General features: G+C 64.8%; 88 protein-coding genes and 1 tRNA gene. 41 read left to right on the top strand and 48 right to left on the bottom strand.

From position 1 onward, the window contains the following. Window positions 1–665: 665 nt before the first annotated feature. A complete protein-coding gene (locus tag ABEI27_RS01340; RefSeq protein WP_375797616.1) occupies window positions 666–998 on the bottom strand; it encodes a non-histone chromosomal MC1 family protein in 333 nt (110 codons plus the stop codon). A gap of 397 nt (window positions 999–1,395) precedes the next feature. Between ABEI27_RS01340 and ABEI27_RS01335 the strand changes: the two genes are divergently transcribed. Further along, window positions 1,396–1,593, top strand: coding sequence for a hypothetical protein (locus ABEI27_RS01335; RefSeq protein WP_049987936.1), 198 nt, complete (start codon window positions 1,396–1,398; stop codon window positions 1,591–1,593). A gap of 75 nt (window positions 1,594–1,668) precedes the next feature. Continuing rightward, window positions 1,669–2,727 carry a quinone-dependent dihydroorotate dehydrogenase gene (locus ABEI27_RS01330; RefSeq protein WP_375797620.1) on the top strand — a complete coding sequence of 353 codons (1,059 nt, stop codon included), beginning with the start codon at window positions 1,669–1,671 and terminating at the stop codon, window positions 2,725–2,727. Between the two features lie 24 nt (window positions 2,728–2,751). On the opposite strand, the gene ABEI27_RS01325 is transcribed toward ABEI27_RS01330, so the two are convergent. The 3 genes from ABEI27_RS01325 to ABEI27_RS01315 form a co-directional block, all read right to left on the bottom strand. Then, window positions 2,752–5,376, bottom strand: coding sequence for a valine--tRNA ligase (locus ABEI27_RS01325; RefSeq protein ID WP_375797615.1), 2,625 nt, complete (start codon window positions 5,374–5,376; stop codon window positions 2,752–2,754). Between the two features lie 165 nt (window positions 5,377–5,541). Continuing rightward, window positions 5,542–7,323 carry a phenylalanine--tRNA ligase subunit beta gene (pheT, locus tag ABEI27_RS01320; RefSeq protein ID WP_375797614.1) on the bottom strand — a complete coding sequence of 594 codons (1,782 nt, stop codon included), beginning with the start codon at window positions 7,321–7,323 and terminating at the stop codon, window positions 5,542–5,544. Continuing rightward, a complete protein-coding gene (locus ABEI27_RS01315; RefSeq protein WP_375797613.1) occupies window positions 7,323–8,834 on the bottom strand; it encodes a phenylalanine--tRNA ligase subunit alpha in 1,512 nt (503 codons plus the stop codon). Before ABEI27_RS01315 ends, pheT begins: the two co-directional genes overlap by 1 nt. Window positions 8,835–9,185: 351 nt before the next feature. On the opposite strand from ABEI27_RS01315, the gene ABEI27_RS01310 reads away from it, so the two are divergent. Continuing rightward, window positions 9,186–9,461, top strand: coding sequence for an amphi-Trp domain-containing protein (locus tag ABEI27_RS01310; protein ID WP_375797612.1), 276 nt, complete (start codon window positions 9,186–9,188; stop codon window positions 9,459–9,461). Window positions 9,462–9,483: 22 nt separating this feature from the next. Here ABEI27_RS01310 and ABEI27_RS01305 read toward each other — a convergent pair whose 3' ends face one another. From ABEI27_RS01305 to ABEI27_RS01295, 3 genes are all read right to left on the bottom strand, one after another. Further along, complete coding sequence (locus ABEI27_RS01305; RefSeq protein ID WP_375797611.1) at window positions 9,484–11,127, bottom strand: tryptophan--tRNA ligase; 1,644 nt, start codon at window positions 11,125–11,127, stop codon at window positions 9,484–9,486. Next, a complete protein-coding gene (endA, locus tag ABEI27_RS01300) occupies window positions 11,124–12,317 on the bottom strand; it encodes a tRNA-intron lyase (protein ID WP_375797610.1) in 1,194 nt (397 codons plus the stop codon). The genes ABEI27_RS01305 and endA overlap by 4 nt, the downstream gene beginning before the upstream one ends. 107 nt (window positions 12,318–12,424) lie before the next feature. Then, window positions 12,425–13,165, bottom strand: coding sequence for a DUF91 domain-containing protein (locus tag ABEI27_RS01295; protein WP_375797609.1), 741 nt, complete (start codon window positions 13,163–13,165; stop codon window positions 12,425–12,427). 80 nt (window positions 13,166–13,245) lie between these two features. On the opposite strand from ABEI27_RS01295, the gene ABEI27_RS01290 reads away from it, so the two are divergent. Further along, entirely contained in the window at window positions 13,246–13,896 is a 651-nt protein-coding gene (locus ABEI27_RS01290) for an HAD family hydrolase (protein ID WP_375797619.1), read from the top strand. 21 nt (window positions 13,897–13,917) lie between these two features. On the opposite strand, the gene ABEI27_RS01285 is transcribed toward ABEI27_RS01290, so the two are convergent. Both ABEI27_RS01285 and ABEI27_RS01280 read right to left on the bottom strand, forming a co-directional pair. After that, window positions 13,918–16,257, bottom strand: coding sequence for a DEAD/DEAH box helicase (locus ABEI27_RS01285; RefSeq protein ID WP_375797608.1), 2,340 nt, complete (start codon window positions 16,255–16,257; stop codon window positions 13,918–13,920). Window positions 16,258–16,579: 322 nt separating this feature from the next. After that, window positions 16,580–16,921 (bottom strand): 2Fe-2S iron-sulfur cluster-binding protein, encoded by a 342-nt coding sequence (locus ABEI27_RS01280; RefSeq protein WP_375797607.1) that lies wholly within the window; start codon window positions 16,919–16,921, stop codon window positions 16,580–16,582. Window positions 16,922–17,048: 127 nt separating this feature from the next. Here ABEI27_RS01280 and ABEI27_RS01275 point away from each other — a divergent pair, with 127 nt between their 5' ends. Continuing rightward, complete coding sequence (locus ABEI27_RS01275; protein WP_375797606.1) at window positions 17,049–17,324, top strand: ubiquitin-like small modifier protein 1; 276 nt, start codon at window positions 17,049–17,051, stop codon at window positions 17,322–17,324. Between the two features lie 69 nt (window positions 17,325–17,393). Here ABEI27_RS01275 and ABEI27_RS01270 read toward each other — a convergent pair whose 3' ends face one another. After that, entirely contained in the window at window positions 17,394–19,070 is a 1,677-nt protein-coding gene (locus tag ABEI27_RS01270; RefSeq protein ID WP_375797605.1) for an aldehyde ferredoxin oxidoreductase C-terminal domain-containing protein, read from the bottom strand. Between the two features lie 172 nt (window positions 19,071–19,242). On the opposite strand from ABEI27_RS01270, the gene ABEI27_RS01265 reads away from it, so the two are divergent. From ABEI27_RS01265 to ABEI27_RS01240, 6 genes are all read left to right on the top strand, one after another. Continuing rightward, on the top strand, window positions 19,243–20,841 hold the full coding sequence (locus ABEI27_RS01265) for a sensor histidine kinase (RefSeq protein ID WP_375797604.1): 1,599 nt from the start codon (window positions 19,243–19,245) through the stop codon (window positions 20,839–20,841). A 100-nt stretch (window positions 20,842–20,941) separates the two neighbouring features. Beyond that, on the top strand, window positions 20,942–21,880 hold the full coding sequence (gene lipA, locus ABEI27_RS01260; protein ID WP_375797603.1) for a lipoyl synthase: 939 nt from the start codon (window positions 20,942–20,944) through the stop codon (window positions 21,878–21,880). 175 nt (window positions 21,881–22,055) lie between these two features. Then, window positions 22,056–22,967 carry a mechanosensitive ion channel family protein gene (locus ABEI27_RS01255; RefSeq protein ID WP_375797602.1) on the top strand — a complete coding sequence of 304 codons (912 nt, stop codon included), beginning with the start codon at window positions 22,056–22,058 and terminating at the stop codon, window positions 22,965–22,967. Between the two features lie 92 nt (window positions 22,968–23,059). Continuing rightward, window positions 23,060–23,950 (top strand): hypothetical protein, encoded by an 891-nt coding sequence (locus ABEI27_RS01250; RefSeq protein WP_375797601.1) that lies wholly within the window; start codon window positions 23,060–23,062, stop codon window positions 23,948–23,950. A 57-nt stretch (window positions 23,951–24,007) separates the two neighbouring features. Then, window positions 24,008–24,226, top strand: coding sequence for a hypothetical protein (locus tag ABEI27_RS01245; RefSeq protein ID WP_375797600.1), 219 nt, complete (start codon window positions 24,008–24,010; stop codon window positions 24,224–24,226). Window positions 24,227–24,300: 74 nt separating this feature from the next. Beyond that, window positions 24,301–25,386 carry a DNA cytosine methyltransferase gene (locus ABEI27_RS01240; protein WP_375797599.1) on the top strand — a complete coding sequence of 362 codons (1,086 nt, stop codon included), beginning with the start codon at window positions 24,301–24,303 and terminating at the stop codon, window positions 25,384–25,386. Window positions 25,387–25,389: 3 nt separating this feature from the next. Here ABEI27_RS01240 and serB read toward each other — a convergent pair whose 3' ends face one another. Further along, window positions 25,390–26,037, bottom strand: a complete 648-nt coding sequence (serB, locus tag ABEI27_RS01235; protein WP_375797598.1) for a phosphoserine phosphatase SerB — start codon at window positions 26,035–26,037, stop codon at window positions 25,390–25,392. Between the two features lie 130 nt (window positions 26,038–26,167). On the opposite strand from serB, the gene serA reads away from it, so the two are divergent. Further along, window positions 26,168–27,769, top strand: coding sequence for a phosphoglycerate dehydrogenase (gene serA, locus ABEI27_RS01230; protein ID WP_375797597.1), 1,602 nt, complete (start codon window positions 26,168–26,170; stop codon window positions 27,767–27,769). 17 nt (window positions 27,770–27,786) lie between these two features. Here the strand turns inward: serA and ABEI27_RS01225 are convergent, their stop codons facing one another. The 6 genes from ABEI27_RS01225 to ABEI27_RS01200 form a co-directional block, all read right to left on the bottom strand. After that, complete coding sequence (locus ABEI27_RS01225; protein ID WP_375797596.1) at window positions 27,787–28,161, bottom strand: hypothetical protein; 375 nt, start codon at window positions 28,159–28,161, stop codon at window positions 27,787–27,789. Between the two features lie 233 nt (window positions 28,162–28,394). Then, a complete protein-coding gene (gene thrC, locus ABEI27_RS01220) occupies window positions 28,395–29,660 on the bottom strand; it encodes a threonine synthase (protein ID WP_375797595.1) in 1,266 nt (421 codons plus the stop codon). Window positions 29,661–29,738: 78 nt separating this feature from the next. After that, on the bottom strand, window positions 29,739–30,119 hold the full coding sequence (locus ABEI27_RS01215) for a helix-turn-helix domain-containing protein (RefSeq protein WP_375797594.1): 381 nt from the start codon (window positions 30,117–30,119) through the stop codon (window positions 29,739–29,741). 67 nt (window positions 30,120–30,186) lie between these two features. Next, complete coding sequence (locus tag ABEI27_RS01210) at window positions 30,187–30,426, bottom strand: hypothetical protein (protein ID WP_089765359.1); 240 nt, start codon at window positions 30,424–30,426, stop codon at window positions 30,187–30,189. Between the two features lie 63 nt (window positions 30,427–30,489). Further along, window positions 30,490–31,176 (bottom strand): DUF5828 family protein, encoded by a 687-nt coding sequence (locus tag ABEI27_RS01205; RefSeq protein ID WP_375797593.1) that lies wholly within the window; start codon window positions 31,174–31,176, stop codon window positions 30,490–30,492. A 156-nt stretch (window positions 31,177–31,332) separates the two neighbouring features. Further along, window positions 31,333–31,503, bottom strand: a complete 171-nt coding sequence (locus tag ABEI27_RS01200; protein ID WP_375797592.1) for a hypothetical protein — start codon at window positions 31,501–31,503, stop codon at window positions 31,333–31,335. Between the two features lie 134 nt (window positions 31,504–31,637). On the opposite strand from ABEI27_RS01200, the gene ABEI27_RS01195 reads away from it, so the two are divergent. After that, window positions 31,638–32,012: a cupin domain-containing protein gene (locus ABEI27_RS01195; RefSeq protein WP_375797591.1), complete on the top strand. Its 375-nt coding sequence runs from the start codon at window positions 31,638–31,640 to the stop codon at window positions 32,010–32,012. Then, window positions 32,012–32,659 carry a hypothetical protein gene (locus tag ABEI27_RS01190; protein WP_375797590.1) on the top strand — a complete coding sequence of 216 codons (648 nt, stop codon included), beginning with the start codon at window positions 32,012–32,014 and terminating at the stop codon, window positions 32,657–32,659. Before ABEI27_RS01195 ends, ABEI27_RS01190 begins: the two co-directional genes overlap by 1 nt. 87 nt (window positions 32,660–32,746) lie before the next feature. On the opposite strand, the gene ABEI27_RS01185 is transcribed toward ABEI27_RS01190, so the two are convergent. The 3 genes from ABEI27_RS01185 to ABEI27_RS01175 all read right to left on the bottom strand — a co-directional run bounded on the left by ABEI27_RS01185 (window position 32,747) and on the right by ABEI27_RS01175 (window position 36,010). Further along, window positions 32,747–34,558 carry a carbon starvation protein A gene (locus ABEI27_RS01185; RefSeq protein WP_375797589.1) on the bottom strand — a complete coding sequence of 604 codons (1,812 nt, stop codon included), beginning with the start codon at window positions 34,556–34,558 and terminating at the stop codon, window positions 32,747–32,749. A gap of 172 nt (window positions 34,559–34,730) precedes the next feature. After that, entirely contained in the window at window positions 34,731–35,711 is a 981-nt protein-coding gene (locus ABEI27_RS01180) for an ArsA family ATPase (protein WP_375797588.1), read from the bottom strand. A 2-nt stretch (window positions 35,712–35,713) separates the two neighbouring features. Further along, window positions 35,714–36,010 carry a hypothetical protein gene (locus ABEI27_RS01175; RefSeq protein ID WP_375797587.1) on the bottom strand — a complete coding sequence of 99 codons (297 nt, stop codon included), beginning with the start codon at window positions 36,008–36,010 and terminating at the stop codon, window positions 35,714–35,716. A 136-nt stretch (window positions 36,011–36,146) separates the two neighbouring features. On the opposite strand from ABEI27_RS01175, the gene ABEI27_RS01170 reads away from it, so the two are divergent. Next, window positions 36,147–37,514, top strand: coding sequence for a GTP-binding protein (locus ABEI27_RS01170; protein ID WP_375797586.1), 1,368 nt, complete (start codon window positions 36,147–36,149; stop codon window positions 37,512–37,514). Between the two features lie 312 nt (window positions 37,515–37,826). On the opposite strand, the gene ABEI27_RS01165 is transcribed toward ABEI27_RS01170, so the two are convergent. After that, window positions 37,827–38,153: a hypothetical protein gene (locus ABEI27_RS01165; RefSeq protein ID WP_375797585.1), complete on the bottom strand. Its 327-nt coding sequence runs from the start codon at window positions 38,151–38,153 to the stop codon at window positions 37,827–37,829. 57 nt (window positions 38,154–38,210) lie between these two features. Here ABEI27_RS01165 and ABEI27_RS01160 point away from each other — a divergent pair, with 57 nt between their 5' ends. From ABEI27_RS01160 to ABEI27_RS01150, 3 genes are all read left to right on the top strand, one after another. Beyond that, a complete protein-coding gene (locus ABEI27_RS01160; protein ID WP_375797584.1) occupies window positions 38,211–38,393 on the top strand; it encodes a hypothetical protein in 183 nt (60 codons plus the stop codon). Window positions 38,394–38,652: 259 nt separating this feature from the next. Next, window positions 38,653–39,333: a uracil phosphoribosyltransferase gene (gene upp / locus ABEI27_RS01155; protein WP_375797618.1), complete on the top strand. Its 681-nt coding sequence runs from the start codon at window positions 38,653–38,655 to the stop codon at window positions 39,331–39,333. A gap of 58 nt (window positions 39,334–39,391) precedes the next feature. After that, complete coding sequence (locus ABEI27_RS01150; protein ID WP_375797583.1) at window positions 39,392–39,604, top strand: hypothetical protein; 213 nt, start codon at window positions 39,392–39,394, stop codon at window positions 39,602–39,604. Between the two features lie 51 nt (window positions 39,605–39,655). Here ABEI27_RS01150 and ABEI27_RS01145 read toward each other — a convergent pair whose 3' ends face one another. The 4 genes from ABEI27_RS01145 to ABEI27_RS01130 form a co-directional block, all read right to left on the bottom strand. Further along, window positions 39,656–40,504 (bottom strand): hypothetical protein, encoded by an 849-nt coding sequence (locus tag ABEI27_RS01145; RefSeq protein ID WP_375797582.1) that lies wholly within the window; start codon window positions 40,502–40,504, stop codon window positions 39,656–39,658. Window positions 40,505–40,765: 261 nt separating this feature from the next. Further along, window positions 40,766–41,440, bottom strand: a complete 675-nt coding sequence (locus ABEI27_RS01140; RefSeq protein ID WP_375797581.1) for an IMPACT family protein — start codon at window positions 41,438–41,440, stop codon at window positions 40,766–40,768. Between the two features lie 172 nt (window positions 41,441–41,612). Further along, complete coding sequence (locus ABEI27_RS01135) at window positions 41,613–42,116, bottom strand: amino acid-binding protein (protein WP_375797580.1); 504 nt, start codon at window positions 42,114–42,116, stop codon at window positions 41,613–41,615. 160 nt (window positions 42,117–42,276) lie between these two features. Next, the gene (locus ABEI27_RS01130; RefSeq protein ID WP_405002940.1) at window positions 42,277–44,091 is read right to left on the bottom strand and encodes an AAA family ATPase; all 1,815 of its coding nucleotides are present in this window, start codon (window positions 44,089–44,091) and stop codon (window positions 42,277–42,279) included. A 930-nt stretch (window positions 44,092–45,021) separates the two neighbouring features. Here ABEI27_RS01130 and ABEI27_RS01125 point away from each other — a divergent pair. The 4 genes from ABEI27_RS01125 to ABEI27_RS01110 all read left to right on the top strand — a co-directional run bounded on the left by ABEI27_RS01125 (window position 45,022) and on the right by ABEI27_RS01110 (window position 48,694). Then, entirely contained in the window at window positions 45,022–45,663 is a 642-nt protein-coding gene (locus ABEI27_RS01125; protein WP_375797617.1) for an Era-like GTP-binding protein, read from the top strand. A gap of 5 nt (window positions 45,664–45,668) precedes the next feature. After that, a complete protein-coding gene (locus ABEI27_RS01120) occupies window positions 45,669–46,058 on the top strand; it encodes a DUF2073 domain-containing protein (RefSeq protein WP_375797578.1) in 390 nt (129 codons plus the stop codon). A gap of 128 nt (window positions 46,059–46,186) precedes the next feature. Then, window positions 46,187–47,200 carry a Zn-ribbon containing protein gene (locus ABEI27_RS01115; RefSeq protein ID WP_375797577.1) on the top strand — a complete coding sequence of 338 codons (1,014 nt, stop codon included), beginning with the start codon at window positions 46,187–46,189 and terminating at the stop codon, window positions 47,198–47,200. Between the two features lie 594 nt (window positions 47,201–47,794). Beyond that, the gene (locus ABEI27_RS01110; protein ID WP_375797576.1) at window positions 47,795–48,694 is read left to right on the top strand and encodes a hypothetical protein; all 900 of its coding nucleotides are present in this window, start codon (window positions 47,795–47,797) and stop codon (window positions 48,692–48,694) included. A 102-nt stretch (window positions 48,695–48,796) separates the two neighbouring features. Here the strand turns inward: ABEI27_RS01110 and ABEI27_RS01105 are convergent, their stop codons facing one another. After that, window positions 48,797–49,375: a hypothetical protein gene (locus tag ABEI27_RS01105; RefSeq protein WP_375797575.1), complete on the bottom strand. Its 579-nt coding sequence runs from the start codon at window positions 49,373–49,375 to the stop codon at window positions 48,797–48,799. Window positions 49,376–49,482: 107 nt separating this feature from the next. Next, window positions 49,483–49,941, bottom strand: coding sequence for a DUF2391 family protein (locus ABEI27_RS01100; RefSeq protein ID WP_375797574.1), 459 nt, complete (start codon window positions 49,939–49,941; stop codon window positions 49,483–49,485). A 144-nt stretch (window positions 49,942–50,085) separates the two neighbouring features. Between ABEI27_RS01100 and ABEI27_RS01095 the strand changes: the two genes are divergently transcribed. Next, entirely contained in the window at window positions 50,086–50,766 is a 681-nt protein-coding gene (locus ABEI27_RS01095; protein ID WP_375797573.1) for a class I SAM-dependent methyltransferase, read from the top strand. A 110-nt stretch (window positions 50,767–50,876) separates the two neighbouring features. Here the strand turns inward: ABEI27_RS01095 and ABEI27_RS01090 are convergent, their stop codons facing one another. From ABEI27_RS01090 to ABEI27_RS01080, 3 genes are all read right to left on the bottom strand, one after another. Next, a complete protein-coding gene (locus ABEI27_RS01090) occupies window positions 50,877–52,184 on the bottom strand; it encodes an ABC transporter ATP-binding protein (protein WP_375797572.1) in 1,308 nt (435 codons plus the stop codon). A gap of 1 nt (window position 52,185) precedes the next feature. After that, a complete protein-coding gene (locus ABEI27_RS01085; protein ID WP_405002939.1) occupies window positions 52,186–53,883 on the bottom strand; it encodes an ABC transporter permease in 1,698 nt (565 codons plus the stop codon). A gap of 67 nt (window positions 53,884–53,950) precedes the next feature. Next, a complete protein-coding gene (locus ABEI27_RS01080) occupies window positions 53,951–55,087 on the bottom strand; it encodes a thiamine ABC transporter substrate binding subunit (protein ID WP_375797570.1) in 1,137 nt (378 codons plus the stop codon). A gap of 99 nt (window positions 55,088–55,186) precedes the next feature. Between ABEI27_RS01080 and ABEI27_RS01075 the strand changes: the two genes are divergently transcribed. Further along, a complete protein-coding gene (locus ABEI27_RS01075) occupies window positions 55,187–55,522 on the top strand; it encodes a hypothetical protein (protein ID WP_375797569.1) in 336 nt (111 codons plus the stop codon). 20 nt (window positions 55,523–55,542) lie between these two features. After that, entirely contained in the window at window positions 55,543–56,211 is a 669-nt protein-coding gene (locus tag ABEI27_RS01070) for an AI-2E family transporter (RefSeq protein WP_375797568.1), read from the top strand. An 8-nt stretch (window positions 56,212–56,219) separates the two neighbouring features. Here ABEI27_RS01070 and ABEI27_RS01065 read toward each other — a convergent pair whose 3' ends face one another. The 3 genes from ABEI27_RS01065 to ABEI27_RS01055 form a co-directional block, all read right to left on the bottom strand. Then, entirely contained in the window at window positions 56,220–58,805 is a 2,586-nt protein-coding gene (locus ABEI27_RS01065; RefSeq protein WP_375797567.1) for a DEAD/DEAH box helicase, read from the bottom strand. A 114-nt stretch (window positions 58,806–58,919) separates the two neighbouring features. Continuing rightward, entirely contained in the window at window positions 58,920–59,099 is a 180-nt protein-coding gene (locus ABEI27_RS01060) for a hypothetical protein (RefSeq protein ID WP_375797566.1), read from the bottom strand. Window positions 59,100–59,371: 272 nt separating this feature from the next. After that, window positions 59,372–59,611 (bottom strand): ferredoxin, encoded by a 240-nt coding sequence (locus ABEI27_RS01055; RefSeq protein WP_375797565.1) that lies wholly within the window; start codon window positions 59,609–59,611, stop codon window positions 59,372–59,374. Between the two features lie 182 nt (window positions 59,612–59,793). On the opposite strand from ABEI27_RS01055, the gene ABEI27_RS01050 reads away from it, so the two are divergent. From ABEI27_RS01050 to ABEI27_RS01030, 5 genes are all read left to right on the top strand, one after another. Next, on the top strand, window positions 59,794–62,337 hold the full coding sequence (locus tag ABEI27_RS01050; RefSeq protein ID WP_375797564.1) for an ATP-dependent DNA helicase: 2,544 nt from the start codon (window positions 59,794–59,796) through the stop codon (window positions 62,335–62,337). Window positions 62,338–62,371: 34 nt separating this feature from the next. Then, window positions 62,372–62,866, top strand: coding sequence for a KEOPS complex subunit Cgi121 (gene cgi121, locus ABEI27_RS01045; RefSeq protein WP_375797563.1), 495 nt, complete (start codon window positions 62,372–62,374; stop codon window positions 62,864–62,866). A 176-nt stretch (window positions 62,867–63,042) separates the two neighbouring features. Beyond that, complete coding sequence (locus ABEI27_RS01040) at window positions 63,043–63,627, top strand: hypothetical protein (protein WP_375797562.1); 585 nt, start codon at window positions 63,043–63,045, stop codon at window positions 63,625–63,627. Between the two features lie 149 nt (window positions 63,628–63,776). Further along, on the top strand, window positions 63,777–65,498 hold the full coding sequence (locus tag ABEI27_RS01035; protein ID WP_375797561.1) for an Nramp family divalent metal transporter: 1,722 nt from the start codon (window positions 63,777–63,779) through the stop codon (window positions 65,496–65,498). Further along, window positions 65,495–65,971, top strand: coding sequence for a hypothetical protein (locus tag ABEI27_RS01030; protein ID WP_375797560.1), 477 nt, complete (start codon window positions 65,495–65,497; stop codon window positions 65,969–65,971). The genes ABEI27_RS01035 and ABEI27_RS01030 overlap by 4 nt, the downstream gene beginning before the upstream one ends. A gap of 45 nt (window positions 65,972–66,016) precedes the next feature. Here ABEI27_RS01030 and ABEI27_RS01025 read toward each other — a convergent pair whose 3' ends face one another. From ABEI27_RS01025 to ABEI27_RS01010, 4 genes are all read right to left on the bottom strand, one after another. Next, window positions 66,017–68,221 carry an LUD domain-containing protein gene (locus ABEI27_RS01025; RefSeq protein ID WP_375797559.1) on the bottom strand — a complete coding sequence of 735 codons (2,205 nt, stop codon included), beginning with the start codon at window positions 68,219–68,221 and terminating at the stop codon, window positions 66,017–66,019. Further along, a complete protein-coding gene (locus ABEI27_RS01020; RefSeq protein ID WP_375797558.1) occupies window positions 68,221–68,751 on the bottom strand; it encodes an LUD domain-containing protein in 531 nt (176 codons plus the stop codon). The genes ABEI27_RS01025 and ABEI27_RS01020 overlap by 1 nt, the downstream gene beginning before the upstream one ends. Window positions 68,752–68,912: 161 nt before the next feature. Next, window positions 68,913–70,637, bottom strand: coding sequence for an L-lactate permease (locus ABEI27_RS01015; protein WP_375797557.1), 1,725 nt, complete (start codon window positions 70,635–70,637; stop codon window positions 68,913–68,915). 608 nt (window positions 70,638–71,245) lie between these two features. Continuing rightward, window positions 71,246–71,318: transfer RNA gene (locus ABEI27_RS01010), tRNA-Gln, on the bottom strand. A gap of 290 nt (window positions 71,319–71,608) precedes the next feature. On the opposite strand from ABEI27_RS01010, the gene ABEI27_RS01005 reads away from it, so the two are divergent. Continuing rightward, entirely contained in the window at window positions 71,609–72,190 is a 582-nt protein-coding gene (locus ABEI27_RS01005; protein WP_375797556.1) for an IMP cyclohydrolase, read from the top strand. 82 nt (window positions 72,191–72,272) lie between these two features. Continuing rightward, on the top strand, window positions 72,273–72,932 hold the full coding sequence (locus ABEI27_RS01000; protein ID WP_375797555.1) for a metallophosphoesterase family protein: 660 nt from the start codon (window positions 72,273–72,275) through the stop codon (window positions 72,930–72,932). A 62-nt stretch (window positions 72,933–72,994) separates the two neighbouring features. Here the strand turns inward: ABEI27_RS01000 and ABEI27_RS00995 are convergent, their stop codons facing one another. After that, window positions 72,995–74,173 (bottom strand): aspartate kinase, encoded by a 1,179-nt coding sequence (locus tag ABEI27_RS00995; RefSeq protein WP_375797554.1) that lies wholly within the window; start codon window positions 74,171–74,173, stop codon window positions 72,995–72,997. Window positions 74,174–74,397: 224 nt separating this feature from the next. On the opposite strand from ABEI27_RS00995, the gene ABEI27_RS00990 reads away from it, so the two are divergent. Then, on the top strand, window positions 74,398–74,859 hold the full coding sequence (locus ABEI27_RS00990) for a hypothetical protein (protein ID WP_375797553.1): 462 nt from the start codon (window positions 74,398–74,400) through the stop codon (window positions 74,857–74,859). Between the two features lie 21 nt (window positions 74,860–74,880). Here ABEI27_RS00990 and ABEI27_RS00985 read toward each other — a convergent pair whose 3' ends face one another. Beyond that, entirely contained in the window at window positions 74,881–76,746 is a 1,866-nt protein-coding gene (locus ABEI27_RS00985; RefSeq protein WP_375797552.1) for a DNA-directed DNA polymerase II small subunit, read from the bottom strand. Between the two features lie 106 nt (window positions 76,747–76,852). On the opposite strand from ABEI27_RS00985, the gene ABEI27_RS00980 reads away from it, so the two are divergent. Continuing rightward, on the top strand, window positions 76,853–77,701 hold the full coding sequence (locus ABEI27_RS00980; protein WP_375797551.1) for a S26 family signal peptidase: 849 nt from the start codon (window positions 76,853–76,855) through the stop codon (window positions 77,699–77,701). A 24-nt stretch (window positions 77,702–77,725) separates the two neighbouring features. Here ABEI27_RS00980 and ABEI27_RS00975 read toward each other — a convergent pair whose 3' ends face one another. The 3 genes from ABEI27_RS00975 to ABEI27_RS00965 form a co-directional block, all read right to left on the bottom strand. Next, on the bottom strand, window positions 77,726–78,403 hold the full coding sequence (locus ABEI27_RS00975) for an Sjogren's syndrome/scleroderma autoantigen 1 family protein (protein ID WP_375797550.1): 678 nt from the start codon (window positions 78,401–78,403) through the stop codon (window positions 77,726–77,728). 60 nt (window positions 78,404–78,463) lie between these two features. After that, window positions 78,464–78,691 carry a hypothetical protein gene (locus ABEI27_RS00970; protein ID WP_375797549.1) on the bottom strand — a complete coding sequence of 76 codons (228 nt, stop codon included), beginning with the start codon at window positions 78,689–78,691 and terminating at the stop codon, window positions 78,464–78,466. A gap of 89 nt (window positions 78,692–78,780) precedes the next feature. Continuing rightward, the gene (locus ABEI27_RS00965; RefSeq protein ID WP_375797548.1) at window positions 78,781–79,302 is read right to left on the bottom strand and encodes a DedA family protein; all 522 of its coding nucleotides are present in this window, start codon (window positions 79,300–79,302) and stop codon (window positions 78,781–78,783) included. Window positions 79,303–79,435: 133 nt separating this feature from the next. Between ABEI27_RS00965 and hemB the strand changes: the two genes are divergently transcribed. From hemB to ABEI27_RS00930, 7 genes are all read left to right on the top strand, one after another. Further along, the gene (hemB, locus tag ABEI27_RS00960) at window positions 79,436–80,416 is read left to right on the top strand and encodes a porphobilinogen synthase (RefSeq protein WP_375797547.1); all 981 of its coding nucleotides are present in this window, start codon (window positions 79,436–79,438) and stop codon (window positions 80,414–80,416) included. 326 nt (window positions 80,417–80,742) lie between these two features. Further along, window positions 80,743–82,119: an ammonium transporter gene (locus ABEI27_RS00955; protein WP_375797546.1), complete on the top strand. Its 1,377-nt coding sequence runs from the start codon at window positions 80,743–80,745 to the stop codon at window positions 82,117–82,119. Beyond that, a complete protein-coding gene (locus ABEI27_RS00950) occupies window positions 82,112–82,462 on the top strand; it encodes a P-II family nitrogen regulator (protein ID WP_375797545.1) in 351 nt (116 codons plus the stop codon). Before ABEI27_RS00955 ends, ABEI27_RS00950 begins: the two co-directional genes overlap by 8 nt. Window positions 82,463–82,922: 460 nt before the next feature. Then, window positions 82,923–84,338 (top strand): ammonium transporter, encoded by a 1,416-nt coding sequence (locus tag ABEI27_RS00945; protein ID WP_375797544.1) that lies wholly within the window; start codon window positions 82,923–82,925, stop codon window positions 84,336–84,338. Further along, a complete protein-coding gene (locus ABEI27_RS00940; RefSeq protein WP_375797543.1) occupies window positions 84,335–84,697 on the top strand; it encodes a P-II family nitrogen regulator in 363 nt (120 codons plus the stop codon). Before ABEI27_RS00945 ends, ABEI27_RS00940 begins: the two co-directional genes overlap by 4 nt. Before the next feature lie 89 nt (window positions 84,698–84,786). Then, the gene (locus tag ABEI27_RS00935) at window positions 84,787–85,593 is read left to right on the top strand and encodes a type II CAAX prenyl endopeptidase Rce1 family protein (protein ID WP_375797542.1); all 807 of its coding nucleotides are present in this window, start codon (window positions 84,787–84,789) and stop codon (window positions 85,591–85,593) included. Between the two features lie 72 nt (window positions 85,594–85,665). Continuing rightward, the gene (locus ABEI27_RS00930) at window positions 85,666–87,006 is read left to right on the top strand and encodes a glutamate-1-semialdehyde 2,1-aminomutase (RefSeq protein ID WP_375797541.1); all 1,341 of its coding nucleotides are present in this window, start codon (window positions 85,666–85,668) and stop codon (window positions 87,004–87,006) included. 165 nt (window positions 87,007–87,171) lie between these two features. Here the strand turns inward: ABEI27_RS00930 and ABEI27_RS00925 are convergent, their stop codons facing one another. The 6 genes from ABEI27_RS00925 to ABEI27_RS00900 form a co-directional block, all read right to left on the bottom strand. Then, a complete protein-coding gene (locus ABEI27_RS00925) occupies window positions 87,172–88,623 on the bottom strand; it encodes a DHH family phosphoesterase (RefSeq protein ID WP_375797540.1) in 1,452 nt (483 codons plus the stop codon). 25 nt (window positions 88,624–88,648) lie between these two features. Beyond that, entirely contained in the window at window positions 88,649–89,857 is a 1,209-nt protein-coding gene (locus ABEI27_RS00920) for an MFS transporter (protein WP_375797539.1), read from the bottom strand. 9 nt (window positions 89,858–89,866) lie between these two features. Beyond that, complete coding sequence (locus tag ABEI27_RS00915) at window positions 89,867–90,640, bottom strand: uroporphyrinogen-III synthase (RefSeq protein WP_375797538.1); 774 nt, start codon at window positions 90,638–90,640, stop codon at window positions 89,867–89,869. After that, entirely contained in the window at window positions 90,637–91,533 is an 897-nt protein-coding gene (gene cobA, locus ABEI27_RS00910) for a uroporphyrinogen-III C-methyltransferase (RefSeq protein ID WP_375797537.1), read from the bottom strand. Before cobA ends, ABEI27_RS00915 begins: the two co-directional genes overlap by 4 nt. A 2-nt stretch (window positions 91,534–91,535) precedes the next feature. Beyond that, window positions 91,536–92,663, bottom strand: a complete 1,128-nt coding sequence (gene hemC, locus ABEI27_RS00905) for a hydroxymethylbilane synthase (protein ID WP_375797536.1) — start codon at window positions 92,661–92,663, stop codon at window positions 91,536–91,538. A gap of 117 nt (window positions 92,664–92,780) precedes the next feature. Continuing rightward, window positions 92,781–93,297, bottom strand: a 517-nt coding sequence (locus ABEI27_RS00900) for a hypothetical protein (protein ID WP_375797535.1), incomplete at its 5' end; no start/stop codon positions are given.

Genomic DNA, 93,297 nt, shown 5'->3' with positions numbered 1-93,297 from the left:
CAAGGCTAACATCAGATTCCATCTGTACGGCGGACCGCAGGGGTGGAATCCTCATCTCTTGCGGACGTGAACGTACGGAGTTCGGAGCCATAAAGGCACCGATCCGCGTCATAACCGGCCGAAGCCGGCGCGCCCGAGTGGGGACGGAATCGAACCGCGCCCCGGTCGCGGTGTGTCGTTCGCATTCAACTGGAACCGACTCGAACACTTAAGCCCGTCGTATCGTCACCGTCCCAAGATTGGGACGACGCCGGCGACGGGCCCGTCGAAGGGCGTCCAGTGAGCTTCCCATCCGGAGTGACCCGGGCGGGCTTCCGCGTATTAGTTCGAATGCCCGGGTGATATAAAAGGCCGTCGTATCGTTCCCGCTTCGTTATGCGATTTCACACCGAGGGGCAGGACCCACAACTTGCCACTGATGGCTCGACGTAGGGGAGGTGAGCCACAGGAAATGTATCGCGCGGTCGGAGGCCGAGACGTCATCCCACGCGTCGAGCGTGCGGTCTGCTCGGGTGGTAACCGCGCATTCGGAGATGTATGTGGGACGGACAAAGGGATGACGGACCAAGCGAGGCGGGCGTCCGGTCAGGGACGGGACGACGCCGGAGCCTGACCGGAGTACCTCCTACCGATAGCACGGGCGGAGCCGTAATGCGGTCGATCAGTTACTTCTCGATGTGCTCGATGCCCTGCTTCGAGACGTTACCCCGCGTGACAGTTGAGACCTCGTTGTCCTGCATCCACCCGGGCTTGTCGTCGGGCGCGGAGTCGTGCCAGGCCCACGCGTGATAGACGTGTACTCTGTCAGTGCCACGTTCGAGCAGTCGGATCTCGGTGGGGTCGTTTTTGGCTTCGTCTTCGGTTTCGTACTCTTCGTAGCCCTGGAGTCGACGGGCGGCTTTCAGCGCAGCCTGTCGCGGCATCCGACCCGTGAACTGTTTGGTCTTCTGTCCGTCCTCGAGCATAACGAAGTTCCGCTTGCCGTCCTCGCGTACCATCTTTGGGACCTCTGTGTCAAAGAAACACATGGTTCGGCTTAAGTATACCGGCAAAGCCGCCTGCGGCGGCGGGGTCGCCTGTCACATTCGGGTCGAAATCGCCGCCGCCAGCGTCGATACGATGAGCCGATCGGGACGGTCGTCTCCCATCGGGGAGAACTGCGACGATCGCTCCGCGAAAATTCGGGCCACTGTGGCCCGGACCGAGCGTCGCAGAGGATCACAGGGGCCCATAACCGCGGGTCAGTCGGTTACTCCTTGCAGCCGACCAGTTGACAGCGAGAAACCGCCTTCCCTTCCCGCGTGTGTACGCGATCAATCAGTCATTACCGTAATTGAGAAGTCGTAAACAACAGTTATGTATATCTTGCGCCAAACCTTCGGTTAGACAGTTCCGATGGTTCGGAAAAAGAAGCTCAGCCCGAGTGGCGCGAAAGACGAAGACGGCGAGTACCACAACGTCCACGTGAATCTCCACGAGGACGAACTCGCCGTGGCCGGGATGGAAATCGGCGACGAGGTGTTCGTTCGGGTCCGAGACGGAAAGATCATCATTCAAAAGGCCGACCCGGACGCGGTCGAACACGACTTCTGACCGGATGCATCGAGGGATCGACTGGACGCCGGAGCCGGGACGTTCGACCGAGAGTGAGAAACAGGGGCTTCCGTGATCGAGTCAGCATATCGCGCACTCAGGCCGCTTCTCTTCTCACTGCCCGCAGAGAGCGCACATCGTACGGTCCACCGCGGGCTGGAAACAGTCCAACATACGCCGATCGAGGACGCCCTCCGGGAGCGTCTCACCGTCGGCGACCCGCGTCTCACCGTTGACGCCTTCGACCAGTCGTTCGCGAACCCCGTCGGTGTCGCCGCCGGATTCGACAAGAACGCCGAGTTGCCGTCGGTTCTCGGCGCACTCGGCTTCGGTCACGTCGAGGTCGGCGGCGTCACCGCCCACGCGCAGGCGGGGAACGTCAGACCGCGGATGTTCCGTCTCGTCGAGGACCGGGCCATCGTCAACCGAATGGGCCTCAACAACGAGGGTGCCGACGCCGTCGGCGAGCGGCTGCGCCAGAGCCCCGATCCAGGGATCCCGCTCGGCGTCAACGTCGCACTCTCGGAGGCAGCGGACAGCGACGAGGCCCCCGAGGACTACCGCTACACGTACGAGCAGGTGGCCGAGGGCGCCGACTACCTGGCGGTCAACGTCTCCTGTCCGAACAGCGAGGGGATTCGCGACCTCCAGAACCGCGAGTCGCTGGAGGCCATCCTCGGGACGCTCGCCGACGCCGGCGCGTCGCCACTCCTGGTGAAACTCTCGCCGGACCTCCCGGAGCCAGCCATCGAGGACGCCCTCGCTGTCGTCGACGACTTCGACCTCGACGGCGTCATCGCAACGAACACCACGACGGACCGACCGGACGAACTCGGGAGTCCGAAGCGGGCCGAGCAGGGCGGCCTCTCGGGCGAACCGATCGAGGATCGCTCGACAGAAATGGTTCGGTTCGTCGCCGAGCGGACCGACGTTCCCGTGATCGGTGTCGGCGGTGTCTCGGGCGCGTCGGGCGCGTACGCGAAGATCCGTTCGGGAGCGAGCCTCGTGCAGCTGTACACTGGGCTCGTCTACGAGGGGCCGACGCTCGCCCGCGACATCAACGAGGGGCTGCTCGACCTGCTCGAACGAGACGGATACGACAGCGTCGTGGACGCAGTCGGCGCGGACCTGTAGCGACGAATCGAACCGGACAGTCGGTCAGTCGCGGTGGACGATCACGACGACGTCCTCGGTGTCCACCATCTCGCCCTCGCCGGTGTACCGCTGTTCTTTCTGGATCTCGAACATCTCCGGGCCGAGTTCGACGTCTGCGACGTGCAGTTCGTCGTCGACGGTCTCGTACGCTCCTTCTTCGAGCGCGGCTTCGATGTCGGAAACCCGGCTCCCGAACTCGGGGCCGACAAGCGAGTAGTCGAGGTCGACGCCGGTAACGACCGTCTCGATTGCCGGGCGCTCGGAGAGGATCGCCAGTTCGTCGACGTGCATCACGCTGGAGATGTCGTCTTCGAAGCCGGAGACGTCGCCCCAGACCTCGACGCGGTCGAGGTCGGCGTTCATCGACAGTTTCGCGTCGCTCTTGTACTTCCGGAGCGCGCCCACGACCTCCATTGCCGTCTCGCCCGCCTCGAAATCCGCGTCGACGCCGAGCGGTTCGGGCCACCCGCTCTGGTGAACGCTGCTGTCTTCGTGCATATCCCGCCAGAGTTCTTCAGTCGCGTGTGCGAGGATGGGCGAGAAGAGTTTGAGGAACCGCCGGTGGGCCACCGACAGCGTGTAGGCGGCCGAGGGGTCGTCCCCGTCGCGGACGCGCTGTTTCGCGATCTCGAGGTAGTCGTCACAGAACGTGTGCCAGAAGAAGCCTCGAAGGCCGTCGCGGGCCTTCGAGAACTCCCGACTCTCGAAGCGGTTTGTCAGTCGCTCGATCTCGCGGTCCAGCGACGCCAGAAGCCACCGGTCCAGCGCGGCGAGATCGTCGTGGTCGAACTCCGGCGGCGCGTCCTCAGTGAGGCTCTCGACGAGTTTCGAGGCGTTCCAGAGTTTCCGGAGGAGTTTCTCGCCGGCGCGGAGTCCTTTCTCGGAGTATGGGAGGTCGTCGCCGACAGCCGATCCGGCCGCCCAGTACCGCGCGGCATCCACGGGGTACTTCGAGACGACCTCGTCCGGCGCGACGATGTTGCCCTTTGATTTCGACATCTTCTCTCTGTTTTCGTCGAGCACCATCCCGTTGATCATCACGCTGTCGAAGGGCACCGTGCCGGTGTGCTCGTAGCACTTCACGACCGTGTGGAAGAGCCAGAAGGAGATGATGTCGTGGCCCTGTGGCCGAAGGTCGAACTGGTAAAGTTCGGGGTTCTCAAACCCGAACTCCTCGTGTTCTGCGTCCCAGTCCCAGCCGGCGTTGATCAGCGGCGTGAGCGACGAGGTCGCCCACGTGTCGAGGACGTCGTCCTCGGGGACGAACGCCGCGTGGCCACACTTCGGGCAGGCGTCGACGGGTGGGTCGTCACTCAGCGGATCGACCGGAAGCCTCTCTTTGTCGGCGAGGACCGGTTCGTCACAGTCGGCGCAGTACCACACCGGGAACGGGATTCCAGAGGAGCGCTGTCGGGAGATAGCCCAGTCCCACTGGAGCCCCTCGATCCAGTTTTTGTATCTGGTGTACATCTTCTCGGGGTACCAGTCCATCTCTTTGCCGGCCTGGAGGTATGCCTCGCGCTTGTCGAGCAGTTCGACGTACCACTGCTCTTTGACCAGGAACTCCACGCCCGTCCCGCAGCGCTCGTGGACGTTCACCGTGTGGGTGATCCCCCAGCGGTCCAGGAGCGCGCCCGCGTCGTGCAGGTCTTCAACGATAGCCTCGCGGGCCGCCTCCGAGGAGAGGCCCTCGTACTCGTCCGCAACGTCGGTGAGCGTGCCCGACTCGTCGATGGCGATCCGGAGATCGAGGTCGTGTGCCTGGTACCACTCGATGTCAGTCTGGTCGCCGAACGTACAGCACATCACGATGCCCGAGCCCGTCTCCATATCGACGCGCTCGTCCTCGATGACCGGCACCTCCTGATCGAACAGCGGGACGCGCGCGGTCTCGCCCACGAGGTCCTGGTTCTCGTCGTCGTCGGGGTGAACGAAGACGGCCACACAGGCCGGCAGGAGTTCGGGCCGGGTCGTCGAGATGGTGAACTGCTCGGGGTCGTCCGCGTCACCGCGCCCAACGATGTCGAAGGCGATGTCGTGGAAGTGACTCGGCTGTTCGTCGTCCTCGGTTTCGACCTGCGAGATCGCCGTCTCACACTCCGGACACCAGATCGCCGGCGCGCGCTGTCGGTACTCGCGGCCCTGTTCGTAGAGGTCGATGAAGGAGAGTTGTGAAATCCGACGGACTTCCGGGGAGATCGTCTGGTACGTCTGGTTCCAGTCGATCGAGATACCCAGGCTCTGCATCTTTTCGGTGAACTCCGCTTCGTACTCGGCGCAGACCTCCTGCGTCATCCGCTGGAACTCGCGGCGCTCGTAGTCCTGATGGCGCACGTCGAGTTCGTCTTCGGCGAGCCGCTCGGAGGCGATCCCGTTGTCGTCGTAGCCGAACGGGAAGTAGACGTCTTTCCCGCGCATCCGGTTGAACCGTGCGACGAAGTCCTGCAGCGTGAAGCCGTAGACGTGGCCCCAGTGCAGGCTGCCGGATACCGTCGGTGGCGGCGAGTCGATCGAAAACGCTGTGTCGGGGTTCTCGGCGTCGCCCTCGTAGGCGTAGGTCTCGTCGTCGACCCACCGGTCTTGCCACTTCGCCTCGACGGTGTCGGGGTCGTATTCTCCGCTCGGCATCCTGGGCGAAAATACCGGTGGGCGGGCTGTTAAGTGGCTCGATTAGACGGACGGAGGCGGGAAAAATCGAGGAGTCGATGGCGTCGTACTGATTACGCTCACCTCATACCGCCGAGCGTCGTCAACGGGGGATCTCTCGGCGGCAAAAAGTGAGAGTAAACAGTATCAGTCGTCGCCGAGCGCCGCGAGGTCGAACTCGAAGGCCGCCACCGGCAGTTCGAGGTCGTGTTCGACCAGCACCGACGGGTGGAGTTCGCCGACGACGCCGACGGCCTCGCCGTCGATCACGACGGTGGCGACCCGTCCGTCGATGAACGAGGGGTGATCGGTCGGCGGCGTCGCCAGGTCGGCGGCGAAGTCACGACACATCGCCTGCAACCGGGCCTTCGCGTCCTCGTACGTCGCGTCGTTACGAGCGAGGACCGCGCCGACGTGCCGACGCTCGCGGACCCGGGTGTCGATGTCGTCGTCGCGCTCGGCCACGAGGCCGACCTCCGCGAGGTCCTGCGGGTACGCGCGGTGGGTGTTGTTCTCGAGTACCATTACCAGCGACGGGAGGAGCCACGGGCGGAGGATCGTGTAGTCCTCGCTGTAGGGTTCGGTGATCTCGACCGCCTCGCCGCCGCCCAGATACTCGCCCCCGGGCTCGACGTTCATCCGGTCGTGGACCGCCGTCTCCCGCGTCATATGGAAGTTCAGGAGGTCCTCGAAGCCCAGGCCGGTGAGGACGTTCCGCGTCGCGGCCTCGAGTCGGGAGCGCTCGTGGCGACCCCCGACAGTGCCGAGGTCCGGATACTTGGGTTCGAGTTCGTCGAAGCCGTACGCGCGGCCGACGTCGTCGATCAGATCCAGGGGATGGAGTATATCCGTCCGGTAAGGCGGAATCGACACCTCGTAAACCGGTTCGTCGGGGATAACCGCTGTGTCGCGTCCGGCGTTCGCGCTCGCGTCACGATCGTTGTCGACAGCCGCATCGAGACCTGAGCGCTCGAAGAGGTCGATCACCTCCCGGGGTTCGAACTCGACGCCCAGCATCGTCTCGATGCGATCGTGGCTCACCGACTTGGTCTCGACCTCGAAGTCCGGCCGGACGAGCGTGCGCTCGCCGTCGGACGAGGAGGATCCGTACGCGATCTCGACTTCCTCGATTGTCGCGCCGCGAGCGGAGAGGGCGTAGCAGATGATGTTGCACATCCGGTCGATCGTCCACTGATCCGTGCCGGTGAGTTCGACCAGTAGTTCCCGGGAGTCGGTCGAAACCTCGGTCCGGCGGCCGTTAATTACCGGCGGGAACGAAAACAGCCCGAGTTCGTCGTAAATCGCCGGACAGCGGTCGTACTCGGTGACGAGATCGGCGTACGTTTCGCCAGTCGGGTGCTCCGCGAGCACCTCGGCGGGCGTCAACTCCCTGTCGCTGTCCAGCGGAACGAACGTGTCACCGCCGGGGTCGATCCCGGTGTAGGTGATCGAGTTGCCCTCGCTGTCGTCGGTCAGGGTATCGCCCTTGATCGCCACCAGGTCGTGGATGCCGATCGCGCCCTTCGCGCGCTTTCGACCCATCGTGGCGTGTAGTTTCTCCTGCAGTTGGATCAGCGAGTCGAGACTTTGCTCGTCGAGATCGACGCCTCGGACGATTGCGCCCGTGACGTACGGCCGCTCGTCGGGCACGTCGCTGTCGACGACGTACGTGAAGTCGGGATCGTTGGTGTCCGGTACACGGACCCCGTGGTCGTCGCCGTAGTGGTACCGCAGCGAGCGCGCGACGCCTTCGACCGACAGGCGGTCGAGTCGGTCGGGGCCGAACTCGAACTGGAGTGAGCCGTCATCGGTCTCGCCCTCGAACTCCAGACCGAGTCCGAACAGATCCGATTTCAGTTCCTCGTCGTCCTTTTCGTCGTGGCCAGTCAGTGCCCGAAGTTCGTCGGGATCGATATCGACGACAGGCATCAGTAGGTCACCTCCGCGCCGCGGAGGAATTCAAGATCGGCAAGCGTCCCGTGCAGATCGCGGATGTCCTCGGCTCCCGTGGTCAGCATCGCGAGGCGTTCGAGCGCGAGTCCCCACGCCATCACGTCGTGCTCGACGCCGAGCGGTTCCAGCACCTCGTCGCGGAACATTCCCGAGTTGCCGATCTCGATGAGTTCCCCGGTCGTGGGATGCTTACCGAACAACTCGAAGGAGGGCTCGGTGTAGGGGTTGTAATGCGGTTTGAACTGGATATCGGTGATGCCGAACTGCTCGTAGAACTCGACGAACGTACCCATCAGATCGCGGACCGAGAGGCTCTCGGCCATCACCCATCCCTCGATCTGGAAGAACTCCAGCAGGTGGGTGGCGTCCAGCGTGTCGTTCCGGTAGACCTTCTCGACGGAGAAGTAGCGCTGCGGTGGGTCCAGTTCGCCGACCTCGGTGCCGGAGAGGTATCGCATCGACAGCGACGTGGTGTGTCCGCGGAGGGCGATCGCTCGCGCGAAGTCCTCCGACCACGGGGAGTGGTAGCCGTCGCCGTCCGCGCCGACGCCCTCGCGATGGGCGGCTTCGACGCTGTCGACGAGATTATCGGGGAGATCCGCGATCGGCGGGACGTCGAGCGCGAAGCGGTCCCAGTGGGTCCGCGCCGGGTGGTCCTGCGGCATAAACAGACAGTCGTTGATCCAGAAGTCCGCGTCGGCGTGGGGGCCCTCCATCTCCTGGAAGCCCATTCCGACGAGGACGTCCTTGACGCGCTCGGCGGTCTGTCTGAGGACGTGCGTCTTGCCGCCCTGGACGTCGGGCGCGTCCGCCTCGACGTTGTACTCGGTGAACGCCACGTCCTGCCACTCGCCGGAGGTGAGCAGTTCGGGCGTCAGCCGATCGACGGTCTCGGCGGTCTCGATGCCCTCCATCAGCGCGGTGACGCCCGGGTCGGAGAGGGTGACCGTCCGAACGGTTCGCTCGTTTCGATCGACGAGGTTCCGCGAGACCAACTGATCGAGGACCTCGTCGTCGCGTTCGTCCACGTCCTCGCCGTCGGCAAGTGCAGTGAGCGCGGCCGCTTCGGGGTCTTCGCCCGCGTCGGCATCGGGGTCGGCGGCGAGTTCCCCGCGTTCGATGGTGCCGTAGCCTTTCCGGCCGTAGTTCGCAAGCGCGATGTCGGCTGCCGGGCCGTCGAGATCGGCCGTGTCGATGACCTGGCCCAGCTGGACGGGGTCGTCGTCGGCACCGGCCTCGACGGCGGCGCGGTACAGTCGCGTTTCGGGGAGGCCGGCGTCGACGTACGCGTGGCCCTCCTCGGTCAGTTCGTACTCGACGGACTCGCGTTCTGTGAGGTTCAGCAAGCCCTCGTCTCGGAGTTCGAAGACGGCCTGCGTCGCCGTTTCGGGCTTCAGGTCCGCCTCCGCGGCGAGTCGATCGATCGGCGTCTCGTCTGTCGCGCTCGCGGCGTTCAACACCGCGACCTGTGATTCGGGAAGTTTCATTCTGGAATGTACGCAGTCGTTGTCGCGTCTACCGCTCGGCCGCCAGTTAGCAGTTCCGAAGACCGCGGACACCACGCGTCCGCGAAGGGTCGGTTTGGACGGTTTCACCAGTGCCCGCCAGTCGGGCCCGGCGGCGCGACGGATCCACCGCCCTCACGCGACTGTAAAAACAAACACAGGCCCGTCGATGTCGGTCGGTTCGCTGGCGACGCTGCGCCGCGCGAGGTCGGGACTGTGGTGCATACCCCAACACAGCGCTGGCGCGGGCAAAACAGTTCCGAAATCGTGCAGTGCGGTGCCACGTCTCACGACAGCCCCGAGGTTATCTCCGCCGGTGTCGAACCACCGAGTATGCCCGAGGCGGTGCTGTTCGAATCTGAGAGTTCACAGGACCGTGCGGCAATCGCCTCGTACCTGCGCGACGTCGCAGCGAAACTCGAAGCCGGCGACGAGGGGACCCTCAGCGCCGGGGACCGGTCCGCGACGCTCGCCCCGCCCGAGCGGCCCACATTCGACGTCAAGGCCGAACGCGAGGGGCCGGCCGACGAGCAAGGCGACCTGGGTATCGAGTTCGAGATCGAGTGGCACGAAGGCGACGAGAGCGGGAGCGAACTCTCGGTCGAGTAAGCCGATTGCGGTCCGAAGGTGCTCAGTCGTCGCCGGGTGCGACGCCGCGTCGGGGCGATTCCAGCGAGATGTCCAGGTCTTCGAGGAGTTCCTCGACCTCCGCGCGCTTCTCTTGATGATCTTCGAGGAACGCCTGCATCAGTTCGGCGGCCTGCTCCTTGCAACCGCCGCAGAGTCGCTCGCCGTTCACGCATTCGTCGTAGACCTCCTTGGCGAACTCGTCGTCGTCGCCCGCGAGGAGATAGGCGTAGAGTTCGTAGACGGGGCACTCATCGGCTTTGCCGCCGAGTTCGCGCTGTTTCTCGGCGGTCTCGCGGCCGCCGGTCGTCGCGGCTTTCACTTTCTCGTACCCCTCCTCAGGATCGTCGAGAAGCGAGATGTGCGACGCCGGGATCGACGACGACATCTTCCCGCCGGTCAGTCCGGTCATAAAGCGGTGGTACACCGACGACGGCGGCACGAACCCGTAGCCGCCGTTGTCGAGCTCGATCTCCTGCGCCAGTTCCTCGGCCTCCGCGGCGTCGAGATCGAATGCGTCCACGTGTTCGTCGTACCGCCGTTTCTCGCCCGGAACGGCCTCGATGAGCGCCTCGAAGGCCTCCTCGGTGGCGTTGAGGTCGAGGAAGCGAACGCGGGGGCGGAGCGGCTCCATCCCGCCGTTTTCGAGTTTCTCGACGGCGGAGTCCCGAACGGCATCGTCGACGACGACGCCGCGTTCGTCCAGCGCCGTCTGGTCCGCTTCGGCGAGCCACGCGCCCGCCTCCTCACAGCGGGGTCGATCGGGCTCGTCGGCGTACTCGTCGCGGGCGTCGTAGACAGCGCCGACGAGAGCGCGTTCGGCGTCTGTGAGTTCGAAGCTCGCGTACGCTTCGGTCACGCCGAAGAAGCGCATCCGCGCCGCGAGGTCGCGAGCGAAGCGAACGTGCGGGTCCTGATCGGGGCCAACGGGGATAACCGTCGGCTTCGGTTCCTCCAACTGGGGATAGAGGATGTCGGCCATCTGGGTGACGACCGACTGCATATGTGAGACGTTCGTCTCGCCGTCGAAGCCGTAGATGCCCTGGAACTCCGAGAAGTTCGCCTTCGAGCCGAGTTCGAACGCGAGATCCTGCAGTTCGCGGTTGTCCGACTGTCGATAGAGTTCGCCCTCTTCGGGATCGAAGCCGAGCGCGAGCAGGCTGAGGAGGTAGTCCCGGGCGTGCTCGTCGATCTCCACCCACGACATTCCGCGTGCGGAGTGCGCTTCGAGGTCGGCGATCAGGGCGTAGGCGTCCGCGCCCTGCTCTTGATGCCAGATTATCTCGTCGAACACCAGTTTGTGGCCGATGTGGGGGTCGCCGGTCGGCATAAAGCCCGAGAGGACGGCCGCGTCCTCGCCCGCGCGGAGCGCGTCGGCGACGGGTTCGTAGTCCCGGTGACCGAAAATGACGCCCCGACGCATCAGGTGGTGCGGGTTCGGAGTCTGTGAGAGGACGTCGTCGAACTCGCCGATGCCGAACTCCTCGAAGAGTTTCCGGTAGTCGGAGACGGTCGAGGAGCCCCACGGGTCGAGCGCGACGTCGTCGGCACCGGCCGCGGCGTCGTCGGTACCGCCGTCGGCCAGCGCCCGGCGTGCCTGCTCGTCGTTCTGGGCCTCGCGCTCGGGGGCGTCGTGGTCTCGTGTCATAAGGTGAGTCGGGCTACCGAGAGCCAGTCTATCTCGCCGTTCGCCGCGGTGAGCGCAAAAACCATTCGCTTCCGGACCCCGCCGGCGAGCCTGACGTCCAGTGAGAGGTCCCGCGGGTAGAAGACGTGGTCCGGCGCCACCACCCGCACGAGATCCGTCGAGTGAGAGAGGTCCTCGACGCCGGTGAACTCGTCGTAGACGCGGAAGTCCGCGCCGAACTTGAACCCGCTCTTGGGAACGACGCCGCGGTCCCGGAGCGCGGCGTACGCCCGCAACCGGCGGTCGAACCGCTCGCCCTCGACTTCCCGGCCGAGCGCGACGACCGCGGCGGGGTCGGCGTCGACGGCGCCGCGCTGGGCGAGGTACGCTCCCTCAACGAGCGAGAGTTGCAGGGGTCCCGAGTCGGCGTTGCGGCCGAACAGCCGCTGGCCGTAGAACCGCCGCTCGTAGAGCGCTTCCGACGCGCCGTAGCAGACGACCCGGTCGCCGAGGAGATCGGCATCGACGGCGGACGGGAGGCCCGCCTCGGTGTCGGAACCCACGCCGGTGTCGTCGGCTGCCATCGTCGTTGCATCGTCGGTTCCCGTCGTCGCCTCGTCGTCCGGTGTCGATGTCTCGTTCTCCGTCGCCGCGTCGGCCTCGGAGCCGACTGCAGGGTCGCTGACTGTCTCGAAGTACGTCAGTTCGCCGTCCTCGTCGACGATCGCGAGGACGACTCCACCGAGCGAGTCCGCGCGGATCGCCTCACGCTCGCCGGCGACGCGGACACGGTGGGCGACCTTCTGGTCCCAGGGGCCGTTTCCACGGGGATAGACGACGAAATCGACGTCGTTCGCCACGTCGCCGGCGACGCCCGGCCACGCTTCGCGGGCGGGCGAGAGATAGAATCCCCGGTCGCGGAGGTCCTTGTAGACCGCGAAGTGAAGCGTCGCGCCCGTCCGGACGAGGTACTCCCGAAAGTCCAGTCGGTGGGGGCCGTCGGCGTCGCTCCCGGCGGCCGCTCCCCCGGCGGTCGCAGATTCGTCCACGACGGCGTCGAGGTCGCCGCGCGAGAGCAGGTGGGCCGCCTCGACGGGAGCCAGTTCGATGCGGTTCCGGTCCAGCGGCCGACCGTAGCCACGGGCGTCGTAGAACCGCTGTCTGGCGTCGCCACCGACGCGGACCACACCGTCGGCCAGTGTCCCGTCCATACCGAAGTGGCGAACCGGCGGCGACATATGACCTGCGATCGGTGGGTACGCAACCGCGTGGGCCGCGCCCCGGCCGACGGCGTCAGCGATCCGGTGACGAGCACCGATCAGGTCGTGAACGACTCACACGTCCCGTCGAGACACCGCCGGCCGCGCGCGGTCTCGAAGACCGGCAGGCCGCAGGCGCAGTCGTCGACGACGACACCTACCGGGATGGCGAAGGCCGTCTCGCAGTCGGGGTAGGCGTCGCAACCGGCGAGCAGACGGCCACCGCGCCGGATGATTCGGAGGTCGTCGCCGCAGTCCGGGCAGTCCCACTCGCGATCGAACCGCTCGCGGACGGCGTCGTCGAGCGACGCACAGGAGCGATCGAGACAGAGTTCGAAGGCTTCGCCGGCCTCGGCGCGGATCGTCGGAAGCCCGCACGCCTCGCAGATGTCGTCGAGGACGGTCGCCCCCGCCGGTAGCGGGAAGGTGACGTCGGAATCCAGGCCGCGGATCGTGCCGCTCGCCCGCACCAGCGGTTCGCCCGTCTCCGGATGCGACCCAACCGGGACGCCCGCCTCCGTGACCGGGTATTCGACCCAGCCGGAGTCCTTGTTCGAGACCACGCGGAGCACCTGCTCGTCGGTGCGGGCGACGAGTCCGAACCCCGAGGAATCGGTCTCGACCGTCAGCGAGTCCGGTCGCGTCAGCCACATCACGGGCTGGTATCCGTCGGCGTCGTGGACCAGCACGGTTCGGTCCGGTTTGACAACCACCGCGACGCGGCCGCGCTGTGTGCGAGTGCGCGCTCCATCGAACGTCGTCGTGCAGTCCCCGGCGAAGACCCGGATTGTCTCGGACATACGCGGTCGTGGTCCCGTCATCGGTGATGAAGTCGCTCACGAAGGTCTTTGTCCGGTGGCGTGCGAGGGGAGATATGGACCTGCCCGACGGCGCAGTGCTGTTCGATATGGACGGGGTGTTGGTGGATTCGGAGACGTACTGGCACCGGTTCGAGGACGAGTGGGTCTTCTCGGCGGCCGTCGCCTCCGGGGACCCCGCTCACGAGGAAGTCACCGGGATGGCCTACGACGAGATTCACGACTATCTCGGCCGGGAGTACGGGACTGCGGTGAGCAAAGCCGAGTTCGTCGCAAAATACGACGACCGCGCGCAGTCGCTCTACGGCGAGGACGTGGTGCTGACCGACGGAATACCCGAACTGTTCGACGCGCTGCGGGCGGCGGGACGGCCGCTCGGAATCGTCTCCTCCGCCCCACAGGCGTGGATCTCGATTGTCCGCGAGCGCTTCGACCTCGGCGACCTCGATCTCGTGTTGAGCGCCGAGGACATCGACGCCCCCGGGAAGCCCGAACCGCACATCTACGAGCGCGCGGTTGCGGACCTCGGCTTCGACCCCACCGACTGCGTCGTTGTCGAGGACTCGCTGCACGGCATCGCTGCCGCCGCGCGAGCGGGGGCGTTCACCGTTGCCTACCGCACGACCCACAACGCGACGCTGGATCTCTCACAGGCGGACTTCGTCGCTGAGGGGCCTGATGGACTCCGCGACGTATTTCTCGGAGAGACGTAGGCGACGGAAGGCGACGCGGGGTCACTTGACGGCGACGGTCCGCGTCGCTCTGACGGGGAGCAGCGGCTCGCTGGGGAACGTCACCTCGACGGCGTACTCCAGTTCGTCGGCGTCGGCCCCGAAGACGCCAACCGGAACGGTCGTCGCATCGGAGAGGTAGGTTTCCGTCTGGCTCATCTCCACGCCGTTGACGGTCACGCGGACGCCGACCGCCACGCCACCCCCGTCGTTGCCGACGACGACGTCGCACATCTCGTTCTGTCCGCGCGGGATGCGATCCGGGAAGTCGCCCCACGAGACGTCGATCGCCGGGAAGTCGCGAGCGTTCTCGATGATCCGTTCTGCGACGCCCGCAGAGAGTCCGGCGCGTTCGAGTTCGTCGGGCCCGGCGGCGACGACCTCTGCGGGGTCGTGGAGGCCGCCGGTCGCGAGCGTCCGCGCACGGTTGGGGCCGATCCCATCGACCGCCGTGAGGCCGACCGCGTCCCGCGGGACGCCGTGTTCGACGCGGGCTTCGACCCGGCGCGCGAGGTTGGCCGCCCGCGGCCCCGAGAACTCCGCGAGGAACTCCCGCAAGGCCGACAGGAGTCGCAAGGCGTTCTGTCGGATGATCCAGGCGTCAGAGCGGAGGTCCGCGGGCGTGCTGTTCTGCATTCCGGCGTAAAGAATCGCGAGCACCTTTCGGGGGCCGTCCTCCAGGCCGGTCGTGACGTCGGAGAGCACCGCGTCGACGGCGTCGGTTTCGGACTGCCGGGCCGACACGGAGTGAAACTCCGCCGCGCCCGCGACCGCCTCGAGGATCCCGTCGACGTCGATTGTCTCCCGGGTACAGAGGCCGTGGAAGCGCTCGGCGGTGTCGAGGCGGAGGTAGTACTTCGACGCGAGGCGGCCGAGCAGCGTCCCGTTCACCGAGAGGTCCTCACTCATCCCGACGAAGCCGCGGTCGACGAGCGATTCAAGCGTCTCGCGAACCCGCGCGCGGAGGTTCGCGAAGTCGTATTCCTCGGGCTTCGACTGCGCGCGCCGGTAGTAGAACGTGGTCTCCAGCCACGAGAGCACGTCGTCGAGGTCGCGGATGGTCCCCATTGCGATCTCGGCGTTGAGGTGGGAGTCGAGATCCTCTGCCAGTCGGGACTCGATGTCTTTTCCCTCCCGGAGCAGTCGTCGGTACTTGTCCGCGTCCGCGCGGTCGCAGACGACCCAGCCGTACCCGACGTCGTCGTACCCCGGCCGACCCGCGCGCCCGAGCATCTGGAGGATGTCGAGCGGCGAGATGTCGACCTCGCCCTCCAGGGGGTCGTGGTACTTCGTATCGCGGATGACAACGCAGCGCGCCGGGAGGTTCACGCCCCACGCGAGCGTCGACGTCGAAAAGAGCAGTTGGATCTTCCCCTGCTTGAACCACTCCTCGACGCGGTCGCGATCGCCCTTCGAGAGCCCCGCGTGGTGGAACGCGACGCCGTCGGGGACGCTCTTTGCGAGCGTGTCGTCGTCGAGGTCCTGTGCCTCGGTGTGGAAGTCGTAGTCGCCACGCGCGCCCATCGGGATGTCCCGTTCGGCGATCACGTCCCGGGCCTTGCCCGCCGCCCGAGAGGCGTCCTGCCGCGAGGAGACGAACACGAGCGCCTGTCCGTCGTCGCGGATGTGTTCCTCGGCCAGATCGAGTGCGCTGTAGAGTCGGCGGTACTTGTCGGCGAAGGCGTTGTCGCCGTGGGTGTAGGTATCCACACCGGCGTGGAGATCGACGGGGCGGTACTCCTCGCCGAACTCGAAGGTGGTCTCCTCGGCGGCGTCGAGCCACCCCGCGACGTCCTCGATGTTCGGCATCGTCGCCGAGAGCGCGACGATCCGCGGGTCACAGATCCGACGGAGCCGCGAGACCGTGACCTCGAGGACGCCGCCGCGGGTGTCAGAGTCCAGGAGGTGGACCTCGTCGATGACGACGCAGTCGACGTCCGCGATGAACGAATAGCGCGTGGAGTCGTGCTTCCGCGTCGCTGAGTCGGTCTTCTCGGGCGTCATCACCAGGATGTCCGCGCGTTCGGCGCGCCGGGGATTCAGATCGCGTTCGCCAGTGACGACGTAGACCGAGTACCCGAGGTCCTCGAAGCGCTCCCACTCCGATTCCTTCTCGTTAGTGAGCGCGCGCATCGGGGCGACGAACAGCGCCGTGCCGCCGTCGGCGAGCGTCTGGCAGATCGCTAACTCCGCGAGCGCGGTCTTGCCCGAGGCGGTCGGCGCGGCCGCGACGACGTTCTCGTCCCGTTCGAGGATGGCGGGCGCGGCCTCCCGCTGCATTCGATTGAACTCCTCGAAGCCGAACGCCTCCGCGAACTCCGGGACGACCTCGGCGACTTTCACGTCGCGAACCTCCCCGAGGGCGCACGGCGCCCGAACGCGAGAGAGACGGCGCTCGGCGGACGGGACCGAACGTGACCAGAGGAAAGAGTGAACGGAGCGAGACGAGTCATATCCCACAACGGGGCTTCCGGGTGCAAAGTCGTTTCTCCATCGACCGTGGGAATCGGTTCGCCACCGATCGGGCGAACGGGTTCTTCATCGGCCGCACGAGTCGTTCACCCACCAACCGCGCGAACGTGTTTTCTACCAGCTACGGGAAACGCGGCCGGAACGCGGACGGAACGCGGCTGGATAGCGTGAAACGCCCCGCACGGCTCACACGCTACTCGTCTGCGCGTCGTCTCGGGAGGACCTGCCCCCAGAGCACCTTGTCGAGTAGTCTCACGGTCGTCGGCTCCGTAACGGAGAGTTGACAGGAGAGCCGCGGGTAGCCGAATCGGACCGCCGCCGCGTCGTGCCAGTGGCTCGGCTCCGGCGCGGGGTCGACGTCGACGGTGCAGGTCGCACACAGTCCGCGCCCGCCGCAGTTAGTGTGCCGGGAGAGCGAGCCGTAGACGGAGAACCCCCGGTCGAGCAGCGCCCGGCGGAGGTTCGCACCACGCTCGACGTCGACGGTCGTCTCGGTGTCGCCGTCGATGACGGTCAGCGGAACCGGATCGTCCATACCGATACCTGGGCCGCCGGCCACCTCACTGTACCGGCGGCGGCGAGCAGTCCGGCCGGTCGTCGCGACCGCGCCGTTCCCCGATACCACCCCCACACCTCATTACGGCCGGTCGCCAACGCGGGGTATGGAACTCGAGTGCGCCTTCTTCGGCCCGTTCCGTGATTCGGTCGGGATGAAGACGGTCGTCGTCGACACCGACGCCGAGGCCGTCGGCGACCTCCTGGCCGAACTGACCGAGCGGTACCCGGAGCTGGAGGGCCGACTCCGCGAGGACGGCGAACTGGCTGGGGAGGTCGTGGTGACACTGAACGGGAGCCACGTGCAGCACGAGAGCGGGTTCGAGACGTCGCTGTCGGATGGGGACGTGATTCGTGTCTCGCCGGCCGTCTACGGCGGGTAGCGAGGAGGCCAGGCGGGCGAACAGGGAGGCGATCGGCAGGCCGGTGAACGATTGAAGCGACCGCCCCGATCAGTCGTCGGCCGATGCCTGGGCCGCGCCCGAGTCGAACCGCGGTTCGGGAACGGTTCCGTCGTCGTTCCACTGCCGAGCGTCGTAGTATTCGGTGAGTGCGGTGTCGATGCCAGGGAGGTCGTATGGCAGTTCGTCGTCCGCGCGGTCGTAGCCGCGATGGTTGTTGAAGTGCCGCTCTCGCTCGATGACGCCCGCACCGACGTCGAGCAGGTCCGCGTAGTCGGTGTCGAAGAGCGCCTCGAAGTCCTCGGGGTCGATGTACTGCCCCGAGAACGCACAGACGATACCCGAGTCGCGGAAGGCGCAGTAGTTCTCCTGTTCGATCAGCGTCTCTACCTTGTCGGTGGTTCCTTCGGCTTCGATCACGCCGCCGTAGGTGAGGCCCATCATCTCCCCGTACAGGTGGTCGCCACCGCGGTTCGAGACCGCGTACTGGAGACCGAGTCCGTGCAGGACGCGGCCGTCGTGGGCGGCGAACTCCATTCCCTTCATCGTCATATCGTCGACGCCGAGGTCGTCGTGAGCGCGGTGGACACCCTCCGCGAGCAGGTCGCCGACGCCCTCGCGTCGGGCGATCTGTTCGGTCACCTCCTGTGCGAGATCCGCGTTCCCGAACGCACCCTCGCGCTTGAGGTAGGCCGCGACAGTGACGCCCGCAGAGATGGTGTCCATCCCGTACTGATCGCAGAGTTCGTTCGCCTTCATCACGTCCAGAAGGTCGCCGACGCCCTGGCTGGACCCGAAGGAGTAGATCGTCTCGAACTCCGGACCCTCCGTCTCGAAGCCCGTTCCCTCGTCGCGCGTCGGGAGTTTGCACGCGAAGGCACACTGCGAGCAGGCCGCCTTTTTATACTTTTTCTCTTCGACCGCGTTGCCGCCGATGTCGGCGGCGTGTTCGAACTCGTAGTCCTCGAAGTAGTGGGTCGGCAGCGAGAAGTTATCGTTGATGAACTCGGTGCCGCCGGCCGTTCCCTGGCGCTTCATACTGTCCTCGGCGGTGGCCGCATCGCGGTGGATCTCTCCGGCGGCGTCCGCGGGGACATCGACGTCCGGGCGGGAGTCACCCTCGAACGTGACGAGTTTCACGTTCTTCGACCCCAGAACGGCCCCGAACCCGCCGCGGCCGAAGGCCCGCGAGTCGAACGTCATCACGCTGGCGAACCGGACGAGATTCTCACCTGCGGGGCCGATTGCGACGCAGTTCTCCGGGCCGAGGTCGTGGTGTTCTTCGGCGTAGTCGCTCACCGCCGGGACGAGCGCGCCCGCGAGTTCCGGAACCGCCTCGAAGGTCACGCCGTCGTCGCGGACGTGGACCGCGAGTAGGTCGTCGCTCTCGCCGACCAGTTCGACCACGCTGACACCCGTATCAGCGAAGTTCCGCGAGAGGTAGCCGCCAGCGTTCGAAGAGCAGAGACCGTCCGTCAGCGGCGACAGCGCGGTCATATTCATCCGCCCGGTGAAACTCATCCGGGCGTGTTGCAGCGGCCCCGTCGAAAGATATGCGCGGTTCGCCGGCCCGAACGGATCGGCGTCGAACGGGATGCGATCGTGTGCGAGGTGCGTCGCCGTGGCTCGCCCGCCGATCGTCTCGGACAACAGATCGTCGATGTCGGTGCGCGTCGCGGTCCGGTCGGTGAGGTCGATAGTGAGGAGCGGACCTTTGGCGTGGAGCATCTTGACGGGCTACGGGAGCAAATAGCAATTAGCTTTGGGACGTTACGCGTGAGCGGTCACCCGAAACAGCACAGCAACAAGTAGCGACTGCGCGGTGTGGATGTTTTACAGCATCACATTTGATAAGCCGGCAGCAAATTTGAAGTGTATATCAGCTGAGTTCTGTATATTGATGGTGCCCGTATCGGATGCGGATGTTCTCCCGCTCCAACCGTACGTTGACAGCGGTTACGGTGCCTCGCGAGACGAACTGGACTCAGCACTGGAGGCGCTCGAGGACTCGACGGACCTCGCGTTCGGTGGACTCGCCGACGCCGCCGAGTTCGACACTGACTCGCTCTCCCCGAAACACGCTGGAGCAATCGTGTTCGCGACGGGACCTGACGTCGTCCCCGAGCACATCGACCGGCCGACAGTGTGGGTATCCACAGACGCGGCGACGGCCGCGCGAGCGATCGAAGCGGGCGCGATCGACGTACTGACCTGGAAGCCGGGAACGGATCCCTCGCTTCTCGCGGCGAAGTGCGCGCGCGCGTTCGAGTCAGTCGAAGCGCCAGGCGTAGACATCGACGCCGACCGATCTGCGTCGGTGAACGACTGGAAGCGGGTTCGGGCGCTGGAACGGATCGAAGATGGAATCATCGAAATCGACTCCACCGACAGAATTACGTATGTCAACAGCGCCGCGGCCGGGTTTCTCGACGCCGAGAGGGCCGAGGCGGTCGGAACGGTGCTCGGAGACCTGCTCTCCGAGGAGACGGCCGAGCAACTCAGCGACCAGTTACGGGAGGCGCGCTCGACGGGCGAGGTGACGGGCGTCGAGATCACGACGCCGAACGACCGGTGGTTCGACGTCACCCTGTACCCGGACGGCGACGGAACCGAGGGCGATCTCGAGGGAGCGCGCCTGGAGGCGGTTAGAGGCGTCGTTCCACCGGCAATCCGAGATGCGCTCGAAGATGTGCACGGCCAGGACGGCGGCGTCAAGCGCGAAGTCCGCGTTCCGACCACTGACGGCGTGAGTTTCTATCTGCTCCGGAGCGTCTCCTACAGGAGCGAGGGCGTCGAACGAGCGTTCGTCGTGCTGACTGACGTCACGGAGGTCAAACGGCAGGGAACGCATCTGCAGGTACTCCACCGGCTCCTCCGGCACAACCTCCGCAACCGAACGAACGTCATACAGGGCCACGCGGACCTCATCGAAGCCAGGGCCGAAAAGGAGCAGATCGGGACCTACGCCGAACAGATCGCCAGTGCCTGTCAGGCGCTCGTAAATACGAGCGAAACGGCCCGCGCAATACAGCGCGTTCTCCGGAATAGCGATGCCGAGCCCGAACGGCTGTCGCCCGCGGACGCAGAGACCCGACTCCGGCGGCTCGTCTCCGCGACTGCGGGGGCAGATGCAGTCGACGTGCAGGTCACCGTGGATGTGGCGACGAGCGTCCGGTACGACGAACTGGTCGAGAGCGGGTTACGGGAACTGCTCGAAAATGCGATCGAATACGGGACGCCGGATCCGGACGCTGTCGTCGAGATTTCGGTCACGAGCGACGACGGCACGGTCCGGTTCGCGGTCAGCGACGACGGACCGGGTATTCCCGAGGCGGAGTGGTCGGTCGTCACCGAGGACCGGGAGATCACGCAACTCCAGCACGCCTCCGGACTGGGCCTGTGGCTCGTCAAGTGGGTCGCCGACGCACGCGGCGGGGATCTAAAACTCGTCGTCACGGACGAGCCCGGGACGACGGTGGCGATGGACCTGCCGGCGTGACAGAACCGGCCGTCGACCTCGGTGGCAAGTGAACCGAACGGGATCACGAATCGCCACCAGCCATCCGCAGGTTTTTGCTCCGGCGGACTAAGATAGGGGTATGAGCGGGACGGGCAGGCGCAAGCCGGACTGGCTGAAGATGCGACCGCCTGCGGGGCGTCAGTTCACCGACATCAAGCAGACGCTGCGCGACAGGGACCTCAACACGGTCTGTGAAGAGGCCAACTGTCCGAATATGGGCGAGTGTTGGAGCGGCCGGGACGGCCCTGGGACAGCGACGTTTATGCTGATGGGAGACCGCTGCTCGCGCGGCTGTAACTTCTGTGACGTCGAGACCGGCGGGATGGAGGCACTCGACCCCGAGGAGCCGGCGAACGTCGCCGACGCTGTCGCCGAAATCGGTCTCGATTACGTCGTCCTCACGTCGGTCGATCGCGACGACCTGCCGGATCAGGGCGCGAGTCACTTCGCGGAGACGATCCGGGAGATCAAGAACCGCGATCCGACGATCCTCGTTGAGGTCCTGATCCCGGACTTCCAGGGCGAACCGGAGTTGGTGCGAGAGATCATCGACGCCGGGCCGGACGTGATCGCTCACAACGTCGAGACCGTCGAGCGCCTCCAGTGGCCGGTCCGTGATCGGCGGGCTGGCTACGAGCAGTCGCTGTCGGTACTCGAACAGGTGAGCGAGGAATCGGACGTGTACACGAAGACGAGCCTGATGCTCGGACTGGGCGAGTACGATCACGAGATCTACCAGACGCTGTCTGACCTCAGGGAAGCCGACGTGGACGTGGTCACGCTGGGACAGTATCTCCAGCCCTCTCGATCGCACCTCGATGTCTTCGAGTACGTCCACCCGGACGCGTTCGAGACGTGGCAGCGCGTCGCCGAGAAGGAACTCGGTTTCCTCTACTGCGCGTCGGGGCCGATGGTCCGCTCGTCGTACAAGGCGGGCGAACTCTTCGTCGACGCGGTCCTCCGGGACGGCAAGGACGTCGACACCGCCCGGCAGGAAGCGCGCGCAGCGAGCGACTGAGGACGGTCAGCGGGATCCGGCAGGGCATTCATCGCTCGCGTGGCCGGGAGAGCCAGCACCCAACGAGCGGGGCGTACATCCCGAGACTGAAACACCTGCTCGACGAATGGGGGAGCAATATGTTCGGAACACGGGGCCGAAAAGAAACGATAGCGGTGCAACTGCGGTGTAATCGATGACGCTCGTCAGCCTACAGACGACCGCGGCGTCGAACGGGTACATCAGCGAGGTGCTCGTAGGCATCGGACTGCCGACGCAACTCGCGAACACGGTCGCTTCGGGCGTCGTGTTCGTTGTCGTGTTCGTCGCCGTCTACCTGTTCAGTAAACTCGCAGTGGTGCCGCTTGCTGCGCGACTGCTCGACAATCGCGGCATCGAAGAACACGTCCGGAAGCCGCTCACCCTGATCCTGTACGGCATACTGCTGTTCGTCGCCGTCGGCCTCGCCTTCTCGCTCGCCGGGTTCGGGAACATCCTGGTCGCGCTGTCGACAGTGACGGCCGCCGCGACCCTCGCAGTCGGGTTAGCGATGCAGGACGTCCTCAAGAACTTCGTTGCCGGCGTGTTCATCTACACCGACGAACCGTTTCGGACCGGCGATTGGATCGAGTGGGAGGGCAACTCCGGCTACGTCGAGGACATCAGTCTGCGGGTGAGTCGGGTTCGGACGTTCGACAACGAACATCTCACGGTCCCGAACTCACAACTGACTGACGGCGTGATCAAAAACTACGATACGCACGGAACCCTCCGGCTGAAGTTCACCTTCCGGGTCGCCTTCGACGACGATCTCGACCGGGCGAGAGACATCGTCGTCGAGGCGGCGAAAGCACAGGACGGGATCCTCGACGAACCGGAGCCGTCAGTGCGACTGGTGGAACTGAACGACGCCTCGTTCGGACTGCAGAGCCGTATCTGGATCGACGACCCCGGCGGGTCGGACTTCCTCGGGATCCGCGGCCGGTTCGTGCAGCGGGTCACTGAGCGCTTTGCAGCCGAGGGGATCACCATCCCCTACCCACACCGGACCGTGGACGGTTCCTTAGAGCAGGTCGATCCGTCGTCCCGAGCGACCACCGACGACTGAGTGCGGGCCGCGCTGTGTTACCGTCTTGCGGCTCCGGGGACTTTGCGATATGTGCCCACACAGCTTTGGCCCCTGCACCCACAGTACGGTGTATGCCTGGAATGGACGAGGAGACGGCTAATCTGATTCTCGAGATACGGGAGGACGAGCGCCGGCGGACGGTCCTCGATCACCTCGCCGACGAAGCGAAGAACGTGAGCGACAGCGGGAGCGATGCGAACGCCGACGTGCGAACGATTCTCGACGAATTTGCGTCAGAAGGCATCGTCGAGCAAGACGGGGCGAGTTACGCGCTCACCGACATCGGCGAGCGGTTCCACAAGTACGCCACAGCGGACTGGAACCCGTCGAACGAGGGCACCAAGCGAGCGGCGACCTTCGAGACGGTATCGGACTGTGAGTGGCACTGCTCGGCGTGTGAACTGCCGAGTTCGCAACCCGCGAAAGACATCCAGATGCTTCGGAAGGAAGGGTTCGAGTTCGTCCAGAACACAGGGCAGGGCCAGGGCGACTACCGCGACTGCGAGACCTGCGAAGCGACGACGTTCCACCGGAAACTCAAGTACCCGTTCCCAACCCAGCAGTCGATCACGCGGCAGGATATGCCGGACTCGTTCAAGCGACGGGTCCGGGACCTCTACGACCACCGCGACGCGTTCGACGGGTCCTCCCCGAGCACGACGCTGGAAGTCGATCACCGCGTGCCGGAGGTGCGCTGGGAGGAGTCCGAGAGTTTCGACTACAAGTCGATGTCCAGCGAAGACATCGAAGAGCACTTCCAGATTCTCTCGCGGAAACACAACCTCCTGAAGAGCCGGAAGTGTGAATCCTGTGTCGAGAACGGGACACGACCGCCGTTTATGCAGATCGAATACTACTACGAAGGCGACGCGGAGTACGACGATGACCTCGGGTGCGTCGGCTGTGGGTGGTACAACCCCCACGAGTGGCGGGCGTCGCTTCAATCGGAAATCGACGGGTAAACGGCAAAAAGAGATATACTATCTGCGTTGCTTGCCTTACGTAGTCTGGAGGTTTCCGTGTCTGCACAAGTTGGCGAGAGTACGGTCGCACTGGTTCTGCAGGTCGTGGAGTTGAACTGCGACGGCGAGCACCTGGTCGCCTTTTCGGAGGCGCAGATCGCTCAGACGTTGCAAGGGAGCGGGCTGGAACGGTCGGAAATCGAGCGTGCGCTGTCGGAACTGACAGCGCGCGGCGAACTCGTCCACACTGAAGACGGCTACCGGTGTGCGGAGTAACGACCGCGAGGATTCGCCATTGAGGGATCCCGAGCGCGGAGCGAGGCCGGCCCGGAACCCCGTGGTTATTATATATGACCGGCGACGAACATTCGAGAGACCAGCGAATGCCGGACACGGACTTCGACCGCTCGGCGGTCAGCATACTCGACCTGTTCTGCGGCGGCGGCGGGCTCTCTGAGGGCTTCCTGCAGGCCGGCTTCGACGTCGTCGCCGGTGTCGACGCCGAAGCGGACTTTCTCGCGACCTACGAAGCGAACCACGAGGATGCGCTCGCGATCCAGACCGACCTCTCGACGGTCGATCCCGGGTCGTTCTTCCAGTCGCACCCGATCCAGAAGGACGACATCGACGTCGTGATCGGCGGTCCGCCGTGCAAGGGGTTCAGCATCGCCGGCCACCGCGACCCGGACGACGAGCGCAACTACCTGGTCGGGATCTTCATCGACTTCGTCGAGTACGTTCAGCCGGACGCATTCGTGATGGAGAACGTCCCCGGTATCAAGTCGATGGAAGGCGGTGACACGCTCCGGGCGATTCTGGAAGGGTTCCAGCGGGCGGGGTACGAAAAGCCCGCCTACGAGACGTTGAACGCCGCCGACTACGGCGTTCCACAGAAGCGCCACCGCGTGATCTTCCAAGGGCGGCGCGACGACTCGATTCCGACGTACCCGGAGCGCACGCACGGGCCATCGAAGCAAGCGACGCTGACCGGCAAGCAGCGGGAGCCCTACGTGACCGTCGAGGAGGCCCTGTTGAAGCGAGGCGACGCGGAGTCGATCGAGGAGCTGCCGAACCACGAGACGACGAATCACTCCGAGGAGATGATCGAGCGCATCGCCGACGTGGATCCCGGCGAGAGTTTATACGAGAGTTACGGCGACAGTTGGCGACGGCTCCCCCGCGATGAGCCCTCGATCACGGTCAAGGAGAACCACAACGCGCCGTTCATCCACCCCGTCGAGGATCGTGTGGGATCGGTTCGCGAGTGCGCAGTGCTTCAGTCGTTCCCCGACGACTACGTGTTTCAGGGGCCCAAGAGCACGCAACTGAAAGTCGTCGGTAACGCCGTGCCGCCGGGCCTCTCGGAAGCCATCGCGGAGGCGCTGGCGGGTGATCTCGCGGCGATGCGGCGGGCCGACGTCGTAGACCCTGAATGACGCTTACTCTTCAGGCTTGACGACGTTGTACCCTTCGAGAACCTTGCCGAGACGGGACATCGAGGCGACGACAACGTCGCACGCGGGCCGGACGGCGTCCTTCGGCAGGTAGCCGACTGACAGACCCGCGACCTCCAGCATCGGGAGATCGTTGGCGCCGTCGCCGACGGCTATCGTCCGATCCAGTGGCACGGCGAGATCGTCGGCGAGCGATTCTAGTGCTTCGTCTTTCGTCCCCGTGACGAGTGGGCCGCCGACCGTACCGGTGAGGCGTCCGCCCGCCATCGGGAGTCGGTTGGCGACAATGGTATCGACCTCGACGCCCTCGTGGTCCAGCGCCCGCTCGACGCCGCGCTCGAAGCCGCCTGTGAAGATGGCGACGTGGTGGCCGGCGTCGCGGAGTCGCTCGATGAGGTCGGCCGCGCCGGGGCGGAGTCGCACGTCACCGAAGGCCTCCTCGGCGGCTTCCGCATCGAGCCCGTCGAGCAGCGACGCTCGCTCCCGGAGGCTTTCTGCGTAGGAGAGTTCGTCGTTCATCGCACGTTCAGTGATGTCGGCGATCCGGTCGGCGACGTCTATTTGCTCGCCGAGCAGGACCATCATCTCCGAGTCAGAGAGCGTTCCGTCGAAGTCGAAGGCCACAAGTCGCATATCTGGGCGTCGTCGCGGGAGGGTTTCAAGCCACCTATCACGACACCCCACAAGAGTCGGTAACAGACCGCAAACAGCTGTTGGCGACGAGAAGAAACGTTTAACCCCCGAAACCAGATAGGGTTCGTATATGAGGGTGCTTATTACGGACCCGATCGACGACGCGGGGCTCGAACGCCTCCGCTCGTCGGGCCACAACGTAGAGACGGCCTACGACGTGGAGGGCGACGCGCTGCTCGAAGCGGTCGCAGACGCCAACGCGCTGGTCGTTCGGTCCGGAACCGAGGTCACCGAGGCGGTGTTCGAGGCCGCCAGTGATCTCGTCATCGTCGGTCGCGCCGGGATCGGCGTCGACAACATCGACATCGACGCCGCCACGGAGTACGGCGTGGTCGTCGCTAACGCGCCAGAGGGGAACGTCCGCGCGGCCGCCGAGCACACCGTCGCGATGTCGTTCGCCGCCGCGCGATCGATCCCGCAGGCTCACGTCCGGCTCAAGGGTGGCGAGTGGGCTAAAAGTGACTACCTCGGGACCGAACTCAACGGAAAGACGCTCGGTATCGTCGGCCTCGGCCGCGTCGGTCAGGAGGTCGCCAAACGCCTCGACGGACTCGGGATGGACCTCGTCGCGTACGACCCGTACATCAGCGAGGAGCGAGCCGGCCGGCTCGGTGCCGAACTCGTCGAGTTCGAGGCCTGCCTGAAGACCGCGGATTTCCTGACCGTCCACACGCCGCTAACGCCCGAGACCGAGGGGATGATCTCGACCGAGGAACTCGAACTGATGGGCGGCGGCTTCCTCGTGAACTGCGCCCGCGGGGGCGTCGTCGACGAAGACGCGCTCGCGGCGGCCGTCGACGACGGTATCCTCGACGGGGCCGCAGTCGACGTCTTCGCGGACGAACCGGTCTCGCCGAACAGTCCACTGCTCGACGTCGACGAGATCGTCGTCACGCCGCATCTCGGGGCGTCGACGGAGGCCGCACAGGAGAACGTCGCCACCTCCATCGCCGACCAGATCGACGCGGCGTTCGCGGGCGAACCGGTAATGAACGCGCTGAACGCGCCCTCGGTGGACGAGAGCGTCTTCCCGCGCATCCGTCCGTACATCGGCCTCGCCGAGACCGCCGGCAAGATCGCCGCGCAACTGCTCAACGGCCGGATCTCCACGGTCGAGGTCTCCTACGAGGGCGACATCGCCGAAGAGGACATCGAACTCGTCACCGCCTCCGCGCTGAAGGGCGTCTTCGAACCGCTGGAGTGGCAGGTCAACTCGGTCAACGCGCCGCAGATCGCCGAGGAGCGTGGGATCGAAGTGACCGAATCCAAGCGGCTTCAGTCGGCTGACTTCCAGAGCCTCGTGACCGTCGAGGTCGGCAACGACGAGAACTCCCTGAGCGTCTGTGGGACGCTCTTCGCCGGTGAGGACCCGCGGATCGTCAAGATCGACGGCTACCGGGTCGATGCGATCCCGACCGGAAAGATGCTCGTCGCCCGCAACGCCGACAAACCCGGCGTCATCGGGTTCATCGGGTCGGTGCTCGGCGACCACAACATCAACATCGCGGGGATGTTCAACGCCCGGCGCGACGAGGAGGGCGGCGAGGCGCTCACTGTCTACAACCTCGACGATCCCGTCCCGGAAGACGTCGTCGCGACGATCCTCGCTGACGACCGGATGATCGACGTCACGTATCTCACGCTCAACGGCACAGACGACCGCAAAGCGTGATCGACCGACGTCGAGCGCTACGATCGGATCCGTTTCGCCACGGATCGGAGTCGCTCGACGACGACCCCGACCGCTGCGCGCAGAGCGCCGACCGCATTCGGTTCTGACTCGGGTTCGGGAGTTGTCTCTGTCGCACGCTCGAGTTCCACCGTTCGCTGCCGGAGTTGCCGTTCGTAGCGGTCGATGACGTCCTGGCGCTCGCGACGACGACGGTCCAGACAGCGCTCCAACCGTCCGACCTCGTGTTGGAGACGGACGTTCTTCGCTTCGAGGCGTTCTGTCGCCCGTTCGAGTTCGGCGATCCGATCGACGAGCAGCGACGACGACGGCGGGCCGGTACCCGGCGCGGTGGTCGCATCGTTGTCGGCGGGCGAGGAGGGGGAGGACGACATACGTACTGACACGGGTCCACACCGCAAAGAAAGCCCGTCAGACGAGCGACAGACGGCGAGCGGTGCCGAACGTGTCGGCGGACGGCGAGAAAAGCGAGTCGCGGGCGGGCAGAAATGAGAAGACGGGACCGTTAACGAGTGAAGACGGGAAGGTGGGATCCCTGACGGGCGGAAACGGCGAAAACAGAATCACTGACGGGTCGCGGATAGGTGAAGACGGGTCGAACGCGACGTTACTTCGCGCCGATGTGCTCCAAGACGGCCTGCGTGTCGTTAGCGACAGGTTCGGGGTCGCCGCCGGCCTTGTACGCGGCGTCGGGGTCCTTCAGCAGGTGGCCGGTGGTGAGACAGACGATGTCCTCGTCGGCGTCGACGACGCCGCGGTCGCGGAGTTTCTTCACCCCAGCGATCGACGCCGCGGAGGCAGGTTCGACGCCGATGCCCTCCTTGGCGAGGTCGCGCTGCGCTTTGGTGATCGCCTCGTCGGAGACGTCGACGGCCGTGCCGCCGGTCCCGCGGATCCCGGGCAGCGCCTTCGGGGCGTTGACCGGGTTGCCGATGCGAATCGCCGTCGCGCGGGTCTCGACGCTCTCCCAGCGCTCGGTGTCTTCCCATCCGTGTTCGATCGCTTCGACCATCGGGGCGGCCCCCTCGGCCTGGACGCCAGTGAGTTTGGGGACCTCCGCCGGGTCGAGCGCGCCGGACTGGACGAGTTCGCGGAACGCCTTGTACAGCGCGGAGGTGTTGCCTGCGTTCCCCACCGGGAGGACGATCCGGTCGGGGAACCGGCCGTAGTCGTCACGGAACTCCTCGAGGATTTCGAGCCCGATCGTCTTCTGGCCTTCCAGACGGAAGGGGTTCAGAGAGTTGAGAAGATACACCTCGCCGCGCTGTGCGAGGTTCTGGACGATGTCGAGGCACGCATCGAAGTTGCCGTCGACTTCCAGGATCCGCGCGTCGTGAAGCGCGGCCTGTGCAATCTTGCCGGCTGCGACCTTCCCCGCCGGGAGGAGCACGAGCGTCTCCATCCCCCCGCGTGCGCCGTAGGCGGCGAGCGCGGCCGAGGTGTTCCCGGTTGAGGCGCACGCCAGACGGCCGACGCCGAGTTCCTTCGCGACGCGGACGCCGACGGTCATTCCCCGGTCTTTGAACGACCCCGTTGGGTTCATCCCTTCGTGTTTGACGCGGAGCGTGTTGACGCCGATCTCCTCGCGGAGGCGCGGAGCCTCGTGGAGTGGCGTGGCACCCTCCGGGAGGCTGACGCCCACATCGAACGGCAGCGCGGCGTGATACCGCCAGACGCCGCGGCCCTCGTTCTGGAAATCCTCGAACGTCGGCGGGTCGGCGTAACGAACCTCGAGTAAGTGGCCGTCCTCGCCAGTGTACCTGATCTCGTCGAACGGCGCATACGTCTCGCCGGTCTCGATGTCGGCGAGCCAGACCCCGTCTTCGGCGACCGCTGGCGCGTCGGGCGCCGGCGCAGTGAGTTCGAGACTCATCGTAAGGAACCTCGCGTTCGGTCGTGAAAAGGAGGGCGGTTCGCGTGCCGGTATCTAAGAGACCTCAGCAGGGGTGGGTCAGGCGACCTCGTCCTCGCCGTACTCGTCGATGCTGTGATGAACCCGATCGACCCACTCGTCGAGCGCGCCGTGAAGCATCTCTTTGGCCTCGGGGAGTTCAGTCCCGGTGTACTGATAGATATACCCCCCCGAGTCGAGGAGTCGTCGCTCGCGCTCGGCGAGTCCCTTCTCCATCAGCGTGGTGAGCGACCGGTTGACGTTGCTCCGGTCGCGGTCGAGGATCTCTGCGAGTTCCGCGACGGTGCTGCCGGGATTGTCGAGGAGGGTGAGATACGTTCGGCTCTCGTGTCGTTGGATCCCGAAGACGCAAGCGAGGACCTGTTGGAATCCGGGGTTTTCGGTCTCCAAGAGGTCGCTCATCTCTGGCACGTCGCTCATATCATCTATACACCACCGCCGCGACTAAAGTCCGGGGTCGTCGGCAGGAACTCACAGGCCGAACTCGTCACTCCGCGCGGCCGTATCCCATATTCTCGATACAGGTGCGCATCTCGGCCTCGTCGTCGTGTTTGTGTAGCGTCGTGGGCGTGTCGCAGTAGTACGTCTCGCCGTCGTGTCGGAGCGAGAGTTGGTGGGTCCCGCCGAGCAGTTCGGCCTCAACGACGACGCGGCGGCCCTCTCGGAGTTCGTCGAGAATCTCGGTGGCGGTCAACTCGCCGGATTCGATGCGGAGCGGATCGGCCATATTACACGATGGGGGCAGGAGAATATGATAGTTGGCGATTGTGCCGGACGGCGAGAACCGGGATCAGTTCGTCGTCGACCGCGAGCGCTCCTCGGAGTCGGGCGGTTCGACGCCCTCGGCGGCTTCGACGGTCTCGGTCTGCTTGCGGGTGTCGACGTGCCAGCGCGTCACCTCGTCGTCGTACTCGCCGAGACGATCGCTGACTTCGGTTTTGAGGGTGTCGTCGTTGATGTTGACCTCAAAGATGAATGACACCTCGCCTTCGCCGCGCCTCGACTTCTGGATGTTAGCACTGACGAGTTCGTTGTCGAAGTAGTACGGCGCCAACTGGGTCATCACCCGCTGGTAGACGGTGTTCTCGACGCGCCGGAGGGCACGGCGGCCGGCGGAGTCCGCCGCGCGAGCGACGTAGCCCAGCGACTCGGACCACCGTTTCACCGCGCCGTCGCTGTCTCCTTCTTCGACGCGTTCGTAGGACTCCGACAGTCGCTCACCTGCGGTCTGGAGGTCCTCGTCAGGATCTTTACCTGCTTTTTCACCTTCGCCTTCGGAAACGCTCGCCTGGACGGCAGTCTTTTGGCTGACGTCTTCGCCGAGTCGTTCGTGGGACTTCGGCCGCCACTCGTCCCACTCTTCGAAGGCGTCGCCGTCGACGCCCGCATCCCGGAGCGCTCGCGTGATGCGCTCGCCGTGCTCGACGACGTCCCCCCAACTACCCCGAACTTTGAATCCGGAGACGCTCTCTTCCATCGTCTCGGCCGAGGTAGGGACGGCAGGGTATAAAAACCTACTCCGCGCTGTGCGATCGGTACTCACAACCGATGGCGAGAGATCGACCCCAGGGAGAAACACCACAGTCGGCTGTTCGGCTGTGCCTGTGGCGTTCAGAATCCAACGGAGACGAACTCAGCGGTCGCCGTAGATGAACGAGGTCGCAACGTCGTCGAGACGGCTAGCGAGTCCGCCGAGCCACGCGCCCGGTGAGACTTGTCGCAGCGCGTCGTCGTCGACTTCGATGCGCTCTCCCTCGAAAGGGTCCTCGCCGTCGACGTCTGTGGCCTCCACGACGGTCGACATCGAGCATCGACCGCAAGATTCCGTGTTACCGTTCGTACGCATTGCAGAGATTGTTGGCCTAAAAAGCATTAAAATTAGGGGAAGATCGGGCCGCTCCCGAGCGGCTTTAGTGCCTGTGTGTGGAGTGGGCCCGTATGGGATATCGAACCGTGGACGTAGCCGCCGTGCCGCCGAGCGACGGGCGGCCGTGTGAGATGCGCGCGCTCGGGGACGCCGCCGGACTCTCGAACGTCGCGATCAACCGCTTCCGCGCGGAACCGGGCGAGCAACTGCCGCTTGCGTACCACTACCACGAGGAACAGGAAGAGGCGTTCTACGTGCTGTCCGGGACACTGTCCGTCGAGACGCCCGACGGGACCTACGAAATCGAAGCCGATAGCCTGCTCGCGGTCGATCCCGAAAGTCCACAGCGCGCGTACAACCCCGACGACGCCGACGAGGACGTCGTCGTGCTCGCGGTCGGGGCACCGGCCGTGGGCGGCGACGCCGTCGCATACGAATCCGAATGATGGCTGATAAATCCACCGAGTCGTTCGATCCGGTCGAGGCGGCCGAAGGGAGCGACATCGACCTGTCCGACGTGCCGATCTGGGAGGACGAGTACCTCGACCGGGTCTCCGACCGACTGATGTTCAACTACGACCTCGAACAGGACAGGCGGGTCCGCGGGGAACGGTTTTCACTGTTTGCCGAGTTGCGGATGGAGAGCCAGAAGCACTTTTTTCACCCCGCCTTAGACTACGCGAACCACGAGCACCGGGAGTTTCTGTTCGCCCGACGGGCCGGTCGACCAACCGTGGCGGAGTTAGAACGGCTCGTGGCGTTCGGCCACGACCTCGCCGACTCCGAGGAGTGGGTCGTGCCCGACGAGGAGCACTTCGGCACGGAGTTCACGTTCGTTCTCATCGCCGAGACGCTTCCAGACGACGTTCGGGAGTTCGTGGAGGGATTCAAAGACCGAACGCTGCTCAAATTCGGATACTACGGGCACTACGAGATCAGCGTCGCGGTCGTCGTGCCCGAGGCGGAGTCGATAGTGAAGAGCGAGAGCGCGGCGTCCGCCGAGGCGTTCGCGCTGTGGCGCGACGTCCCGCCGGGAGATAATCGATCGATACTGAGCCGACTCCGAGAAGCGGTAGCTCGACGACTCGGCTGAGAGAATCGGAGCGAAGAGACCCGGACCGGTCAGGTCTCGAAAAGCGGACGTACGAGCGGAAGTGAAAGCGGAGAGTTCAGGCGCGGGTCAGTCGTCGCTCGGTGAGAACCCGCCGGACTGCTCGCCGCGGCGAACGGCCTGGATGTTCTCGTATCCCAACTTGACCAGCGAGAGCCCGAGATACACGAGCACCAGGGCGAGGGCGATCTGCGTCGCCGCAGAGAGCATCTGGACGACCGTCGCCTCCGCCATCCACTGGGCGTTGAGGAACTTGTCGTAGAGGTTGGTCTTGAACGCGAGCCACAGCAGACCGGAGATGGTGATCGCCACCATCACGGCCATCGGGGCCCCCGTGCTGAGAAGCTGCTTCGAGTCGTCCCAGTTCGCCAGCCAGACCGTGGCCGTCAGGAGCGCCAGCGCCGCGAGCAGCTGGTTAGCGCCACCGAAGAGCTGCCAGAGCGTGGACCACGAACCGCTGGCGATCAGGATGTACGCCGGGATCGTCTGGACGGCGGCGTTGCCGTAGCGATCCGACGCGAACGACTGGACCGTCGTCTCTGGCGTCTCGACGATCTCCTCCATCATATAGCGACCGAGGCGGACCGCAGTGTCAGTCGACGTGAGGAGGAAACTCACGAGCACGAGCGCCATAAACGGCCCACCGAAGGAGGTCGGGATACCGAAGCTCGTGAGCAGGACCGCCCCACCGCTCGCGAACGTCGGAAGCGCGAGGCCAATGCCGCCACCCACGTCGGGCGCGACGAGCGCGACGGTGATGAGCGCAACCGTCGCGAGCAGCCCTTCACCGAGCATCCCGCCGTAGCCGATTGCGCGAGCGTCGGTTTCTTGATTCAGTTGCTTTGCGGTCGTTCCCGAGGAGACCAGCGAGTGGAACCCGCTGATCGTCCCGCAGGCGATCGTGATGAACAGCAGCGGGAACAGCGGGTTACCGTTGCGGGCCGTAAAGCCGTAGAACGGTTCGAGGTTGGTCACGAGTGGTTGACTCGACGTCGCGAAGACCGTCCCGACGATGACAGCCAGGAGCGCGCCGCCGACGCCGGTGTACAGGAGGAACGACGAGAGGTAATCCCGCGGTTGGAGGAGAACCCACACCGGGAGGGCGCTCGCGACCGCTCCGTAGACCAGAATGACTGGGATCCACGCCGCGGTGTTTGCACCGAAGGCGCCTGCGGCGGGGAGCCACGACGAGATACCGGAGCCGAGGAGCACGATTGTCCCTGCCGGGTACTCACCGCCCGGCACCAGCGCGAGCGGGAACTGGATCCCGACCCAGACACCCGCGAACATCATTGCCACGAAGAGTCCCGTCCCGGCGAGGAAAGGAAGATCGAACTGATACAGCCACGCGCCGAGCAGAATCGCGAGCCCGATGTATATCAGACTCGCGGTCGCCGCCTGCGGGAAGGCGTTGAAGACGATCGCCACGACGAGAGCGAACACGGCCACGACGAGGATGATCGTCAGGAACGCGAACCACAGCAGCATATTCTTCCCGCGCTCGCCAACGTACTCGCCGATGATGTAGCCGATCGACTTCCCTTCGTGTCGGAGACTGGCCGACAGCGCGGAGAAGTCGTGGACGGCCCCCATCAGCGGGTTCCCGATTGCGATCCACAGAAGTGCCGGCGCCCAGCCCCAGAGCACTCCCGCGGTGATCGGACCGACGATGGGAGCACCCCCTGCAATGCTCGAGTAGTGGTGTCCGAGGAGGACTGGCTTCTTGGATGGAACGTACTCCTGTCCGTCCTCGTACTTATGAGCTGGCGTCTCGCGGTCGTCGTCGAGATCGACGAACTGCGCAAGATATTTCGAGTATCCGAGGTATCCGATACTGAACAGCGCGAGCACCGCTATGACCAGCCATAGCACCTGAACCATATTGTTAGTACCCAACGGACAATTGTGAAATATTCACGTATAATGTTAACGATAGATTCCCTATTTTGTGACGGGGACAAAAGAAAAGCCGTAGACTTCGCCGGGGTCAGCGCGTGCCGACCGAACTCGACGGCAACGACACCTGATCATATGTGGGATTACCTGCCCAGGGTCACTCTGCGGACGACGAAACGGGACCAGGCCGCACCTCGATGTCGAGTTCACTGGCGACAGTTTCGAGAATACTCCCCTTCACCTCTGAAACCCGAGTGGTAATTTCGGCGACGACCGGTGGCCCAAACGAGTCGTGAAGGGTTTCGAGGTGGTCGCGTTCGGTGGCGACGCGGTCACGAAGGAACGTCGCGCCACGTCCCTCTTCGTGGCTCTCCGGTTCGGGCGTGAGCCGATTGACGGCCAGTCCGCGGACATCGAGGTCGTACGAGTAGAGTTCCTCGACCGCCCGGCGCGTCTCTCGAAGCGAGAGTTCGTCGGGGTTGACGACGAGGAAGAAGGCGGCGTCGTTCCTGAGCCGATCACCCGCGAACTCGAAGCGCTCTTTCCGGGTACGGAGCCGATCGAGAATCGGATCGCCGTCCATCACCCGGCGCGGTTCGTTGTTCCCGATCGCCGCCCGTTCGTAGAGTTCGATCGCGCGCTCCCGCTTGTGTGCGAGGCGGTCGATCCATCCCTCGAGCAGATCCGGCAGGGAGAGCAGTCGAAGGGTGCCCCCGGTCGGGGAGGTGTCGAAGACGACGCGGTCGTACTCGTCGGCCTCACGCATCACTTCGATGAATCGGTCCATCAGCGCGGCCTCGTACGCACCTGGCGTCTGATGGGCCATCTCGATCTGCCGGTCGATCTCGTTGACCATCGCCGCGCTGACCTGATCGCTCATCGCTCGCTTCGTCTCCATCAGGTGTCGTTCGGTTTCGGATTCTGGGTCGATCTCCATCGCGTCGAGGCCGTCGAGTCCTTTGACTGACGACGGATCGTCGTCGAACTGCTGATCGAAGACGTCCGATGTGCTGTGTGCCGGGTCGGTCGAGACGATCAGCGTCCTGAGGTCGGCGCGAGCACACCGCAACGCGTACGCCGAAGAAACAGTGGTCTTGCCCACTCCGCCTTTGCCGCCGAAGAACACGTGTTTTCGCATCGTTAGAAGTGGTACTGCTGACCTTTTCGTTCGAGAAGCGACCCCCGGCCCCACATCCGTCGTTCCCAGGCCTCGAACTCGTCTTCGAGGAAGGGCAGCAACTCGGCGGTGTAGTACGACACCGGGGAGGGAATCCCGAACGCTTCCGGGAAGCACGCGAGCATAAAGATGTCTTCGAGGTCCTCGGCCTCCTTTTCGATTTTCTCGTATGCTGGGTGAGAAATCATCCCGTGATAGAGACCACGGACCCACTCTTCGAGGCGCGCTCTGAACCGTTCGATCCGTTCAGCCAGCGACATAGCACGGGATATGGCTCCCGTGATTAAAGCGTATCGCCCTGGGGGGCCGAGACGTCGGGGAGAGCGCCATACGGACACCCGACAGAGATGCGCCGGCCGCCCGCACGTTCAAGTGACGGCAGCGATCATACGCGGTATGTCGATGTCGTCGGATCAGATACCGGTGACGGTTCTCAGCGGGAGCCTCGGCGCCGGGAAAACGACGCTACTCAACCGGATCCTAGCGGGCGTGACCGACCGCGACGTCGCCGTGTTGGTGAACGATATGGGGGATCTGAACGTCGACGCCGACCTCGTGGACGAGGCGTCGGATCTCTCGGTCGAGCAGGGCGGCGTCACGGAACTGTCGAACGGCTGTATCTGCTGTGAACTCCGAGACGACTTGGAGACGGCCGTAGTACGACTGGCCAGAGAGCGGTCCTTCGATCACCTCGTCGTCGAACCCTCTGGAATCAGCGAACCGGCTTCCGTCGCGCGTCTCTTCACTGGCGGGTCGTCCGCGGCGGCGCGGTACAAAGTCGACGCCGTCGTCGCCGTCGTCGACAGTCGGCTGTTCGCCGATACGTTCAGTTCCGCGGAGGCGCCGTCAAAGACCGTTGCAGAGGGCGAGCGACGGCCGCTGTCGGACCTCCTGGTCGAACAAGTCGAGTTCGCGGACGCAGTCGTGTTGAACAAGACCGACCTCGTGGACGACACGGAGTTAGCCCGGGTCGAGGGCGTCGTTCGGACGTTGCGTCCGGACGCACAGATCTTCCGGGCGACCTACGGAGACGTCGAGATCGATTCGATTCTCGGAGTGGCGCTGTTCGACCTCGGGGCGGCAGCGGAGAACGCGGGATGGAGGCGCGCGCTGGAGGCCGCAACGAGCGATGACGAAAACCACGGGAGCAACGCGGACGAGGCCGTGAACGAGACAGCGGTCGAACGCGCACACGGCGACCACGAAGAGAGCGAACACGGCCACGGCGGTCACAACGAGGGGCGCGGAGACAGCGACTATGACGACACAGAGCACGCACACGAACATACTCACCCCGAGGAGGAGTACGGAATCGACTCGTTCACCTACCGTCGACGGCGACCGTTCCACCCCGGGCGGATCGCCGACGTGCTCGGAGCGCTCCCGGACTCGGTGCTGCGATCGAAAGGCCACCTCTGGATCGCCGGGCGAGAGACGGCCCACCTGACGTTCGGTCAGGCGGGCGACTCCGCCGCCGTCGAGGCGACTGGACGCTGGATTGCGAGTCTGCCGGAGTTCGAGCAGAGGAGTTACCGCGACAACCGATCGGATCTCGGATTCGAGTGGGACGACACCTGGGGAGACCGTCGGATCGGCCTGGTGTTCATCGGGCAAGACGTCGACGAAGACGCGCTGCGGTCTCGACTCGACGATGCACTACTCACTGACGAGGAGTTCGAGCGCGACTGGGCTGAGTTTGATGGACTCAATCGGTATCCGACCGAACCGGGAGACGACTACGTACTCAGCGATCCGACAGCGTAACAGCGGTGGTCAGTTGCGAGCGGTCAACAGGCACAGCCCGTCGAACTGGGCGATCGTTCTAGTTCCATCTCGTCGCCGCACTCGGGACACGACGGTGTCACATCACCGGTGACGTCGGCAGCGGGAGTCCGTTCAGCGCAGTCGTGACACCAGTAGGAGCCCCGGGCCTCACTCGTTCCACTGCCTCGGTTGGCCGATTCCGTCGAGGCCTCGAAAGCGTCCTTAAGCGTACCAAGTAGTCCCATATCTGTCGTCAACGATCCTGACGTACAAAGTTCCGCCTCGTTCGTCCGCGACTCGCACACAGGCGCGTCAGCCGCCGTTCGCGACGGCAAACACGGTCAGGAGCAGCAAGACGACGCCGAAGATGATCGCTCCGTAGCAGATCTGACGGAATCGGAGCCCCACCGAGAGTTCGCGGCGGACCGTCGGGTCGACTGTCCAGATGAACCGCCGGTACGCCCACACGGTCATCCCCACCGCCACTGCGACCGAGACGAGAACCCCTCGCGCCCACGGAACGGAGAAGGCGTCCAGATACAGCGGGCCGAACGAGAGGCACAGAAGCCACGCGACGCTCGCGATAACGGCAAACGGGATGGGATCGACGGGTTCACCCTGGCGGTTGCGGACCGGCACAGTTCCACTGTGAGTCCCCAGCACAAAATATGTGAAGGCCGGGAGCGAGAGCGGAGTATGGAGACCACTTCGCAGGGAGACCCGCGCGTGCTCTTCGCGATGAATCTCGTCCTCTCGTCGGCGTTCGCTGCCTTCGTCATCTGGGGACTCAGCACCGTGGAGATCACGCAGTTCACGCTCGTGAACGTCGGTTCGCTGGCGCTTGTGATTATGGCCGCGACGTACCTCATCACGCGATGAAATCGAAACCGACCGTCTTCACGGTGAGATCCCGGACGAGCGCGGTCGACTGAGTCGGAACCGGCAAATGCATTTGATGATATAAGAGCGAGCGATCGGGCGAGTACATCAATTGGGGGAGGCCCTGGCGAGTATATCAACTGAGCGGCGACGGCTGGCCGACAGATCGAATCCTGCGGTCGACCGGCCGATCGAACGGTAAGAGCGGCCGGAGCCATCCCGGTGAGTTATGTGGACTCGAGTTCCGAGTATGATACTGATGGCCATCGAAGACCGCGACGACGCGTACCTGATAACGCACGCCCTCGCGAAGGACACGCTCTCACGACTCCGCGACGTGGAGACCGAGCAGGTGGCGTTCCGGAAAGGCCTGGTCAAACTCGGCCGTATCTGCGGCTACGAGATCATCGACGGGGCGATGGAGACCGAGTACGTCTCCGTCGAGACACCGCTGACCGAAACGACCGGCGAGCGCGTTCGGGGCCTCGACAACGTGGTGATCGTCAACGTGTTGCGCGCGGCGACGCCGTTCGTGGAGGGGTTGTTGAAGGCGTTCCCGCGAGCGAAGCAGGGCGTCATCAGCGCCGGACGCGACGAGGAAGCCGGAATGAACGACGACGGGCAGTTTCCGATCACCATCGACTACGTCAAACTGCCCGAGATCACCAAGAGAGACACCGTCATCGTCGCCGATCCGATGCTAGCGACGGGTTCGACGATGTGTGCCGTGCTCGAACACGTCTTCGACGACGCTGGTGCGGATCCAGCCGATGTGTTCGTCCTCTCGGCCGTCTCCGCGCCAGACGGACTCTTGCGCGTCGGCGAGCGGTTCCCCGAGACGGACCTCCTGACGGTCGCTATCGACGACCACCTCGACGACGACGGGTACATCGTCCCGGGCCTGGGCGACGCCGGTGACCGCGCGTTCAGGACGACGTAGCTCAAAAACGGCGATATCCGGGTGAACACCTTTACGGACGCGTCGCACACGGGAACGTATGGCCGGGAGCGAGCCCTGTGATGCCTGCGGCGACCCGATCGAAGAGCCACTCGCACGGACCGTCCAGTTGAACGTCGACCGCTCGGAGGTCGACAGCCAACGACTCTGTCCGGCGTGCTTCGCAGAGTGGATCGAGCGCTACCGAACGGAGATGCAACCGGGGAGTCGCGGCGAGAGTTACGACGAAGACGCAGACATCATCGTCGACTGAGAGAGACGAGCGGACGGCAGTAGATCGCGCTACTGCGTCGTCGCGCGATCCTCACGTCGGATACACGCGGTCAGCGCTTTCGGGCCGCTCGAAGATCGCGATGTACGGCGCACCGCTCTCATCGCTTGGACACGCGTCGGTCCGCTGGACCGGGAAGGCCTCTCCGGTCGTGTTGGTCGCGTCGAGATACATACTCACCGAGTACGTCTTCGATCCGAAACTCATCAGATGATCGTTGTAGCCGTCGTCGACGTTGATATTCACCCGAACGGGCAGCGGTCGGTCGCGCTCCGGTTCAGATTGCCGGTACTCACTCCAGTCCCCAGCGGCGCAGGCAGCGTAGTTGGGCATCTTCACCCGCTCCGGGAGCGGGGTCGGGTTGGTCACCGCCACGGACGCGACACGAGTGTTCTCTCTCGGCGATTCGGTGATCTCGACCTGACCCTGTGGTTGGAGTTCGTAGGTGAGTCCCCCGGTTCCGACGTCGACGACGAGGACGACCACTGCGAGCACGGCGACGGCCCCGAGGAGGTACGTCGCTTGCGTCGACGTCAGGAGTCGGTTCTGGTCGTCGAACCGGGTCCGAAGTCCGAACAGGACGGCCGCGAGAACCAGGAGGCCAGCGACGAGAGTCGAGTTCCCCGCGTCGAAAGTGTTCACGAGGTCGAGGAAGATGCCGACGATGGAGACGACGACGACCCCGTACGCGAGGAGTGTCACCTGTCGATCGTCCGTCCGCTGCGAGATCGCGAAGACGCCCGAGAGGAAGGCCAGCACGAGCAGGATCCTCGATACCGGAGAGACGCCGAGTTCGACGCTAGAGATAAAAAACAGCGCGGCCGCGGTGGTGAGCACCGCCGCCGCACTGTTGAACAGCGTTTCCGAGTCGATATCGACCATACCCGTTCGATTCACCGGCCGCGTTCAAGTATCCGATGGGAAACACAAACGGCGGTTTGACCTTTCGGTCTCTACGGCTCTCGAACCCGTGTGTTTCGGCTCGAATACCGACGTGGTGTACCGAATTCACTTCGAAGTGAAGGAGTGGAAAGCGACCCCCATATCGACGGTACCCGGACCGTGATAACTGTAGTCACAGGTATATACTGTCGCAGCGCGGAACGGTCCGACGGCACGGGCCCTTCGGCAACGCATTTCTGATTAGTGGTCGATGTTCGCCCGGCCGCTCGTCGCGCTCCGGATCCGATCACGGAGTGCCGCTGCTTCCTCGACGGCCGCACGAACTTCGAAGGAGACGTCGGTTCCGTAGTCGGCGTCGAACGCCACGTCCGCGCTCTCGATGAGGCCGCGGACCGTGCCGGAGTCGTCGTAATCGACGGTGACGGCGAATCGCTCGTGAGGGACCGTCTCGACGACGCCTGCAGCGTCGACTGCGTCCTTCACTCCCCGGGAATACGCGCGCGCCAGGCCGCCGACCCCGAGGTTCGTTCCCCCGTAGTACCTGGTGACGACCGCGACGACGTTCCGGAGTTCCTGCTGGACGAGGACGTTCAACGCGGGATCGCCTGCCGAACCGCTGGGCTCGCCGTCGTCGGACCGGTACTCGCGGAGCATCGCTCCCGATCCCTCGCTCGGGCCGCGTTCCTCGGTTTCGACAGCAGGTGCGCGGTAGGCGGGAACGTTGTGGGTCGCGTCGGAGTGGCGGTCGCGGATCTGCTCGACGAAGGCTTCCGCCTCCTCGACGGTGTTCGCGGGGGCGACGTAGCCGACGAACTCAGACCCGCGGATCTCGAAGGCGGCCTCACCCGGGCCGGCGACGGTCCGGAAGGCGTCCGGGTGATCGCTCCTGGCAGTGTCCTCAGACGAATCAGTCACGGACGGGGGTTGGTCTGTCATCGGGCAAAAGGGTTCGCGTCACCGGGCCACAGGCGATCTATTGTAGCGTTTGCAACTGATTGCACATCTGATCGCACGCAGTCGTCCGATCGAGTGAGCGAAGACTTGCAAACGCTACTATAGAATCGATCACGTATCCTGAGGGGGTCGATCAGGCGAGGCTGATCCGACGGACGAAATCGAGTTCGGTGAGTTCGTTCAGAAGGTCGCCGGGGATCGGATCGTCGGTGATGACGTAGAGTTTCGGCTCGTCGGTGAACTCGGGATCTTCGCTGATCGTCTGTCGGATGGAGATATCTCGGTCCGCAAGTCGGGTCGTGATCTCGGCGACGATACCGGGGCGCTCGGCGTCGTTGACCTCGACGGTGACCGCAGAGAGGTCGAGAACGGGCGCGAGGTCCATCAGACTCGGAATCGACGAGATGTTCTGGAAGATCCGCCTGAGTTGCTCGTCTTCGAGGATCGCTGTCGTTGTCGAGTCGACCACGCGTCGGTCGACGCCGATCTCGCGGGCGATGCCCGTGTTCGGGATTTCGATCCCGCCGGAGACGACGCGCCCGTCGTCGTTGACCGAGAACCCGCGCTCTAAGAGCAGGCGGATGACCTCCTGTTGGCTCGGACTCCCCTCGAACTTCTCCATAATCTCGTCGAACACGCTCGGAGTGCTCGCAGGCCACCGATATTAGGCTGGCGTTCGGACGAGCGGGAACCAGCGGCGATCGGATCGGATGGCGGTCTCGAAGAGAGAGTCAAACGGCAGTCCCCCAGGGTTCTAAACCGGGCTCAGGAGTCGTTACAGAGCGCGAGGGTGGTAATCAGTTGTCGAATCGGGCCTGGACGAACGGCTGGGCGTTCTCGATGTCGCCGAGTCGGGAATCGGAGAGGAGGACCGCCTCGGTCTCGTCGATCGGAACCGAGAGAGAGATCTCCTTCGTCCGGCCATAGCGGCCCTTCGAGACGACCACGGCGTTGACGATCCCCAGCATATCGAGTTCGGAGATGAGGTCGGTGACGCGGCGCTGGGTGAGTACGTCGGCATCGATCTCCTCACAGAGTCGCTTGTAGATGTTGAACACCTCGCCGGTGTTCACGTTTCGGACGCCGTTCTTTTCGAGCAGGATCGTCGCGAAGAGGACGATCTTCGATTGTGTCGGCAGGGTGCGGACGACTTCGACGACCCGATCGAGTTCGATCTTGTCCTGGGCCTTGCGGACGTGGGATTCTTCGACGGTATCGGCCTGCCCGCGCTCGGCGAGTTCTCCTGCAGTCCGGAGGAGGTCGAGCGCGCGGCGAGCGTCACCGTGTTCCTGAGCGGCGAACGCCGCACACAGAGGAATGACGTCGTCGGTGAGAGCGTCTTTCTTGAACGCCACGTTCGCACGGTGCTGGAGGATGTCGCGGAGTTGGTTCGCGTCGTACGGCGGAAAGACGATCTCCTCCTCGCCCAGACTGGATTTGACTCGGGGATCGAGGAAGTCGGTGAACTTGAGATCGTTCGAGATACCCATAATCGAGATTCGGGAGTTGTTCAGTTCGGAGTTCATCCGCGAGAGGTTGTACAGCGTGTCGTCTCCGGATTTCTCGACGAGTTTGTCGATCTCGTCGAGCATAATCACGACGACGCGCTCCTCGTAGTCGACCGCGTCGAAGAAGGTGGAATAGACCCGATCGGTGGGCCACCCCGTCATCGGAACGGACTCCATCTCCTCGCTGTCGTCTTCGAGTTCCTCGATTCGGTCTTCGACGGCGTCGATTGTCTCGAGGTCCGTAGTGGCGAGTGTCGTGGCGGGATCAGCGGCGTCGACGACCTCGGAACGAAGTTCGTTCAGGTCCGACAGTCTCCGGTCGATGACATCCTGGTTTTTCTCGATGAACTTGTTCGCCAGTTGGGCGAGAACGCGATACTGCGTATCGGTGACTTCGCAGTTGATGTACTCGACTTCACAGGGGACGTCGTACTTCTTCGAGGTTGATTCGAGTTCCTGACTGACGAACTTCGCGCTCGCGGTCTTTCCCGTTCCTGTCTTCCCGTAGATCAGGATATTCGACGGGGTCTCCCCACGGAGCGCCGAGACCAGAATCGTCGCCATCTGGTTGATCTGTTCGGTCCGGTGTGGAAGTTCGTGGGGCGTGTACGACGGCCGCAGCACCTCTTTGTTCTCGAAGATCGGTTCACCCGAGAGCAGGTCGTCGAAGAGGCCCTGGCTGTCGTCGTCGTCGAGGACGACCTCATCGAGCCCAAGGTCGGTCTTGCTGTCGTCACCCGAAGCAGACGGGCCGATGCTCTCTTCGATGTCGATGTCAGCGGCGGTGACGGGATCGGAGTCCGATTCAGACGGCGAATTCGCGTCTGAACTCGAGGATGAATCGGAAGACGAATCACTGGGAGAAGTTCCATCTCCATCGGCAGTCAGGCCGTCCGTTCCACTCGGATCCGTGTCACGCGCAGCGTCGTTGCGCCCGGATTCCGCCGACGGGTCGCTCTCGTCGGTGCCCGTTTCGACCGGGAACTCGTCGGTTATGGCGGCGTTCTCGGCCGTCCCACTGTCTCCGGTGTTTTCGGCCGTGCCCGCGCCCGCATCGCCGGTAGTATCAGGATCCGCGTCGCTGGTCGACTCCGCTTCCTCGATCGGGGACCGATCGTCGACGTCGAGCGACGTGTCGGACGCATCGGCGTTCTCTCGGTTCGTTGCGTGTCTCTCGTCTCCGGATCCTGTTTCCTTTCCCATTGGTTAACCCCCCAATTTCGACTGGAAATCACGCCCCTGTGAAGGCATATCGGCGAGTTGGTCGAGAGAGCAACCGAATTAGTCCGAATCTCTCTCGTCGACGCGTCCAGTTGATGCAGAAGAACCAGACGAACAGGTGTTATAAAAAACTTGCCTCTTCCTGCCTTCGCCGGTATCTCAGCCGTCTCCACCGGTGGGTGAGTGGAATCATCGGCCGTAGCCGGACGAGAACCCCATCAAATGACGAGAGAAACCGACTGAAGATCGACCAGTCCGACGTTCCGTCCCAGACTGATCGACGTGTCGGTGAGTAGTCATTCGAATCACCCGTCGGGCCACCTCCCCCACCCCTTCGTTTCAGGTGGAACGGTCAGAACCGGGGGTGGGGGTCAGCGCCGGAGTACTACAAAGCGGTACTTTTATATTCTTGGTGCAGTAACCATACCCGTACTCCGATATAAAATAATATTAATATAATAATTATTTAATTTTAGCAGTTGTTGGTATGATTTTATCTACCGAGCCGAACGCTACCTCCCGTCTCCGGACGACTCCAGTTGAAACGAAGGGGTGGGGGGCCGTCTCCGTGGCTCCCAGCGCCGACTATGCGACTGGATGTGAACAGAAACCGACCCGAGGATCACCGCCCGGACGGCTCCAATTGGGAACGGGTGTGCGACCGAACCGGGTTATTGGCGCTTCTATCGGCTCTCTACACTCTCGAACTCCACCGTCCGCGGCGTGTCTGACGCAGTACTTAAGTAAACACGGGGACGTGATATCTCCATACGCCCTTCCACGAGTCTGATGCGGGAGGCGCGGGAGGCCAGGATGGGACTGTTCACAGACCTCAGAGACAGCATCTCACGGGCCGTTGACCGGATGTTCTCGGATGCCGAACCCAAGCGGATCGGCATCTACGGACCCCCCAATGCCGGGAAGACGACCCTCGCAAACAGAATCGCACGTGACTGGACCGGCGACGCCGTCGGCCCCGAGAGTCACATTCCCCACGAAACCCGTCGAGCCCGACGAAAGGAAAACGTCGAGATCGAACGGGACGGGAAGACAGTAAGTATCGATATCGTCGACACTCCCGGCGTCACGACGAAAGTCGACTACAAGGAGTTCCTCGAGCACGATATGGAGAAAGAGGACGCCGTCCGTCGATCTCGCGAAGCGACCGAAGGTGTCGCAGAAGCGATGCATTGGCTCCGCGAGGACGTCGACGGTGTGATCTACGTCCTCGACAGTACGCACGATCCGTTCACGCAGGTGAACACGATGCTCATCGGGATCATCGAGAGTCAGGATCTCCCCGTATTGATCTTCGCAAACAAGACGGATCTAGACGACTCGAACGTCCAGCGTATCGCCAACGCGTTCCCGCAGCACGAGACAGTGCCGCTTTCGGCCCTCGAAGGAAACAATATGGACGAAGTCTACTCGAAGATCGCGGAGTACTTCGGGTGATCACGATGCCGGAAGTCACACCAGGCGAGACCGGAGACGGCGTCCAGATCGACCTCATCAGCGGTGCGCGGATGGAGGGGCTGACGAGTATGGAAAAAATCCGTCTCATCCTCGACGGCGTTCGCGACGGCAACATCGTCGTGCTCGAAGAGGGACTCTCTCCCGACGAGGAGTCAAAACTCATCGAGGTCACGATGACCGAAATCAGCCCCGACGAGTTCAACGGAATCGAGATCGAGACCTACCCACACTCTCAGACCGGGAGCCAGGGGTTCCTCGGCCGACTGATGGGCAAAGGGTCGGACAAGAAACTCACCGTCATCGGTCCCGCAAACCAGATCGAGACACTTCACAAAGACGAGAACCTCATCAGCGCACTCGTCTCCCGGAAGTAACGGGCGAATAAATGACTCACACCGCTCCGATCGGCCGTCCACAACGCGCCGCTTCGATTCCGCGCCGACGCCCTCGGCCCGTCGGACACCCGCTGCACCCGAATCACCCCCTCCCTCCGTAACCACAAATGCCTCACGAATGCACGAACTGCGGTCGAGTGTTCGCGGACGGGTCCAAAGAGATGCTGTCCGGGTGTCCGAACTGCGGCGGCAACAAGTTCCAGTTCCAGCCCGCTTCCGAAACGTCGTTCGAGACCGACGCCGACACCGGAACCACTACCAGTCGATCATCGCAGCCTCAAGACAGTTCTTCGACGACCGACACCCACAGAGACGTTTCGACGACTGATACCCCTGGGAACCCTTCGACGATCAACACTCCCAGTGACGCTTCGACGACCGATTCCTCCGAAGCGTGGAGCGAGGCTGCGGATCGAGCGCTCGGCGACCGCTCTGATCCCAGCGCGGATCCTGCGGACGAGCAAGCCTCTGCCACCGATCCTGGCTCCGGCACGACCCGTGACCCGCTCGCATCCGATCGCGAGTGGCCGAACCAGTCGAATCAGTCGGATCCGCACGGGGAAGCCGGCGACCCCTCGCAACCCGCTACCCCGGACGATTCGACGGCACAGAATTCGTCGTCCCGATCTGACTCCGCATCACCTCAGTCCGAACCGTCACCGGCTCAGTCGGATTCCGCTCTTCCAGCGGACTCGACGACAGAGTCCGAGACCACTGCCGACTCGACCACGACCGACGCTCCGGAAGACACTGCACAGGCGAACGCCCGGAGCGACGTCGTCTCGCCGGACGAGATCGCGGCTGGGGCTCCGGATCCGAATATCGACGACCCATCCGATGCCGAGCCCACCGGCGAGGACGCCCGAAGCCGACCGAGCGACGCTGACGGTCGCGTCATCGAACCATCGAGCGACGACCGCCCGGATCTCGACGACCTTCGCGAGGAACTCAACGAGCAGTTTGAGAGCATCCGCATCGTCGCCCCCGGCGAGTACGAACTCAACCTGATGGAACTGTACGACCGGACCGAGTACATCATCTCGCTCCAGGAAGACGGCCGATACATCATCGAAGTGCCGGACACGTGGGATACGACGCCGGGCGGCCCCAACGACAACTGAGGCTCTCTCCCCGTCCGAACAAATCTCTGTTCCTCCCCGATCCATCGAACTCACATTCTTGCCCACAATCTGACCGGATCGACCCTTCTCCACAGTCTGGTCGCACTCGTATTCCTCCTTGATCCGATATGACCAGCGCCTCGACCACGGGTCACACTCGATAGTCTCGCGGATGGGCGGACTCGTCGCGAGACTCCGTCGGAACACTAACGACGGCGAATTGGAGGGATTTAAGCGCCCCGCCCGACACCGACCGCGTATGAGTCAGGCGACCAAAATTGTCCTCGGAACCGTCGGTGTCTCAGCCGTTCTCGTGATCGCCATCGTCGTGATGCTCGCGTTCGGGTAACGTCGACGGCCTTCGCGGTCAGTTTTTCGTCGCTTCTCCTGCAGACTGTTTCTCTCCTCGCCCCGATCCTCTCGTTTCAACTCCAGAACCGAACCCGCACCAACCCACAGTAGCGTTTGCAACTGAGTACACATCCGATCACACGCGGTCGTGCGATCGAGTGAGCGAAAAGTTATAAACACTACTATACACTGACTCCGACCGTGAGGCGCACTCCTCAAGACGCCCCGGGTGCAAGCTTAGGTATGTTCGACCGCCGCACCCTCACGGACGATGTCAGCGCCGTCCGCGAGGCCCACGCTCCCGACGCGAACGTTCTCGACGTCGGCGCCGATTTCGAGACGATTCCCCCGGCCACCGCCGAGGATCTGGGTCTCCTCGCCGACGGTCTAGATCCCGCGACGTATCCATCGGAGTGGCTCCCGGCGGACGCACCCGAACCGCTCGTCAGGTACGCCGGGTCGGATTTCACCGTCGGGATGCCCGGAGACGGGACTGTCACGTGGACTCGTCAGACTGTCCCACCGACCGTGCTAATCAAGAAACGGGCCGAGGGGACGCCAACCGACTTCCTGGACTTCCTGCTCGCGGAGGCGTTCGTGCAGGTCGGCACCGACGCACCCGAGCACTTCCTCCCGTTCTTCGGGAGTGCCTACCGAGACCTCAATGCGGTCGTCCCGCTCGGACCGGCGGACGTCTACCAGATCGCGGCGGCACTCTACGACGCGTGGCTCGGTATACAGACTCGCGACACCTTCCGCAGTTGGGAGGCCGATCACCCCACCCTCTATGACGCGTGGGCGGACGCGGGCCAACGACTCTCGGGCCGACTTACGACGCTCCCGCGGGCGGTCGCCCGCGGGCAGACCTCGTTCGCAGAAGCCACCGAGTACGCCTGTTCGGCGGTCAAACACGGACTTGATCTCCCCGCACCGTTTGCTGCGCTCGACACCCAGGCCTTCGTCGAGCACGGCCCCGAATACGGCGTCCAGTGGGCCGAGAAGACGTTCGAGAAACTCGAAGAGGAGACGCCGGACGAACCCGAGAGAGATTCCGACGCACCCCACGGGAACTCCGGCACACTCGACGAGAACTCCGACCCATCTGACGGAGACTCCAACGCGGGGAACGGAACGGATAAATAATCGGTAGGCGCCGAACCGGGCGAACGAAACCGACGAGTAGTCACTGAGTTCTTCCCGCGGTAAACGGCCGTCCGTCCATCGAATCTCGTCGCCGACCTGATCTCAAAACTCGGTGGCTACGTTCCCATCGACGTCCAGTTCGACGACAGCGTCGAACAGGTCGCGGAAGCGTTCGATCGTTTCGTCGTCGTGGACCTCGTTCGAGAGATGGAACAGCCCGACCGCGTCGTGTTCGGCGAGCAGTTCCAGCAGCCGCCCGGTCGCCTCGTATGCCTCGTCGACGTCGGCGTAGTACGCCATTTCGGTCACGGAGTCGACGCTGATTCGAATCTTCCCACCGTGCGTCCTGAGGAACTCCTCGGTCTTGGTGACGATCCCGTCGAGATCGTCGGGTGCGGCGACGTAGTGGACGCGATCGCTCCGCCGTCGCGAATATCCGCGCTCTACCGAGAGCGTGTCGAGAACGACCGCTTTCGATTCATCAACGTCGTAGTGTTCGAGTTTCTGCTCGACCTCGCGGGCGGTCGTCCGTGTCGAGATGACCAGAAAGTGATCGGTGTCGGTCTTCAGAAAGTCAGTGTCGATCCGATCTGTCTCACCGATACTGGGATGCAGGAGTAGTACCCCGGTACCGCCGGGGATCGAATCGGGTGCGTTCTCGATAGCGAGCGTGTAATCCATATCCGTAGATCCGACCGCGCGGACTTAACGATGCGGGGGATCCAATCGAATCGCGCCACAGAATTCCGCGGTGCAGTGAGCGGGTTGTCGTCCCCCGTCGAAGTACATCAGTAAATCGAGTCGGCGGTGGCTGCGCCGATCACGCTAAAAACCGAGCCGATGCTGACCGCCTTCAGCGTCGTTACGATCAGCGCAGGGTCGACTAGGACGCCAACGAGCGGCACTATCACCGCCTCGCCGGTCTCTCCGAGAAACGTCGCTGGGGCGTCGAACGCGATCGCGAGGATAATTACGGAGAGATACGAGACGGCGATGAGAGAGATGAAGCGAACCGGGATCCCGCCAACCTCGGTCTCGCGGTCCGGATTCCGATTGTCGGCCTTGTAGAGCGCCCCATAGCCGATTGTGAAGACGATAATTACGGTTAGCAGGGCCTGTATCCACGACATACTCTCCGCGAGAACCCACACCTCCTCAGTGACGACGAAGGGACCGGCGAGGAGGAACCCGCCGATGATCTGCTGGACCGTATCGGAGAGCGCGAACCGGCGACGGCGTCCGACCATATCTCTCTTCCCCGCGCCAGAGGATATATAACCGCCCCTCGCGCGTCGAAAAACTGCCATTCGGACTCGCCCGCCTTCCGCAGCCGCAATCGATCCGGGGACTGAAATCCGACCGTTCTTGTGGTGGCCGCTCCAGAAGCGGGTATGAGCGTTCGAGCCGAGTTCGACGCCTGGGCGGCCGACGGGCGCGACAAGGGAATGGAGAAGCGACACTGGCACACGGCGAAACACGCCCTCGCCCGAATGCCGATTGAGGACGGCGAGACCGTCCTTGACCTCGGGTGCGGCAGCGGGTACATCGGTCGCGCGCTTCGCGAGACGGAGACCGCTGGTCGGGTCTACGGACTCGATGGGTCACCCGCGATGGCGCAGAACGCCCGATCGTACACCGACGACCCGTTCGTGGGCTTCCTCGTTGGTGACTTCGACGTCCTCCCGTTCGCGGACAACTCCATCGACCACGTCTGGAGTATGGAGGCGTTCTACTACGCAACCGATCCCGACCACACGCTCGAAGAGGTCGCACGCATTCTTCGCCCCGGTGGCACATTCTACTGCGCGGTGAACTACTACGAAGAGAACGTCCACTCTCACGCGTGGCAGGAGCGGATCGAGGTCGAGATGACCCGCTGGTCGGCCGCGGAGTATCGCAAGGCGTTCCGCGCTGCCGGACTCCACGTCGCCGAGCAGGAGAACATCCCGGACCGCGAGGTCGAGATCCCGCCAGTAGAGGCCTTCCCGACTGACGACTGGAAGTCCCGCGAGGCGATGGTCGAGCGCTATCGGACGTACGGCACGCTTCTCACCGTCGGCGTCGCGCCCTGAGTGCTCCAAAACGCGCTGAATACCCGATATGCACACCTGCACTCACTTCCCACAGTGTAGCCCGCTCACCGATGTTCCCGAGATAACAACGTCCAGAACCGCGCCACGGCTCACCGCTCTCGTCTCGATTCCACCTCGACGACGTGAGCCGCGGAGGGTTCGAACCCGACACGAACGTCGCCCTCCAGCGGATCGACCGAGCGGACCGTCAGTTCCTGGCCGTTCCACCGGAGGTGCGAACGGGTCGAATCTCCAAGGAACTCCGCCTTCGAGACGGTGGCGGTGAGAACGTTGGTCGAATTCTCGTCGAGTACCGTCCTGGATTCACCGACCCTGTCGAAATCCCTCGACGCGGTCTCATCCCGGGTGAGGTCCTGCCGTTCGGCTCGTTCTCCAACTACGGACATCCCCTCCGGCCGGACGCAAAACACCACGCGGTCGTCGGACTCGACCTCCGGACCGCTCGCCACCGCGACCGTCGCCCCCCCGACGTCGACGTCGATGATGCGTCCTCCCGCAGACCCCTTCGTTTCACTTGGAGATTCTGGATCATCGCCGACTGACGTCGTTGTTTTCCTGGGGTCTCCCCCACCGCGAACCGAGACGACCGGCCCCTCGAAGACGTTGTTGTCGCCGACGAAGTTCGCGACGAAGCGCGTCGCCGGACGGCGATACACGTCTCGAGGCGTGCCGACCTGTTCGACAGCTCCATCGTTCATCACGGCCATCCGGTCCGAGATCGCGAGCGCCTCCTCCTGGTCGTGAGTGACGTACAGCGTCGTGATCCCGAGTTCGGACTGGATCTCTTTGATCTGTATCCGGAGGCGCTCCCGCAACTGGGCGTCGAGAGCACTCATCGGTTCGTCGAGGAGGAGGAGGTCCGGACCCGGAGCCAGCGCCCGCGCGAGCGCGATCCGCTGTTGCTGCCCGCCAGAGAGTTTCGCAGGATCCCTGTCGCCGGCGTCAGGAAGGTCGACGAGTTCGAGTAACGACGCGACGCGTTCGGCGTCGCTCTCGTCGCCGGGCGGGTCATCGAACTTCAGCCCGTAGGCGACGTTCTCGCGGACCGAAAGGTGGGGAAACAGTGCGTAGTTCTGGAACACGACGCCCACGTTCCGGTCCTCGGGCGGAACCCCGCGCATTTGCTCGCCGTCGAATCTGATCGTTCCGTCACTCGGCGGTTCGAACCCCGCGACCAGCCGGAGTGTCGTCGTCTTCCCGCATCCGGAGGGACCGACCAGTGTGAAGAACTCGCCGTCGTCGACGTCGAGACTGATTCCGTTCGCGTCCCCACCCGCCTGGCCGCTCCCCGATCTGTCGAATGCGACCGTTTCGCCGTCCGCCTGGCCGCTCTCCGATCTGCCGAGTGCGATCGTTTCGCCGTACGTCTTCCGGACGTTCTCCAGCGTCAGGTTCATCTCAGAATCCCCCTCGGCCGTCCCGACCGCCGAACCGTTCGATCACCACGAAACTCAGACTCGTCACCCCGAGCAGCAGACAGCCCATCGCGGTCGCTGGACCGAGACGGCGGCCGAGATAACGTTCGACGGCGACAGGCATCGTGTAACTCGTCGATCCCTCCGCGAGAACGACTGTCGAATCGAACTCGCCGATGCTGATCGCGAAGGCGAACGCCGCGCCCGCGACGACGCCTGCGACGACCAGCGGGAGTTCGATGTCGAGAAGCGCCCGCACTCTGCTCGCCCCGAGACTCCGCGCGGATTCGGTCAACCGCGGATCGAGGTTTCTGAGCAGTGGCGCGACGTTCCGCGTCACGAACGGGTACGCGCCGACGGCGTGCGCGGCGACAATCGCGACTGCGCCGGTCGCAGTGATCCGCGTTCCGAACACCTCGATTCCGAACACGAGACCTCGGAGGAGACCGAGTCCGACCACGATCCCCGAGACGGCCAGCGGGGCCATCGAGAGCGCGTCGACGACGGCGCGACCTCGGAAGTCCCGGGTCGTCAGTACCGCCATCAACACCCCCATCGGCACTCCCACGAGGAGCGTCCCGATTCCGAAGACGAGCGAGTTCTCGATGGCGGGCAGGGGACGTACCTGGTACGCCGCCCCGGTCTGCTGCCGCTCGAGGAGAAACCGGTAGTGCCGGAGCGATAGTTCTCCCTGCGAGCCGGTGAAACTCGTCAGGATCATTGAGGCAATCGGGACGACGAACACCGCGAGCACGACGATGGCGTAGCCGAGGATCGCGAGTCGCGTCCCGACTTCTTCGGGAGTCACGGAATCGGGCCACAGCGACCGGCGGGGCTGCGGTCGAGCGCCCTGTCCAGCAGCCCGCTGTCGGCCCTCGTATCGCAGGTATAGGTAGGTCAAACCGAGCGAAATCACGGTTTCGATAACGGCGAGTGCGGCCGCTTCGGCGTACGCGAGGTTCTGGATTCGCGAGTAGATGAACACCTCGACCGTCGCCAACTGGAAGCCGCCGAGCGCGAGGACGATCGGAAACGACGCGAAGGTGAACACGAACGTCAGCGTCGCCGCGACCGCCACGGCCGGAAGCAGTTGCGGGAGGACGACGTCGCGGAAGGCGCGAACCGGCGACGCACCTAGACTCCGTGCCGTCTCGATCGCCGAAGCATCGACGCTTTCCCAGGCCGCCGTCGTCACTCGGGCCACCAGCGGAGCGTTGTAGAACGCGTGTGCGACGATGATCGCGGGCAGGGTGAACAGCAGTTCGACCGTCGGCAGACCGAGCGCACGCAACACCCTGTTCAGCGTGCCGTTCTGCCCGAACGTCGCCACGAACCCGATCGCGACCATAATCGAGGGCATCACGAACGGCAGGATCGTCAGCGACCGGAGTGTCTCTCGGCCGGGGAACTCGAATCGGGCCAACACCCACGCCCCGGGCAGGCCTAGAGCGACAGATGCGACCGTCGAGAGGGCGGCCTGGTACGCCGTAAACCCGAAGATCTCGACGAGATAGAACCGGGAGGTCAGCACGGAGACGAGCGGTTCGATCGTCGGTCGTCCGTCAACGACGACGGCGTCGACGAACACCGTCGCGACCGGGTAGTAGAACACCCCGATGAGGATCAGCCCCGTCGCGAGCGTTCCGAGCGTGAGCGCGTGTGACTCGATCGATCTCACGATCGCCCGAAGCCGACGTCCGGTTCTCGACGCGTGTTCCCGAAGCGTGGCTCTCACGGGTGTGCCGTCGTCAGTTGCTCGCGTACTGCCGCTCCCACGCCTGGGTCCACTCACTCACGTTGTCTCGAAGGGCGTCGTACGTGAAAGTGACTGCTTCAGGCGGGGCCTGGGCGTACTTTGCGAAGTCCTCGGGGAGTTCAGCGGTCGTCGTCGCCGGGAACGCGACGTTCCGCTGTGCAATCTCGCCCTGCACGTCGGGCCGCAGCATAAATTCGAGGAACCGCTGTGCCAACTCGGGATTGTCGGCGTTCTGGAAGACCGACATCCCCTCGGGGTAGGCGTATCCCTGATCGTTCAGGAACCGGATCCGGTGCTTCGCGAGGTCCTGGTCCTCCCGGTTGGCGTACACCTGGTCCGTCGAGTACGAGACCACCATCGGCGCTTCCTCGTTCGAGTAGGCCGTGTAGGAACTCGACCAGTCGGAGAGCACCCGAACGCTGTTATCCTGGAGTTTCTGCCAGTAATCGAGGTAGCCGTCTGGTCCCTTCGCTTTGATCGTGTGCAGGAGGAACGACTTGCCGGTCGCACTCGCCGTGGGATTCTGTGCGAGGAGGTCGCCCTCGTACTCCGGTTTCAAAAGGCCGTCGAATGTCTCCGGTGCGGTGAACTCGCCATAGTCGCCCATTGTCTCGTTGTAGACGAGGCTGACGTAGCTAGTGTCGTAGGGGACGATTCGACCTTTCGGATCGAAACTCAGGCCGTCCTTCACGTCTCCGCTTCCCTCGACGTTGCCGACGTCGGTGAACAACCCGTCGTCGAGTCGTTCGTCGACTCGGATGAGCATATCTACGTTGAGACCGACGTATGCGTCGGCATCGATCTCGACCCCCTGCAGCGCCCGCTCGATGAAGTAGTTGATCTCGCTGTCGGGCGTCGCGAACGTGAGTGTCGCGTCGAACTCCGACTCGAAGTTCTCCTTGATCCACTGGCCGGGACTCGTCGACGGCGCGTCGACGAACGCACCGTACGTCGCAACGACGAGTTCAGGCGTCCCGCCGGCGGTCCCAGTCGTCGTTCCAGTCTGCGTCTGGGTCGTCTCGCTCTCGGCTGTCGGTGTCGACGTCGATCCGCCGCCCCCGCCGGCACACCCGGCCAGTCCCGCGATGCCGCCCGCGCCGACTGCTCGAATGAACGTTCTGCGTCTCATTACCCGGTGATCACACTCGGTGGTATTTAACCGTGGTGACTTGGGATCTCCATCCCCAGCGTAGCAACGTCCTTGCTCCCACATACTGAGGGCGGGGGTATGTCCCGATCCAGACGATACGTACTCGGTGGACTGTTCGTCGCCGCTGGCGCGCTTGCGGCCGTTCTCCTGGCGTCGGTGGTCGGGACGGTCTTCTTCGCTGTCACAGTCGCGTATCTTCTGTGGCCGCTCCGTCAGGAACTCATCGATCGGGGGCAGTCCCGGCGGATTGCAAGTCTCAGCACGACCGCCGCAGCGTTCCTGGCGACGCTGCTCCTGTTCGCCCCGCTAGCGATCGTGGTGTACCTCCGGTTCGACTCCTTCGTTGCGGTGATCGGCCCGCTCCCGACGGAGATCGACGTTTCGGCCTTCGGTTCGAGTACCACTACTCGCTGAACTCGTTCGTCGAGTTCGTCGTGGCGTACGTTGAGCAAGCCGCTGGCCGTGCCGCCAGAGCCGCGCCGGTCATCCTGACGAAAGTCACCCTGTTCGTGTTTCTGATCTACTCGCTGCTGTTCTACGGTGAGGACGCTAAGGACGCCGCGCTGGCGCTGGGACCGCCTCCTTACCGCGACACCACCCGTGCACTCAACCGCCGTGCTCGCGACACCCTGTTTGCGATCTACATTCCCCAGGCCGCCACCGCACTCGGCACGTTCGTCCTCGCGCTCCCGGTCTTTTTTACACCCGGCTACGACACGGTGGTGACGTTTGCGACGATCGCTGCGATCCTGCAGTTCGTTCCGGTCGTCCTCCTCGTGGCCCCCGCAGCCTACCACGCTGCGCTCGGGCAACCCGTCCAGGCGACGCTGGTGTTCGTCATTGGGGGTTTCGTCGTCGCGTGGCTCCCGGACGTGCTCATCAGACCTCGACTCGCGCGCGAGACTGCCCGCGTCTCGGGAAGCCTCTATTTCGTCGGGTTCTTCGGCGGTGCGTTGACCCTGGGAGCGATCGGACTGGTCGCCGGGCCGCTGCTCTCTACGGACCTGAACCCGGAACTCGTTCCAGTAACTGACTCTGACGCCGCTGGGCCCGTAGACCACGCGAACGCCGGATCCGACGAGGCGGGATCAGACACCACCTGACGCTGTCGCTACTGGTAGTCGCTGCCGACGACCTCGCGGATCCGCCCGGCGGTCACCTCGCCCACGCCGTCGACCTCGCGAAGGTCGTCTTCCCGCGCGGTCATCACCCCTTCGACGGTCCCGAACTCCCGAAGCAGTGACTGCGCGGTGACGGGACCGATGTCTGCAATCGCGGAGACGACGTACTCCTGCTGTTCTGCGAGCGTCTTCGCGCTTGTCTCGCCGTGGACGCTCACGGTCCGGTCGCGTTCGGTCTGTTCGCGCTTGGCGATCGTCAGGAGCAACTCCGCGGTGTCGTTCTCGTCGATTGTCCGCAGGACGCTCACGTCGAAGTCAACCGCGAGGGATGCGAGCGCCCCGCGGATCGCACCCGGGTGGACGTTCCGCTCCTCGTAGAGCCCCTCGCCCTCGAGGATCAACACGGGTCGAGCATAGGCGCGTGCCAGGTCCCCGACCTGCTCGAACAGCGAGCGCTCGCCGCTCAAGAGCGTGTCGAGGAAGTCGGCAATCGATTTGCGCTCGACGGCGACCCGGTCCGAGAGGACGTAATCTCCGACCGCGAGGGTTTCCAAGCGCGTCTGCACGTCGTCGCGCTTCGAGAGGTCCTTGGCAATCGAGGCATCCAGTTCACGCTGGTCGACGACGACCTCTGTCTCCTCGCTGTCGTCGCCGGCGGTCGCGACGACGCCCTCGGGGTCGTCGGTCTTGTCGGATTCGTCGGCTTCGTCAGCATCCTCTTTGCTATCGCTGCTACCACTTTCGACGGCTGAATCGCTCGCATCACCGTTCTCGATCCGTTCGCCCCCGGCACGCTCGATTTCCTCGTCCGTTGCGGCGAAGTCGGTCAGTCCGGCCTGGCCGTTCGTTGCTGTCCCGTCCCCAGCGACACCGGATTCGACCCCCGACTGCGACCCACCGGCCGACGCGTCAGATGCGGCGGCTTCGGACGTCGGCGCTGTGCGATCTGCTCCGTCTTCACTGTCCGCTCCCGCGTCGCCGTCGGCCTTGTAGGCCTTGAGTGACCCCTGAGGCGGACCCAGTTCGGACTCGATGTCCCCGGCGACGCTCTTCAGGTCTCGGAGTTCGGACTCCATCTCTTTCTCTCGGCGGCGCGAGATCCAGAAGTACGCCTCGTCGCGGGTGTCTTCGGCCAGGAGTACGACCACGCGGCCCTCCGTTTGCCGACCCGTCCGGCCCTTCCGCTGGATCGACCGGATGGCCGTCGGCACCGGTTCGAAAAAGAGGACCAAATCGACTTCCGGGACGTCCAATCCCTCCTCGGCGACGGAGGTCGAGACCAGCACCTCGAACTCGCCCGCTCTGAACGCGTCGAGCGTCTTCTTCTGTTCCGTCTGGGTCATTCCGTCCGAACTCTCCTTGTCGCCCTGTCCCACGAAGCGCCGGACGTCGAACGACGCCGAGAGGAACTCGGTCAGGGCCTCGGCCGTATCGCGCGACTCGGTGAAAACGATGACCCGCTCACCCCCTTCGATACCGAGCGTCTGCGCCAGTAGAATCCGCGCCCGCGAGAACTTCGGGTGCGTCCCGTCGAACGACTCGGCCAATCGCATCGCCTCGCGGACCTTCGGCTCGGCGACGAGTCGCTGGCTCGCTTTCGACGCGCCCGAGGAGCGCGCAGCGTTCCGCTGTCGCTCGAAGTACCGCCGCACGGACTCGACGGACTGCGTCTCGACGAGTTCGACTGCCCGGCGGAGTTTCATCACCTCCGCGTGCGTCGACATCCCCTTGTAGCCCTCCGATTTGTCGGCGTTCATCAACTCCTGTAACTTCCCGCGCATCCGGTTCAGTTGCTTCTGGGAGATGTCGGGCTGGGTCGTGCTCGACACGCCGAGCGACTTCAGTTTCTGGAGCCGATCCTTGATCACCTCGTTCAGCGCGTCTCTGATCTGCAGGATCTCGTCGGGCAGTTCGATCCGCTCCCACTCGACGGACGTGTCGTGGGTGTACGCCTCGACGTCGGCGTCCTCGTCGGTCATCACCTCGACTTCTTGGATGCCGAGGTTCTGACACACCGACAGAATCGCCGCTTTGTCGCCCCCCGGCGACGCGCTCATACCCGTCACGAGCGGGTTCTCGGCGTCCTCGTGGTAGCGCTCGGCGATGTAGACGTACGCGTAGTCCCCGCTCGCGCGGTGACACTCGTCGAACGTGAGGTGTGTCACCTCCGCCAGCGAGATCCGACTCCCGACCAGGTCGTTCTCGACGACCTGCGGGGTCGCGACGACGATCCGCGCGCCGTCCCACGCCCCCGCCCGATCCTCGGGACTGATCTCTCCAGTGAACACGACGATCTCCTCGTCCGGGATTTCGAGTGCCTCCCGGTAGAACTCCGCGTGCTGTTGGACGAGGGGCTTCGTCGGCGCGAGGAATAGTACCTTCCCGCCGTGCTCGTCGAGGCGGTCTGCGGTCACGAGCAGACTCACTGTCGTCTTCCCCAGACCGGTCGGGAGACAGACAAGCGTGTGCGCGTTCCGCGCCGCGGTCGCGAGTTCGAGTTGGTACCGCCGCTGTTCGATGAACGACGGGCTCAGGAGGGGGTGATCCACGTACGCGGGGTCGTCGCCGGCCGCCATCACGTCCGATTGGTCGCCACCGATGTTAAGAGTTCGCCGCCGAGAGTGAAAGTGAAAAGCGGCGTACTCACACGCCTTACCGACGGATATCTCGATCGGACGTCCGAAACGGGGCTACCGGCTTCGGTCCGTCTCGGAGCCGAACTCCGCGCCGAACGCGTCGACGGACTCGGGGCTCCCGTAGGCGTCTCCCGACGCGCTCGTTCCGTCGGAATCGTCGACGGAGTCCGGCAGCGACGCTCCCACGAGGTCTGCCCACTCCGAGAGATTCCGATCACGACTTCTATGACTCATAGTTTCTCCTCGAACGACAATCTCTCCAGCATCGTATATAATAATTGTGCTGAGTCCGTCCCACTGGGACTCCTGTCCCGCCATCTGGGTCGCAGGACTGCTGTCGTCGGCTGCGCTTTAGTGTCAGAAACAGCTGCTCTTACTGACAGCCAAAGCCGCCTGACTGACAGCCAAAGCCGCCTGATGTTGCCAACGCCCGCTTTCCCGCCCGCCTGCCCGGACAATCTGCTGATTGTAGTCGTGCCCGGACGATCCGTTTACTTCCGCCGTGTTCAGACGACCTGTTCGTCGCCGTCGTAGAGTTCGATTGCGTCCACGGGGCAGGCACGGGCCGCGAACTCCGCATCGAGTTCGGCGTCGTCGGGAACCTCCACCTCGAAAATACCGTCTTCGACTTCGGTGCTCTCGGCCAGTTCGGCCTTTCCCTCGTCGAGATTCTTCTCGAAGGCGTCCCACTCCTCGACGCACTGGAACATCCCGATGCAGGTCTCGCGGTCGTAACGAATCTTCATATTTCCCGTTCGGCGACGACCCACATATCCCTGGCGACGCCGGCTCCCCGCGTTGTCGAGGGCTCGCTGTTGTCGCCGCCGTCGCGTCGCTGACGACTCACCCCGCTGACGACATCGTTTACTCCGCGCCATCCCGGCGCGTCTCCGACGGTTTAAACCCGAGGACGGCGTACTTCGGATAGATGCACCCAGAGGAGGTCCCAGAACTGCCCGAGGGGGTCGCCTCACACCTGCACGAGGAGGGAATCGAAGCGCTGTACCCACCGCAGGCCGACGCCGTCGAGGCGGGCGTCACCCGCGGAGAGAGTCTCGTCGCATCAGTCCCCACTGCCTCGGGCAAGACCCTGATCGCCGAGTTGGCGATGCTGTCGAGCGTCGCGCGCGGCGGGAAAGCGCTCTACATCGTCCCCCTGCGTGCGCTGGCGTCCGAGAAGAAAGCCGAGTTCGAGCGCTGGGAGGAGTACGGTTTCGACATCGGCGTCTCGACCGGCAACTACGATTCGGACGGCGAGTGGCTGGCCTCCCGCGACATCGTGGTCGCCACTTCCGAGAAGGTGGACTCGCTGGTTCGGAACGGCGCGGCCTGGATCGACGACCTGACCTGTGTCGTCGCCGACGAGGTTCACCTGGTCGACGACGCCCAGCGCGGTCCGACGCTCGAAGTCACCCTCGGCAAACTGCGGATGCTTAACCCCAGTCTTCAGGTCGTCGCACTCTCTGCGACCGTCGGCAACGCCGACACCGTCGCCGAGTGGCTCGACGCCGAACTCGTCGAATCGACCTGGCGACCGATCGACCTCCAGATGGGGGTTCACTACGGCAACGCGATCTCGTTCGATAACGGCAGCCAGCGCGAAGTCCCGGTCGAATCGGGGGGACGCCCCACGGCCGCGCTCGTCGACGACGCGCTGGCCGGTGACGACGACGTCGCGGCCGAAGTCGGCGACGATCAGGGTTCCTCGCTCGTGTTCGTCAACTCCCGTCGGAACGCCGAAGCGTCGGCCAAGCGCCTGCGTGATGTGACCGCCACCCACCTCACCGACGACGAACGCGGCCGCTTGGCGGAACTCGCTACTGAGATCAGAGACGTCTCCGACGCCGAAACGAGCGACACGCTTGCCGACTGCGTCGCGAAGGGCGCGGCGTTCCACCACGCCGGACTCGCGCCGGAGCACCGCTCGATCGTCGAGGAGGCGTTCCGTGACCGACTCGTAAAGTGCGTGTCGGCGACGCCGACGCTCGCGGCGGGCGTCAACACGCCCAGCCGGCGGGTAATCGTCCGCGATTGGCGGCGCTACGACGGCGAATTCGGCGGGATGAAGCCGCTCGACGTCCTCGAGATCCACCAGATGATGGGACGAGCCGGGCGTCCCGGACTCGACCCATACGGCGAGGCCGTCCTGCTGGCGAAGAACTCCGAGACGCGAGACGAACTGTTCGAGCGGTACATCTGGGCCGATCCCGAACCCGTCCGCTCGAAACTCGCCGCCGAACCGGCGTTACGAACCCACGCACTCGCTACCGTCGCCTCGGGGTTCGCCCACACCCGCGCGGAACTGCTCGAGTTCCTCGGTCGGACACTGTACGCCACGCAGACAGACGATTCCGGCCGTCTGGAGACGGTCACCGACGACGTGCTGGCGTACCTCGATCGGAACGGGTTCATCGAGCGAAAGGACGGGTCGCTCACCGCGACCAGCATCGGCCACACTGTCTCACAGCTCTATCTCGATCCGATGACTGCCGCCGAAATCATCGACGGCCTGGAGTGGGCCAGCGCCAACCGCGGTGAGATGGTCCGCGCGCTGCGCGACGGCTCGGGCGCAGCCGACTCGGACGGATCGTCCGCCACTCCGGACGGTGTCGCGGCCGACGCCGACGACCCGGCGTCGGCCGGATTCCAGCGGGCCAGCGAGTTAGCGTCCGGGACCGGGAACGAACGGAGTGCCGACGACGCGGATGATGCCGACGGCTCCGACCCCGAGAGGGCTCCCCCCGACGTCACGTATCCGACGGCGCTGGGGCTCTTTCAGCTCGTCTCGCGAACGCCGGATATGTACCAGTTGTACCTCAAATCGGGTGACCGCGAGACCTACACCGAACTCTGCTACGAACGTGAGGCGGAACTCCTCGGCCGCACGCCATCGGAGTACGAAGACGTCCGGTTCGAGGAGTGGCTTTCGGCGCTGAAGACGGCGAAACTCCTCGAGGACTGGGCCGACGAAGTCGACGAGGACCGAATCACCGAGCGCTACGGCGTGGGCCCGGGCGACATCCGGGGGAAGGTCGAGACTGCTCAGTGGCTTCTCGGCGCGGCCGAACGACTCGCGGGCGAACTGGGCCTCTCGCCCGTCCCCGTCCGGGAGGCGAAAAAGCGGGTCGAGTACGGCGTCCGCGACGAACTCCTGGATCTCGCCGGGGTTCGCGGCGTCGGTCGCAAGCGGGCCCGGCGGCTCTTCGAAGCCGGTGTCGAGAGCCGCGCGGCCCTCCGCGAGGCGGATAAATCGGTCGTTCTCGGTGCGCTTCGGGGCCGCCGCAAGACGACGAAACGAATCCTGGAGAACGTGGGCCGGCAGGATCCCTCGATGGATGACGTCGCCTCGGGTGGAACCTCGACGCAGTCAACCGAAACCGACGGATCCGCGCTGGATCACTCCGACGGTGGCACCGGCTCAGATCCCACCGAAGACCCCGACGAACAGGCCAGCCTGGGTGATTTCGGTTGATCCGACCGACCGCGGGACGCCCCGGAGGACGGCGATGAAACTCCTCGAGGGGATTGTCGAGGTCGACGATGTCGATTCGTTCGTCGCCACGGTCGACGAGATCAGTCGGGAAACGGAAGCGACCATCCAGACGTTCGACGCGCGGTACCTCGTGAGCGACCGACACCTCGAACGCGCCGTCGACCTGGCCGACCGGGCGATCGACCGCGGCGAGTCCATCGCCCGCGACCGTGCGGTCGAAATCCTGCTGTACGCGGCCGCCAGACGACAGATCACCGACGCGCTCGAACTCGGCGTCACCGAGGGAGCGAACCGAGCGGTCGTGCTCGTCGACGGCGGCGACGAACGCGAGGCGGCGGCGGCAGTCCGATCGCGGTTGCTCACAGCGGCCGAACCGACGCTCGGAGACTACGACCCCGAACGCGTCCGGACGTTCTTCGACGTCGGCGACGCCGAACTCGACGTGGTAGACGGCGACCTCGAATCGGTTGTCCTCGAACGCGTCGCGCTACTGGTCGTCGAGAAGTAACTGATCCGCTCTCGACGCGACCGGCCAACCCCTTCGTTTCAACTGGAGATTCTCGAGGCAGCGTTTCTCTGCAGCGAGGTTGCGACGTGTACGTCCCCCGTGTGCGCCCGGTATGGATCCGCTGCGTCCGAGACCACGGAGTAAAGTACATTACATACGAGTGTAGACGTAGCCCTATGTCCGAGACGGCGACCGGTCGCGGGTCCGACGGCGGCGGACAGTTCCCGCTCGACGCCGTGCTCGCCATCTTCCAAGGCCGGAACGACCTCGCGCGGCCGCTGACGGCGAACGACGTGATGGATCGTCTCGACTGCTCGCGTCGCACTGCGCACAACAAACTCAACGAACTCGTCGATCAGGGCACGCTCGCGACCCGGAAGGTGGGCGCGCGCGGTCGGGTCTGGTGGATCCCGTTCCCCGACGAGCGGTCCGCCGACAGCGCGACCGACGCCCAGGCCACCGTGACTGGAACGCCCGATCGCGACCCTGCGGTCGAGGCCGAGATCGCCGCCGCCGACATTCCGGGTTCGGGTGACACGCTTCGAAAGCGGCGCGAGGCACTCCGAGCGACGTACGATTACCTCAGCAAGCACCCCGACGCGACAGAGACCGACTTCCTCACTGAGGTATTCCCGGAGCACCCGGCGGGGTTCAAAACCGCTGACAACTGGTGGGCGGTGATCAAGCCGGCACTAACCGAGTTGCCCAACGTCGATGTCGCGGAGGACCGCGAACACGTGTGGCATTATCTCGGCGGCTGAGGCCTCCGCTGCAGTCGCCAACGACGCACTGTGCGGTCCCGAGACGGGATACCGCTCCGAGGAGAGCAGTACCGGCCACGGGGCCGACGACGACGAACCGACTTCCGACGCCGACACGCCACCACACGACGATGGAGCGGAACTAATATATGCCGGACGCCGACTCGACGCCGGACGAAGAGGTGTACGCGTCTCCTGAGGAACTCGGCGGGCCGACGTCCTCGTACACCCCGGTCGCCTACGACAACCTCGATCAGGCCCCGGACACCGACGACCATCCCGACGAGGGACGAGGCGGCCCGCTTCAGGTCCTCGACCTGCCGAAGGTCCCGAAACTCAAGCACGTTGTCGGACCGAGCGCGATTATGCTCGGTGCGTCGCTGGGAAGCGGCGAGACGCTGTTCTGGCCGTCGCTCGTCGCTCGATACGGCTGGGCGCTGTACTGGATTTTCCTCGCAGGCGTGCTCGTCCAGTTCGTCGTCAACACGGAGATCCAGCGCTGGACGCTCGCGACCGGCGAGAGCGTCTTTCGGGCGATGGAACGGGTCCATCCGGCGATCCCTCTGGCGTTCCTCTTCGGTGGCTTCGCCAGCCTCGGATGGCCCGGCTGGGCCGCGAGCGCCGCGAAAGTTGGGGCCGCCGGGCTCTCGCTCGGGACCTATCGCATACTCGACGTCGCGGTCCCCGGCTGGCGCATCCTGGGCATCGCGCTGATGGTGCTGATCTGGCTCACCTACCAGGTCACGCCGCTGATGTACAACGTCGTCGAACGATTCCAGTTGCTGCTCGTGCTCCTCTCGATGCTCGCCGCGCTCGCCCTCTTCGCGCTCATCGGGTCGCCGGCGGCGCTCTCGGGCCTGCCGGCGAGCCTGACAGCGCCGAGCACTCACCCCCCGCCGACCGCCATTGCCGTCCTCCTCGGCGCCATTGCCTACGCCGGTGCGGGCGGCTATCTGAACCTCTCTCAGAGCCTCTGGATCCGCGAGAAGGGCTACGGAATGGGCCGATACCAGGGTCGTATCAAGAACCCCTTCGCCGGCGACGACCCCGAAACCGTCCACGAGGACGGCTTCTCCTTTCCCCCCGAGTCGCCGAACCTCGAGCGCTGGCGGGGCTGGTGGCGTGTCACCCAACTCGAACATCTGCTCACGTTCGTCGTCGGCCTGATCCTCGTCACGACAGCGATGGTGACAGTCGCACTCACACAGGTGCCAGGCACTGATCTCGGCGGGGTCGATCTGTGGCTCGTCGGGATCGCGCCCGCCGTTGGCCCGGCCGCTACCGCCCTGATCTATGTCACGCTGTTTCTGGCGTTGTTCACGACGGAGTACGCGATCATCGAATCGTTCGTCCGCAACAGCTCCGACGTGATTTACGAACTGTACGGCCGGGACGCCGGCTGGCGACTCCCGCGGCTGTTCTGGGGACTCCTGACCGTCTTCTGCGGCTGGGGCATCCTCATCCTCGCGCTTCCGTTCGAGGTGGAGAACCCCTTCAACCTCCTCGTGATCGGCGCGGCCCTGTCGGGACTGATTATGTGGCCCTACATCGTCGTGATCCAGTTGATCAACGCCCGTCGCCTGCCGGCGCACACCGGGCCCGGGTGGGGTCGCGCGGTCGCAATGTGGTTCGCCGCCGGATTCTTCGGATACTTTAGCGTCCTCTTGACCGGCACGTTCGCGGCCGACAGACTCGGACTCGCGGTCTTCGACGTCTCGACGGTGGTGCTCGGGAGCGCCCCCGGCGGCTACCTGCTGTGGCTCGCCTACGGACTCATCCAGACGTATGTCGTCGCCCGCGTCGTAGCGACAAAAACCGACGCACGGGGAGGCGATAAGACACCAGCAGATGGCAGGGGGCCGTTCCCGTGACGTCGCCGCAGGTCCGCGTCCATCTCCACTACGCGATGACCGGAAGTTACCCGCTTCGACTCGTCGATCTCCTGTTCTTCGACGATCGCGTCATCCTGCTGGAGTACGACTACCTCACGGGGTTCGACCTCGCGACCGCGGGTGCCGACCGCCGCGCGGCGTCGTTCGCGGAGACGCTCGAGTCAGAGGGGCTCGCGGCTGCCCGGGCGGCGGCCGAACGCGAACAGCGGATCGACTACGACGGCCTCGACCGGATCGTCGTCTACGACGGCGGCGCGGTCGCCCGTGAAAAGGTCGTCCTCGAACGGACCGACGCCGCGCCGGTTCGCGTCCGCGTTCACGGCGGTGTCGAGGCCGACGGGCTGTGCGCTGCGCTCGAATCGACGGTCGCGTCGGACAGCACCGCGATCGATCGGCAGTCCGGGGCGGGCGTCAGTGACCGCTTCCGGCGGCTCTGCGGACTCACCCGCTGAGGATTCAGAAACCCGAATTCGGCCTGCTCGACGCCCAAATTCTCGCTACTCGGGTGCGAGCAGTTCGATCGGATGTCGGCTCGGCCGCTCCAGCAGGTCGTCGAGTTGGTCCAGACACGAGGTCCCACTGGCGACGACGGTCCGGTCTGCGGTCCCCTCGGTCCGGAACTGCGCTGTCAGATCCTCGCCTACGGCGACGCTCACGTCGTAATACTCCTGCTTGTAGCCGAAACTCCCGGCCATTCCACAGCACTCCGCGTCGGAGGTGACGACGTCGAAGTCCCGCTCGTCGAGCACGGCCTCGGTGTAGCGCTCGACGCCGAGGGTTCGCTGCTGGCAGTGACTGTGGTAGGCGACTCGTTCTCCGTCACCGTCGGCGAGCTCGTCGGCGTCGGCGCCGTTGGCAAGCAGGCCGTAGACGTATTCTAGCAGTTCGTAACTGTTCTCGGCGAGGGCTTCGTGTGCCGGTTCGTCCAGGAGTTTCTCGTACTCCCGCTGGAACAGCGCGTGGTCGCTGGGCTCGATCACGACGACGTCGTAGCCCGACTCGACGTGCGGAACGAGCGCCTCGGCGACCTCCTCAGCGCGCTCCTGGGCGGTCGCGACCATCCCCTGAGAGAGCGGCGCGCGGCCGCTCGCGGTCACGTCGGGAACTCGAACAGTGACGCCGAGGGCTTCGAGGGTCCGAACCGCCGCTTTCCCGCGTTCGACCTGTACGTGGTTGGTGTAGAGATCCGGAAACAGCACGACCGTCCGCTCGGCATCCGCGAGGGCGAGTCCGTCGCGCGCGGCCGCCCACTCACGAAAGGTCTCGCGCTGGAACTGTGGCAGGTCGCGCCGTCGGTCGATTCCGACGAACCGTTCGGCGAGTGCGCGTGCGACGTCCGTGTTCGCCATCCAGTTCGACAGCGGCGCGGTCACACTTCCCAACCGGGCCACCGTGGCAAAGTTCCCGAAGAGCCGTTTTTGAATGTCGACGCCGCTGGGTTCCGCATCGGGTGTCAGTCCTTCGACGAGCCACTCCACCGCTCCCTCGTCGGCGTCGACGTCGCCGCGGTTGATCCGGTCTCTGACGACCGTGTTGATCCACGGGATGTCGATGCCGACCGGGCACGCGTTCACGCAGCGCGAACAGCCCGTACAGAGGTCGTTGAACTCCTCGGCGACGTCGGTCCCTTCGACGCCGGCTTCCCAACCGGTGGCGATCCCGCCGGAGTAGGTCTCGCCGCCGAAGACGTGGCCGCCGACCTGCTGGAAGTTGGCACAGGAGTTCGAACAGGCCGAACACCGGATGCAGTACAGGGTTTCTCGGAGGTCATCGTCCTGACGCATCGCCATCCGCCCGTTGTCGACCAGGACGAGGTGGAACTCCCGGTTCTCGGGTGCGCCGCGCTCGTCGGCCGCAAAATCGAGGGTCGGCGAATCGACCGGCGGCGTCAGGAGCGAGACGTAGGACGTGATGTCCTGTCCCGTCCCCGAGCGTCCGATGAGCTCGAGAAACGGTGCGAGATCCTCTACCGTCGGGATCACCTTCTCCACGCCCGCGACTGCAACGTGGACGTCTGTCGCTGCCACCGTCTTGCGGGCGTTGCCCTCGCTCGTCACGAGCGCCATCGTCCCCGAGTCGGCGGTGACGAAGTTTGCGCCGGTGACGCCCACGTCGGCGTCGGCGATCTGCTCGCCGAGTCGCTCCCGGGCGAACCGCGTGAGTTCCTCGGCGCTCTCTAAGGGCTCTTCCGGGTCGAAACGCGATTCGAACAACTCGGCGATGCTCTCGCGTGATTTGTGGATCGCGGGCGCGACGATGTGACTTGGCGCCTCGTTGGCGAGTTGGAGTACCCACTCGCCAAGGTCCGTCTCGACGACGTCGACGCCGTCGGTTTTGAGGACGTCGTTCAGTTCGAGTTCCTCGGTCGTCATCGACTTGCTCTTGACCACCCGCTCGCCGTCCGCGTCGTCGACGACTTGGCGGACGTACTCGTTTGCGTCGGCCGCGTTGTCGGCGAGGTACAGCGTCCCGCCGTTCGCTTCGACGGCCTCGCGGAGTTCGTCGAGCAGTTCCGGCAGCCGTTCGATGGCGTCCTCCTTGATCTCGCGGGATTCCCGCTTCAGCGCCTCGTAATCTTCGAGGGCCGCGACGGACTCGTATCGTCCGTCGTTGAATCCCTGGGTGTTCTGTTCGATCGCCGCCCCTTCTGTCTCCAGAATGTGGCGGATGCGGTCGGCTCTGGTGGTTCTGGCGTCGGACATTATGACTGGACGATGATCGCGTGGACCGCCTTCGGTCCGTGGGCTCCCTGCACCAGCGCGCCCATATCGGCGGTCGCGCTGGGACCCGTCGCCACGATGACGCTCTCCCGATCGGCCCGGAAGCGGTCCCCCAGGTGGGTGAGCGCGTCCGCCATTCCGCCCACGACGTCGTCCGCACCGACGACAGCGACGTGGCGTTCGGCGAACAGACTCACCGGCTCCACGCCGTCGGCCGTCGTCGGCAGCACGAGGCTTCCGTAGTCCGCGATGCCGAGCGACGCTGGCGTCACGCCCGTCGCCGCCCCCCTGAGGTCCGCCGGCGACCACTCTGTCGGCACCCCGGACGGCAGTTCACCGCGTCCCTCGGGGAGACTGACGCCGACTGCGGGCGGTTCGACGACCGCCCTGACGGCGTCGCTCACCCCGCCCGGGGCGACGGTCGTGTGCGATACGTCGAAGTCGTCGAGGCGGTCGCGGAAGCGGTCGAGCACTCGATCGCGTTCCGCGCCTCCTCTGATTTCGGTTGTCATACGTCGGTTTGAGTCGTCGTCTGTCGGCTTCAGTCTTCGTTCGCCGGCTCGAGTCGTCATCCATCCGCGGTAACTGTCGACCGTCTGCCCGCGTATGAACGCCTCCGTTCGTGACCGCGTCGCCGGGGGAGGGCGTCTACCGGCCGGGGACCGCCCATCGCTCAGAACGTCCCCGGCGCGAGCACGTACACGAAGAGCAGCGCGAGGAGCCCTGTCATCGTCGCGTAGTAGGCCAGCGGAATGAGTTCGAGCCTGATGACGCGTCCCTCCTCGCCGACCAGGCCGACAACCGCCAGCGCGGCGACGACGTTGTGGATCGCGATGAGGTTCCCGATCGCCCCACCGACGGCCTGTGCGCCCACGAGGATCGTCCGCGAGACGCCGAGATCGCTGGCGACGTTGTACTGGAACGTGCCGAACAGGATGTCGCTGACCGTGTTCGATCCAGCCAGGAACGCGCCGAAGGCGCCCACCAGCGCCGCGAAGAACGGATAGACCGCTCCGGCTCCGTTCGCGGTCGCTTCCGAGAGTACGACGAGCATACTGTCAATGTTGGCTGATTGTCCGGACTGAATCATTATCTGGACCGTCGCGACTGCGAAGAGCAGGGCCACGACGGCCGGGAGCACCTTCTCGACCGTCTCGCTCCACGCGGCCGTGATCTCCCCGCGGTCCATCCCGTGCAGGGGGATCGTCAGCAGGTGTACGGCGACGAAGATCGCGCCGGGCAGGTACAGGACGGCGAAACTGTTGCTCATCGAGGTCCCGAGGATGCTGCCCCACTCCAGGACCAGCGTCGACGTGACGAAGTTGTTGATCGGTCCGACGACGCGCGTGACAACGAGTAGCGCGGCCAGGACGAGGTAGGGCGTCCAGGCCCGCGTCAGCGACATCTTCGGTCCGACGGTGACCTGCCCACCGTCGGCGGCGACCGCGCCGCTCTGGTTGCTTGACGTCTCGCCCGGCTGGATGTCACCGACCCAGTGATCGGGCCACTGCGCCTCGGGGCCGAAGTCCCAATCCTCGTCGGGGTGGAAGTAGCCGAGTTTGAGCACGCCGACCGTGGCAGCCATTCCGCCCATCGCGCCGAACAGCCCGGGGAACGTCGGCCCGAGGAAGTACGCGGTGAGCCAGTAGGGGACTGCGAAGGAGGCCCACGCAAAGAGCGTGAGCGGGAGCACTTCCAGTGCCGGCCGAATCGAGCGCTCCTCACCGAAGAATCGCGTCATCATCGCGACGCCGATGAACGGGAGCATAACCCCGACGACCACGTGGTACGTGGCCGCCCACAGGCCGATCTGTGCGACCCACTCGGGTATCGTCCACCCCTGCGCGGCGACCGCCGTCGAAACCGTGTCGGTGGAGGCGAAGATGTCCTGCAGACCGATGATGAGCGGCGTCCCGACCGCACCGAAGGTGATCGCCATCAGGTTCCCCGTCAGCGCGACCACGACCGCCGCGAGGGGCGGGAAGCCGAGCCCGACCAGCAGCGGCCCGACGACCGCCGCGGGCGTCCCGAACCCCGCAGCGGCCTCGATGAACGACCCCATCAGGAACACGAGCAGCACGACCTGAACGCGCCGGTCGTCGCTGATCGACGTGAACCCCTGATTGATGACGTCGAACGCGCCGGTCTGTTTGAGCGTGTACAACACCAGTATGGCCCCGAACACGATGTAGAGGATGTTCGAGGCCGTGATCGCGCCGTTGATCGACGCCGCCGCGATCCATCGCGGCGACATCTGCCAGCCGAAATATCCGACGACGGCCGCGATCACCCACGCGACCGGCATCGCCCGGGTGGCCGACCAGTACCGGCCGATCATCAGAAACGCAATCGCCGCCAGCGGGAGGACGGCAAGTCCCAGCTGCGTCGCCGTGGCCATCACCGCCCACCTCCCGGAGATCCGCTGCTTAGTGTTCTGTGCGCCGCCTCGTCTGCCACTGTCAGAGGCATACTCGCGACATCCCGACACTCATCATTTATAATGCGGCCACCGTTCATCGATGGTGATAAATAAATAAACGCGATTTGAGTGCTTCAAACAATTTATCGAGGTTTCTACGGGATTTTTTCGCGAAAATAAAACGAATAAAACCCACTCAACAACGGCACCTGCTACAGTTGTGTGTCTCTTCCTCGATTAAATGCAGTCAACTGTATACGCGTGACGGCGAACGGAATTCCGCGACACACACAACTGTAATCGATAGACAGCGGGGACAGTATGTCGGATGGGTAGCATCGATCCATCACGACCGACCGATTGGGGTCGTGACCGGCTGCGTAACCCCGATGCTCGCGCGCGGCCGACGAGAGGACTGAACGAGAGCACCAATCCGTCGTCACTGGCAAATGTCGAGGGTCGAACAGAGGGACGAAACCGATCGAGCAAGGGAGCCGAACCTCTACGGAAATCCACTGCAATCGCGTCGTCGAGACGGAACCGAATCGGGCGTTACGCACCGCTACGAATTGTCGGGTGCAGAGGAGTAGTCCCACCAGGATTCGAACCTGGGTCGAAGCCCCCAGAAGGCTTCAGGATTGGCCGCTACCCTATGGGACTGCGGACGGCACGGTCGCCGTCTGTGTGCTCGTGCGTAACTCGTGGCTCCATATGAGTGTTGCGAAGTCGGACCTCCGGCGCGGCTCACTCCAGCGCTCCCGGTCGAATCTGCCTTTTTATCGTCGCTCCGTCGGATCCCGTTCGCCCGGATGCAGAGTCGGCGACGATGGAACGATTTCGGTAACGACCACCCTCGCACCGTCGACGGGCGTCGCGACAGTGTCTTCCGATACACGCGCTTTCGTGCACGATCCACTATCTATTTATCGACCTCTGAGCCACGTTCGTGTATGTACATCGGCCGATTCGTCATCGTCGCTCCCAGTTTCGGTGTGTACCGCGTCTCCTCGCGCTCGTTTCCCAACCGCCGGATCACCGACCGGGACGGCACGCTGACCGTCGGACCGACGCCCGACGCACCCGAGAGCGACAACCCCTACATCTCCTACAACTGTCTCCGGAAGGGCGGCGATGCGGTCGTCGTCGGCAACGGGTCGCACGTCGATCCGATCGCCGAGAAACTCGACCTCGGCTACCCCGCTCGCGACGCGCTTGCGACGGTGTTGCTCGCACTCGATTACGAGAAAGACGACTACGATACGCCGCGCGTCGCGGGCGTAATCGGCGAGGAGTCGTACATTGGCATCGTCCGATGCGATGCTCTCCTCGTCGAGTCGGTGCCGGCGCCGACGCTCGTTGCGACCTACGAGGAGAACGAACCGACGCCGGTCGACTTCGACGCCGACGCGTCGGTCGGCCCAACCGAACTGGCCCGACGCGCGTTCGACCTCGACTACGAACACGCGGTCTGTGCTGCCGGCGTCACCTACGACGAAAGCGACGTCGCCGTCGGCTTCCACAACGGCGAGTAACCCGCGACCTCGGGTTTATCGCCGTATTTTCGAGACTCCTCCGGAGCCGGTCCTTTTGTCACTGGCCGCCCTACAGCGCGGTATGCAGGTCGCGGTCATCTCCGACGTTCACTCGAACAAGGTCGCACTTGAGGCCGTCCTTGACGATCTGCCGCCCGTGGATTCGATTGTCTGTGCGGGCGACGTCGTCGGCTACAACCCCTGGCCCGCCGAATGCGTCGCCACGGTCCGCGAGCGGTCGCTCTCGACAGTGATGGGCAATCACGACCGCGCGGCGTCCTCGGGCACGTCGTTCCGGTTCAACTCGATGGCGGCCGCCGGCGTCGATTACGCCCGTGCGGAGCTCGCTGACGACGCGCTGGCGTGGCTTGCCGACCTCCCCGACGACCGGACGGTCCTCGACGGACGAGTGAAACTGGTCCACGGGCACCCCGACGACCCCGACCGGTACACCTACCCAGAGGAGTTCGCGCCCTCGATGCTCGGCGACGAGGACGTGCTCGTCACGGGTCATACGCACGTCCAGGGGCACGAAACGTTCGACGAGGGAATCGTGATGAACCCCGGGAGTGTCGGCCAGCCCCGTGATGGCGATCCTCGAGCGGCGTACGCGCTTCTCGACCTCGAGGACCTCACGATCGAAGAGCGTCGCGTCGAGTACGACGTCGATCGGGTGGTGACGGCCGTCGAAGAGACCGACCTGCCCGATCGGATCGGCGAGCGGCTCTACGAGGGACGGTAGTCGGCGCAGAAGACGGTTCCACGAACGTGGGTATCGGAGAAGCGAAGGGGCCGCCGCCGGGATCAGAACTCGTCTTGGACAATCTCGAGCGTTTCTTCTCTGTCCTCCCACGCGACGAATATCGCCACGGACGTCGCGGAGGTGATGACGTCGTGGATGTTGATCCCCGCTTCGGAAATCGGCTGGACAATGTCGAGAATGACGCCGGGTCGGTTCGGGAGTTCGCCGCCGGTGACCCGGATGACGGCGACGTCGTCGTCGACGGTGATCGACGAGAGCGTCTGATCGTCTACCACCTTCGCGTGGAGCAAGTTCTCGGCCTCTTCGGCCCGAGATTCGCCGATATAGAACGTGATCGAATCCATTCCGGACGCGACGGCGTCGATGTTGATGCCGGCGTCTCGGAGCGCTTGTGAGAGTTCTGCGAGGATTCCCGGGCTATTACGAATGGCCCGCCCCGCGACGGTGAGACACGCTAGCGACTCGTCCTCCATATCGATGAGGTTCTGGAACTGTCCCTCGATGAGCGTCCCACCGGTCAGCAGATCACCGTGCTGGTAGTGAACCACGCGGACGTCGAGGGTGCCGTCCTTGTAGGAGAGCGCTGACGGCGCGACCACCTCTGCCCCGCGGAACGAGAGGTTCCGGAGTTCGTCGACTGTGATGCGCCCGACGTTTCGTGCGCCTTCGACGACGTGTGGATCGCCGGTCATCACGCCTTCGACGTCGGTGACGATGACGACCTCGTCGGCCCGCATATATCGCCCGAGCATCACTGCGGTCGTGTCGGAACCGCCCCGTCCGAGCGTCGTGATCTCGCCATCGTGGTTCTGTGCGAGGAAGCCGGTGACGACCGGAACGACGCCCTCGAGGTCGTTTGCGAGCGCTGTGGCCCGTCGCTTCGTCTCCTCGACGTCGACCTCCCCGAGGTCGTTCGTGATGACTGGCCACGCCTCGGAGCCGGGTTCGACGAACATCGCCTCGATACCTCTGGCGCCCAGCGCCGCTTTCAACATCCGGACGCTGGTTCGCTCGCCCATCGAGACGATCTCCGCGCGGTCGCGGTCGTCGGCGTCGAATTCGATGTCGTCCAGCAGTTCGTCCGTCGTACTCCCCATCGCCGAGGCGACGACGGCGATTTCGTGGCCCGCCTCGACGGCGGCGGCGATCGAGTCGGCCGCTCGGTTGATCCGGTCGCCGCTTCCAAGCGACGTCCCACCGAACTTCGCAATTACGCGCACGACTGGTCCTCCTGCGGGGAAATGGACTGCAAGTGGTGCTCTGACATACTCGAGCAATTGCCCGGGGTAGTGTAAAATCTTGTCTCCTTTACCAGCGATTACCGAATACGCCCGCAACGGTTGATAGAGCCGTCAAAAGTCCCCTCAGACCGCTTTGCGATCGCCTCGCTCGATCGCCGTCACCTGCGGCGTCAGTTTAAGTTCCTCCGGTCAAATGCGTGTGTATGGATGTCACGATCCGGGACGCGGTCGAGTCCGACGCCGAGACGCTCGGATCCATCGTCGACCTCCCCGCAGATGCACTCAGAAACGTCGTCCACGATCGGACGGTCCGACTCGCGGTTGAACCGGGGTCAGACCCGGGACCCAACGCGGACGTCGATCCCGACGAGGACGACGCTACCGTGCTAGACGAGTCGATCAAAGGATTCGTCGCCTTCGACGTTCGCGACGGCACGGTTCACGTGACGCAACTCGCCGGCGACGAGGCCGTCGCCGAGCAACTGCTCGCGGAGCCGATCCGTTTCGCCCTCAACGAGAGGTTCGCCGTCGAGTTCGTCGTCCCACGATCGGACGACGACGCGGCGGCCGCCGCCAAAGCGGCAGGCTTCGACCCCGTGGGACCCGGCCCTCACTTCGACGGCGAGGCGACGACGCGATACCGCTACCGACCCGAGAGCGATTGACAGCCACGAGGCGCACTCGACTCAGGCGAACTTCCGAACCGTCATATCGAGGGTGTCGAGGTCGAGAATCGGCGCGTACCCCACGTCGGGGTCGATGTTCACCGACTTCTGGAAGTCGGTCTGCGCCTGCCAGCACCCCGAGTTGACTGCCAGGACGTTGTGATACTTCCCCCAGCCGAGTTTGTGGACGTGACCCGTGTGGAAGACGTCCGGCACCTCCTCTATTACGAGGTAGTCCTTTTCCTCAGGCGCGAGTCGGGTCTTCCCGCCGAACTGCGGGGCGACGTGTCGCTTCTTCAGGAGTTGGTACATCGCCTTGTGGGGGTCGTCGTAACTGGCTTTCTCTTCGGGCAGTTCCGCAATCACTTCGTCGAGCGAGACGCCGTGATACATCTGGATCGTTACACCCTCGACGGTGACGAGCGAGGGGTTCCCGGTGATCCGGGCGTCGTGTGCTGACATAATCTCCCGCAACTGGTCGTCGAACCCGGGCTGGGGCTCCGCCAGGCGAACGGCGTCGTGGTTGCCCGGGATCATCAGAATCTCGATGTCGCCGGGAACCTCTTTCAGGTGCTCGGAGAACCGCTCGTACTGCTCGTAGATGTCCACGATGTCGAGTTCTTCGTCCTGTCCGGGGTAGACGCCGACGCCCTCGACCATATCGCCCGCGATGAGGAGGTACTCGACCCGCGCGGCCTCCTCGGTGTGAAGCCAGTCGGTGAAGCGGCTCCAGGCGTCGGCCCTGAACTCCTCGCTTCCGACGTGGACGTCGGAGACGAGCGCGGCCTGGACCGGCCTGTCGGCAGTGTTCGGCGAGTGCGTCCGGGGCACGTCCGGGAAGTACATCGCGTCGACGAACATAATACCCGCGTCGTCCGAGAGCGTGCCCTCGATGGCGATGCACTCGTCCAAGAGGAGTTCGTCGACGAGGTCCGCGAACTCGCGGTCTTTCATCACCAGACAGGGGAACGTCCCCGTCGTATCCTCCAATTCGACGAGCCAGTGGCCGCTCTTCGTCGAGCGGATGTCGTTGACCAGTCCGATCATCGCCGCGTCGGCCCCGCCGTTCATCGACCGGATCGCCTGCGCAGGTCGGTGATTCACGCGCCCGCGGAGTTGCGCCGAGAGCTTCTCGTAGCGGTCGCGAAACACCGTGACGAAGTCGTCGTACGTTCCGGTTCCGGTGCTCTGGCCGGTCACGTCCCCGGTGACATCAAGCGAGCGCAGTGCTGGATCGACCGACCGTCCGGACGGCTCCACGCCGGTCGTCGCGCCCGTTTCAGCGTCGGGACCGTCGTTTCCTCTCGGACTCACGTCCCCTGTTTCAACTGGAGCAGATCCTTTGCCAGAACTCGCTGTAGTATTCTGGTCGTCTTCGGATATTGCAGTCGAAACAGAGGGAGTAGTCGAACCGGCGGCATCACCATCGGATGCTTCTTCGGCCCGTCCACCGGGGTGGTTCGGTTCGCCGCTGATCCCGTCGGCCGCATCTTCGCTGTCGCCGTTATTGGCCTCTTCCCCGTTGGCGCTGCTCGCCTTTTTTACGCTCGTGTCGCTCGCTTCTTCGCCGTCTGCGCCGCTTGCCTCTTCCCCGCCAGTGTCACCGGTATCTCTCCCGCCGACGCCGCTGGCGTCGCCGGTTGCGCTCTCCGATGGAGTCGGCGCTGGTTCTGGAACTGCGGTGTCGTCGACCGCGGAGGCATCCAGCGCCCCCCGGACGTCGGTGACGGTGATCCGGAGCGTATCGCTGTCGACCCGGTCGACGACCGTCTCGAGCGCCTGGCCGGGATTCTCCGTGCTCGCGATCAGGGTCACTGCTTTCTGTTCGGCGTTGTACCCACGTCTGGCGAGTTCCCGCACGACCCGTACTGGCGTCTCCAGAGGCACACTGGCCGAACGCGGTTGCAGAACAAAAGCGTACTGACCCCGGCTCCGGGCTCGCGTCGGGTCCGGCCCAGAAGGTTGAAACGCGCCGGCGCTGAATCCCTGATAGATGACGGAAGACGAGGGCGACGCAGCGGAGTCCGGTAGGTCTGACGCGGGGCCTCCGCCTGACGACCCCGACGAAGCTGCCGACATCGATGGCGCCTCCGGCTCCGATGTCGACGCCACCACAGGGGCGGACTCCGACACGGCTGTCGCCTCTGCTCCGCCGGTCGACGCTGCGGACTCCCGTCGAGAGAAGCGGCCGCGACCGGAACCGGGCTCGGCAACGACCGGTTCACAGCGTTTCCTCACCCGGTTCCGGACGGCTCAGAGCGGCCCGCTGGTTTTTATCCGTGAGACGCTCTACAGCGTGGTCGCCGTGCTCACCGTCGGATTCCTGCTCTTTGCGATCAGCGGCGTCTGGCCGCCGATGGTCGCCGTCGAGAGCGGCAGTATGGACCCCCAGATGCAGCGCGGGGATCTGATCTTCGTCACCGAACCGCAGCGGTTCTCACCGGATTATGCGTACAGCGAGACGGGCGTCGTCACCGTCGAGATCGGCTCCGAAAACGGCTACCGGAGCTTCGGCGGCAACGGCTCGGTGGTGATCTACGATCCGCCGAACCGACGCGGCTCACCGATCATCCATCGCGCGCACTTCTACGTCGACAAGGGTGAGAACTGGTACGACGAGGCGAACTCCAGGTACGTGCAAGCGAGCAACTGTGCGGAACTCACGAACTGCCCCGCGCCCCACGCTGGATTCATCACCAAAGGCGACGCCAACACCCGGTACGATCAGGCCAGCGGCATCGCAGGACCGGTCCGGCCCGGGTGGATCCGCGGCACCGCGCGGTTCCGGATCCCGTATCTCGGCTACGTCCGCCTCAAACTGGTGGGAGCGCTCGCCGCGTAACGACCGGCAGACCGGGTCGGTTGCTCACCGATCGAGCGCGGCCAGTGCCTCGGCAGCCTCCCGCGCAGCCGAGAGGTGGTCTTTCGCCAGGTGTGGATCGTCGGTCGCCGCGGCCTCCCCAGCGTGTCGCTTCAGGGCATTCAGCAGCGCCGCACGCGCAGTTTCACCCACTTCGCTGGCTCTCCTGCGGGAAGCGCCCGCAGACTGGGCACTCACGGCCCGCCGTGGGTCGGCGCTCTCGCCGGGCGCTCCCGAATTCGCGTCTCGCTGACCGATCTCCGCGCCGCGGTCGGTGGCGTCCGACGCTCCGCCGGATTGGCCTGCCGACCGTCCGCCCGCGCTTTCGTCGGTAACGGGATCGACGTCGATCGACTCGGTCCCCGTGGCGTGCGGATTCCCCTCAGCCGATCCGGCGGGGTCCGCCGTCTGCTGGCCCCCGTGCCCGGCAGCGTCGGCGTCGCTGTCCGATTCGGCTCTGCCCTGTGCCGCGTCGCCACCCGTGACGCGCTGGCAACTCGGACAGAACTCCTGGCCCTCGTATCGGAAGATCGGTGAGCCACACTCGCCGCAGTGTTGATTCGTCATCGTCGCGCCCTTCAGCAGCAACTCGCTCATCTGCTGTGTCTCCTTGCGGCGCTCCTGGTCTTTCTCGTATTTTTCGCGCAGTCGCCGTCGCTCGGCTTCCTCGTCGAAGTCGCTCACGTTCGGAGAGAACGCGCCGTGTCTCGAAAAATCCTCCGGGCTGACTGCCCTCCGCTCGACTCACTCGCTCAGCACTGAGATCGACTGTCGGAGCGTGTGCCCGAGGAGGCCGATCAGGCCCGGGAGCAGCACCGACGCGTGCACCCACGGGGCGTAGTCGACGTCCGGTTTCGTCACGATGAACAGGCCATAGAGCGCCAGCGAGAGAACCAGCCAGATGATCGTGATCAGCATAAACGGCACAGCGTCCCGGGCCGCGCCGACCGTTGTTGTTCGCGTCGAGGTCATAGCCGACGATGCTCACGCGTGGGGCAAAACACTGCCGACAGCCGAGAGTCCCCCTGTTGGTAGTCCGATACGGCCCGCAATCGGGGTCGCTACAACACCCGACCGGCGTAGAGATACAGTCCAGCCAGCGCGACCTCGAACGCGAGCGTGCCGAGCGCCGACAACCCGATGAACCGTCGATCATCCATCTCCGCGAACCCCGCCGGAACCGTCAGCATCCCGCGTGTGAACAGCAGGGCGTTGCTCACCGGAACCACGACGGGCCCCCAGCGCTCGAACCACCCGTCGAACCGCTCGAGTTTCGATTCCTCGATGCGGAACCACCGCTTCTCGAGGAGGTACTCCCGACCACCACGCTGGGCTATTTTGAACAGCGCGTACTGCCCGAGCGTCGCCCCAGCGACGGCGATGGCGAGAACGGGGACGAGCGCATCGCCTCCGAGCAGGAGCAGCGACCCCGGAACGATGAGTTCGCTCGGCATAAAGTACATCAGCATCGCTCCTTCGAGGACGAACACCCCGAAGAGCGCCACGTACGCCCACTGGGACTCTAAGAGCGCCAACAACTGCGGCGGCATCGCGTCGAGTTGGAGGGCGAGCGCCGACACCATCGTCTTGTGTTTCTGCCGACCTGCACAAACGCGTTTCGTTCCCCCGGCACGCTGCTGATGGGCGAACGGGAACGACGTGAGCGGGCCGAGGATCGAACGATGCGATTTTTTCCGCCCGGGGTCAATTGTCGGTATGGACCGCAGAGTGCGCCCGCGACGACTCCGTCGGGACGGCATCCGATCGCTGGTCAGCGAGACCGACCTCGATGCGACAGACCTCGTGGCGCCGATCTTCGTCGACGCGACGACCGACGAGCGCGTGCCGATCGAATCGATGCCGAACCACGAGCGGGTGCCCATCGACGAGGCCGTCCCCCGCGTCGAGGCGGTGCGCGAAACCGGTGTCGAGGCGGTGATGGTGTTCGGGATCCCCGAATCGAAAGACGAACGCGGGACGCGCGCCTGGGCAGACGACGGCATCGTTCAAGAGGCCGTCCGCCGCATCACCGCCGAAACTGACGCGTACGTGATCACCGATGTCTGTCTCTGCGAGTACACGAGTCACGGTCACTGCGGCGTTCTCGAACCCGACGCCGAGGGGGATCCGACACTCACGGTCGAAAACGATCAGACGCTCGACCTGCTCGCGAAGGCGGCCGTCTCACACGCCGAGGCGGGAGCAGATATGGTTGCGCCGAGTTCGATGACTGACGGGATGATCGCCGCGATCCGAACCGCACTCGACGAGGCCGGCTACGAGAACCTCCCCATTATGTCCTACGCGGCGAAGTACGAAAGCGCGTTCTACGGTCCATTCCGGGATGCTGCGGACGGCGCGCCGGCATTCGGTGACCGACGCCACTACCAGATGGATCCAGCGAACGGCCGTGAGGCGACCCGGGAGGTTCGCCTCGACGTCGAACAGGGAGCGGACGTGCTGATGGTCAAGCCGGCGCTGGCCTACCTCGACGTCGTCCGCTCGGTTCGGGAGTCGTTCGACTACCCCGTCGCCGCCTACAACGTCTCCGGGGAGTACGCGATGGTTCACGCTGCGGCGGAGAACGGGTGGCTCGACCTCGAGGAGGCGGCATACGAGTCGCTGCTGGCAATGAAGCGCGCCGGCGCTGCCCTCATCGTCACGTACTTCGCCGAGGACGTCGCCGATCGGCTCTGAACACCCGCGGGGCACGTCATCTACTCTTCACGAAGCCGCTGTTGATCTGTCGCGCCCGACGTTTTTGATCACTTTGGCAGCATTTGCCTGAACAAACGTCCACTAATTCGCCGCACCAGCACGTCTCTGTCTCTGGTGCGCAACCTTATACTCATTATATTGTTCACCAAATCATACGCACGTATCCGTATTGATAGATATTTTTGACATTCTAAACTCCAAATTTTATATAGTACCTGTACCTGAGGATATTCTGTGATACAAACCACGAATCACATCGAATACGGCGGACAGTTGACTGAATGTACTCTCGATGGGGTGACTGTATGGTAACGCTGTTGCAGGTCGATCCGTCGGCGGTTGCATCAGGCATTAACAACGTCTGGGTCCTCGTCGTCTCGTTCCTGATCTTCTTCATGCAGCCGGGCTTCGCCCTGCTAGAGTCCGGGCAGGTTCGCGCGAAAAACGTCGGAAACGTGCTGATGAAGAATATGAGCGACTGGTTCCTCGGCGTCCTGATCTACTTTGTCGTCGGCTCGGGCGTCGTCAGCGTCATTGGGGCGCTCACCTCCGGCGGCAGCGTCGCCGGTGCGTTCGCGTACATCAGCGATCCGACCGCCTGGATCGGGTGGTTGTTCGGCGCCGTGTTCGCGATGACGGCGGCGACGATCGTCTCCGGCGCCGTCGCCGAACGGATGAACTTCAAGGCGTACGTGATCTTCACGATTATGATGACGGCGTTCATCTACCCGGTCGTCGTCGGCTTCACCTGGGGTGGCGGCCTGCTTTCGAGTAGCGGCTTCATCGGCGCCGCGCTCGGTGCGGGTTACCTCGACTTCGCCGGCGCGACCGTGGTCCATATGTGCGGTGGCATTGCCGGCCTCGTCGCAGCGAAACTGGTCGGCGCCCGCAAGGGCCGCTACGACGAGGACGGTAACAGCCAGGCGATCCCGGGCCACTCGATGTTGCTGGCGGTTCTCGGGACGTTCATCCTGGCGTTCGGCTGGTACGGCTTCAACGTCGGCACGCAGGCGACGATTCTCGCGGTCGCTGACGACGGCAGTCTCACGTTTATGGGTGCCGCACTGGGCCGCGTCGCGCTCGTGACGACCCTGGGGATGGGCGCTGGCGGCGCGATGGCGATGGTCACGTCCGCGTACTACCAGGGCAAGCCCGACCCGCTCTGGACGGCCAACGGACTGCTCGCCGGGCTGGTCGCCGTGACCGGTGCGGTCCCGCACGTGACGTGGTGGGGCGGCGCGCTGCTCGGCGGCCTGGGCGGCTTCCTGGTCCTACCGGCGTTCCGCTTCACGGTCGATACGCTGCAAGTGGACGACGTCTGCGGCGTTTTCGCGGTCCACGGCGTCGCCGGCGCGGTCGGCACGGCACTGATTCCGGTCTTCGCGGTTGGCGGCTTCGCGGCCAACCAGTTCGCGCTCCAGATCATCGGCGTCGCGGTCATCGCGCTGTGGACGATCGCCGCCTCGGCGGTCGTACTCGTCGCGCTCGACTCGCTCGTCGGCCTGCGCGTCAGCGAAAAAGAAGAGACCGAGGGACTCGACGAGGGCGAGCACGGCGTCGCCGTCTACCCCGAGTTCGTCCCCAACGAGACGCGCGAGGGCACGGTCGCTACCGACGGCGGCGACGTCCGCACTGACGGCGGCGTCTCGGTTGCAGAGACGGAGGTGAACGACGATGAGTGATGAGATCAAACTCGTGATGGCGTTCATTCGGCCGGACAAACTCAGCGACGTCAAACAGGCGCTCGCAGAAGTAGGCGCACCCTCGCTGACGGTGACGAACGTCTCCGGCCGCGGGTCCCAACCGGCAAAGAAGGGCCAATGGCGTGGCGAAGAGTACACCGTCGACCTCCACCAGAAGGTGAAAGTCGAGTGCGTCGTTGCGGACATCTCCGCCAGCGACGTTGCCGACGCGATCGTCAACGCGGCCAACACCGACGAGAAGGGCGACGGCAAGGTGTTCGTCCTCCCGGTTGAATCGGCATACCAGATCCGGACGGGCAACACGGGGCCTGACGCGGTGTAGAGGCCCGCCCACCGGTACTGCCGGTCTCGAGTGTTTCCATCCGGTGCTGTTTTCGGCGCTTTTCGGTTCGTTGTCGCACTGTTCCGGGGAGCGGCATTGCTGTGCCTTCCACATCACTCGTCGACGGACCGCCGCCCGAGCGCAATTGGCGCGTGGTGACCCGCAACCCTCGCCAAATTGAGACTCGCTTTCGGTGCCCACCCGGTCACACGATCGTGAGAAAGTTAGGCAACAATTGTCTCTTTTTCCTCCCAAGTACGTCCTTATATTCTTTGTATTTCATAGTGTATCGAACGTGCGTTCTGAGAAAAGTGAATTATTTGAAAATCTAAACGAAAATAATTATACTCTCTTGGGTCGGTAGAACTGATCGAGATTCGCGAACGAACCAACGCGAATCGAGATCACAGATGTACGATCGTCCAAGCTACAACAGAGCACCACGCGTCGGTGGTATCGTATGATAATCGCACTGCAGTCAGATCTCTCCGCCCTGGTCCAGGGTGTGAATATGATCTGGGTCCTGACGGTGACCTTCCTGATCTTCTTTATGCACGCTGGCTTCGCAATGCTCGAAGCGGGACAGGTCCGCTCGAAGAACGTCGCGAACCAACTCACGAAGAATCTCCTGACGTGGAGCGTCGGCGTCGTGATCTACTTCCTCGTCGGCGCGGCCGTCTCGACGATTGCTGGCGGACTGACCGGTGGGGGCTCGTACGCCGTCGTCGACGCGTTCGCCGCCATCTATCTGCCCGAGGCAGGCGCGGCGGCCGCCTGGGTGAACTGGCTGTTCGGCGCCGTGTTCGCGATGACGGCGGCGACAATCGTCTCCGGCGCCGTCGCCGGCCGTGCGAAACTCCGCGCGTACGTCAGTTACACGATACTGCTGGCGGCCGTCATCTACCCGGTCGTCGTGGGCTTCACCTGGGGCGGCGGCTTCCTCGCGTCGCTCGGGTTCAAAGACTTCGCGGGCGGCGTCATCGTTCACGCGATGGGCGGCATCGCCGGCCTCACGGCCGCGTGGATCATCGGCCCGCGGATGAACCGCTTCAACGACGACGGCAGCGCGAACGTCATCCCCGGTCACTCGCTGACGTTCGCCGTCCTCGGGACGCTCATCCTGGCGTTCGGCTGGTACGGCTTCAACGTCGGCACCTCAGCCTCGCCGCTCGCGCTCTCGGACGGCAGCGTGGTTCTCGGTTCGTTCGCGACCGTCGGCCGCGTCGCGCTCGTGACGACGCTCGGGATGGCCGCGGGCGCAATCGGGGCCGCCGGTGTCGCGGTCTACAAGACCGGCAAGGTCGACACGCTCTACGTCGCTAACGGCCTCCTCGCCGGTCTGGTCGGCATCACCTCGATTGCCGACGCCATCGTCTGGCCGGGTGCAATCGTCGTCGGCATCCTGGCGGGTGCACAGCTCCCGGTCGTCTTCGAGTTCATCGAAAAGCGCCTGCACATCGACGACGTCTGTGCGGTCTTCCCGGTCCACGGCTCTGCCGGGATTCTCGGCGCGCTCGCGTACCCGTTCGTGGCGACGAGCTTCTGGAGCGGAGGCGCCTCGTTCGTCGGCCTGCTCGTTCCGCAGGTCGTCGGCGTCGCGGTCATCGCGCTGTGGACGTTCGCCGCCACCGCAGTCGTTTTCGGCGCGCTCCGGTCGATCGGTCAGGCGCGGGTCTCCCGCCAGCACGAGGTCGAAGGGCTCGACACTTCCGAACACGGTGTCGATACCTACCCCGAGTTCGGCAGTCCGGACGAATCGACGGCGCGCGTCGACGGCAGGACGTTCCGCTCCGACGGCGGTGTCACGTCTCACACGTCCGAGACGACCGCTACCAGCGAAACTGATTCGGAGGCTCGCGAGGAGGATAAACTATGAGCGACACAGCTAGCGGTGAGATCAAACTCGTGATGGCGTTCGTTCGACCGGACAAACTCACCGACGTCAAACAGGCACTCGCGGAGGTCGGTGCGCCCTCGCTTACGGTTACGGACGTGTCCGGCCGCGGATCACAGCCCGCCAAGAAAGGCCAGTGGCGCGGCGAGGAGTACACCGTCGACCTGCATCAGAAGGTAAAAATCGAGTGCGTCGTCGCCGATATCCCCGCTGAGGACGTCGTCGAGGCCATCGCCGACGCCGGTCACACCGGCGAGAAGGGCGACGGCAAGGTGTTCGTCCTCCCAGTCGAATCGGCCTACCAGATTCGGACGGGCAAGACCGGCCCCGACGCAGTGTAGCGACTACCGCCATCGTTTCGCTGCTGCGGCGCTCGAAGCCATGACGTCGGAAAGAAAGAGCAAAGACGGACCCACGCCCCCGTTTGGACGTGGAACCCACTCCGATCACCGCCGTCGGTCTCCTCGTCGCCCTCGTCGGCTTCGAGTTGTTCGACCGCCTGCGCCGCGCGATCCCCGGGTGGACTCCGTCTGCGATCGAGGGAACGTCTTTGCCCGCGCCCGGTCGCGCGACGGCACTCCGCGAACACCTCTGGAAGTGGGCCGTGCCCGCTGTGCTCTTACTCGTCGTTGCCCTCGAAGGCAACTCGCTCGCCTCGGTCGGCTGGCGGATCGAGTCTGTCGAGCGCCTCGTCTGGCAGGTCGGCGTCGGCCTCGCCGCGATGCTCGGGCTGAATATGTTCACTGCGCCGCTGTGGGCCAGAATCGGCGACGGGGGTGAGAGCCTGGCGTCCGGACTCGGCTCGTTCGCCGCACTGTCGATCCCCGAGCGCCTGTTCGTCGCGTTCACTGCCGGGGCGACCGAGGAGACCGCGTTCCACGGGTACGCCCTGGAGCGACTCCTCGCGCTCACGGGCAGTCCGACGGTCGCCGGTGGGATCTCTTTTCTCGCGTTCACGATCGGTCACTCCGGCGACACGTGGGATCGCGAGGCCGTCTTCCGCATCGCCCAGCCGGCGCTGGTGACGACGCTTCTGTATCTCTGGTTCCGATCGCTCCCCGCGTTGATCGCCATCCACGCGCTGAACGATGCGGTCGGCCTCCTGCTTGCCGAACTCTATGCCGCTCCCGACAGTGATCCTGCTGCTCCCGGCGACACAGGCGAAGGCGACGATAGCGGAACGGAAATAGACGACTCCGACGACCCGACAGCCGTCGGATGGCTGCGGGGCGAGTGAGCCGGCCTCTCGCGTCCCACTCGCTCGCCGGAACCAGGAAGGATTTTTGCCGCTCCTCTCGAACCGGCACGTATGAACCACGACGAGTCACGGGCGCTGTACGACCGCGCCCTGTCGGTGCTGCCTGGCGGCGTCAACTCCTCCGTTCGGGCGACCCGTCCGTACCCGTTCTTTATCAAGCGCGGTGACGGCGCTCACGTCGTCGACGCCGACGGGAACCGCTACGTCGACTACGTGATGGGCTACGGGCCGCTGCTGTACGGTCACGACCCGCCCGAAGCAGTCCAGGCGGCGGTCCAGTCTCACGCCGCTGACGGGCCGATGTACGGCGCGCCCACCGAGGTCGAGGTCGACCTCGCGGAGTTCGTTGCGCGCCACGTCCCGAGCGTCGAGATGGTCCGCTTCGTCAACTCCGGCACGGAGGCGACGGTCTCGGCAGTCCGCCTGGCCCGCGGCTACACCGGCCGTGACAAGATCGTCGTGATGCAGGGCGGCTACCACGGCGCTCAGGAGTCGACGCTCGTCGAGGGCGGTCCCGACAGTGCCGAACCGAGCAGTCCGGGCATCCCCTCGTCGTTCGCCGAACACACGATCCCGGTCCCGTTCAACGACGTCGACGCGATCGAGGCGGTCTTCGAGGCACACGGCGAGAACATCGCGGCGATCCTGACCGAACCGATCCTCGGTAACACGGGGATCGTGCTTCCGGTCGACGGCTACCTGGAACGACTCCGCGAACTGACCGAGGCGCACGACTCGCTCCTGATCTTCGACGAGGTCATCACGGGGTTCCGCGTCGGCGGTCTTCAGTGCGCACAGGGGAAGTTCGGTGTCACGCCCGACGTGACGACGTTCGGCAAGATCGTCGGCGGCGGCTTCCCGGTCGGTGCCATCGGCGGTCAATCGGAAGTCATCGAGCAGTTCACCCCTTCGGGTGAGGTCTTCCAGTCCGGCACGTTCTCCGGGCATCCCGTCACGATGGCCGCGGGCTACGAGTACCTGACACACGCCGCCGAAAACGACGTCTACGAGCACGTCAACCGACTCGGCGAGCGCCTCCGGCGAGGAATCACCGAGATTGCGGCCGATCAGGCGCCGTCATACACGGTCGTCGGGACCGATTCGATGTTCAAAACGGTCTTCACGCGGGATGGCCCGGGTGACGCCTCCGCGGAGGTCTGCGACGCCGGTTGTCGCCAGCGCGAATCCTGCGCGCGCTTCGATCACTGTCCGAAGACGGGCGCAGACGTCTCGACCGCTGAAACCGAGCGCTGGGAGCGGATCTTCTGGCAGGAGATGAAAGACCGCGGCATCTTCCTCACCGCCAACCAGTTCGAGTCCCAGTTCGTCTCGTACGCTCACACCGACGAAGACGTCGAGGAGACGCTGGAAGCGTACAAGAGAGCGCTCTAAAGTTCTCTCGCTTCTCGGGCCCGACCGTCGGTCGCTTCCGGGCACGGCAGCCCCCAGCCGACAGACGTCGTACCGCCTGACGCGAGCGGCGAGTCACCGCCGGCCCTCCACCAGCCCGTTCACTGAAGACGCCCAGCACGCGACAGGAGCGCGGCTCCCCCGTTCTCACGGCAACTGTTCGCCGACGATTCGATCCGCTTCGGTGACGAACTCCGCTCGGGTTCCGGCCGGAATGGTCGCCCCGGCCGCAACGTCGTGGCCGCCGCCGTCACCGCCGACAGCCCGCGACGCCTCGCGCATCACACGGGAGAGATCCAGCCCCTTCCGGACGAGGACGTGCGAACCGCGGGCGCTGACTTTCACCTCCTCGTCGGACTTTTCGGCGAAGGCGAGAATCGGAGTGTCGCCGCGGATGCCCGAGGCGCCGACGGCCATCCCGGCGACGATGCCGACGATGGTCTCGCGGATCCGGGTGCCGGCGTCGAACCACTGGACGTTGTCCTCGACGGTCGTCCCCTCGGTTTTGACCCACTGGAGCCCCTCCGAGAGGTTGCGGCGGTGGTTCCGCAAGAGGGTCCGCGCCTGATCGAGGGCCGCGTCGCGGTCGCCGAGACAGACCGCGAGGCCGACGTCCGCACGCTCGTAGCGGGCCGTCGCGTTCAGGAGCGTCGAGAACTCGCTGACGTCGCGGAGTTCGGTCCCCGGATCCTCGTCGGTGAGCGTGTAGGTCGTTCCAACCAGGTCGTCGATCCGATCGGCGGGAACGCCCGAGGCGATTGCCCGCTGCAGGAGACCGCTCACCACCGTCTGGCGCTCTGACATCGACAGATCGACCCAGCGACGCCACTCGTCGCCGTCTTTTATTTCGAGGCCGAGATCCGTGAGGAACTCGATCGCCCCGTTTTCATCGTTCGTGATGCCCGGGATTCGGACGTCGGTAGCGTACTCGAGGAACTTCGGCAGCGGTCGGGTCTGCCGCCCGTAGACGAGGAGGTCGGTGGCCTCCTCGACGACGCCTGCGGCGACGCCCTCGGCGACGATGCGCTCGTTCGCCCCCGAGAGACCGCCGTCCGTGGCCTGCATATCGCCCACCGCTCCGACGACCGCTAGCGCCGCGAGGTCGCGGTTGTCGACTCGCCCGGATTCGAGCGCGCGGGCCAGTACGTAACTCGCGCCCGCACCGGAGAGTTCGGCGGCGCCGTCGAGGCCGACGAGAAGCGGATTGAGGTGATAGTCGGGCTCGGGAGTCCCATCGTTGAGGTCCGCTGGCTGATGATGGTCCGCAATCACCGGGGTGAACGTGCCGTCGGCCGCGTACGGCGCGATCACGTCCAGTTGACCGCTTCCGAAGTCGGTGAAGAGAACCGTTTCGTAGTCGGCGGCGGCGATCCGCGCGACTTCGGTCTCGTCGAGTTGCTTCGCGAACACGGTCTCGAACGGGATGCCGGCGCGTTCGAGCGCGTTCGCGGCGATCGCCGCACTCGTCAACCCATCGGCGTCGATGTGGGAGGCGAGGAGGACCCGGTCGGCGTCGCGCAGGCGGGCTGCACAGGCGGCCGCCCGCTCGCCGAGGTCGGGCACGGGAGCGTCTCGACCGGTCGTCGTGTCCGCGCTCATACCCGGTCGTGAGTCGTTCTCGGATTTAAATCCACGTTCCGCCCGACGGTCGGCGGACGACGGTAAGGAGGAGGACAGCTCCCAGACCGGCAGTGCCCGCGAGTAACGCCCACGCGGCGTTGTATCCGGCAGTCTCGACGAGGAGACCGAACAGCGGGGGCGTCACTACGCCGCCGAGGTTGATCGCGGTCTGGCCGCCGGCCGTGGCCGCACCGACTTCGTCGTCGTCGACGAGTTCCGTGAGACAGGAGTAGAAGACGCCGGTCGATCCGTGGATAGACACGCCGAGTCCCGCGAAGAGAACGAGCGCGAGCGCGATCGACCTAGGGGCGAGCGCAAGGGCACCGAACAGCGTGCCGCCGAGGCCGAGTTGGCCGAGCGCGACGAGCGCGGCTCCACGGGCACTGCCGAGGCGGTCCGCGAGGCTGCCAGCGCCGATACGGGCGCCGCTGCCGGTCAGTTGGGTGAGCGCAAGCGCGACGCCACCGAGCGCGGGGCTCGTCCCGACTGCGTCCTGCACGAAGAGGACGATGTACCCGAGCATCGTGAAGATCGACGCGCCGATGAAGAACCCCGCAGCGACGAGGGTGACGTACGTGGGACGCCCGAACAGACCGCGCACGTCCGGGATCGAAAGTTCACCTGTGCCGGGGCGGCCGCGATACCTGACTCCGAAGAGAGCGGCGTAGCCGACGGCGAGCAGGCCGATCGCCCAGAAGCCGACCTGCCAGGCGGCCACGGCCGCGACGCCCGTGACCACGAGCGAGGCCGCGGCGCTGCCGGTCGTGACGCCGACCTGCTTGAATCCCATCGCGAGGTTCGTCCGACCGGTCGGCGCGGCGGCGACGATGCCGCGGTTCGAGGCCGGCATCGCCGTCGAGTACGCCGCCCCGAGGATCACCGCTACACCGAGTGCCACGGCGTACGTCGGCGCGAACGGCATAGCGACCGCGGCCAGCGCGAGACCAGCGAGTCCCGCGAGCATCACGGGGCGCTCGCCGTACCCGTCCACGGCCGCGCCGCTCGGAAAGAGCGCGACGGTGTAACCGACGAGTGCGGCCGTGAGAAAGACGCCGACGAGCGATTCCGAGAGAGAGAAGGCCTCCCGAACGAAGCCCGTCGCGGCGAAGATGCTGTAGTAGCAGAGACTCGCCGCCGTCTGCCACCCACCGATCAACCCGACTGCCCGCCACCGCTCAAACACGTCGATGGCTCCGCGAGTCCCCGACTTCACGCTGTCGAGTTAGTCGTGGTACGTCGGGGCGGCTTCCTCGACCACCGCCGTCGCGAGCGCATCGAAGGTGGCGTCGTCGGGGACGACGTCAACGCGGATTCCGTGACTCTCGGCGGTCTCGCGCGTCGGCGCGCCGATAGCCCCGACGACGGCGCGGTTCAGTCCCGCAATCGCCTCCGACTTGAGGTCGCGCTCAACGGCCGCGTCGAGGAAGTTCTCGACGGTGAGCGAGGAAGTGAAACAGACCGCATCCAACTCGCCGCCGGCGGCCATCACTGCCGACTGGCCCGAGCCCTCGGGACGCACGAGGCGGTAAAGGACGGTCTCGTAGACGTCTGCCCCGGCGTCGCGAAGCCCGTCCAGGAGGACGTCGCTGCCGTGATCGCTGCGAGCGACTTCCACCGCGCGTCCGTCGATCCGGTCGGCGATTGCGGTCACGAGCCCTGCGGACGAATACTCCTGCGGGACGAGGTCGACCGTCCAGCCGGCGTCGCGTGCCGCCGCCGCGGTTTTGGGCCCGATACACGCGAGCGTTGCGTTGCCGGGGGACCAGTCCGCGGCCGCGAGGAGTTCGACCCCGGTCTTGCTCGTCAGGACGACGGTATCTGGGTCAGCGTCGTCGGCCACACCCTCGCCGGTGTCGCCAGGCACCGCTCCCGTGGGTTCGACGGCGAGCATCGGGTCCGGGATGGGGGTCGCACCGAGCGAGTCGAGTCGTTCGACGGCGTCGGCCATCCGCTCGTCGTCCGGCCGGAAGACCGCGACACGGACGTCACGGTTCATTCATCGCCCTCCGTGGTCTTGGGCTGGTTTCGGAGGAACTCTAACACGCGCTCACGCGTGGCCGCGACGTCGCCGATGACGGTGATCGCGGGGGGTTCGATGCCTTCCGCATCGCGCACGTCGACGATTGTTTCGAGCGTCCCGGTCGCGACGCGCATCCCTGGCCACGTCGCCCGCTCGACGAGTGCGACGGGAGTGTCCGGATCTATCCCCGCCTCACGGAGCGCCGCGGTGTAGTCCGGCAGTTTCCCGACGCCCATCAGGACGACGAGCGTGCCGCCGGTCGCCGCGAGCGCCTCCCAATTCACCGCTGACTCCTGTTTCGTCGGATCTTCGTGGCCCGTCACGAACGAGACCGAGGAGGTGTGATCCCGGTGGGTCACCGGGATTCCTGCCACACCGGGACCGGCAATCGCGGAGGTGATTCCGGGCACGACCTCGAAAGGGATCCCCTCGTTTGCGAGGTGTTCCATTTCCTCGCCGCCGCGCCCGAAGACGAACGGGTCGCCGCCCTTCAGTCGGACGACGTGCTTGCCTTCCCGGGCGAGTTCGACGAGGCGACGATTGGTGTACTCCTGGGGCGTCCACTCGCCGCCGGCGCGCTTGCCGACGTCCTCGCGGTTGTCTTCGGGGATCGCCTCGATGATCTCCGGGCCGGGGAGTTTGTCGTGGAGGACGACGTCGGCCTCCGTCAGCAGGCGTTTCGCTTTCACCGTCAGCAGGTCCGGATCGCCGGGACCGCTGCCGACGATGGAGACGTGACCGGCCTCTGACGCCGACGATTCTCCGTTCAGTGCGCCAGTCTGCAACGTGTTTCCGCTCGACGCGTCTGTGTCTGCCGTCTCCGCGCCCGATGCGCCTGCGTCCATCGTCTCTGCCTCTTCCTCGCCCATCGTCACTCCTCCGCGGCTTTGCGAGCCGCGGCAATCAGGTCGTCGGCGCCCTCGTCGGCGAGGTCGGCGGCGAACGCGGCGGCCTCGTTCGCGTGGTCTGCAACCGGGATGTCGTGGGTCGCCGCAACTTCCTCCTCCCCGTCGCCGGAGAGGATTCGTGCAGTCGTGTGCACGTACTCGCCCTGGAGTTTTGCGTGGACACCGATCGGCGCGATGCACCCGCCGCCGAGTTCCGCGAGCACCGTCCGCTCGACGGTCGTCTCCACGCGCGTCCGCGGGTGATCGATCGCCGATCGAATCGTCTCCGACACGTCGCCGTCCGCACGGGACGTGACGGCGATAGCGCCCTGTCCGGGTGCGGGAACGAACGACGCGGGGTCGAGATGCACGTACTCGACGTGATGGAGGAGTCCGGCGCGGCGCAGGCCGGCTTCGGCGAGGACGATCGCGTCGTACTCCGTGTCGAGGTCGCGTTCGAGTGCGCGCCGCTCGATCTCCGCGAGGCCGTCGAACCACTCTTCGGTCGACTGCTCGAAGTCGAGGTCGGACTCAGGATCGTCGCCGTCACTCTCACCGGCGTCGTCGGAATCTTCAATTTCCTCCTCACGATCGGCCTCGATCCGGCGTTGGTGCTCGGCCTGCAGTCCGGGGGCGAGGAGTTTCTCCACCCGTGTATCGACGTTACCGCGCAACGGTTCGACTTCGAGATCGGGCCGCTCGGCGAGCAGTTGGGCTTTCCGTCGGAGCGAGGAGGTGCCGACGACTGCGCCCTGCGGCAGGTCCTCGAGCGTGGCCCCGTCGGGCGTCAGGAGTAGATCCGCGGCCGACTCGCGCTCCGGGACGCCGGAGACCACGAGTTCGTCGGGGCCCTCTGTGGGCATATCTTTCATCGAGTGGACCGCGGCGTCGACCTCGCGGCCGAGAATTTTCTCGTCGAGCGCGCGGACGAACGCGCCGGTCTTTCCGAGTCGGTGGATGAGTTCGTCTCGGATCTGATCGCCCCGCGTCTCGACCTCGACGAGGTTGACGTCCTGGCGTCGGCCCGAGAGCGAGTCCCGGACCGTCGCCGCCTGCCGGAGCGCGAGGTCTGAGCCCCGAGTCGCCAATCGGAGTGTGGCGCGAGTAGTCATCGTGGGATTATCGACGGCCACGGGTGAAAAGGCCTCTACTTCGGTCGCGACATCGGCGCGGACGGCCGCTGAACTCTGGTCGGCTCCGTCATAGGAGCAGGGTTCGGTGGCGCGTCCTCAAGGGGTTCCGATTTCGACGTGGCGCTTGTAGAGGTAATACAGCGCGACGACCAGCGACAGGCTGAAGACGCTCCCGACGACGGTCGCGAGGGCGATCAGTCCCCAGAGCAACGGACTAGGCGTCCAGGCGGCGTCGGACTCGGCGATAGCCCGGGCGTCGATGTACGTCGCTGTCGGGAACAGAACCGTGAGCAGTAGTCCGCCGAGTCCGATTGTTGGGACGATCACGAACGCTCCGAAGACCGTCGCCAGTCCGCCGGTGAGGAAGATGTCGAAGAGAAGCACGCCGACGAAGAAGACGGCGAGGACGCCACCGAAGACGACGTAGAGGGGAACAGCGGCGATCCAGTACCACCAGCGGGAGTCAACGCTCGCGCGAGGGAGGAAGTCGCCGACGGGGTCTTCGATCTCGCCACCGCCGTTCCGGCTTCCGAAATCCGAACTGTCCTCGTCGAATGAAAGTAGTGAGTGGAACGAGGTGATCAGCAATGGCACTGCCAACTGATCCTGCGAG

The organism is Halobellus sp. (assembly GCF_042218505.1).
Taxonomy (GTDB): domain Archaea; phylum Halobacteriota; class Halobacteria; order Halobacteriales; family Haloferacaceae; genus Haloquadratum.
The sequence above is the reverse complement of the archived record's forward strand: the minus strand, read 5'-3'. Positions and strand labels throughout refer to the sequence as shown.

Bases quoted from the DNA above. Each gene is read 5' to 3' on its own strand.
- ABEI27_RS01340 (WP_375797616.1), bottom strand. From the start codon at position 998: ATGGTACGCGAGGACGGCAAGCGGAACTTCGTTATGCTCGAGGACGGA.
- ABEI27_RS01335 (WP_049987936.1), top strand. From the start codon at position 1,396: ATGGTTCGGAAAAAGAAGCTCAGCCCGAGTGGCGCGAAAGACGAAGAC.
- ABEI27_RS01325 (WP_375797615.1), bottom strand. From the start codon at position 5,376: ATGCCGAGCGGAGAATACGACCCCGACACCGTCGAGGCGAAGTGGCAA.
- pheT (WP_375797614.1), bottom strand. From the start codon at position 7,323: ATGCCTGTCGTCGATATCGATCCCGACGAACTTCGGGCACTGACTGGC.
- ABEI27_RS01315 (WP_375797613.1), bottom strand. From the start codon at position 8,834: ATGAAACTTCCCGAATCACAGGTCGCGGTGTTGAACGCCGCGAGCGCG.
- ABEI27_RS01310 (WP_375797612.1), top strand. From the start codon at position 9,186: ATGCCCGAGGCGGTGCTGTTCGAATCTGAGAGTTCACAGGACCGTGCG.
- ABEI27_RS01305 (WP_375797611.1), bottom strand. From the start codon at position 11,127: ATGACACGAGACCACGACGCCCCCGAGCGCGAGGCCCAGAACGACGAG.
- endA (WP_375797610.1), bottom strand. From the start codon at position 12,317: ATGGACGGGACACTGGCCGACGGTGTGGTCCGCGTCGGTGGCGACGCC.
- ABEI27_RS01295 (WP_375797609.1), bottom strand. From the start codon at position 13,165: ATGTCCGAGACAATCCGGGTCTTCGCCGGGGACTGCACGACGACGTTC.
- ABEI27_RS01280 (WP_375797607.1), bottom strand. From the start codon at position 16,921: ATGGACGATCCGGTTCCGCTGACCGTCATCGACGGCGACACCGAGACG.
- ABEI27_RS01275 (WP_375797606.1), top strand. From the start codon at position 17,049: ATGGAACTCGAGTGCGCCTTCTTCGGCCCGTTCCGTGATTCGGTCGGG.
- ABEI27_RS01270 (WP_375797605.1), bottom strand. From the start codon at position 19,070: ATGCTCCACGCCAAAGGTCCGCTCCTCACTATCGACCTCACCGACCGG.
- ABEI27_RS01265 (WP_375797604.1), top strand. From the start codon at position 19,243: ATGGTGCCCGTATCGGATGCGGATGTTCTCCCGCTCCAACCGTACGTT.
- lipA (WP_375797603.1), top strand. From the start codon at position 20,942: ATGAGCGGGACGGGCAGGCGCAAGCCGGACTGGCTGAAGATGCGACCG.
- ABEI27_RS01255 (WP_375797602.1), top strand. From the start codon at position 22,056: ATGACGCTCGTCAGCCTACAGACGACCGCGGCGTCGAACGGGTACATC.
- ABEI27_RS01250 (WP_375797601.1), top strand. From the start codon at position 23,060: ATGCCTGGAATGGACGAGGAGACGGCTAATCTGATTCTCGAGATACGG.
- ABEI27_RS01240 (WP_375797599.1), top strand. From the start codon at position 24,301: ATGACCGGCGACGAACATTCGAGAGACCAGCGAATGCCGGACACGGAC.
- serB (WP_375797598.1), bottom strand. From the start codon at position 26,037: ATGCGACTTGTGGCCTTCGACTTCGACGGAACGCTCTCTGACTCGGAG.
- serA (WP_375797597.1), top strand. From the start codon at position 26,168: ATGAGGGTGCTTATTACGGACCCGATCGACGACGCGGGGCTCGAACGC.
- ABEI27_RS01225 (WP_375797596.1), bottom strand. From the start codon at position 28,161: ATGTCGTCCTCCCCCTCCTCGCCCGCCGACAACGATGCGACCACCGCG.
- thrC (WP_375797595.1), bottom strand. From the start codon at position 29,660: ATGAGTCTCGAACTCACTGCGCCGGCGCCCGACGCGCCAGCGGTCGCC.
- ABEI27_RS01215 (WP_375797594.1), bottom strand. From the start codon at position 30,119: ATGAGCGACGTGCCAGAGATGAGCGACCTCTTGGAGACCGAAAACCCC.
- ABEI27_RS01210 (WP_089765359.1), bottom strand. From the start codon at position 30,426: ATGGCCGATCCGCTCCGCATCGAATCCGGCGAGTTGACCGCCACCGAG.
- ABEI27_RS01205 (WP_375797593.1), bottom strand. From the start codon at position 31,176: ATGGAAGAGAGCGTCTCCGGATTCAAAGTTCGGGGTAGTTGGGGGGAC.
- ABEI27_RS01200 (WP_375797592.1), bottom strand. From the start codon at position 31,503: ATGTCGACCGTCGTGGAGGCCACAGACGTCGACGGCGAGGACCCTTTC.
- ABEI27_RS01195 (WP_375797591.1), top strand. From the start codon at position 31,638: ATGGGATATCGAACCGTGGACGTAGCCGCCGTGCCGCCGAGCGACGGG.
- ABEI27_RS01190 (WP_375797590.1), top strand. From the start codon at position 32,012: ATGGCTGATAAATCCACCGAGTCGTTCGATCCGGTCGAGGCGGCCGAA.
- ABEI27_RS01185 (WP_375797589.1), bottom strand. From the start codon at position 34,558: ATGGTTCAGGTGCTATGGCTGGTCATAGCGGTGCTCGCGCTGTTCAGT.
- ABEI27_RS01180 (WP_375797588.1), bottom strand. From the start codon at position 35,711: ATGCGAAAACACGTGTTCTTCGGCGGCAAAGGCGGAGTGGGCAAGACC.
- ABEI27_RS01175 (WP_375797587.1), bottom strand. From the start codon at position 36,010: ATGTCGCTGGCTGAACGGATCGAACGGTTCAGAGCGCGCCTCGAAGAG.
- ABEI27_RS01170 (WP_375797586.1), top strand. From the start codon at position 36,147: ATGTCGATGTCGTCGGATCAGATACCGGTGACGGTTCTCAGCGGGAGC.
- ABEI27_RS01160 (WP_375797584.1), top strand. From the start codon at position 38,211: ATGGAGACCACTTCGCAGGGAGACCCGCGCGTGCTCTTCGCGATGAAT.
- upp (WP_375797618.1), top strand. From the start codon at position 38,653: ATGGCCATCGAAGACCGCGACGACGCGTACCTGATAACGCACGCCCTC.
- ABEI27_RS01150 (WP_375797583.1), top strand. From the start codon at position 39,392: ATGGCCGGGAGCGAGCCCTGTGATGCCTGCGGCGACCCGATCGAAGAG.
- ABEI27_RS01145 (WP_375797582.1), bottom strand. From the start codon at position 40,504: ATGGTCGATATCGACTCGGAAACGCTGTTCAACAGTGCGGCGGCGGTG.
- ABEI27_RS01125 (WP_375797617.1), top strand. From the start codon at position 45,022: ATGGGACTGTTCACAGACCTCAGAGACAGCATCTCACGGGCCGTTGAC.
- ABEI27_RS01120 (WP_375797578.1), top strand. From the start codon at position 45,669: ATGCCGGAAGTCACACCAGGCGAGACCGGAGACGGCGTCCAGATCGAC.
- ABEI27_RS01115 (WP_375797577.1), top strand. From the start codon at position 46,187: ATGCCTCACGAATGCACGAACTGCGGTCGAGTGTTCGCGGACGGGTCC.
- ABEI27_RS01110 (WP_375797576.1), top strand. From the start codon at position 47,795: ATGTTCGACCGCCGCACCCTCACGGACGATGTCAGCGCCGTCCGCGAG.
- ABEI27_RS01105 (WP_375797575.1), bottom strand. From the start codon at position 49,375: ATGGATTACACGCTCGCTATCGAGAACGCACCCGATTCGATCCCCGGC.
- ABEI27_RS01100 (WP_375797574.1), bottom strand. From the start codon at position 49,941: ATGGTCGGACGCCGTCGCCGGTTCGCGCTCTCCGATACGGTCCAGCAG.
- ABEI27_RS01095 (WP_375797573.1), top strand. From the start codon at position 50,086: ATGAGCGTTCGAGCCGAGTTCGACGCCTGGGCGGCCGACGGGCGCGAC.
- ABEI27_RS01090 (WP_375797572.1), bottom strand. From the start codon at position 52,184: ATGAACCTGACGCTGGAGAACGTCCGGAAGACGTACGGCGAAACGATC.
- ABEI27_RS01080 (WP_375797570.1), bottom strand. From the start codon at position 55,087: ATGAGACGCAGAACGTTCATTCGAGCAGTCGGCGCGGGCGGCATCGCG.
- ABEI27_RS01075 (WP_375797569.1), top strand. From the start codon at position 55,187: ATGTCCCGATCCAGACGATACGTACTCGGTGGACTGTTCGTCGCCGCT.
- ABEI27_RS01065 (WP_375797567.1), bottom strand. From the start codon at position 58,805: ATGGCGGCCGGCGACGACCCCGCGTACGTGGATCACCCCCTCCTGAGC.
- ABEI27_RS01060 (WP_375797566.1), bottom strand. From the start codon at position 59,099: ATGAGTCATAGAAGTCGTGATCGGAATCTCTCGGAGTGGGCAGACCTC.
- ABEI27_RS01055 (WP_375797565.1), bottom strand. From the start codon at position 59,611: ATGAAGATTCGTTACGACCGCGAGACCTGCATCGGGATGTTCCAGTGC.
- ABEI27_RS01050 (WP_375797564.1), top strand. From the start codon at position 59,794: ATGCACCCAGAGGAGGTCCCAGAACTGCCCGAGGGGGTCGCCTCACAC.
- cgi121 (WP_375797563.1), top strand. From the start codon at position 62,372: ATGAAACTCCTCGAGGGGATTGTCGAGGTCGACGATGTCGATTCGTTC.
- ABEI27_RS01040 (WP_375797562.1), top strand. From the start codon at position 63,043: ATGTCCGAGACGGCGACCGGTCGCGGGTCCGACGGCGGCGGACAGTTC.
- ABEI27_RS01035 (WP_375797561.1), top strand. From the start codon at position 63,777: ATGCCGGACGCCGACTCGACGCCGGACGAAGAGGTGTACGCGTCTCCT.
- ABEI27_RS01025 (WP_375797559.1), bottom strand. From the start codon at position 68,221: ATGTCCGACGCCAGAACCACCAGAGCCGACCGCATCCGCCACATTCTG.
- ABEI27_RS01020 (WP_375797558.1), bottom strand. From the start codon at position 68,751: ATGACAACCGAAATCAGAGGAGGCGCGGAACGCGATCGAGTGCTCGAC.
- ABEI27_RS01015 (WP_375797557.1), bottom strand. From the start codon at position 70,637: ATGGCCACGGCGACGCAGCTGGGACTTGCCGTCCTCCCGCTGGCGGCG.
- ABEI27_RS01005 (WP_375797556.1), top strand. From the start codon at position 71,609: ATGTACATCGGCCGATTCGTCATCGTCGCTCCCAGTTTCGGTGTGTAC.
- ABEI27_RS01000 (WP_375797555.1), top strand. From the start codon at position 72,273: ATGCAGGTCGCGGTCATCTCCGACGTTCACTCGAACAAGGTCGCACTT.
- ABEI27_RS00990 (WP_375797553.1), top strand. From the start codon at position 74,398: ATGGATGTCACGATCCGGGACGCGGTCGAGTCCGACGCCGAGACGCTC.
- ABEI27_RS00980 (WP_375797551.1), top strand. From the start codon at position 76,853: ATGACGGAAGACGAGGGCGACGCAGCGGAGTCCGGTAGGTCTGACGCG.
- ABEI27_RS00970 (WP_375797549.1), bottom strand. From the start codon at position 78,691: ATGACCTCGACGCGAACAACAACGGTCGGCGCGGCCCGGGACGCTGTG.
- ABEI27_RS00965 (WP_375797548.1), bottom strand. From the start codon at position 79,302: ATGGTGTCGGCGCTCGCCCTCCAACTCGACGCGATGCCGCCGCAGTTG.
- hemB (WP_375797547.1), top strand. From the start codon at position 79,436: ATGGACCGCAGAGTGCGCCCGCGACGACTCCGTCGGGACGGCATCCGA.
- ABEI27_RS00955 (WP_375797546.1), top strand. From the start codon at position 80,743: ATGGTAACGCTGTTGCAGGTCGATCCGTCGGCGGTTGCATCAGGCATT.
- ABEI27_RS00950 (WP_375797545.1), top strand. From the start codon at position 82,112: ATGAGTGATGAGATCAAACTCGTGATGGCGTTCATTCGGCCGGACAAA.
- ABEI27_RS00945 (WP_375797544.1), top strand. From the start codon at position 82,923: ATGATAATCGCACTGCAGTCAGATCTCTCCGCCCTGGTCCAGGGTGTG.
- ABEI27_RS00940 (WP_375797543.1), top strand. From the start codon at position 84,335: ATGAGCGACACAGCTAGCGGTGAGATCAAACTCGTGATGGCGTTCGTT.
- ABEI27_RS00930 (WP_375797541.1), top strand. From the start codon at position 85,666: ATGAACCACGACGAGTCACGGGCGCTGTACGACCGCGCCCTGTCGGTG.
- ABEI27_RS00925 (WP_375797540.1), bottom strand. From the start codon at position 88,623: ATGAGCGCGGACACGACGACCGGTCGAGACGCTCCCGTGCCCGACCTC.
- ABEI27_RS00915 (WP_375797538.1), bottom strand. From the start codon at position 90,640: ATGAACCGTGACGTCCGTGTCGCGGTCTTCCGGCCGGACGACGAGCGG.
- cobA (WP_375797537.1), bottom strand. From the start codon at position 91,533: ATGGGCGAGGAAGAGGCAGAGACGATGGACGCAGGCGCATCGGGCGCG.
- hemC (WP_375797536.1), bottom strand. From the start codon at position 92,663: ATGACTACTCGCGCCACACTCCGATTGGCGACTCGGGGCTCAGACCTC.